This is a genomic window from Capnocytophaga sp. oral taxon 878 (genome assembly GCF_002999135.1).
Taxonomy (GTDB): domain Bacteria; phylum Bacteroidota; class Bacteroidia; order Flavobacteriales; family Flavobacteriaceae; genus Capnocytophaga.
In genome coordinates this window covers 1,375,344-1,490,686 of sequence record NZ_CP027229.1, presented here as the reverse complement: position 1 = coordinate 1,490,686, position 115,343 = coordinate 1,375,344, and the positions used below count along the sequence as shown (strand labels likewise).

General features: G+C 37.9%; 65 protein-coding genes and 3 pseudogenes (2 of these 68 cut by a window edge). 28 read left to right on the top strand and 40 right to left on the bottom strand.

The window, feature by feature from the left end; all coding sequences use genetic code 11:
• The 5 genes from C4H12_RS06765 to C4H12_RS06745 all read right to left on the bottom strand — a co-directional run.
• Positions 1 to 1,070, bottom strand: partial view of a thiamine pyrophosphate-dependent enzyme gene (locus C4H12_RS06765; protein WP_106098239.1) — the 5' portion only. 676 nt of this gene lie to the left of the window's left edge; only the first 1,070 of its 1,746 coding nucleotides appear in the window; it begins with the start codon at positions 1,068 to 1,070; its stop codon lies beyond the left edge, outside the window.
• A 185-nt stretch (positions 1,071 to 1,255) separates the two neighbouring features.
• Positions 1,256 to 3,523 (bottom strand): aconitate hydratase, encoded by a 2,268-nt coding sequence (locus C4H12_RS06760; RefSeq protein ID WP_106098238.1) that lies wholly within the window; start codon positions 3,521 to 3,523, stop codon positions 1,256 to 1,258.
• A 14-nt stretch (positions 3,524 to 3,537) separates the two neighbouring features.
• Positions 3,538 to 5,748 carry an NADP-dependent isocitrate dehydrogenase gene (locus C4H12_RS06755; protein WP_106098237.1) on the bottom strand — a complete coding sequence of 737 codons (2,211 nt, stop codon included), beginning with the start codon at positions 5,746 to 5,748 and terminating at the stop codon, positions 3,538 to 3,540.
• Between the two features lie 2 nt (positions 5,749 to 5,750).
• The gene (locus C4H12_RS06750; protein WP_106098236.1) at positions 5,751 to 7,034 is read right to left on the bottom strand and encodes a citrate synthase; all 1,284 of its coding nucleotides are present in this window, start codon (positions 7,032 to 7,034) and stop codon (positions 5,751 to 5,753) included.
• A gap of 501 nt (positions 7,035 to 7,535) precedes the next feature.
• Positions 7,536 to 8,159, bottom strand: a complete 624-nt coding sequence (locus tag C4H12_RS06745) for a rhodanese-like domain-containing protein (protein WP_106098235.1) — start codon at positions 8,157 to 8,159, stop codon at positions 7,536 to 7,538.
• Positions 8,160 to 8,612: 453 nt separating this feature from the next.
• Here C4H12_RS06745 and C4H12_RS06740 point away from each other — a divergent pair, with 453 nt between their 5' ends.
• The 6 genes from C4H12_RS06740 (at position 8,613) to C4H12_RS06715 (ending at position 27,001) form a co-directional block, all read left to right on the top strand.
• The gene (locus C4H12_RS06740) at positions 8,613 to 9,047 is read left to right on the top strand and encodes a DUF6452 family protein (RefSeq protein WP_106099445.1); all 435 of its coding nucleotides are present in this window, start codon (positions 8,613 to 8,615) and stop codon (positions 9,045 to 9,047) included.
• Positions 9,013 to 9,795, top strand: coding sequence for a DUF6048 family protein (locus tag C4H12_RS06735; RefSeq protein ID WP_106098234.1), 783 nt, complete (start codon positions 9,013 to 9,015; stop codon positions 9,793 to 9,795). The genes C4H12_RS06740 and C4H12_RS06735 overlap by 35 nt, the downstream gene beginning before the upstream one ends.
• Complete coding sequence (locus C4H12_RS06730; protein WP_106098233.1) at positions 9,788 to 10,405, top strand: hypothetical protein; 618 nt, start codon at positions 9,788 to 9,790, stop codon at positions 10,403 to 10,405. Before C4H12_RS06735 ends, C4H12_RS06730 begins: the two co-directional genes overlap by 8 nt.
• A gap of 79 nt (positions 10,406 to 10,484) precedes the next feature.
• Positions 10,485 to 11,366: a GTPase Era gene (gene era / locus C4H12_RS06725; protein ID WP_106098232.1), complete on the top strand. Its 882-nt coding sequence runs from the start codon at positions 10,485 to 10,487 to the stop codon at positions 11,364 to 11,366.
• A gap of 3 nt (positions 11,367 to 11,369) precedes the next feature.
• The gene (locus tag C4H12_RS06720) at positions 11,370 to 12,080 is read left to right on the top strand and encodes a cell division protein FtsQ/DivIB (protein WP_106098231.1); all 711 of its coding nucleotides are present in this window, start codon (positions 11,370 to 11,372) and stop codon (positions 12,078 to 12,080) included.
• 128 nt (positions 12,081 to 12,208) lie between these two features.
• The gene (locus C4H12_RS06715) at positions 12,209 to 27,001 is read left to right on the top strand and encodes a gliding motility-associated C-terminal domain-containing protein (protein ID WP_106098230.1); all 14,793 of its coding nucleotides are present in this window, start codon (positions 12,209 to 12,211) and stop codon (positions 26,999 to 27,001) included.
• A 97-nt stretch (positions 27,002 to 27,098) separates the two neighbouring features.
• On the opposite strand, the gene rfbB is transcribed toward C4H12_RS06715, so the two are convergent.
• The 4 genes and pseudogenes from rfbB to C4H12_RS06695 all read right to left on the bottom strand — a co-directional run bounded on the left by rfbB (position 27,099) and on the right by C4H12_RS06695 (position 32,087).
• On the bottom strand, positions 27,099 to 28,091 hold the full coding sequence (gene rfbB / locus C4H12_RS06710) for a dTDP-glucose 4,6-dehydratase (protein WP_106098229.1): 993 nt from the start codon (positions 28,089 to 28,091) through the stop codon (positions 27,099 to 27,101).
• An 8-nt stretch (positions 28,092 to 28,099) separates the two neighbouring features.
• Positions 28,100 to 30,364, bottom strand: a complete 2,265-nt coding sequence (locus C4H12_RS06705; RefSeq protein ID WP_106098228.1) for a GH92 family glycosyl hydrolase — start codon at positions 30,362 to 30,364, stop codon at positions 28,100 to 28,102.
• A 434-nt stretch (positions 30,365 to 30,798) separates the two neighbouring features.
• Positions 30,799 to 31,037 (bottom strand): annotated as a pseudogene (locus tag C4H12_RS13975) (carbohydrate kinase); the annotation flags it as partial.
• 249 nt (positions 31,038 to 31,286) lie between these two features.
• Positions 31,287 to 32,087 (bottom strand): hypothetical protein, encoded by an 801-nt coding sequence (locus tag C4H12_RS06695; RefSeq protein ID WP_254424840.1) that lies wholly within the window; start codon positions 32,085 to 32,087, stop codon positions 31,287 to 31,289.
• A 555-nt stretch (positions 32,088 to 32,642) separates the two neighbouring features.
• On the opposite strand from C4H12_RS06695, the gene C4H12_RS06690 reads away from it, so the two are divergent.
• The 3 genes from C4H12_RS06690 (at position 32,643) to C4H12_RS06680 (ending at position 35,151) form a co-directional block, all read left to right on the top strand.
• Complete coding sequence (locus tag C4H12_RS06690; protein ID WP_106098226.1) at positions 32,643 to 33,563, top strand: tyrosine-type recombinase/integrase; 921 nt, start codon at positions 32,643 to 32,645, stop codon at positions 33,561 to 33,563.
• Positions 33,564 to 33,592: 29 nt separating this feature from the next.
• Positions 33,593 to 33,883 carry a ribosome hibernation-promoting factor, HPF/YfiA family gene (gene hpf, locus C4H12_RS06685; protein WP_106098225.1) on the top strand — a complete coding sequence of 97 codons (291 nt, stop codon included), beginning with the start codon at positions 33,593 to 33,595 and terminating at the stop codon, positions 33,881 to 33,883.
• 80 nt (positions 33,884 to 33,963) lie between these two features.
• A complete protein-coding gene (locus C4H12_RS06680; RefSeq protein WP_106098224.1) occupies positions 33,964 to 35,151 on the top strand; it encodes an OmpA family protein in 1,188 nt (395 codons plus the stop codon).
• Between the two features lie 264 nt (positions 35,152 to 35,415).
• Here C4H12_RS06680 and metG read toward each other — a convergent pair whose 3' ends face one another.
• The 13 genes from metG to lepA all read right to left on the bottom strand — a co-directional run bounded on the left by metG (position 35,416) and on the right by lepA (position 51,389).
• Positions 35,416 to 37,482 carry a methionine--tRNA ligase gene (gene metG / locus C4H12_RS06675; RefSeq protein WP_106098223.1) on the bottom strand — a complete coding sequence of 689 codons (2,067 nt, stop codon included), beginning with the start codon at positions 37,480 to 37,482 and terminating at the stop codon, positions 35,416 to 35,418.
• Between the two features lie 61 nt (positions 37,483 to 37,543).
• Entirely contained in the window at positions 37,544 to 40,270 is a 2,727-nt protein-coding gene (locus tag C4H12_RS06670) for a PD-(D/E)XK nuclease family protein (protein ID WP_106098222.1), read from the bottom strand.
• Between the two features lie 259 nt (positions 40,271 to 40,529).
• Entirely contained in the window at positions 40,530 to 41,294 is a 765-nt protein-coding gene (locus C4H12_RS06665; RefSeq protein ID WP_106098221.1) for a hypothetical protein, read from the bottom strand.
• 44 nt (positions 41,295 to 41,338) lie between these two features.
• Entirely contained in the window at positions 41,339 to 42,379 is a 1,041-nt protein-coding gene (locus C4H12_RS06660; protein ID WP_106097921.1) for an IS630 family transposase, read from the bottom strand.
• A 241-nt stretch (positions 42,380 to 42,620) separates the two neighbouring features.
• Positions 42,621 to 43,247, bottom strand: a complete 627-nt coding sequence (locus tag C4H12_RS06655) for a rhomboid family intramembrane serine protease (protein ID WP_106098220.1) — start codon at positions 43,245 to 43,247, stop codon at positions 42,621 to 42,623.
• A gap of 10 nt (positions 43,248 to 43,257) precedes the next feature.
• The gene (locus tag C4H12_RS06650; protein ID WP_106098219.1) at positions 43,258 to 44,736 is read right to left on the bottom strand and encodes a YfcC family protein; all 1,479 of its coding nucleotides are present in this window, start codon (positions 44,734 to 44,736) and stop codon (positions 43,258 to 43,260) included.
• The gene (locus C4H12_RS06645) at positions 44,733 to 45,851 is read right to left on the bottom strand and encodes a hypothetical protein (protein ID WP_106098218.1); all 1,119 of its coding nucleotides are present in this window, start codon (positions 45,849 to 45,851) and stop codon (positions 44,733 to 44,735) included. Before C4H12_RS06645 ends, C4H12_RS06650 begins: the two co-directional genes overlap by 4 nt.
• A 5-nt stretch (positions 45,852 to 45,856) precedes the next feature.
• A complete protein-coding gene (locus C4H12_RS06640; protein WP_106098217.1) occupies positions 45,857 to 46,381 on the bottom strand; it encodes a hypothetical protein in 525 nt (174 codons plus the stop codon).
• A complete protein-coding gene (locus tag C4H12_RS06635; RefSeq protein ID WP_106098216.1) occupies positions 46,378 to 46,770 on the bottom strand; it encodes a hypothetical protein in 393 nt (130 codons plus the stop codon). The genes C4H12_RS06640 and C4H12_RS06635 overlap by 4 nt, the downstream gene beginning before the upstream one ends.
• 5 nt (positions 46,771 to 46,775) lie before the next feature.
• On the bottom strand, positions 46,776 to 47,435 hold the full coding sequence (locus C4H12_RS06630) for a porin family protein (RefSeq protein WP_106098215.1): 660 nt from the start codon (positions 47,433 to 47,435) through the stop codon (positions 46,776 to 46,778).
• Positions 47,436 to 47,487: 52 nt separating this feature from the next.
• On the bottom strand, positions 47,488 to 48,096 hold the full coding sequence (locus C4H12_RS06625; protein WP_106098214.1) for a hypothetical protein: 609 nt from the start codon (positions 48,094 to 48,096) through the stop codon (positions 47,488 to 47,490).
• Between the two features lie 193 nt (positions 48,097 to 48,289).
• Positions 48,290 to 49,513 (bottom strand): FRG domain-containing protein, encoded by a 1,224-nt coding sequence (locus C4H12_RS06620; protein ID WP_106098213.1) that lies wholly within the window; start codon positions 49,511 to 49,513, stop codon positions 48,290 to 48,292.
• Positions 49,514 to 49,592: 79 nt separating this feature from the next.
• Entirely contained in the window at positions 49,593 to 51,389 is a 1,797-nt protein-coding gene (gene lepA, locus C4H12_RS06615) for a translation elongation factor 4 (protein ID WP_106098212.1), read from the bottom strand.
• A 346-nt stretch (positions 51,390 to 51,735) separates the two neighbouring features.
• On the opposite strand from lepA, the gene C4H12_RS06610 reads away from it, so the two are divergent.
• The 4 genes from C4H12_RS06610 to C4H12_RS06595 all read left to right on the top strand — a co-directional run bounded on the left by C4H12_RS06610 (position 51,736) and on the right by C4H12_RS06595 (position 56,641).
• Positions 51,736 to 52,683: an aminodeoxychorismate synthase component I gene (locus C4H12_RS06610; protein WP_106098211.1), complete on the top strand. Its 948-nt coding sequence runs from the start codon at positions 51,736 to 51,738 to the stop codon at positions 52,681 to 52,683.
• Positions 52,683 to 53,297 (top strand): aminotransferase class IV, encoded by a 615-nt coding sequence (locus C4H12_RS06605; protein WP_106098210.1) that lies wholly within the window; start codon positions 52,683 to 52,685, stop codon positions 53,295 to 53,297. Before C4H12_RS06610 ends, C4H12_RS06605 begins: the two co-directional genes overlap by 1 nt.
• 113 nt (positions 53,298 to 53,410) lie before the next feature.
• Positions 53,411 to 55,705, top strand: a complete 2,295-nt coding sequence (locus C4H12_RS06600; RefSeq protein ID WP_106098209.1) for a reprolysin-like metallopeptidase — start codon at positions 53,411 to 53,413, stop codon at positions 55,703 to 55,705.
• A 27-nt stretch (positions 55,706 to 55,732) separates the two neighbouring features.
• On the top strand, positions 55,733 to 56,641 hold the full coding sequence (locus C4H12_RS06595) for a PorP/SprF family type IX secretion system membrane protein (protein ID WP_106098208.1): 909 nt from the start codon (positions 55,733 to 55,735) through the stop codon (positions 56,639 to 56,641).
• A 70-nt stretch (positions 56,642 to 56,711) separates the two neighbouring features.
• On the opposite strand, the gene C4H12_RS06590 is transcribed toward C4H12_RS06595, so the two are convergent.
• The 11 genes from C4H12_RS06590 to C4H12_RS06540 form a co-directional block, all read right to left on the bottom strand.
• Positions 56,712 to 57,545 carry a hypothetical protein gene (locus C4H12_RS06590; protein ID WP_254424839.1) on the bottom strand — a complete coding sequence of 278 codons (834 nt, stop codon included), beginning with the start codon at positions 57,543 to 57,545 and terminating at the stop codon, positions 56,712 to 56,714.
• Positions 57,546 to 57,596: 51 nt separating this feature from the next.
• Positions 57,597 to 59,963, bottom strand: a complete 2,367-nt coding sequence (locus tag C4H12_RS06585) for a TonB-dependent receptor (protein WP_106098207.1) — start codon at positions 59,961 to 59,963, stop codon at positions 57,597 to 57,599.
• Between the two features lie 20 nt (positions 59,964 to 59,983).
• Complete coding sequence (locus C4H12_RS06580) at positions 59,984 to 60,775, bottom strand: HAD family hydrolase (RefSeq protein ID WP_106098206.1); 792 nt, start codon at positions 60,773 to 60,775, stop codon at positions 59,984 to 59,986.
• Positions 60,776 to 60,810: 35 nt separating this feature from the next.
• A complete protein-coding gene (locus C4H12_RS06575) occupies positions 60,811 to 62,640 on the bottom strand; it encodes a VWA domain-containing protein (protein WP_106098205.1) in 1,830 nt (609 codons plus the stop codon).
• A 79-nt stretch (positions 62,641 to 62,719) separates the two neighbouring features.
• Positions 62,720 to 64,108 carry a phosphoglucosamine mutase gene (gene glmM / locus C4H12_RS06570; protein ID WP_106098204.1) on the bottom strand — a complete coding sequence of 463 codons (1,389 nt, stop codon included), beginning with the start codon at positions 64,106 to 64,108 and terminating at the stop codon, positions 62,720 to 62,722.
• 160 nt (positions 64,109 to 64,268) lie between these two features.
• Positions 64,269 to 65,141 carry an OmpA family protein gene (locus C4H12_RS06565; protein WP_106098203.1) on the bottom strand — a complete coding sequence of 291 codons (873 nt, stop codon included), beginning with the start codon at positions 65,139 to 65,141 and terminating at the stop codon, positions 64,269 to 64,271.
• 77 nt (positions 65,142 to 65,218) lie between these two features.
• Complete coding sequence (locus tag C4H12_RS06560) at positions 65,219 to 66,895, bottom strand: OstA-like protein (protein ID WP_106098202.1); 1,677 nt, start codon at positions 66,893 to 66,895, stop codon at positions 65,219 to 65,221.
• A gap of 114 nt (positions 66,896 to 67,009) precedes the next feature.
• Positions 67,010 to 68,473, bottom strand: coding sequence for a beta-N-acetylhexosaminidase (locus C4H12_RS06555; protein WP_106098201.1), 1,464 nt, complete (start codon positions 68,471 to 68,473; stop codon positions 67,010 to 67,012).
• 85 nt (positions 68,474 to 68,558) lie between these two features.
• Positions 68,559 to 70,241, bottom strand: a complete 1,683-nt coding sequence (locus tag C4H12_RS06550; protein ID WP_371514496.1) for an alpha-1,3-galactosidase B — start codon at positions 70,239 to 70,241, stop codon at positions 68,559 to 68,561.
• Positions 70,242 to 70,430: 189 nt separating this feature from the next.
• A complete protein-coding gene (locus tag C4H12_RS06545) occupies positions 70,431 to 71,966 on the bottom strand; it encodes a RagB/SusD family nutrient uptake outer membrane protein (RefSeq protein WP_106098199.1) in 1,536 nt (511 codons plus the stop codon).
• Between the two features lie 12 nt (positions 71,967 to 71,978).
• Entirely contained in the window at positions 71,979 to 75,035 is a 3,057-nt protein-coding gene (locus C4H12_RS06540) for a TonB-dependent receptor (protein WP_106098198.1), read from the bottom strand.
• 470 nt (positions 75,036 to 75,505) lie between these two features.
• On the opposite strand from C4H12_RS06540, the gene C4H12_RS06535 reads away from it, so the two are divergent.
• Both C4H12_RS06535 and C4H12_RS06530 read left to right on the top strand, forming a co-directional pair.
• Positions 75,506 to 75,817 carry a DUF4834 family protein gene (locus C4H12_RS06535; protein WP_106098197.1) on the top strand — a complete coding sequence of 104 codons (312 nt, stop codon included), beginning with the start codon at positions 75,506 to 75,508 and terminating at the stop codon, positions 75,815 to 75,817.
• Complete coding sequence (locus C4H12_RS06530) at positions 75,804 to 78,233, top strand: YfhO family protein (protein WP_106098196.1); 2,430 nt, start codon at positions 75,804 to 75,806, stop codon at positions 78,231 to 78,233. The genes C4H12_RS06535 and C4H12_RS06530 overlap by 14 nt, the downstream gene beginning before the upstream one ends.
• A 16-nt stretch (positions 78,234 to 78,249) precedes the next feature.
• Here the strand turns inward: C4H12_RS06530 and C4H12_RS06525 are convergent, their stop codons facing one another.
• Positions 78,250 to 79,044 carry a DUF481 domain-containing protein gene (locus tag C4H12_RS06525; protein ID WP_106098195.1) on the bottom strand — a complete coding sequence of 265 codons (795 nt, stop codon included), beginning with the start codon at positions 79,042 to 79,044 and terminating at the stop codon, positions 78,250 to 78,252.
• Positions 79,031 to 79,945 (bottom strand): restriction endonuclease, encoded by a 915-nt coding sequence (locus tag C4H12_RS06520; RefSeq protein WP_106098194.1) that lies wholly within the window; start codon positions 79,943 to 79,945, stop codon positions 79,031 to 79,033. The genes C4H12_RS06525 and C4H12_RS06520 overlap by 14 nt, the downstream gene beginning before the upstream one ends.
• Positions 79,946 to 80,623: 678 nt before the next feature.
• On the opposite strand from C4H12_RS06520, the gene C4H12_RS06515 reads away from it, so the two are divergent.
• The 9 genes from C4H12_RS06515 (at position 80,624) to C4H12_RS06475 (ending at position 103,752) form a co-directional block, all read left to right on the top strand.
• Positions 80,624 to 81,841 (top strand): 6-bladed beta-propeller, encoded by a 1,218-nt coding sequence (locus C4H12_RS06515; RefSeq protein WP_106098193.1) that lies wholly within the window; start codon positions 80,624 to 80,626, stop codon positions 81,839 to 81,841.
• A 16-nt stretch (positions 81,842 to 81,857) separates the two neighbouring features.
• Positions 81,858 to 82,976 (top strand): 6-bladed beta-propeller, encoded by a 1,119-nt coding sequence (locus C4H12_RS06510; RefSeq protein ID WP_106098192.1) that lies wholly within the window; start codon positions 81,858 to 81,860, stop codon positions 82,974 to 82,976.
• A 1-nt stretch (position 82,977) separates the two neighbouring features.
• On the top strand, positions 82,978 to 83,700 hold the full coding sequence (locus tag C4H12_RS06505) for an SUMF1/EgtB/PvdO family nonheme iron enzyme (protein WP_106098191.1): 723 nt from the start codon (positions 82,978 to 82,980) through the stop codon (positions 83,698 to 83,700).
• A 318-nt stretch (positions 83,701 to 84,018) separates the two neighbouring features.
• Positions 84,019 to 85,557: a sulfatase gene (locus C4H12_RS06500; RefSeq protein WP_106098190.1), complete on the top strand. Its 1,539-nt coding sequence runs from the start codon at positions 84,019 to 84,021 to the stop codon at positions 85,555 to 85,557.
• 100 nt (positions 85,558 to 85,657) lie between these two features.
• Positions 85,658 to 88,765 carry a glycoside hydrolase family 2 TIM barrel-domain containing protein gene (locus C4H12_RS06495; protein ID WP_106098189.1) on the top strand — a complete coding sequence of 1,036 codons (3,108 nt, stop codon included), beginning with the start codon at positions 85,658 to 85,660 and terminating at the stop codon, positions 88,763 to 88,765.
• Positions 88,766 to 89,388: 623 nt separating this feature from the next.
• Positions 89,389 to 90,303 carry a type IX secretion system membrane protein PorP/SprF gene (locus C4H12_RS06490; protein WP_106098188.1) on the top strand — a complete coding sequence of 305 codons (915 nt, stop codon included), beginning with the start codon at positions 89,389 to 89,391 and terminating at the stop codon, positions 90,301 to 90,303.
• 79 nt (positions 90,304 to 90,382) lie between these two features.
• Positions 90,383 to 92,335, top strand: coding sequence for an OmpA family protein (locus C4H12_RS06485; protein WP_106098187.1), 1,953 nt, complete (start codon positions 90,383 to 90,385; stop codon positions 92,333 to 92,335).
• An 82-nt stretch (positions 92,336 to 92,417) separates the two neighbouring features.
• Complete coding sequence (locus tag C4H12_RS06480) at positions 92,418 to 94,391, top strand: OmpA family protein (RefSeq protein WP_106098186.1); 1,974 nt, start codon at positions 92,418 to 92,420, stop codon at positions 94,389 to 94,391.
• A 472-nt stretch (positions 94,392 to 94,863) separates the two neighbouring features.
• Positions 94,864 to 103,752 (top strand): gliding motility-associated C-terminal domain-containing protein, encoded by an 8,889-nt coding sequence (locus tag C4H12_RS06475; RefSeq protein WP_106098185.1) that lies wholly within the window; start codon positions 94,864 to 94,866, stop codon positions 103,750 to 103,752.
• Between the two features lie 588 nt (positions 103,753 to 104,340).
• On the opposite strand, the gene C4H12_RS06470 is transcribed toward C4H12_RS06475, so the two are convergent.
• The gene (locus C4H12_RS06470) at positions 104,341 to 105,144 is read right to left on the bottom strand and encodes a tyrosine-type recombinase/integrase (RefSeq protein WP_106098184.1); all 804 of its coding nucleotides are present in this window, start codon (positions 105,142 to 105,144) and stop codon (positions 104,341 to 104,343) included.
• An 85-nt stretch (positions 105,145 to 105,229) separates the two neighbouring features.
• On the opposite strand from C4H12_RS06470, the gene C4H12_RS06465 reads away from it, so the two are divergent.
• Complete coding sequence (locus tag C4H12_RS06465) at positions 105,230 to 106,147, top strand: Eco57I restriction-modification methylase domain-containing protein (protein WP_106098183.1); 918 nt, start codon at positions 105,230 to 105,232, stop codon at positions 106,145 to 106,147.
• A gap of 42 nt (positions 106,148 to 106,189) precedes the next feature.
• Here the strand turns inward: C4H12_RS06465 and C4H12_RS06460 are convergent, their stop codons facing one another.
• Positions 106,190 to 107,230, bottom strand: a complete 1,041-nt coding sequence (locus C4H12_RS06460) for a YhcG family protein (protein ID WP_106098182.1) — start codon at positions 107,228 to 107,230, stop codon at positions 106,190 to 106,192.
• A 98-nt stretch (positions 107,231 to 107,328) separates the two neighbouring features.
• Positions 107,329 to 111,249, bottom strand: coding sequence for an Eco57I restriction-modification methylase domain-containing protein (locus tag C4H12_RS06455; RefSeq protein ID WP_106098181.1), 3,921 nt, complete (start codon positions 111,247 to 111,249; stop codon positions 107,329 to 107,331).
• Between the two features lie 32 nt (positions 111,250 to 111,281).
• Here C4H12_RS06455 and C4H12_RS06450 point away from each other — a divergent pair, with 32 nt between their 5' ends.
• Complete coding sequence (locus tag C4H12_RS06450) at positions 111,282 to 112,277, top strand: restriction endonuclease subunit M (RefSeq protein ID WP_106098180.1); 996 nt, start codon at positions 111,282 to 111,284, stop codon at positions 112,275 to 112,277.
• Positions 112,278 to 112,531: 254 nt separating this feature from the next.
• On the opposite strand, the pseudogene C4H12_RS06445 reads toward C4H12_RS06450, so the two are convergent.
• Positions 112,532 to 113,353, bottom strand: a pseudogene (locus tag C4H12_RS06445) (IS1595 family transposase).
• Positions 113,354 to 114,297: 944 nt separating this feature from the next.
• Between C4H12_RS06445 and C4H12_RS13875 the strand changes: the two are divergent.
• Both C4H12_RS13875 and C4H12_RS13870 read left to right on the top strand, forming a co-directional pair.
• On the top strand, positions 114,298 to 114,537 hold the full coding sequence (locus C4H12_RS13875; protein WP_254424838.1) for a hypothetical protein: 240 nt from the start codon (positions 114,298 to 114,300) through the stop codon (positions 114,535 to 114,537).
• Positions 114,538 to 114,575: 38 nt separating this feature from the next.
• The gene (locus C4H12_RS13870; RefSeq protein ID WP_254424837.1) at positions 114,576 to 114,968 is read left to right on the top strand and encodes a transposase; all 393 of its coding nucleotides are present in this window, start codon (positions 114,576 to 114,578) and stop codon (positions 114,966 to 114,968) included.
• Positions 114,969 to 114,982: 14 nt separating this feature from the next.
• Here the strand turns inward: C4H12_RS13870 and C4H12_RS06430 are convergent.
• Positions 114,983 to 115,343 (bottom strand): annotated as a pseudogene (locus C4H12_RS06430) (IS1595 family transposase); its annotated part runs 17 nt beyond the window's last position; the annotation flags it as partial.

Below are 115,343 nucleotides of genomic sequence, written 5' to 3'. Positions count from 1 at the left end.
TCAGTTTTCTTTTTGGTGTAATCATCTAATGATTTTTCGAGTTCCAAATACTCTTTGTGAATCTCTTTGAGGAAACTATCATCGGTGCGAGGGGTGAGTTTAGGCAATAAGGCGGTAATGGTATCTTTCACATCGCCTGCAAAGCCGTAATCTACTTTGGCACGACGACCGATAATCTCGGGGCGTTCATCTATTTGGATAATAGTGCTTTTCTTAGGTAAGAACTCCGCATAAGGGAAGTCGGTGCCGAGCATTACAAGCACATCGGCTTTGGCGCAAGCATCATAACCTGAACGGTGTCCGAGCAAGCCATTCATTCCCGCTATATAAGGGCTATCGGTGCGATCGAAGAATATTTTGCCACGGAAAGAAGCCACGATAGGTGCTTTAAGGGTTTCGGCAAGCTGTTCTACTTCTTTCACCGCATACTGACAGCCGTGACCGCAGTAGAGGGCTATTTTCTTGTTTTTGTTGTCGTTGAGTACTGCTGCCAATTTGTCAAGCTCACTATCAGAAGGACGCACTACGGGTTTTGCTAAGAAGGTTTGTGTAGCAGTAGGTACCTCTTCAAGGTCGGCGCCTGCCACATCACCAGGGAGTCCTAATACAGCCACACCTTTCTCGTTGATAGCCGTTTGTATGGCGCGTTGCATCATTGTGGTAAATTGCTTGGCGGTATTGGCTACATACACATATTTACTGCAATCTTGAAACAGCAAGAAGGGGTTGGTTTCTTGGAACCAATCGGTACCAAATTTATGGGTAGCGCAGGTGCTGGCAATGGCAATTACGGGGTTCCCTGAGCGGTTAGCATCGTAGAGTCCGTTGATAAGATGCACGTGTCCAGGTCCTGAACTTCCCATACAACAGCCTATGCCGTTTAGTTCGGCGTCCATAGAGGCAGCATAAGCCGCTGATTCCTCGTGGCGGACGTGTATCCACTCAAGGCGACCATCGCGACGGATAGCGTCGTTCACAGGGTTGAGGCTATCACCGGTAATGGCATAGACTCTTTTTACGCCTGCTTGTACTAACATTTCGACCAATTGGTCGGATACATTTTTGCTCATATATGTTTTTTTATTAATGACGGGTTTTGATATGCAAAAATAATACCAATGTATCGTTTTTGAACAGAAATTAGGGGGTTAGGATTGTGATGCAAGCAATCGCTGTACCGAACTGTTGTTCTTCTTCCTGTCGTCATATCTTTTCCTGTTTTTTAGTGTAAACCTATTTCAGGATATGACACTCTTCACTTTTCACTTTTATCTTTTAACTGATTTAGCGCGCTTCCTGCCTTAAACCAACCTATTTGCTGAGCATTGTAGGTATGATTGCAGGTAATCACATCTTTGCTACCGTCTTTATGTACAAATTCCAAATGTAAAGGAGTGCCAGGCGCAAAGGCGGTGAGATCGAGGAAGTTGATTACGTCGTCTTCTTGAATTTTGTCGTAATCGGCTTCGTGGGCAAAGGTGAGGGCGAGCATTCCTTGTTTTTTAAGGTTGGTTTCGTGAATGCGCGCAAACGATTTCACCAATACCGCACGCACGCCCAAATGACGGGGTTCCATAGCAGCGTGCTCACGTGAAGAGCCCTCGCCATAGTTGTGGTCGCCTACTACAATAGAAGGGATACCCGTAGCTTTATAAGCGCGTTGTACTTTAGGCACCTCGTCGTATTCGCCGGTAAGTTGGTTTTTCACGGAGTTAGTTTTACCGTTGAAAGCATTTACCGCCCCTATGAGCATATTGTTGGAAATATTGTCCAAATGTCCGCGGAAGCGCAACCAAGCCCCTGCCATCGAAATATGGTCGGTGGTGCATTTGCCTTGCGCTTTGATGAGGAGTTTAGCCCCAGTGATATTCTCGCCGTCCCAAGGAGCGAAAGGCGTGAGCAGTTGGAGGCGGTTGGAGGTAGGCGATACCACCACCTCGATGTTGCTACCATCTTCGGCGGGAGCCTGATAGCCAGGATCATCAACGGCAAAACCTTTAGAAGGCAACTCTTCGCCATAAGGAGGAGTGAGTTTTACCGCTTCACCTTGGTCGTTAAGCAAGGTATCGGTGATAGGGTTGAAGTCTAACCTACCAGCAATCGCCAAAGCCGCTACCATTTCGGGGGAAGTTACAAAGGCGTGGGTATTAGGGTTACCGTCAGCGCGTTTGGAGAAGTTACGGTTGAAGGAATGTACAATCGTATTTTTCTCTTGCTTTTCGGCGCCTTCTCTGTCCCACTGACCAATGCAGGGACCACAAGCGTTGGTGAATACACGAGTACCCAACTGCTCGAAGATGTCTATAATGCCGTCGCGCTCGGTAGTATAGTGTATTTGTTCAGACCCTGGGTTGATACCAAAGGAAGCTTTAGGGGTAATTCTCTTTTCTAAGGCTTGTTTTACCACCGAAACTGCGCGGGTGAGATCTTCGTAGGAGGAGTTAGTACACGAACCGATGAGCCCCCATTGCACCTCTAATGGCCAATCGTTGGCACGGGCTACCTCCTTCATTTTGGATACAGGAGTACCCCTATCGGGGGTAAAGGGACCGTTGATATAAGGCTCTAAAGTAGAAAGGTCTATTTCTATAAGTTGGTCGAAATATTTTTCGGGGTCGGCATAGACTTCAGGGTCGGCGGTGAGGTAAGGCGCGATAGCATCGGCAGCAAGGGCAACTTCTTCACGCCCTGTAGCAATGAGGTATCGGCGCATAGAATCGTCATAACCAAAGGTAGAGGTAGTAGCCCCTATTTCCGCACCCATATTGCAAATAGTCCCTTTACCAGTACACGATAGTGATTTAGCTCCTTCACCAAAGTATTCCACAATAGCCCCTGTACCTCCTTTTACGGTAAGAATATCGGCAACTTTTAAAATTACATCTTTAGGAGCAGTCCAGCCGTTTAGCTTTCCTGTGAGTTTAACCCCTATCAGCTTAGGGAATTTCAGTTCCCACGGCATACCCGCCATTACATCAACCGCATCGGCACCACCTACCCCTATGGCAAGCATACCCAAACCTCCAGCGTTTACCGTATGTGAGTCGGTACCAATCATCATACCCCCAGGGAAAGCGTAATTTTCTAAAACTATCTGGTGTATGATACCTGCACCAGGTTTCCAAAAACCTATGCCGTATTTGTTAGATACTGATGAAAGAAAGTCAAAAACTTCTTTTGATTGTTCGTTAGCCACTTTTAGGTCGGTAGCAGCACCTACTTTGGCTTGGATAAGGTGGTCACAGTGTACGGTAGTAGGTACAGCCACTTTGCTTTTGCCTGCTTGCATAAACTGCAATAGTGCCATTTGGGCAGTAGCGTCTTGGCAAGCAATGCGGTCAGGAGCAAAATCAACATAATCTTCACCGCGTACAAAAGCACGTGCGGGGAGTCTGTCCCAAAGGTGTGTGTAAAGTATCTTTTCGGCAAGCGTAAGAGGTCTTTGTACCAATTGTCTTGCCTGCTCTACGCGTTCGGGAATACGAGCGTAGAGGCTTTTTATCATTTCAATATCAAAAATCATAATTTAATTAATAATTAGTAATTAAAACAGCTATGTAGCGTTGGGCTTCCTTGCATTACTTCGGTTACTTTAGTGGTATTAGGGTGGTAATACCCTCCTAAATCAACAGGCTTACCTTGTATTTGGGTAAGTTCGCTAATGATAGTAGCCTCATTGTCCTTTAACTTTTGGGCAAGAGGGGCAAACTCTTCCGCAAGGGCAAGGTCTTGGGTCTGTTGGGCTAAGGCTTCTGCCCAGTAAAGTGCTAAGTAAAAGTGACTCCCACGATTGTCGAGGGTACCCACTTCAGCTTGTGGCGACTTATCGTTGTTCAGCAGCTTACTTGTAGCCTCGTCCAAAGTTTCAGCTAATACTAAGGCTTTTGGGTTGTGGTGTTTTTGCCCCAAATGTTCTAACGAAGCTCCCAAAGCCAAGAACTCACCCAAAGAATCCCAACGCAAGTGGTTTTCGGCAAAAAGCTGTTCAGCCAACTTAGGTGCCGACCCCCCAGCGCCGGTCTCGAACAAGCCTCCGCCATTCATCAGCGGTACTATTGAGAGTACTTTGGCACTGGTACCCAATTCCAAGATAGGGAACAAGTCGGTAAGGTAGTCGCGCAGCACGTTACCTGTTACCGAAATGGTGTCTTTGCCTTTGTGCAAACGCTCCAAAGTGAACTGCATAGCCGCTTCGGGTGAGAAAATCCGAATATCTAACCCCTTAATATCCTGCTGGCTTAAGTAGTGTTTTACTTTTTTGATGAGCTGACCGTCGTGGGCGCGGTGTTCGTCCAACCAAAATACAGCAGGAGTATTGCTTAGGCGTGCGCGTTCTACTGCCAACTTTACCCAGTCTCGCACAGGGGCGTCTTTGGCAGTACACATACGCCAAATATCACCTTTTTCCACCTTGTGTGATAGGTATATTTTACCTTCGGCGCCTATTACCTGAACACGCCCACTATGAGGTATTTCAAAGGTCTTGTCGTGCGAACCGTATTCTTCAGCTTTCTGAGCCATTAAGCCTACATTGGCTACTGTACCCATAGTGGCGGGGTTAAAAGCACCGTGCTTTTTGCAAAAGTCGATAACTACCTGATAAATACGCGCATAACTGCTGTCGGGCAGTACTGCCAAAGTGTCTTGGGCAGAGCCTTGTGCATTCCACATCTTGCCCCCATTGCGTATCATTGCAGGCATTGATGCATCTACAATCACATCGTTAGGGAAATGGAAGTTCGTTATCCCCTTGTCCGAATTTACCATAGCCAAAGAAGCCGCTTGTGCCAGCGCCCCTTCTATATCGTGCAGCAAAGGCTCTTGTGCTTCAGGGGCTAAGGTAGCTATTTTTAATAGTATGTCGGCTAACCCATTACGTGGGTTTACCTTTAATGACTTCAGCTCTTGTGAGTATTTTTGGAATAAAGGAGCAAAATAAGTTTCCAAAGCATAGCCAAAGAGAATAGGATCCGAAACCTTCATCATTGTAGCTTTCAGGTGTAACGAAAGTAATAAATTTTTCTCTTTAGCCTTAGCAAACTGCTCTTTGTAGAACTTACAGAGGGCTTCCTTACTCATAACAGTAGCGTCTATAACCTCGCCTTCTTGCAAAGTAATAGCCTCTTTTAGCACCTGTACATCGTGCTTGTGTACCAGCTCAATACGTACCATATCGGCTTTTGTAAGCGTAGTCGATTGTTCGTTGTGGAAAAAGTCGCCGGCTGTCATTGTAGCTACTTCGGTTGGGCTATCACTACGCCATGCTCCCATTGAATGGGGGTGTGCTTGGGCGTACTGTTTTACCGATTTAGGAGCGCGGCGGTCGGAATTACCCTCGCGTAACACAGGGTTCACAGCGCTGCCTTTCACCTTGTCATACCGCTGTTGGATAGCCTTTTCAGCTTCTGTAGTAGGGTTGTCTGGATAGGCAGGTAAGGCATATCCTTGTGATTGTAGTTCGGCAATAGCTGCTTTTAGCTGTGGTACCGAAGCACTGATGTTAGGTAATTTGATGATATTAGCTTCCGGACGAGTAGCCAATATTCCTAATTCACTAAGAGCATCGGGTACGCGTTGTTCTGCTGTGAGAAAATCGGGGAAAGAAGCTAAGATACGCCCTGCCAATGAGATGTCTTTGGCTTCAAAGTTGATTCCTGAAGAAGCGCAAAAGCGTTTGATGATAGGCAATAGCGAATGGGTAGCCAAATAGGGCGACTCATCGGTAATGGTATAGATAATATTTTTCATTCTTATCGTTTATTCAATTCAACAAAAGCTCGTTCGGTAGCTCCTACGTATATTTGTCGTGGGCGACCGATAGGCTCACCGCCTTGGCGCATTTCCTTCCATTGTGCAATCCAACCAGGGAGGCGACCAATAGCAAAGAGTACCGTGAACATCTCTAAGTGCATACCCAAGGCTTTGTAGATAATGCCCGAATAGAAATCTACATTAGGGTAGAGATTGCGCGATTTGAAGTAGTCGTCTTCCAAAGCTACTTTTTCAAGATGTTTGGCGATGCTGAAAATTGGATCTTCTATGCCCAAAGCATTGAGCACATCATCGGCAGCAGCTTTAATGATTTTAGCCCTTGGATCGAAGTTCTTATACACGCGGTGACCAAAGCCCATTAGGCGGAAAGGATCGTCTTTGTCTTTAGCTTTGTTGATGAACTTATCTACCCCACCCCCATCGGCGTGAATTTCTTCAAGCATCTCAATCACCGCTTGGTTTGCCCCGCCGTGAAGGCGACCCCAAAGGGCAGAAACCCCAGAGGAAATACTGGCAAACAGACCCGCCTCTGAAGAACCCACCAAACGGACTGTAGAAGTGGAACAGTTCTGTTCGTGGTCGCCGTGGAGGATGAGCAATTTGTTGAGGGCACTCACAATGGTAGGGTTGATTTTGTATTCCTCGGTAGGAATTTCAAAGAAGAGGCGCAAAATATTCTCGATATAACCTTTCTTATTGTCGTAGTAATTCAGTGGTAAGCCCTCGCGTTTGCGGTATACCCAAGAAGCGATAATCGTTACTTTGGCAATGGCTTTGCAGACCGCTTGATAGACGTGTTTGGGGCAATGTACATTCACTGGTACAGGGTTAAAAGCTGTGAGCGCACTAGTAGCTGATGCCAATACCCCCATAGGGTGAGCCGAGCGAGGAAAACCGTCCATAATATGACGCATATCTTCGTGTACAAGGGTGTACTTGTGGATAGTTTTCTTAAAATCATCATACTCTTTGGCAGTGGGGAGTTCGCCAAAGATAAGAAGGTAGGCTACTTCAAGGAATTCGGCTTTGGCAGCCAATTCTTCGATATTATAGCCACGATAACGCAAGATACCTTTTTCACCGTCGAGAAAGGTAATAGCACTCTTGCAAGCGCCAGTATTCTTGTAACCAGAATCTAAGGTTACCAATCCAGTTAAGGCACGCAATTTTTCGATGTTAATCGCTTTCTCGTTTTCGGTACCTACAACAATAGGAAACTCATACTCTTTCCCTTCAAAAATTAATTTTGCAATGTTTTCCATAAAGCAATCTTTTTAGTGTTTTTAAATTTATCAGTTGTTTGAAAAGTGATACATCTGAGTGATTGTTTTTGGTTGTGATTTATCACTTTTTGTGTCGTAAAGGTACAAAAAACAACTGAAAGTAAGCAAGGAAAACTAATGTTTTAACAAAACTTTAACCAATATAAGCTGGTTATCAGTGTTTTGCAATAATAGAGGATTGAAACAATCTTTAAAATGTTAAAAGATTGAGGATATAACAAAAAAAGAAGTGTTAAATTATTAATTTTTCAAGTTATGGGCGTGAACATTGAAGATTTAGCAAAAAAGGTAGGGTCGCTTTCACAAAGTTTTAGTAGTTTTTAGGAAGAGTATAAGGTTTTGTTTTATAAAAAAGAGGCTGTCTAAAAAATCATCAAAAGTATGATGCATCACGGCGTTCGCTTTATGATTATCTAATGAAATGTAGGGGCGAATGGCAATTCGCCCTTACAAAACAAAACTTTTTAGACAGCCTCTTTATTATTTCCCTTTGGTAACAATAAATATGTTTTCTATCCCTACTCCTATTACTTCGTGAGGGATATCGACAGGTATTTGGTAAGTATCTAATTCTTTTAGTATTATTTCTTCTTCTTCAATTAAGAAGCGGACTTCGCCTTTGGTTACAATAAGGGTAGCGGGTACATCGGTAGTGTGTTTTTTAAGTACAGCACCTTCGCCTAAAGCGATGGCTATTTGGCGTACATCTTGACCATCTTTTACGAAGTAGGTAGAAGGTTTTTCGGTAGAGAAGGTGAGCTTACTTAGCAGGTTGGTTTTCTGTAAATGTTGCACGTGCTGTACGGTGAGTCCGTTCACAGCGTTGATATTGTGGGCTTCGAGTATAGCCTTGGCTTTTTCGGCACGTGCCCCACGCCTGCAGAAGAGTACTATATTTTCTTTCCCTTTTAGTTGTGTCCATTGAGTGTCCATTACCTGAAGAGGGATGTTAATAGCCCCTTGAGCGGTACCTTCGGCGTATTCGTCGGGGGTACGGACATCGACAAGGGTTACGTTATTGGCGTTGATACGCTCGGCTAAAGTTTGTGCTTTAGTGGTAACTACGCACAGTATGAGTGCGCTCATAGTAATTGAATGTTTCATATAGAAATAGATGATTAGCAAGGAGGCATATTGGCCTGTTTTGCTGTTATAGGTGCAAAAGTACAAACTTTTTATTAATTAGCAATTTTTTTTCGTAGTTAAGAGGAGAAAGGGAGGTAAGAGGTAAGAGGGGGAGGGCTTGAAGACTATCCTTCGTTTATAGTTCGTTTATCCTTCGTTATTCGTTCGTTCGGGCTATAAGCTGTTTTGGGCAATCTTGGGAGTGAGGTGAGGGATGCTTTTTAGGTGTGAGGATGTAGGGGGGGAGACGGAGAGAGGCTATAGAAAAGGTGTGGGGTAGTAGGGGAGGGGGAGGATAGGAGGGATGGCAAAAGAGAGGGGAGGGATGAGTGATGAGTATTGCGAATTGATAATTAATTTGTATCTTTGCCCCGAAATTAATTTCATAAGATAATGAAAAAAACTTTATGCCTGTTAATCACTGTATTGGTGATGTTAACGGCTTGCGAATCGGATGAGTTGTGTGATCATAAGGTGAATACACCGCGCTTGGTGGTGCGTTTTTATGACCCTAATAATTTGCGGACGCCTTTTAGTGTGGCGAATCTTACTGTGTATGGGCAGGGGAATACGACTCCTTTGGTAAGTGAGGTTTCGGTTGATTCGCTGGCATTGCCTTTGCGATTGGAGAATCCTACGGTTTATATACTTGAGAAAAAGGTAGGTACTACTACCAGTACGGCTACACTTACCCTTACTTATACGCCTGAAGAGAGTTTTGTGAGTAAGGCTTGTGGTATAAAAGTGATCTATAATACCCTATCGGCAACTATTGAGGATGCTAATACTTCGTGGTTAAAAGGGGTAAATATTAAGAATACAACTGTTGATAATGAAAAAAGAGCTCATATTCACTTATATCATTAGTATTGGCTGGCTGCTGGTGGCTGTAGGACAAACGCGCACAGCTACAACGGTTGCGGGTACGAGTACGCGAACTACGGCTATTGCTTTGCCGCAAAAAGAAGAAGCGCCTGTATATAAGCAACGATACGGGCTTCGGGTAGGGGCAGACCTGAGTAGGCTAATGCATTCGTTTTTTGATAAGAATTATTACGGATTGGAATTGGTAGGGGACTACCGCTTGAGTTATAGCTATTATGCTGCTGCTGAGATAGGTATGGAACGGAAAAGCACCAGTCAGGATTTTTTTAATTTCAGTACCCAAGGTCAGTTTCTTAGAGCTGGTTTTGACTACAATACCTATGGTAACTGGTATGGTATGGAGAATATGATATATGTGGGTGCACGTTATGGTTTTTCATTATTTTCGCAGGAGATGAACAGCTATAAACTACATAAAGATAACCAGTATTGGAATGAGAATACGGCTGGTAGTAACCCTGAATGGTTGCGCAAATACGATGGACGTACTGCCCATTGGTTGGAATTGGTGATAGGTATTAAGGCGGAACTGCTACACAACCTATATGCAGGAGCAAGTGCCAGAGTAGGATTGTTACTACTGCAAACGGATAAGCAAGGATTTCCAAATTACTACATTCCTGCATTTGGCAAAGTGAATGAGCTGAGTAGTTTTGGGATGAGCTTTAACTATACACTTACATATTTGATTCCGTTGTACAAAAAGGCTGAAAAGAAAAAGAATGAATAAAATAATAACCCTTTGCTTTATATGGCTGAGTACCATAGGCTGGGCGCAAGGAGCTGATGAGCTTAGTGCGAAAGTGCAGCAATTAGATAAAAGCTATACTGTAGGCGCTTTGAAGCCTTTGGTACCGGAGTTTGAAAGGCTGTGGAACCATACACCTAATAACTGGTTACTACCCTATTACGCTGCTTATGTGAATGTGCGTATTGCAGACCTTTTGGAAGGTTCGGCTATTGATACTTATTGCGACCAAGCAGAAAAGTACTTAAAAGCTACAGAAAAGCTACAAGATGCGGACAAATCGGAAATATATGCTTTATACGCATATTTGTACAGTGCTAAAGTAAAGGTGAGCCCTATGTTTAGGGGTAGTAAATACGGTAAAATAGGTAGAGAATACATTGAAAAAGCGATTGGTGCGAACCCCAGTAACCCACGTGCTTATGTGATACGAGCTATAGGGACTTACTTTAAACCAAAGATGTTTGGCGGGGGGAAGGATAAAGCACAACCTATTATAGATAAAGCATTAGAGAAGTTTGAACAATTTGTTCCTAAGAGTGCTAATCACCCACACTGGGGAAAGGGAATGCTTTCAAGTATTAATCATTAGATATTCATCATTAAACAAAAGGGCAAGGTAGGAATTAGAATATAAAAACCCCAAACCTAAGACCTTAAACTAAAAATAAATGCACAAAGCAGGATTTGTAAATATTATAGGGAACCCTAATGTAGGGAAATCGACATTGATGAATGCTTTTGTAGGTGAGAAACTCTCAATAATCACCTCTAAAGCACAAACTACTCGGCACCGTATTTTTGGTATTGTGAGTGGAGACGACTTTCAGGTGGTATTTTCGGATACTCCTGGAATTATTAAGCCTTCTTATGCCTTGCAGAGCTCAATGATGGACTTTGTGAAAAGCGCCTTTGAAGATGCTGACATATTACTGTATATGGTAGAAATAGGTGAAAAAGAGCTGAAAGATGAGGTGTTTTTTAAACGTATTAATCAGCTAGAAGTACCTGTGCTGTTGCTTATTAACAAAGTAGATACTACAGAACAGAGCGTACTAGAGGAGCAGGTAGCTTACTGGAAAGCAAAAGTGCCTAGGGCTGAGATATACCTTATTTCGGCATTGAGACATTTTCAAACAGAAGAGGTTTTTAACCGGATATTGGAATTATTACCTGAATCGGAAGCGTTTTTTCCGAAAGACCAGCTTACCGATAAGCCAGAGCGTTTTTTTGTGAATGAAATTATTCGTGAAAAGATATTACTGAACTATAAGAAAGAAATACCCTACTCGGTAGAAGTAGAAACAGAGAGCTTTGCTGATAGTGAGCAAATACTGCATATAAGAGCAGTGATAATGGTGGAGCGCGATAGCCAAAAAGGTATTATCATAGGACATAAAGGAGAGGCCCTAAAGCGAGTAGGTATGGCAGCTCGTACTGATTTGGAGAAGTTTTTCGGTAAACAAGTGCATATTGAACTTTTTGTAAAAGTAAATAAAGACTGGCGCAGCAATGCACGGCAATTGCGACGCTTTGGTTATGACCTTAATTAATTTATGGCTAAAAAGATATTAAAAATACTTGTTATTATTTTCTTGCCTTTTTGCTTGCAACTTTTTGCTATGAGCAAAAATAAGATGCGTAGCGTAAAAGAAATAGTTATAGATTATGAGGATGAGGATATGTACGTTACAGATGAGAGTGTAAGACGTACTATATTTAAAGACCCTCAGGCACAGCACCCTTTAGGATTACTGAAGCTGGATGAGATAGAACAGCTATTGGACAACAATGATATGATAGAAAAATCGGAAGTGTATTTTACTATTGATGGGGTGCTGAATGCTAAAATTAAGCAACGAGAGCCTATAGCGCGGGTGTTTGAAGGGAATAATGTGTGTTATATGGATACACAAGGAAAAAAAATGCCGTTATCAAAATCATTTTCGGCACGAGTACCCTTACTAAGGGGTGAAAGTAATAAATACTGGCAACCAACCCACCAATTGATGCTTTTCATACAGAACGACCCTTGGCTAAAGGAAAATATTACTGAAGTAGTAGTGAAACCAAATGGAGAGTATGAGTTTTTGATGCGTGTGGCAAGGTTTAAGGTATTATTTGGAAAGTTTGAAGATGAGAAGATAAAAAATGCGAACCTTAAAGCTTTTTACAAGCAATTAGAAGAGACGAAAAAATTGAATGAATACAATAGTATAAGCCTGAAATATATGAATCAGGTGATATGCAAAAGAGAGTTAGAATAAGAATATAGCCAATATGTTAATCTACATATTGGCTATTTTTTTTAATAATTAATTGTGAAATTTCATTGCTGATTAGTGAATTATTTGTACTTTTGCCGCCCGGAATAAACGCTAACAAAAACAATTAAATGCACAAATTATTAAAACACTTATCATTATTTTTTTTACTGTTTTCATTTGTAAAAGGACAAGCACAAACGTGTGATGAAAACGTGCTAAAAGCTCTTGAACAAACGCGAGCTACCACTTTTGAAAATGTGAATGTAGGAGGTGAGGGATATTTTTATATTCGTTATCCTTTTCCAGGTACTACTTACACTTTTACAGATGATAAAGGAGGATCCTATTCCTTGCGTTACATAGTGCCTAAAGGAGGTACAGAGCAAGTTTTTTTAACCATTCCGGTAGGGAAAGTGCATCAAAAGCGTACTTTTTCTTTGAAGGCAACCAATGAAGGTTGTACCTATCAATCTGGGTATATCTATAATATAACACCTCAAATAACCCCTACCTTATCATTGAGAATAGAACCAGAATGGTGTAATGATTCAGGTGCTATTTACTATCAATTGATAGGAAAAGATGTCAATCCATCAGATTATAAGGTATATTACAAAAAGAGTTCTGAAACTGCTTATAGTTTTAACGCTGATAGATTGGTAGATGCTTCTTTGGGAGTTCGTACCCTTTCCAGAGGGAATTATGACCTTATCGCTAAGCACAATAGCGATGCTTCTAAAAATATAGAACAAAAGAATATTACAGTTGTTAATAATCTTGAAACGATAAACTTTACACCAGAATTTGTTCCTACACCTTGCGAGGGGAATGGGGATATCAGGGTAAGGGTAACTTCAGGAAAATATCCACTTTACTTCACTTTGTATGACAATACACGCCAGCATATAGTGCGTGCTAAACAAACATCTAATGTTTTTAAAAATGTACCCAAAGGCAGCTATGAGGTACTTGTAGAAAACTTCTGTGCGATAGGTGGAGGTACTCAAAGTTTTAGATCGGTAGTAGTTGATGACTTCAAATTCCAGATCACATCACTTCAAAATAGATTTACCCTGCAAGATCACACTTGCGATAAGTTGGAGTTTTCGGCAGTGAGAATGGATAGCCAAAATGTTAGTAAAATTTGGAATGCCAATACGGTGCCTTATCCGTTTACAATAGAACTGACACTTACTTCTCCTACGGGAAGAACTTATCCTTTTAGCTATACTATAAATGATAAAGATGAGTTCACTAAGTTTTTTGAAGTAAATAGCTCTTATATTCAACTGCGTGAAATATACCAAAATATCCCTATAGAATACGGTACTTGGACGCTTGGAGGTCGTGCTATCATTTGTGGCAAAGCAACTTCTTTTATTCCGGTTACTAAAGAACTTCTAAAAAGTATAGAGTATTATGGTGCTGGTTTATCGTATTACGGTAATACTTGTACAGGGTTACAGATAAGTACATCTCATAGTAATTCTTTGGAAGCAAATTGGAACAAAATGGTGTATTATGTGCTTGAGGCTTACCCTGCACATTTCAACCCTAATACTGAGGGCTTCTATAAAATCAATAGCACTCACCCGTCATTGGCAGGAAAATATGTGAAGAGATTTACAGGTATCAGCAGTTCTCAAACACTTATTGGAGGTGACCAATTGCGAATAGGCGATGTGTTCCGTTTTAAAGTGGTTTCAGAAGATTGCAATAAAGAGGTAGAACTCGCGCCTATAGAAGTAAAAAATTCTTCAAGAAGAGGAACGCTCAACAATAGTACTATGGGAAGCTGTAAAGCCGATAAAAACGGTAGTAACTTTGCCTCTTGGTTTATGTCTACAGGAGGTTTGGATATAGCCGAAATCAAAATTGTAAATTTTGATGGAGATGCCACTCAACTCCCCACAGGTTTTTCTTTACCTTATGTAGTAAATGATAAAGATAGAATATCCTCAAGTGGGCAAAACTGGATTTTGAGAGATTTGCCCATAGGAAAATATACCTATGTATATACAGATGTATGTGGCAATGTACAAACCTCTACGTATCAAATAAAAGAAGAGACTTATTCAGTAACCTTTGAAGATGGTTGTATCCCTAAAGTAAAAGGGATAAGTACTGGTTATGCAAGAGGATGGACTTCTTTCCAGCTACAGCGTTTTGATGAGACTATAGGTCAGTGGAAAGCGGCTCAATATACAGGTAGTTTGCTCAATAATGTTGGTACTACTTATGCTACGGTTACTGGAGAAAAACAAGGGAAATTCCGTGTGGTGCGTATGCTCTATACGCGTCCGGAACTTGGTAGTAGTGCTTTTGATTGTGCTATAGTGGTTGCCGAAAAAGAGTTTAGAGGCTCGTTAAGAAAACCCAAAGCCATAGGCTTTGGTTGTAGTGGCAATAAATATCACGTAGCAATTATCCCTCAAGGAGGAACCGCCCCTTTTACCTATACTTTGGTATCTAAAAAAGTACCAGGGCAGGCTGAGGTAAGACTCAATCAGCACAGCGACAACGAAAACTTCTTCCTCAATGTAGATGCTACCGACTTGAATACTTACTATGTATTTAAGGTAACCGATGCTTGTGGACAAGGCGATACGGTGGATGGGGTGATTTCTAACTTCAAAGCTCCTGAAATCACAGCCGATAAAACCGCTTATTGCAATGGGCAACCCGCTGTACTCTCATTGCCTGATATGGGAAGCAAGATTAAAATACAGTGGTATAAAAATAATGATACAACCACTCCTGTAGGAGAAGGAACTACTTTGGCAATACCTTCAGTTAGCAATGGTGATCAATACAGTGTGAAATTGGTAACAAGCTATGAGAGTGCTATCAATTCTTGTCTGTCGTTAGCCATTCAGCCTTATACATTTAGCAGTACAGGCGCGAGTCCGGCAGTAACTTCAGTACAAGGGCACAATAAACAGTTGTGTGTGAATGCCTATACTACTTTTGATCTTAACAGTTTGTTTACTGATAACAATCCAGCACATACACAAATCACCAAACGTATTGTAGATAAAAATGGCGTGATAACTGTACCAGAAGATGGCAGTGTGAATGTGTTTACCTCTGATTTCCTCAGAAAGAACACCTTTGTCTACCGTTTAGAAAATGCTTGTGGCGAGGTGCTCACTCAAACAGAAGCAACTTTGGAGGTAAGCAAGATTTTTGATTTCGACAAGTATGTACATACCGATGTAACTATTTGTAGTGCTTCAACCTATAACGATATCAAGCAACTTATTTTACAGAAAAGTAAATCAGAACTCAGAGCTAATGCTCCTGAATTTGTGTGGTATAACTCTTTAGAAGATGCTCAAAACGAAATTAACCCTATTATAGGAACAACTTCTATAGGTACATTACCAGCCGATAGCCAAAAGCAACTCTATTTGCGACTTGCAAAAGCTTATTACTGCAATAGTGGTGTGGTAACTATAACAGTACATCAGCTCAATACCAATGCCCCTGCTACTAAAACCTTTACTGCGGCTTGCGCTCTAAATGTAGAAGAACTTAAAAAACTGATAGATCCTACAAACTTTAATAATATCAATATTTATCAAGGAGGCTTCGCCCTCAACAACAACTTTGAGTTTACTACCTATACGGGCATTACCTATACCCAAAAAATAGGGGTATGTGAGTCGCAACCTGCCACTATAAACCTTGGAGTGCGCTCAATAACTCAGGCGTCGGCACAAACTTTAGCAATATGTACTTCTTATGGCAATAGTTATAGAGCTCCAGTGGTAACTATTGATGAGATAAAAGCAGCCCTTAGAGAGCTTTACCCCAATGCTATCGCCAATGGTATCAAAGTTTATAACTATCAGAATAGAGAGTATGACAGAGGAGCTGATGAAATATTGTTAAACAACTCATATACTACCTTCTCAATAGAAGAAGCGGGTAAATGTCCTTCGGCACACTACTCGGTGCTCTTTACAGAAAAAGAAAAGACCGCCGCTCAAACTTTGAATGTGAGTTTGTGTGAGAACGCTACCATAGCCGACCTTAAAGCACTGATTAGCGGTAGCCAAGTGAAAATATACGCAGCAGGAGTGTTGCAAACTGATAATGCCCCTATAGATTGGTCAATAGCTGCTGCATACTACTATTATACCACACAAGAAACAGGTAAATGCCCCAGCTATAGAACAATGGTAGTTATCAATAAAGCTACTGATAATGTAACCCCTATTGCCGAGAGAGGAATCGACTTGTGTGGCACTACCCGACCTACAGTAGGTCAGGTGAAAGCTTTGTTAGGCAATAATGCGCGTATATATAACAAGAATGGTAATAGATATTACGAACGTGTGAGTGATAATGAGCCTATCAGTACCAGTTGGCTTTGTTACTACACTCTTCAGGAGGCAGGGAAATGTATGAGTGAAAAAGCACCGCTTCAAGTACATTTTACTCCACAAAAACCTGATGTAAAAGAATTGCAAGTATTCTGTGGGAACAATAGTCTTACCGTTGCCAATTTAGAAACCAAAGGAGGAGATATCCGCTGGTATAGAGAAGCTACAGAAGGGATCGCGCTTTCACCCAATGAGCCTCTTGTAGAAGGAGATTATTATGCAGCACAAGTAGATGGTACTTGTGAGAGTGAACGCAAGAAAGTGACTGTATATCCTTCACTGATACTAAAAAGCCTAACCACATACCCTGCTGTTATAGAGAAGGGTAGAAATAATTCGGTTACCTATACGGTCGTTTCTGTTCCCAGAGCTATTATAAGCTATCGCATTAATGGAGGAGCAATAGAGAGAAAAACGATCAATCCCGATGGGAGATTAGCTTTCTCACATACTGTTACCGATACTACAACTATAGAAATTACAGAGCTGAGCTATGGTTCTTGCTCTGTAACCCTTCACACTACTGCCACTATACCAGCAGTGGGTGAGTGTGGGGTACCACCAGCACCTCAGTTTGCTGTTACCGACAATGCCGAGACAACCCTCAATGGGGTAGGGGTGAAGCGTAGTTTTACAGGGAATGCTCTTTTCAGTCCTGCTTATGGAGCTCACTGTCAATCATCGTATGTGGCTAATTATGCTTGGTTAAAGTCAGGAGATAATACCAAACTTACCTATACTTTTGCTAAGCCTGTGAAGAGTGCTACTGTATGGCTACTCTTAATGGGAAATACCCCCAATGGAATAGACAAAGCTAAGATAAGCCTCAATTGTGGCAATGCAATACTAAGTAAAGCGTATGACTGCAAAAGGAACGCTTACTTTAACGGATCAGTGATTACTTCAGCGAATGGCGTTGTAAACGATGTAGCTGTAAAAGTAACCGCTCCTAATAATGGTGCCTTTACTGAATTGGTAGTAGAAGACCTTGCAGGCTCTAATGGCTATGGTTTCTTTGTGGAAATCTGTCCAACTTCAGTGTTGGAAGATACTATTTTGAATATAGAGCAAGCCCCTCAACCGCAACAAGCTTGTGAGGGCGGAGAAGCTACTTTTACTTCTAAAGCAGCACTCAAATCTCCTTATGCAGGAGATATTACATATCAGTGGCAGTCATCTACTGATAACGGAGCTACTTTTGCTGATATAGCAGGAGCTAAAGATACTACTTCTCAAGGAGTGGCTACCCTTACCCTCAGTGCTTTAACCGATGCACAACACAACAATCTTTACAGAGTGGTATATACTTATACTAATACCGCTATGTTGTGCAATATTGCTATTACTAAAACCTCTACCACAGCAACCCTTACACTCAACAATTCTATTCATATCACAGGGCAACCTGCAAGTGCGACCTATTGTAAGGAAGCAGTCGCAAGTCCGCTTAAGGTAGTTACTATGGGAACTAACCTCAGATACCAATGGTATCAAAATACAACGAATAGTATCGTTGGAGCACGTCTTTTGGCAGGAGAAACGGGGGATACCTATACGCCGTCTACCGCCAAAAGCGGGGAAGAATACTATTTTGTGAGAATATTCAACAACGGTTGTACAACCGATAGTGCTTTAGCTAAAGTAACTGTACAGAGTGCTACTGTTATAGTGAACTCACCAGTAGGAGCGACCTATTGCCAAAATGCAACGGCTACCCCGTTGAGTGTAACAGCTACAGGAGTAGGTACTTTGCATTATCAATGGTATCAACAGCAACACAATAGCAACGAAGGAGGTATTTTGCTCTCAGGAGCTACTCAAGCTACTTATACGCCACTTATCTCAGTGGTTACTACTACTTATTATTATGCAGTGGTGAGCAGTGATTGCGGAATAGCAACCTCTACAGCTGCTAAAATAGAAGTACAAACGCCTACTGCTATTGTTACCCAACCTGCCAATCTAAAACTTTGCCACTTAGAGCCTACTGCCAATGCGATGCGTGTGGTAGCTACAGGTGATAATTTGCGTTATCAGTGGTACGACAATGGTACTAACAATAGCAATGTGGGAGGTACAGCTATTGCAGGTGAAGTGTACGATGCTTTTGTCCCTCCTATACACACCATTGGGGTGAGATATTATTACGCTACAGTACAAGGGGCTTGTGGGACTGTATATACCACCACTGCTGCACGTGCTGAGGTACAGACCCCTACTGTTATTACATTGCAACCAGTGTCTACAATCTATTGTCCAGGTACTTCTGTCACTCTAAAAGTAGAGGCTATAGGTATAGGAACAATAAAATATCAGTGGTACTATATATCAAATAATACTCCTAAAATCCTTTCAGGAAAAACTAGTAACACGCTTGTATTATCGGGTTGGCAATCAACAAATTCTTATTTAGTAGTCGTAACCAGTGATTGTGGGGTAGCTACTTCTACAATAGCAAGAGTAGAAGTAAAATCGCAACCAACGATTTATCAATATTCTCGACGAGCTACTTATTGTAAAGGAGCACAAGCAACTCCTCTTACAGTACAAGCGTCTGGCTCTGAACCTTTTGCTTATCAGTGGTATACAAATACAACAAATAATCAGGCAGGAGCTACTGCTATAGCGGGGGCTACTGGTAATACTTATACCCCTTCTACTGCTGATGCAGGCACTCGTTATTACTTTGTAGAGGTTAAGAACGATTGTAAAACGGTAAATAGCCCTATAGTAGATGTAAAAGTTCAGGAAATAGCTCCTCCTACCGTAACCCAAACCACCCACACTTTATGTTCAGGCACAAACCAAACCATAGCCTCTTTGCAACCGCAAGGCGCTAACATCGTATGGTATGCTACAGCTACTGATGTAACACCTTTGGTAAAAACAACACCTTTGGTAGCGGGTACCACTTATTATGTAGCGCAGAAAAATGGAACTTGTGAGAGCGATAGAGTAGCCGTGGCAGTAACACAAGGCACTTCAGGGAATGAAACGCTTGTTTTCTCTACACCTTTCTCTAAAACACTCAAATGTGTACCTTCAGGTCAGTTGCGATTTCAAGTGCAAAATGCTGTTGCTGGACAAAGTTATGTGGTAGAACTTACAGAGGTGCCTGCGGGCTATACAGGATCGCGCACCTTTACTATTACCAAAGACAACAAGGAAGGCAATGTTCCTTTTGTATGGCTTACCCAAAATAATATCCCTAAGGGAACGTATAAAGCAAGACTCGTAAAATGTGGAGTTTCACAAGAGATAGGACAAACAATTACCGAATTAACAAGTAATTTCCCTATACGCGATAACTTCGATGCAGGACCTTATGTTGATATCAATGATTGTAATTATGCCAATTTGAGAAACTCTCAGGCTCGTGCAGGAGGTATCGACATCAATGCGTATTTCCAAAATGAAGCGATTGCTAAACAGTTCTTTGAATATACAGCCGTATCTCAACAAGATATGACCGACAAAGGCTGGACTAACGCATCTCAAATTCCTGATAGCTATTGGCGTGAAGTGTATTCATTGCCAGCGGGTATCACCAGCAGTCAGCCTAAAGTGATTTATTACGATTTGGCTGCCTTTGGTAGAAACTATGCCGATTTGGCTATTGCTAATAAAAAACCTAAGTTCTACTTCCGCATCAAAGGACAACCTTCTTGTGGGGTATCAGCGCCTATTGAATTTGGCGATACGCGTATGCTTACAATGAAGATGGCTTACGGCGGTAGTTGTACTGCGCCTACGATTAAGATTTCGTTAGATAGAACCGTGATAGTTTGTAAACCTATTACTTACGAGGTGAAAAATGAGGCAGGACAAGTGGTAGCTTCAGGTAGTACCAATGTTGCAAATGCTATTATTGATATCACAAACCTCAATGGTAATCCTATCAACCCTAATGAGAAATACAGCGTAACGGTGAAAGCGGCAGCCCCCGATACACAATCGGTAACCACAATAGCGCGCAGTTTCAATCAGGCGAAAGCTGCCTATAGACCCGATGGGCAATATGCAGAGATAAAGAGATGTTTCGGTCACCCCGAAAGAACAGAGATGTATATACAAGGCTTCTTGCGTGATGAAAATGGAGTGTTGTTGTCGCTCAAAGGCTATAAAGTAACCTTGGAGAGTGCTCCAGCAGGCTATGCCAATGAGCCTAACAAACTGAAAGTGGGCGAAAGCTATACCATCACAAGAGATGCAAGCTCCTACAATCTGCTTTCTACTCTTAATGTACAAAATGCTGCGGGCTTCTCGTCTCTCCCTGAGGGTGATTACAAAATCAAGATCGAAGACCCTTGCGGACAAACATACTATGTAGAAAATGGCAGACGAAAAAAAGCAAATTTACTAACAATCGAACACCCTCAGTACAGCGAAAAACCACTTACTCCTGAAAAAGAAGTTGCTTGTACGGGAGTAAAGGTATATCCTTTCAAAGGGAATACAGCACAAGATTGGTTGAAGAAAAACAACCAAAATCAGAACTTGTATGTATGGTTAGTGAAAATACCTGCGGGTGTAAATGCCGCCGATATTTCTACTACCCCTCAACAGCCAGCTACTTATGCAGGTAATACCTACCAAAGAGTTATCTATAGCAGGGATAACGCCGCTACTTTGGACACTTATTTCACTTTGCCTCGCAATGAGAATTCTACAGGGTTGTATACCTTTGCTTACGCCGAAGATGAAAGAGAAATCTATAACTATATAGCTAACTCACCTACGGCTTGTGTACGCACCTTTACGATTAGTGTAGATGATGTATTACTGAATATAGACCGTTCTACTTATGTAGGCTACAAATGTGAAGGAGGCACTGGCAAAATAGTAGTGAAAGCAGTGAATGGTATCAACGATGCAAATAACTATACTTATGAGCTTTATGCTACCAAAACAGGTACAGTTATCGAGACTAAAACCGCTACTAAAGGAACTACTGTAACCTTTACCAACTTAGGGACTTTCTCAACCGGACAAAATACACGTTGGTTAAAACTCACTGACGCTTCTTGTCCTACTCAATCGATGTGGCGCGAATTGCTAATTGATATTTTAGAAAAACCTGCTAACGGAAAAACCTATACTTTCTGTGCTGCTGCTACAGTAGCCGAATTGAAAGCCAAAGTAGCAACTGATACCGCTACCGTAAGAGTTTATAAAAACGGCACTTTGGTAACCAATAACAATGAAGCGCTTACCACTACTGATGCTTATACCGTAAGTCGTTTCAATGCTACTTGCGAAACAGATAAAGTAGCCGTGGCAGTTACCATTAGCAATACGGTAAGTTTAACAGTGCCAGCAACTTTAACGGTAACTTGTACAGCTGCTAATATTGATGCGACAGTAAACAACTGGCTTGGTCAGGCTACAGTTACCGATACTTGTGGTACAGCAACGCTTACTCATGATTTTGCAGCTGTAAAACCAACGAACTGGTGCAACACATCAGTAGTAACAGTAACCTTTGTAGGAAAAGACCCTCAAGGAAATACAGTAACTAAAACAAGTGTCATCAAAGTAAATAGTACGCCAATAGTTGCTAAAGCTGATACTTACACTGTAACCAATGGTACTAGCACCACAACGACTACCGGTACGATATTAGACAACGATAAATTAGGCACTAAAACGCCAACAACTACTGATGTGATCCTTACGGTAGTAACTACTACCACTGATGTAGTAGGAGCGACTAAAACGCCTACATTAAACAACAATGGTACTGTAACAGTGCCTTCAGGTACTAAATCGGGGACTTATGAGATAGTGTATAGCATCTGTGAGCGTTTGAACCCTGATAACTGCACAACAGCTACCGCCACTGTAAAAGTAGGCAGTACGCCAATTGTTGCCAAAGCTGATACCTATACAATAACCAATGGTACTAGCACCACAACGACTACTGGCACTGTATTAGACAACGATAAATTAGGCACTAAAACGGCAACAACTACTGATGCGATCCTTACGGTAGTAACTACTACCACTGATGTAGTAGGAGCGACTAAAACGCCTACATTAAACAACAATGGTACTGTAACAGTGCCTTCAGGTACTAAATCGGGGACTTATGAGATAGTGTATAGCATCTGTGAGCGTTTGAACCCTGATAACTGCACAACAGCTACCGCCACTGTAAAAGTAGGCAGTACGCCAATTGTTGCTAAAGCTGATACTTACACTGTAACCAATGGTACTAGCACGACAACTACCACTGGAACGGTATTAGACAACGACAAACTCGGCACTAAAACGCCAACCACTACCGATGTAATCCTTATGGTAGTAACCACCACCACTGATGTAGTAGGCGCTACTAAAACACCTACTTTAAACAACGATGGTACTATTACTGTTCCTTCGGGTACTAAATCAGGTACTTACGAGATAGTATACAGCATCTGCGAGCGTTTGAACCCTGATAACTGTGCAACCGCTACCGCCACTGTAAAAGTAGGTAGTATGCCAATTGTTGCCAAAGCGGATACTTACACTGTAACCAATGGCACTAGCACCACTACTACCACTGGAACGGTATTAGACAACGATAAATTAGGTACTAAAACGCCAACCACTACTGATGTAATCCTTACGGTAGTAACCACTACCACCGATGTAGTAGGCGCTACTAAAACACCTACACTCAACAACGATGGTACTGTTACTGTACCTTCGGGCACTAAATCAGGTACTTATGAGATAGTGTATAGCATCTGTGAGCGTTTGAACCCTGATAACTGTGCAACCGCCACAGCCACTGTAAAAGTAGGCAGTACGCCAATTGTTGCCAAAGCTGATACCTATACAATAACCAATGGTACTAGCACCACAACGACTACTGGCACTGTATTAGACAACGATAAATTAGGCACTAAAACGGCAACAACTACTGATGCGATCCTTACGGTAGTAACCACCACCACTGATGTAGTAGGAGCGACTAAAACGCCTACTTTAAACAACGATGGTACTGTTACTGTACCTTCGGGCACTAAATCGGGTACTTACGAGATAGTATATAGCATCTGCGAGCGTTTGAATCCTGACAACTGTGCTACAACCACAGCGACTGTAAAAGTAGGCAGTACACCAATTGTTGCTAAACCAGATACTTACACTGTAACCAATGGTACTAGCACCACAACGACTACCGGTACGATATTAGACAACGATAAATTAGGCACTAAAACGCCAACAACTACTGATGTGATCCTTACGGTAGTAACTACTACCACTGATGTAGTAGGAGCGACTAAAACGCCTACATTAAACAACAATGGTACTGTAACAGTGCCTTCAGGTACTAAATCGGGGACTTATGAGATAGTGTATAGCATCTGTGAGCGTTTGAACCCTGATAACTGCACAACAGCTACCGCCACTGTAAAAGTAGGCAGTACGCCAATTGTTGCCAAAGCTGATACCTATACAATAACCAATGGTACTAGCACCACAACGACTACTGGCACTGTATTAGACAACGATAAATTAGGCACTAAAACGGCAACAACTACTGATGCGATCCTTACGGTAGTAACTACTACCACTGATGTAGTAGGAGCGACTAAAACGCCTACATTAAACAACAATGGTACTGTAACAGTGCCTTCAGGTACTAAATCGGGGACTTATGAGATAGTGTATAGCATCTGTGAGCGTTTGAACCCTGATAACTGCACAACAGCTACCGCCACTGTAAAAGTAGGCAGTACGCCAATTGTTGCTAAAGCTGATACTTACACTGTAACCAATGGTACTAGCACGACAACTACCACTGGAACGGTATTAGACAACGACAAACTCGGCACTAAAACGCCAACCACTACCGATGTAATCCTTATGGTAGTAACCACCACCACTGATGTAGTAGGAGCGACTAAAACGCCAAGCATCGACTTGACCAATGGTAAAGTAACAGTTCCTTCGGGAACTAAATCGGGTACTTATGAGATAGTATATAGCATCTGTGAGCGTTTGAACCCTAATAATTGTGCAACCGCCACAGCCATCGTAAAAGTGTTTGTTCCTACTGTGGCAACACCAACAACTATCGAAGCAGTGAACGATGGTGTAACCACTATCACTAGTACCACAGGAGGCACTACGCCAAGTGTATTGACTAACGATAAACTCAATGGCGTACCGAACCCAAGTATCAGTTCAGTAACACTCACTTGGAATACAGCAACTCCTACAGGCTTCACTTTGAACCCTAACGGAACGATTACGGTAGCGCCAAATACCCCTGCGGGTACACATACGATAAGCTACACGATATGTGCAGTAGCAAGTCCTACGGTATGTAGCACAGCGAGCATCGTAGTAACGGTAAGTGGTACGACTACAAGCACCACTACACCAACAACTATCGAAGCGGTGAACGATGGTGTAACCACTATCACTAGTACCACAGGAGGCACTACGCCAAGTGTATTGACTAATGATAAACTCAATGGAGTTCCGAACCCAAGTATCAGCTCTGTAACACTTACTTGGAATACCGCAACTCCTACAGGCTTCACCTTGAACCCTAACGGAACGATTACGGTAGCGCCAAATACCCCTGCGGGTACACATACGATAAGCTACACGATATGCGCAGTAGCAAGTCCTACGGTATGTAGCACAGCGAGCATCGTAGTAACGGTAAGTGGTACGACTACAAGCACCACTACACCAACAACTATCGAAGCAGTAAATGATGGTGTAACCACTATCACCAGCACAACGGGTGGTACTACGCCAAGTGTATTGACTAACGATAAACTCAATGGCGTACCAAACCCAAGTATTAGCTCTATAACACTTACTTGGAATACAGCAACTCCTACAGGCTTCACTTTGAATCCTAATGGAACAATTGATGTAGCACCAAATACCCCTGCGGGTACGCATACGATAAGCTACACGATATGCGCGGTAGCAAGTCCTACGGTATGTAGCACAGCGAGCATCGTAGTAACGGTAAGTGGCACGACTACAAGCACTACTACACCAACAACTATCGAAGCTGTAAACGATGGTGTAACCACTATCACTAGTACTACAGGAGGCACTACGCCAAGTGTTCTTACCAACGATAAACTCAATGGTGTACCAAACCCAAGTATCAGTTCAGTAACACTCACTTGGAGTACAGCAACTCCTACAGGCTTCACTTTGAATCCTAATGGAACAATTGATGTAGCACCCAACACCCCTGCGGGTATTCATACGATAAGCTACACGATTTGTGCAGTAGCAAGTCCTACAGTATGTAGTACTGCAAGTATTGTAGTAGTGGTAAGTGCCACAACTACAAGCACCACTACACCAACAACTATCGAAGCAGTAAATGATGGTGTAACCACTATCACCAGTACAACGGGTGGTACTACGCCGAGTGTATTGACTAATGATAAATTGAACGGTGTGCCAAATCCAAGTATCAGTTCTGTAACCCTTACTTGGAATACAGCAACTCCAACGGGCTTCACTTTGAACCCTAACGGAACTATCAGTGTAGCACCAAATACCCCTGCGGGCACACATACAATAAGCTATACAATATGTGCAGTAGCAAGTCCTACAGTATGTAGTACTGCAAGTATTGTAGTAGTGGTAAGTGCGACAACTACAAGCACCACTACACCAACAACTATCGAAGCAGTGAATGATGGTGTAACCACTATCATCAGCACAACGGGTGGCACTACGCCAAGTGTATTGACTAACGATAAACTTAATGGGGTACCAAATCCAAGTATCAGTTCTGTAACCCTTACTTGGAATACAACAACTCCTACCGGCTTCACTTTGAACCCTAACGGAACAATTGATGTAGCGCCAAATACCCCTGCGGGTATACATACGATAAGCTATACAATATGTGCGGTAGCAAGTCCAACGGTATGTAGCACTGCAAGTGTTGTAGTAGTGGTAAGTAGTATAGCTACAAGTACTACCCCAGTATTGCCAATAGCGGTAGATGATCGTTCAACAACTTCAATGAATACCCCAGTAGTGGTGAATGTACTTGGCAACGATACCCCTAACGGAGCAACCACTCCTAATGTGGTAACAAACCCTGCCAACGGTACAGTAGTTGTGAATGTAGACGGCTCTATTGAATATCGTCCGAATACTAATTTTGAGGGCACTGATACCTTTGTGTATGAGCTTTGCAACATGGATGGTTGTGCTTCAGCAACGGTTACTATCGATGTGTTGAACAGTATAGTGCCTTACAATGGTATGTCGGTAGATGGTGATGGCAAAAATGATCATTTCCATATTGGAGGAATTGAGCGTTATCCTAATAATGTGGTTCGTATCTACAACCGTTGGGGTGTGAAAGTCTTTGAAGTTGAAGGTTATGACAATGTTACTAAGGTGTTTAGAGGCATCTCTAATGGACGTGTAACCATCGAACAGCCTGAGAAACTGCCTCAAGGTACTTACTATTATGTTATAGAGTATGCAGACCAACAACAGCAAAAACAAACTAAAGTAGGTTGGTTATATCTTAAAAGATAAAATTTTCTAAAACACTAAAAACAGTTGAGGCTATCCCTAAGGATAGCCTCAACTGTTTTTTTTATTCTATAAATAGTTACTTACTTACTTTTACTTTTTATCTGTTCTCAAGGTACCATTTTACTGTTTTTTGTATACCTTCTTCAAATTGCAATGATGGTTCCCAACCAAGTTCATTTTTCAGTTTACTAGCATCAATAGCATAACGAAGGTCATGTCCAGCACGATCAGTTACGAAAGTAATAAGCTTTTCCGAAGTACCTTCAGGTCTTCCTAATTGCTTATCTACTTCTTTGATAATTACTTTTACCAAATCAATATTACGCCATTCATTAAAACCACCTATATTGTAAGTATCTCCATCTTTTCCTTGGTGAAAGATTGTGTCAATAGCACGTGCGTGGTCTTCTACAAATAGCCAATCACGTATGTTTTCACCCTTACCATAAATAGGGAGAGGCTTATTATCCACAATATTATAGATGCATACAGGAATAAGCTTCTCAGGATATTGATGTGAACCATAATTATTAGAACAGTTAGAAATTACTATTGGTAGTTTATAGGTATTATGATAAGCACGCACAAAATGGTCTGATGAAGCTTTAGAAGCTGAATAAGGTGATTGAGGGTCATAAGGAGTCTGCTCAGTAAAAAGTGTATGATCCATTTCTAAAGCTCCATATACCTCGTCAGTTGATACATGATAGAAACGTTTCCCCTGCATATTATCTTTCCATGCTTCACGAGCAGCTTGCAATAAGCTCAGAGTACCCATTACATTAGTTTTAGCAAAGATGAAAGGATCTTCAATACTTCTATCTACGTGACTTTCGGCAGCAAGGTGTATCACCCCATCAATATGATACTTTACAAAAAGTTCTTTCATAGCCTCATAATCACAAATATCAGCTTGTATAAAAGTGTAGTTAGCAGCATTAGCTACATCAGCAACATTTTCTAGGTTACCAGCGTAAGTAAGTTTGTCTAAATTAAAAATATGATAATTCGGATATTTATTTACAAATAGCCTCACCACATGTGAGCCTATAAATCCAGCTCCACCTGTAATTAATATGTTTCTTTTCATTTATTTATTTATTTATTTGTCATTTCAAAAACTAATTCACCACCATTTAAAAGCTCTTGGTGCGAAATATGCCACTGGTTATAAACCTTACCATTAAGCGTAATTGATTGGATATATTTATTATCTTTAGATACATTCTTAGCCACTATCGTAAAGGTTTTACCATTAGGCAAGAGCATTGTTACTTTATCAAATAAAGGGCGACCAAACTGATACTCACTAGAAGCCGGATTCATAGGGTATAATCCCATTGCACTCCAGATGTACCAAGCCGACATCTGTCCGCAGTCCTCATTACCGCTAAGCCCGTTAGGGGTAGTATTGTACTGAGTCTGCAAGATGCGGTCTACCCAATACTGTGTTTTCTTAGGTTGCCCTGCCTCATTGAACATATAAGCTATATGATGGCTCGGTTCATTACCATGTGCGTATTGCCCTATGAGTCCTGAAATATCAGGAGAGGTATTATCACCCGTAATTTCTGAACTTTCAGTAAAAAGCTTCTCTAAGTGCGTTACAAAAGCCTCATTACCTCCAAATAGGCTGATAAGTCCTTGTACATTATGAGGCACAAACCAACTGTGTTGCCAAGCATTACCTTCGGTATAGTCTGTGTTTTCACGGTGGTCAGAGCGTTTAGGGTCAAAAGGAGTACGCCATTTGCCTTCTGTACTTTTACCACGCATAAAGCCTGTTTCTTTATCGAATAGGTGTATATAAGCTTTCGAGCGTTTTAAGAAGAAATCTGCATCCTCAGTCTTACCCAAAGCCTTCGCCATTTCTGCTACACACCAATCGTCATAAGCGTACTCAAGAGTAATAGTAACCGATTCGTCCACCCCTGCGTTATAAGGTATATAACCATATTTTTTATAAGCTTTTAACCCTCGATCGTCTTGCATCATAGTATTTTTCATTGCATTATAAGCCTTTTCAGCATCAAAACCACGTATACCTTTTAGGTAGGCTTCAGCTATCACTGCTACCGAATGATAACCAGTCATAGTATTGGTTTCATTACCATAAAGTGTCCAAACAGGCAATACTTTGTGTACCTCATAGTAAGCCAACATTGAGTTGATAATATCAGCAGTTACTTTAGGTTGCAAAAGTGTAAGTAATGGATGTTCAGCGCGGAATGTATCCCAAAGTGATAAGGTAGAATAAGCAGTGCCCTCTGTACGGACTGTCTCATCGTTTTGTAGTCTAAACCATCCATCTTTATCAGAGAAAGTTACAGGGGCTACTTGTGCGTGATAGAGGGCAGTATAGAAAATGGTTTTGAGAGAATCAACAGGAGTTTCTACTACTATACTGCTGAGAGTCTTCTCCCATTGTTGTTGCGCTAATGATTTGGTTTTATCAAAATTAGGGGCGTTGTATAACTCCAAGTTATCTAAAGCATTTTGTTCATTTACTGACGAAACGGCTACTTTTACCTCTAACTTCTCATCAGTATTATCAAAGAAGATTTGCCCTGAAGTAACATCCTCTTTGTGTTTTTGATAGGTAATATTTTTTATAGGTTTAGAGAACTGAATAGCAAAGAACACTTTTTGGTTTTCAGCCCATCCTGTGCTATAACGATACCCTGTGATAATATTGCCGTTGTTATTAGCGTCTAACTTCTTATTTGATTTACTAAATGAGGTTTTAGTAGGGCTATCCCAGTTAATAGCGTAGCCTAAATTAAGTATTACCGATTGTTCGGCACCCTTCTCAAAAGTATATCTATGTACACCATAGCGTTGTGCAGCAGTAAGTTCTACATTCACTTTAGGGTCTTCCAAATACACTTGGTAATAACCAGGTTCTGCCTTTTCGTTCTTATGGCTGTACTTTGATTTATAAGGAATCATATCCCGAAACTCTTGCGCATTTACAGGATATTGCTCTTTACGTCCATATTTTAGTTCATTAAGATCATATTTTTTAACAGTAGGCATTAGCAAAATATCATTTAAGTCGCCTATCCCTGTCCCACTAAGTGTCAAATGTCCAAAGCCTACCATAGTACTGTCCGAATAGTGGTATCCCGAACACCAATCCCAGTTACTAAGTCCATTCACAGGGCTTACTTGTATCATACCAAAAGGTGTAGTTGCTCCAGGATAAGTATGTCCATGACCTCCCGTCCCTATAAAAGGGTCTACATAGCCAATCATTGGCTTCTCAGGCACTATAGTTTCTTCTTGAATATTCGTTTTAGGCTCATTACAAGCCACTAAGACCAAAGTAATAGCAGCTAAAAAGCTTATATTTCTTAACTTCATAGTATTAAATTAATTAATTGCTGCAAAGGTACAAATAATTGCTAAATAAACAAAAAAAACAGCCCAAACTTTAATCCATATCTCGCCTTCATACCGCCTCCTACTTATAATCCATTACCTTTGCTTAAAATTCATATAATTCTCATTTTTATTGCGAATTATTCAAAAATCAACAAGCTCCATTATGCCTTTTTCTTTAAAATATAACCTATTAATAATCAAACCATTAAGTTGCTTCTCTTCTCCAAAGAAGCTTAGAGAAACCTTATAAGATGAACGAAGGATAAACGAACTATAAACGAACTATAAACGAAGTATAAGCCTTGATTGCTGAAAATCAACCACTTCTCTACCAAATCTTCTCTTTGCAAAATTCGCAATAAAATCCTCCAAAAGCTATATTTTCCTCATCCTTCGTTTATCTCTTCTTTACTTACCTTTACAGTACCCGTCGGGAAGTCCGTTTCCTCAATAATGTAGTTAAGCTCTTTTTCTTCCAAGTTCTTTAATATTTTCTTGCAAGTAAGTCAGCACCTATGGCACTCACAGCATAACCATTGAAGCCAAATTGCGATACATGCTAAGCAAAATTAGCGCGCGCACCGCCCAATACTTTTCTTTCAAGGAATACATCCCAAAGGATTTCTCCCAATCCTACTACTGTATTTTTCATTGTATAGTATCTTATGTTATTCCTTTATAAATTCGTAATGTTTCATTATCATATAATCTTCCTTGTTTTCTGGTCTGCTCGTCCATTTATCTTTTTCTTAAAAAATAACCTATCCAACTAGGGTGAGAGGCTAAAGCTTTTCCATTTCTTTTGTAAAAAAAAGTCCTTGTACATCCTTTTCCTATAATAATCGTATCTTTTTGTGAATATACAACACGAAAAGTAAAATACATATTACAATAAAATATATCATTCCCATTCTTCTTCTAAAATTATATAAATACGTTTTTTACTAAGTATGTTGTATTTTCCGTTTTTATAAAGCTGATATACGATCTCAAAAAGTGATCCGTCAACTACATTATAATAGAAAAGGTTGGTTACAAAATAATCTTTCTCTTCTTTTATAATAGTAGGTGTCATAGTATCTGTATATATTTTATAAATTCCTTTTTTTTCACATAATTCATTAAAATTATCATCAGGAAATACTTGTTCCATTAAAAACAAAAAATACAAAGCCTCTTCCTTTGTTTCAATAGGAGTTAATCCCTTTACAGCAGCTTTTTTATCCCATAGTTTAAACTTGTTTTTGTGCTGCTCTACAATACCCATTGCTGTAAAAGCATTTGCGAATCCATATCTATGCACTGATAACCAGTAAGGTATTTCTCTTTTGTGTTTTTTTAAATAATCATTATTATAACCTACCCAAATGCGACTTTCAGCTTCATATAAAGGATTTCCTTTTTTACTTTTTCTATATGCATATCTATCCACTCTTAATAAATTGTTTTTTTCAATTATAGGCATTATTTTTGCCTCAAAGGACATAGGTATAGAATCTACTTTGTTTTTATAGAAATCAAAAAGTGTAAACCTTTCATTTATAGCAACAAATGAAACGTTTTCTAACTTAACTTCTTTTTCTTCTGAAGGAAGTATTGTAAGTTTATAACCGAAGTGCTTAGGAAAAAACTCTTGTGCAGGCACAAAAGAAAAGACACTTAAAAGAATATAAAAAAGCAAACATTTTTTCATTAAAAGCATTTTTGTTACCGAAGAATATTTTCAAGGAGATTAGTATATTTTATTCAGTTTTCTATACCTTTAGGCTTAAAAGTATAACCATTAACTTCTCTATACGCCGTTAGAATATCATCTAAATCTGCAAACTGATAAATTCACATATTTATCAATTTTACTAAAACTCCCGACAAATGTAGTATTTTTTTTTAATCAGACAATTTTTACACATTAGTTTTCAGTACTTAAAGACTAAAACAAACAAAAAATGTAAGCCTAAAAAATAGCTTTTCTAAGCAAATCAACATATTTTTCTCCTCTGTAAGAAGCATCAAAATAGAGGTTTTAGGCAGAAATAAAAGAGTAAAAGTTAAATTTCAAAGCTTTTCTTCAAAAAAGTACCTATATGTAACTCATTGATTATCTATGATTAAGAATGTATTTTAACACAGTTCGTAAAAATTTAACTTTTATTTAACAGGTAGTTTAAAATAAAATTACTTACTTTGCTATTGGAAAAAGCGAGCTTCTGAGCCCACTATAAGCCTTTTATTTTAATCAACTAATGTAGTTTTAACTATGTCAATCAATGCCTTTATCATTTACTTGTCGGTAGAAATGAAATATTCTATCCACACGGTTGAGGCTTACAAGCACGACCTTAGGGCTTTTGAACGTTATGTTAAGAGCGAATATGAGAAGAAGGAGGAAGATTGTCCTTTGGAGCGAGCAGACCAAGAAGACATTAAGAAATGGATTATTAGTTTGTCGAACCAATCAATATCTTTTAGAAGCATCAACCGCAAACTGTCCGCTTTAAAATCGTACTATACTTTCTTGAAAAAAACAAAACAAATAGAAGTAAGTCCGTTTGAAAGAGGAATCTTTATGCTAAAAACCGAGAAAAAACAAAAATTGCCATTCTCGGAAGCCGAAATAGAGAAAGTACTGTCATACTTTTCAAGTAAAGGTTCTTTTGATGAGGTGCGAGATCGCGCCGTTATCGAAACCCTCTACGCAACAGGCATACGCCGCTCCGAATTAGCTAGCCTAAAACTAGCCGATGTCGATATGTCCCAACATTTATTAAAAGTTCAGGGTAAAGGAGATAAAGAACGCTATGTTCCCATCATCCCCGAGTTAGAAAAAACTCTTACCGAATACTTAGCAATAAGAGCCGAGATAGCCAATGAAAAAAGTAATGACTTCTTGTTTTTAGTCAAAAATGGTAAAAAAATTTACCCTACCCTAGTCTATAAAATAATACACTCCTATTTCAGTGCCGTTACAACAAAGAAAAATGTCAGCCCACACGTGCTAAGACACTCGTTCGCAAGCCATTTATTGGATAATGGGGCCGACTTGAATACCGTCAAAGAACTCTTAGGCCACTCCAGCCTGTCATCAACACAAGTTTATACTAATACAAGCTTGGTAGAATTAAAGAAACAGTACAAGAAGGCTCATCCACGCGGAAATGCCGATCTTGATGATAAATAAATTGTTTAACCTTAAAAATTAAAAACATTATGAAAGTACACGTACACCCTGTTGATTTTACAGTCGACCAAAAATTGGTTGATTTTATCCAAAAAAAATTGGATAAATTAGATAACTTCTATGATCGCATCATCGAAGCCGATGTGCATCTAAAGTTAGATAACACTACCTCAAAGGAAAATAAAATTGTCGAAGTAAAGGTACACATCCCAGGCGAAAGCCTCGTAGTAAAAAAACAATTCAAAACCTTTGAAGAAGGGATAGATAGCTCAATAAATCCGTTGGAAAGAATGCTTTTAAAGCATAAAGATAAACGTTAAATTTTTGTTAAAATTCTTTGGGTTTAATTTTTTTACCGTATCTTTGCAGCGTTTTATTGTACAATTAATTTAATTAAAGGATGAAAAAAAGCATTTTAGTTTTAGCTTCATTGTTTATCACTGGAGCTTATGCACAAGACTATAATAAATGGTCTATTGACGTAAATGGAGGAGTGAATAAACCTATTACTCCACTATCAGCTGGTTATTCTACAAGTACTCCTAACTTATGGGGTGCAAATGTAGGGGTTCGTTATATGTTGAACAACAAATTTGGTATTCGCTTGGGTGGTGGATATGATTCTTTCAAAGAAAAGAAAGATACCAACAAATTTGATTCACGTTACTGGAACGTAAACCTACAAGGATATGCCAACTTAGGTCGTGTTCTTAGCTTTGAAGATTGGACAAGTGATATTACCCTATTAGTACACGCCGGTGGTGGTTACGCTCAGTTAAGAAGCGACTACCTAGGAAGTAATGCTGACCAAATGCTTTTCGCTACAGCAGGTGTTACCCCAGAGATACGTCTTTCTAACCGTATTTCTTTGTTGTTAGATGCTTCGTTGTATGTAAATGCACGTCAGAATCGTACTTATGATACTTATGGAGTTGCTACCCGTCGTGGTTTCCAAGGAGCTCACTTTACCACTACTATTGGTTTGAACATCGCTCTTGGCAAACAATCACAACACGCTGATTGGGCTGTTACCTCATCTAAGAAAGATGATGAAGAAGTTGCTAAACGTGTTGCGGCTCTTGAAAACAATGTTGCTGACTTGAAAGACAAAGTAGGTAACAAACAAGATAAGATGAACGACGCTAATGGTAATGGTATTCCTGATGAAATCGAAAACTACTTGAACAACAACTACCAAGCTAAAAACGGTAGCACTGCTAACAATGGTGGTGATAGTGGTGTAATTGCTGATCTTATTAAGAAAGGTTACGTAAGCACTTACTTTGATTTCAACTCTTCTAAACCACAAACAGCTTCTACTTGGGCTATCGATATCATTGTTAAATATATGAAAGAAAACAGTGGTTCTCAAGTTACTATTTCTGGTTATGCTGATGAGTTAGGTGGTACTAACTACAACACTACTTTATCTCAAAAACGTGCTAACGCTGTTAAAGATATCTTAGTAAAAGCTGGTATCGATGCTTCACGTATCTCAGTTGAAGGTAAAGGTGAGGATACATCAGTTGATAAAAACTCTGCTGGTGCTCGTCAAATCGCACGTCGCGCTACTTTCAACTTGAAATAATCCAAGCTGATATAAATTTTTAAAAATAACGAACTAAAAATAAAAGAGGCTAGTCATTATGACTAGCCTCTTTTGTTTGTTCTAATAATTACCCTTTTCTATTAGGTCCATCAGTGTTTTACTCTAAGATAATCATTCTTCTACATTAAAAAACTCAGAATATTGCTAACTGTTTAAGTTTATTATCAGTAGAGCAATAAAAAAGAGGTATCCATATTTATGAACACCTCTTCCACTTTATAATTTTATAAGAGCTATAATATATTATTTAACTTCAGTACCATTAGTTATATTACTAGCATCAGGATTAATAAAGGTATATTTACCTTCAGAGTTTTCTACCATTAGTATCATTCCATTGCTCTCAACACCACGTAGTTTACGAGGCGCAAGGTTAGCAAGTACAGTTACTTTTTTGCCAACAATCTCTTCAGGACTAAAACTTTGTGCTATCCCCGAAACAATAGTACGCTCATCAATACCAGTGTCTACCTTTAAGATAAGAAGTTTATCTGCTTTAGGCATTTTCTCAGCAGAAAGAATAGTACCTATCCGAATATCCATCTTAGCAAAATCATCATAACTGATAAGTTCTTTTTGAGGAGCCACTTGAGTTTCAGCATTAGCTTGAGTTTCTTGCTTATTAGCTTGCTTGGTATTCTCTAAACGTTGTAATTGCTTTTCAATAGCTTCATCTTCAATTTTTTCAAAAAGGAGCTCGGCATTACATATTTGCTGTCCTGCTTTTAGGAGTTCAGTAGTAGTTGTTTTAACACTATCCCAAGTCGTATTGTTTAGCTGTAACATAGCTTTCAGCTTTTCAGAGGTGAAAGGTAAGAAAGGCTCACTAGTAATAGCCAAGGCAGCAGCTATTTGTAAGGCTACATACATTATTGTTTTTACGCGCTCAGGATCTGTTTTTATAAGTTTCCAAGGTTCTTCATCAGCTAAGTATTTATTACCTAAACGTGCGATATTCATCAGTTCTTGTTGCGCTTCTCGAAAACGGTAACGCTCTAATGATTGCTCTATTTTTTGAGTGATTTCAGTTATTTGTGCAAGAACTTCTGTATCTATTTCATTAAGGTTAGTTGGCTGTGGTACAATTCCTTCATAGTATTTTTGAGTAAGTACTACGGCCCTATTAATAAAATTACCAAAGATAGCAACTAACTCATTATTATTTCTAGCTTGGAAGTCTTTCCAAGTAAAGTCATTATCTTTAGTTTCAGGAGCGTTAGCAGTAAGCACATAACGAAGCACATCCTGCTGATTAGGAAAATCTTGTAAATACTCGTGTAACCATACAGCCCAGTTTTTAGAGGTTGATAGTTTGTTACCTTCTAAGTTTAAAAACTCATTGGCAGGCACATTAATAGGAAGTATAAAGCTGCCTTCAGCTTTTAGCATAGCAGGGAATATAACGCAATGGAATACTATATTATCTTTTCCAATGAAGTGTACAAGTTGTGTGTCAGGGTCACACCAGTAAGGCTCCCAGTCTTTACCTTCACGGGCAGCCCATTCTTTAGTAGAAGAAATATATCCTATAGGGGCATCAAACCAAACGTAAAGCACTTTACCCTCAGCTCCTTCAACAGGTACAGGGATACCCCAATCAAGGTCACGAGTAACAGCCCGTGGTTTAAGTTCATCATCCAACCAGCTTTTCACCTGTCCATACACATTAGGTTTCCAGTCAGATTTATGACCCTCTAATATCCATTTTTCTAAAAACTCTTGGTAACGATTAAGGGGTAAAAACCAGTGTTTAGTAGCTTTTAAAGTAGGTTTAGTACCAGTAATTGATGATTTAGGATCTATTAGGTCAGTAGCATTTAATGAGTTACCACAACGCTCACATTGGTCACCATAAGCCTCATTGTTACCACATTTAGGGCAAGTTCCAATTACAAAGCGGTCTGCTAAAAATTGGTGAGCCTCTTCATCATAGAGTTGTTCAGAAATTTCTTCAATAAAATCACCTTGTTCATATAGCTTTTTAAAGAAGTCAGAAGCTGTTTGGTGATGGATAGGTAAAGAAGTACGTGAATAATTATCAAATGAGATACCAAAATCTGCAAAAGATTGTTTGATAATAGCATGGTACTTATCTATAATAGCTTGTGGTGTTGTGCCTTCTTTTTTAGCTTTTATAGAAATAGCTACTCCATGCTCATCACTACCACAAATAAAAGCCACATCATTGTTCTTAAGGCGTTGATAACGCGCAAAAATATCGGCAGGCACATACACTCCAGCTAAGTGCCCTATGTGTATAGGACCATTAGTGTAGGGCAGTGCTGCCGTAATAGTATAACGTTTTGACATCTTTTTTGTTTAATTATTAAGTTCTAAACGGCAAAGGTACAAAACAATTATCAATTAACAATTAATTTTCATAAAAAGCTACATTAATATCAAATATTTCTTGTAATAGTTGCTCAGTGTACTGTCTGTATAAAGCAAGAGTTGGGGCAGTAACATCTTCATCTTTCTGCTTATCAATGTAAGTATGAAAAGGCATTAGCCCGTGTTGTAGCCTTTTAAACGAGAAGTTAGCTACACGCATTGTTTCTTTAATTTTAAAGTGTTCAGTAATCATATAGGCATAAGTTAGCAACTGGAAGGCTTTACCATATTTAATGTCAGTAATAAGGTTTTTCCAGTCCTTGATACGTACATCAGTAGGCTCTACAACACCTGTTTTATAGTCAATGATATAAAGCATACCATTACGCCTATCTACACGATCTATTATCCCTTTAAAATAAATAGGGAAAGATAGGTTAGGAGCATCAAAACGAATTCTTATTTTTTCTTCCAAATAAAGAGGTATTATTTCAGTACCTTTTTTTATTTCAGCAAGCTCTATACTTAAGAAACTCCGAATATACTTTTCAATTACATTGAAGATAAGCCAGTTTTTTCCTTTCTTAAAATCATTATTTTTATACTCTTCTTCAAAACGATTTTCTATAGTACTGATTACCAAAGTACCCATTTTCTTAATACTTTCTTCTGTAAGAATTGTATTTAAGTAAGGTTTGTACAAATCTTCAAGAGCTCCGTGCACTATATTACCAAAAGTCCGTGCCTCAATAGTTTCTTCTACTTCCCTTTCTTCATATACGTGTAGTACTTGTTGCTCATAGAAAGTCATTGGGTTCCGTATATAAGTAGTTAGGGCTGAAGGTGAAAGACCTTTTTCAGCAAGTTCTTTCAAAGTATTAATTACAGAAGTTGTTTTTTCAATGTTAAGAGGTAATAAACTCACCGGATACACTTCCGGAGCTTTAATCTGGTGTATTACTTTATGAGTAGATAATTTTTCTGCTAAAAGTTGAAGTATAAACCTACTTTTTTCCTTGCTTTTAAGGCTACTCATTTCAGTATCATAGAATAAGTATACTTGTTTAGCTCGCTGCAAAATACGATAGAAATTATAACTATATACAGCATCACGCTCTTTAAAAGTAGGTAATTCTAACTCATATTTCACATCATAAGGAATCAGAGAATTATCGCTTTTCCCCAAAGGCAATACTCCTTCATTCACTGAGGTTATAATCACACGTTCAAAATCTAAACTACGGCTTTCCAGCACCCCCATCACTTGTAAGCCTTCTAATGGCTCTCCTCTAAAGTTCAGAGAACTTTTTTGCAGTACATCTAAGTAAAAATGGTAGAGCGTTTTTACCGAATCAATATACCCATACTCTTCTTGCAACTGCTTTAGCTGATTAAATAACTGATAAAATCGATAAGCATACTCTTGAATGAGAAGATGGGTATTACTCTCACAGTCAGTCTGCTCTTTTAGTTTATAAATAAGAGTTATAGCATTACTTATAAGGATATTGATAAAAGCCTTACCTTTCCCTTCAGGGAAAAGAAGGGTAAGCAACTCTTGCTCAGTTTCTGCTACCGCTTCAAAGAGTTTTGTACGGGTAATATAAGTAAGGTTATGAGCTTTAATATACTGCGAAATAGTGCGTACTACCTCTTCTTTTAGTAAGGTATGCAGAAATGGCTGAGAAAGCAAATTCAGTACATCTTTATAATAAAAACTTTTAGCAAGATGTAGCTTGAAGTAAGCCATAAAAAGGTCATTCAGTGGTGTCTGCTGCAAAGGGTACCCCATAGTAATATTAACACTCGTTTTAGGCTGCACAGCTTGTAGTACAGGTATTAGCAAATTTTCGTCTGCTATAATAAGAGCTGTATTTTCTAATTCTTTAGCTGGAGTATTTTTAAGTAATTCAGCTACACTATGTGCCTGATTAATACTTTTAGGCACACCTGTAAGGTATATTTCTTTTTCCTTTTCGTAATTATTGTTCAGAAATTTAGGAGTATGAGTGTCGTAATATCGCCAACTATGAAGGTATTTACGCAAAAAGTATCCAGCATCGTGTGCTTCATTATTTACAAAATAAGTATCTCCATCCCAATAAATTTCACCTCCTATATCCATTAATATAGATTGAATAACTTTTTGTTCAGATTTAGATAAAGCATTGAAACCAACAAAAATATGTATTGTTTCCGTGTATGTTTGCAAATATTCAGGAAGTCTTTCTACTGCTTTTTTAGCTATAAACCCTCCATAGCCTTTACCCATCTCTGTAAGTTTAGCATTTAGAGCAAAATAGTAATCACCAAGGGTATTCCAAAAATCCAAGTGCTTTTTTTGCATCTCAGTAAGCTCATCCATCCCCGACCAGTGTTCAGCTTCTTTAAGAGCGTGTATATAAGGAAAAATCTTATCAGGATTTACCAAATATTGGTCTATTTCACCAAAATCTTTTAAGGCTGTTTGTCCCCAGCTCAAAAACTCTTCAAAGTTATCAGGAGTACTTTTACAAGTCTTTATATAACAATCATAAAACTCAAATAACAAAGGCAAATTACCAATAGGCTGCACACCCGATATGCGCGTAAAAAGGTCAGCTATACCAATAAATTCAGGGGCGATAGTAGCCTGCCTTACCTGTTCAGCAAAGTGTTTTTTAAGGAAGAGAGCAGGGCGTTTACCAGTAGTAACAAATACAATGCGTTCTGTCTGTCCTGCATAATTCTCTAACACATCAGTAATAACTTCTTTTAAATAAGTCATATTCAATCAATTTAATAGAATGGGGTATTTTCTCCTATATCAAACACACAAAAAATTCATTTATATCCAAACAGAAAAATTTTCTGTTAAAGCTATCTTAGAGCTACCATGGAGCTACCTTAGAGGATAGATAGAGGATTGACATACTTTTACTGAATCCTCAAAATCTACAAAACAACCTTAAAATAGGAAATTTTTCTATTTTCCTTGATAATTATAGAATTTTAGTTATTCCTGTTTTAACTCTAATTTTTCCTAACTATCTTCTGAATTCTAAGAATCGAGAACGAGAGTGATGGCTCTTTTTGTTCTTATTTTTAGACACTGATTTTATATAGCCTATAAGAACAAACAAAAGGAGCACTCCAAAAAAAATGCAAGCTATTTTAGCAGCCAAAGAAAGGTCTGGCTCCTCATAGGCAGCAAGCAAAAGAAGTGTTGCAAAAATAAGTATTATCATAGGAATAATAATATAAAAAAAAGCAATACTCATCATTCTTTTATAGCCCGACATATCTTTGTTCAATATGTAAAGCACAATTCCCACAAGCAGAAAGTCAAAAAATAAAGCAAAGAAAATCATTACTGATAGCATAGTATAGAAATCCCTACCTATCATAAAAACATTTCCTGTATGCAGGTTGTAATGTACCTTACAATTCATTGTCTTTTCCTTGTATGAATATAAGGTATTGTAATGTGCAGTCTTCTTTGTAATAGTGTCTCCTTGAGCCGTAATAAACTGAACAATAGGTAGTTTTACGGTAATTTCGTAATAGCCTTCATCACTATCATTTTTTCTCGTCTCATAGGCAAAATCTACTATTTTAGCATTGTAGGTTTCACTTTGGTATAGCTCTTTTGCATATTTAAAAACACTTATTGGAAGCAATATTCCTGCTAAAGTAATTATAAATACTGTTGAAAAAACGGTACGGTAAACCAAAATACCTGATTTTGAGCGAAAACGCCTTACAAAATAGTAAGTCAGAACAATTGCTATTGAAATAAAAAAAATATACATAACTTATATTTAATTATTTTCTACGAAATAAAATTCAGTTATAGTCAAAAAGAAATGGTTTGCGAATTTATCAAACGGAAATTGAGAGTTAGAAGTGACTCTAACTCCTTTTTATAAGTATGTATATTATCAAAGAAATTCCTTATAGCATCTCGGAATTCTGTCTTGTTCCGATAGAAACCCGTATTGATTACTTTTTTTCGTAAGAATTTCCACAAGCGCTCTATTAAATTGAGGTTCGGAGAGTATGGAGGCAAGAAAATTTGCTTGATTCTATTATCTTCTACCCAGTTTTGAAGTTCTTTATTGTGATAGTAGCGAGCATTATCGGATATAATATAAATATTTTTAGCGTTTGGATGCTTTTTAAGAGCTAATTCGTAAAGTTCTTTTGTTGATTCTGCATTAACGCATTCACAATCAAGAGCTATTACATCTGTAACATCATAAGCATTAAGTAAACCATTAATATTCACTCTATCACGCCCACTAACTGTTGGTTGTTGAAACTCTTTACCTTTCTCTATCCAAGCATAAGTGGAACGGCTGTTGTGCGTAGGATGAACACCATCGGCAAAATACACCACATCCCCTTCTTCCTTTTCTTGAAGAATTTTAGAGAGTGCTTCAGCAAATAGTTTTTGTTTTAAAGGATCCGCTTCACAAGGCACTTCGGTTGTTTTCTTGTAGGAAAAACCAATTCTGTTAAGTAAATCAGCCATTCCTTGTGGAGTATAGGTAACTTCAAAAGTGTCTTTAACCCATTGAGATACTTGTTTTGCATCTGTATAAAGATGTGTGCGTAACTCTTGTTTTAAGGATTCTATTTGAAAAATATTAAGCAGACCTTGATAACCTCTATAACGATTCTCAAGGAGTTTATCTAGTCCTCCTTCAAGATATAAGGAACGATAACGATAAACAGTAGAAATGTCTATACCCAAGCAATCAGCAACAAAAATAGGAGTATTGCCCATAGAAAGCATCAAAATGCAGGTAACTCGGGCATAATCCGAGCGACCTTGCAAGTTGCGTTGGAGCTTTCTAAGTTCCTCTATTTCTGTTGGTGACACTGTTAGTTCCATAGACAATGCAAAGATAATAAATCTTTTATTTATTCGCAATCTAAATTTGTTTGACTATAAATCCACTTACATCCCTAGCTTCTTCTTTTATAAAAAAGATATACATTACTGAATGAATAAGAAGAAGCCTCCTTCTGCCTATACCATCAAAACTATAATATGTCGTATAGTAGCAATGTTATTTCTACTACAAAAAACAAAGCTATAATTTGTGGTTCTTTTTAAAATAACTTTCATCTCTCTATTTCTTTAATAATCGCACTCCCATATAAACTAAAGGTAATGCCATTACTCCTAAATAGAAAACGTTGTGTATCACTATCTCAGGGGCGTAAACTACCACTATAGCCAATCCAAAAAGAGCTCCACCTAAATGAGCAGCGTGCCCTAAGTTGTCTCCTTGTTGTGGGTTAAACATCATAAAAACAGAATACCCAAAGTATAATGCTCCAAAGAGCCAGCCAGGCAAGAAGTTTATGGTTAATCCAGTAGGATCAAGAGCTATAGCTGCAAAGATAATCCCCGATACAGCTCCCGAAGCTCCTATAGCAGAGTAAAAGGGTTGATATTTGTAAATGCGCAAAGTGAAAATACTCCCCAGTAGCATTGAGCCAAAATAGATAAATAAAAACATTAGGCTACCCATAGAATCAATAATCACACTTTGAAAAAAATAGAGTGAAATCATATTAAAAATAAGGTGTTGCCAATCACCATGAAGAAACCCTGACGATAGCAAACGCACATAATCACCTTTCTGTACCGCTCCTACATTGAATTTGTAGCGATTAAAAAAAGTTGCGTTAGTAAATCCGTAATAACTTATTGCAACTGTAACAATAAGAATAATGATAAAAGTAATATTCATAGTTAAAATTTTAAATCCATAATAAAATAGTAAGTACTACCACAAAGATAACAACTAGTGGCATACAGAATTGTAGCCATTGTTTATAATTAACATTCACCATGGCCAGCGAAGGTAATATAAGTCCTGTAGGAGTAATAAGCGACATAATACCCATACCAAATAGGTAAGCACTCACAACACTATGTCCTTCTACCCCTACTACCGATGCCAAAGAGCCTATAATAGGCATTGTAAGGACTGCCATCCCTGATGAAGAAGCTATAAAAAGACTTAATACACCAAATACTAACATCAGCATTGGCAAAAATAGCATAGGCGACATACCTTGTACAAGGTCAGTAGCATAGTGTAAAATAGTACCCGATATTTGTCCATCATTCAATATGAATGATACCCCCCTAGCTATACCTATAATGAAAGCTACACTTAATAGTTCACTAGCTCCAGTCATAAACCTATTGATAAATTGTTGCTCACCACTACGTTGTAAGAAAGCTATAACAATGGCAGCTACAAGAAATAAAACTGTCATTTGCTGAAACCACCATTCCCATTTAGATACACCTATAATCATCACTACAAATGAAAGAGCAAATACTAAAAGCTCTATTTTAGTAGAAAGTTTTAATGAAGTTGTTTTTTCAGGAGCAGATATTGCATATATTTCAGGTAAAGCTACACCATAAACTATTGATTTTTCAGGGTGCTTGCGTACCTTTTCTGCATACCGAATAATGTAGAGAATACTAATAATCACACAAGAAATCAAAGCTATAAACCGTATACTTATTCCCGAAGTCCAATCTACCCCCGCAGCATCAGAGGCTATAATTACAGCAAACGGATTAGTGGTAGATGCCATTGAACCTACATTTGAACCTATATAAATCACCGCCAAGGGGACTATCAAGTCATACCCTGCTGCTAAAAAAATAGGCACTAACATAGGGTAGAAAGCAAAGGTTTCTTCAGCCAGCCCAAAAGAGGTGCCTCCCAAAGATAAAAGAGTAGTGAGTAAAATGATTAAGATACCTTCACGTCCTTTCAGTTTATGAGCCAAATAACCTACACCCATATTCAATGCTCCTGAACTATTGAACACTCCTATAAAGCCACCTAATACCAATACAAACAGAATTACTTCTATACTATCATAAATCCCTTTAATAGGAGCATAAAGCACTGCCTCAGCTCCCTGAGGGCGAGGTTTACTCTGCACGTATGTATGAGGGATAGAAACGGGTTTCTTAATTTTTTCTTCTTTAAATTTACTTAGTTGTATCTGGATACCTAGTTCATTTAGTTGCTGTTGTGTAGCAGGTAAGGTATAAACACTGTCTGCTGTACGTATTACAAAGCTATCTTGTGCCTTGTTATATTCCAAGCTGCTATATGAGCCCGAAGGTAGTAAGAATGTAAGGCTCGCTGCTAATATTATTACCAGCATTAAAACTGTATAAGGTGTTGGAAATTTAAGTTTTTTCATTGTTCTTTTAAATTGTTTATCACTTCTTGTATAAAATTCAATACAAAATCACTGTTTTTCAGTTCATAACTGAGACTTATAGAGGCTATAGTCCCTGTTATTAGTTGCCAATTTTCGTCACGTGTTCTAACTACATCCGTAGAAGTAATGGTTACTACTCCTTTTTGTATAGCAATATGTTGTAGTTCATAGAGTCGCCATTCTTCTTCGCGAGCATCTCTAAAGAATGTCTTTTCAAACAAAATCTTTGTATCGGCAATTTCATTACGACTTTGTAGTTTATTCTCTTCATTGATTCCCATAGTAAAAACACTAAAGCCACCACCATCTTCAGCAGAGGGAATTATATCTCCTTCATTGTCATATTGAGTAGTTCTTAGTTCAATGATTTTGCCTTTTTCTGTTCCCAATGTAATCGTACTCCAGTGCTTTTCTCGCCTATTTAAGACGATTTTTTGGGTATGCAAATCGTAAATAGCTTTAATCCACACCTTATCCGATGGGTATTGCGCCAAGAAGCAGAAGTGTTGAAGTTTATCCCTTGAAAGCACTTCAAAAGATAATTCACTATAGTCAGGCTTTACTTGTACATTGTAAAGAGGTAGAGGAAAAGGGTCTCCATAAGGATTTTCATCATAATAGAATTGATGTGTATTAGGATCGTATTCCAAACTCACAAAATTTTCCTCTTCTATACCTCCTAATACTACTGAAAAACAATCAAAACCACCTATTTCCACTCTGCAATAGTACAAGTCTATTACTGTAGGAATAGGCTTAAACCCATACACCAAAGCTGCTTCACGAATAAAATCAGTAAGCTCTTTGGTATAGCCAAGATACAAAAATCCCCAAAGATACTCACGCATTTCTTCCTCTTCAGGGTTATTAAAGGTAGAGAGTTGCTCACAGAGGGTCTGTATAGCTTCTGCGAGGTAAGTCTGTTTATCAGTAGCTTGGTCAGCTTTTTCTAATTTAGCAAGGAATGCCTCCAAATGAGCTTTACAGTCAGTTATATTTTCTTCTGTATAGTAGCGGTCTTCTGTTGCGGTAGCCAATAGTTCTGCACGCATTTGCGCAATGATTTGGTCTTTTTGAGTAATGAATTGCGTCATTTCTTTTATTTTACGATGGTTTGAAATAATTGGTAGCCTACATATTTTTTTAAATCAGGATAAGTATTTTGATAGAAAAGATCCCAATAACTAGCGATACGGCTCTCTATACGCCTTTTGTACAGAGGATTTGCTTGAAAAAAGTCCCTTAATTTATCACGAGTATCATTAGGAAGTTCGCGTTGAAGCACTTCTAATATTTCTATGACATAATCCCCAAAGAGTTTAGCTATAAAAGGCAAAGCAAAATCCTCTTTTACTGCTAATAATTCTCTTAGATAATACTCTCTTAAATGACCGTTGCAATGACACAAATACAAGCAATTAAGCATTTGCTCTTGTACTAAAGTCAGACTTTGGGTGTTGAATTCTCCAAAATAGACTCTTTGAGGTAACTCCAAAAATTCTCCATTGAGGCAAACAGTTTCCGCTCCTATAGTTTTGAAGTCCTTAGGGTCATTTTGCTGTAGAAAATCTATAATTTTAGTAGTATCTTTCTGTAGGTAAGAGGGAAAGGCTCTTTGTATCATTTTTCTTTTATTTGTAAAGGAGTAGTATCATAACCCAATAACTGCAAAAAGAGTAACCCATTGAGGGGAGCTATTTTATTACTGCCATTCCACCCTTGTGCTGTACCCCAGTCAATAAGTTTGGGTATATATTTAGGCTCATTTAGATTTATATTTTCTTCATATTGTGTAGTTTTATTAAGCAATTTGATATTCCCATTGAGGGGTTGCCCCATAAACTCATCTTCAATCGTAATAAAATCAATGCACAAAGGTGTATTTTTCTCCCCATTTAGGAAAATACGCACCGAAAGTAGTGAAGTATTATCTCCCTTAGTATTATAAATCGTATTTACCCGATACAAATATTCTTTATTGTTATGAACTAACTTCCGAAGTTTTTGTTTCATATCTTTCACTTTTTAGTCAGTTTGTAGCCTACTGAAACTGAAACAAGAGTTATAGAGGTACTTCTAGCGGTACTAAAATCAACATCCCGTACTTTGCCCGCAATAGCAGTCAGATTAGGCGAAATCCGCATATCTACCATTAGCATCACTCGCTTAATATCCCATAGTACCCCACCACCTATATGGGCTGCAAATACTACTTTATTAAAACTATTGTATACATTAATAGCCTCAAAATCTTCCCGATTAAATGAGGCCGAAAGCAGAAATTTGGGAGAAAGTCCTAATTGTAAGAAGCCTCTAAACATACGTTTGCCTTCAAACTGAAGTAATACAGGCATATCAATATAGTCATAAGCAAAATAAGAAGCCTCTCCTTGTGATTGTGTTGCTGTGTAGTAATAATGAGCACTTTCATTCTTGTAAAGTAATTCACTGTGTAATGCCCAATGCTTTTTTATAGGTAGATGTACAAAAGCCCCTGCATTTAGGATTCCCCAGTTACCCCAGTGTGTTAATTCCTTACCGTTGAGTGCTTTAAACTTACCAGCATTACTGCCGTAAAACAAAGGGTTGTTTATTTTTACCCCTACAGTTACTTGTGCAAAGCTAGAGCCAACAAGGAAAAAGAGAAGAAAGGTGATATATGTTTTCTGTGTTTTCATAGGGCAAAGGTAGGTTATTTTTCCTAATTAGGCAAACAAAAAAACACTACCTCTAAATTTCAGATATTAATGAAGAATATCTCACAGCTTCAATACTTCTATTAGCTATTACATCATCCAATAAATTTAGATGTACGGCAGAACCTGTATATGTCTTACTAAGTCCTAAAAGTTTCTTGCTGTAGAGGGGGCGCTTTGCAAAAACAGTATAACCACTATCAATTACACTCATTACAGTATTTTTAGATGTTTCATAAAAGTTGTTTTTGCCCATAATATTAAAACTTTTCTCCGCAAAAACACCAAAATCAATACTATTTATTAAGGGGTAGCTAAGCAAACTCATCGAAGTTGTAACCAATTGTCGCTCATTGGCGTAATACTTGGTATTAAGCTGAGGAATATAAACCAAAGTAAGGTTGGGAAAATTCAAAAAATACTCCAGCCCACTGCCTCTAAAGCCAAAAGTATTATCATCTTTATACTTATCAAAAGCTATAATAATATGCAGTTTAGGGTTGTTTAAATGCTGTTTAAACACATTTTCTCTCAAATAACCACTTATCTGAATATAAGGCGATATAATAATAAGCTCCTTTTCAGCCTTAAAAAGGGTGTCATAAATAGTATCTGATAAAGGCTTTGCAGTTAAAAAATCCATAGGTATATTGTTGTTTTTTGTGCAAATTTGTAATTACTCTCCTAAAAATATAATGTTTTTCTCTATATTTCTATCTTCAAGCTATCAAAAAAGCATTTAGCGGTGTGTAATATAAGGATCGAGATCCAATAGCTTTCCACTGTAATCTACTGAGAGTTTTTTTATAAATAGTTTATTGTCATAACAAAGGACATTAATTTTCAGTAGTATATTTTTCTTTGATATAGTCAGCAACTTTATCTATTTCAGGGAATAAAGTGCTTTTGTTTATTCCTAACTTATCTAGTTCTTTTAAAATTGATTCTTTTTTTGAGCTTTTTATTATTATTTTATTGTTATTATTTCCTTTAATAATCCATTCCCTTTTTATTTCAGGCATTGGCTTAGTAGTATTATGATCAAAAGAAGGCTCTACTCCAAAAATTAAAAATGCACCTTGTTGCCTCACAATACGTGGATTATCTAATTTTGGCTTCACAGCAAGAATTTTAGCTATATCATTAGGGTTTATAATTGGTTTAAAATAGGATTTATCTTCTCTAATATAATGTAATAATTTTTTTAAATAATTTATATTTAAAAATTTAATAACTTCTTGCTGTTCTTCTTTTATATTTTCCTGAAATATATAAAGCAATTGAGATTTTAAAAGTTTTTTTATCTCATCATCTATATTTACTTTATATTCTGATGTTATTTCTTGAATTATTTCTTGAATTATTTTTTCAATTTTTTGATCTATATTTTTTATATAAATATATTTTTTTAGTTTTTCTCTTCGAGGAAGAGTATAATTAAATAAATTATCTGATTTTTTTTTATCTAACTCTTTTAATTTTATCTGAATTCGTTTATTGTATATTTCTTTTATTTTACTTTCATAAAAATCATCCTTTTTATAGGAAAAATTTCTATCATATTTTGATAGATTAGCTAAGATAGTAACTTTATCACTATCAGAATAACAAACACTTTCGTTAGGAATATTAAAAACTATAACTTCTCCATCCATATCCTTTTTTTTATAGCTAGTCTCTCCCTTTTCATTTATAACTTTTTCAATTTCCTCAACTTCTTTACATGCAAAATATAAAGCTACTAAAGCATTTGTTGTTAAGTCTAATATTCGTGTAGGTACTCCATAATGTTGCATTAATGCTAATGACTCTATAGTGCTTTTTCCATTAAACTCATAAGGTACTTTAGCAATTGTTTCTCTATAGATTTTATCTTCATTCTTTATAAATCTTTTATCTCTATAAATAGAGGGTTTTAACTCATAATTTTTGTCAGAATGTCCTCTATAGAATAAAGTATATCCGGATTTATTCTTTATGCCCTTTATCTCGTTTAAAAAATCACTTACACTTTCTATGTATATTATATTCTCTTCGTCTTTTATATTTTGTGTGTCCATATTTTATGTATTAAAGAAAATCTACAAAATTTCTAAGATATCTAATGACCAAAATAACTGTTCGCCCATGCGGCTCGCACTAATCATTCAGCTTCAACACTGCCATAAAGGCGCTTTGTGGGATTTCGACATTCCCTACTTGGCGCATACGTTTCTTACCAGCTTTCTGTTTCTCCAAGAGCTTACGCTTACGCGAGATATCCCCTCCATAACACTTGGCGGTAACGTCTTTGCGAAGGGCTTTAATAGTCTCGCGCGAGATGATTTTAGCCCCAATAGCCGCCTGTATAGGTATGTCAAACTGCTGACGCGGTATGAGCTCGCGGAGCTTCTCGCACATCTTCTTACCTATGTTATAAGCATTATCAGCGTGGATAAGAGCCGAAAGGGCATCTACCGACTGCGAGTTGATAAGAATATCCACCTTCACAAGGTTAGAAGCGCGCATCCCGATAGGGGAGTAGTCGAATGAAGCGTACCCCTTGCTCACCGTTTTGAGGCGGTCGTAGAAGTCAAACACTATCTCGGCCAAAGGCATATCAAAGTTCAACTCTACGCGCTCAGGGGTGAGGTAGTGCTGATTGGTTATCTGTCCGCGTTTTTCTATACAGAGCGACATTACTTGCCCTACAAAGTCCGATTTGGTAATGATACTCGCCTTGATGTAAGGCTCTTCTACGCGGTCTAATTTTGAAGGGTCTGGCAAGTCTGATGGGTTGTTTACAATAATCTCCTTTTCAGGTTCTTTCTTTGTGTATGCATGATAACTTACGTTAGGTACGGTAGTAATTACAGTCATACCGAACTCGCGTTCCAAGCGCTCTTGTATAATCTCTAAGTGTAGCATCCCCAAGAAACCGCAACGGAACCCAAAGCCCAAAGCTGCCGAACTCTCTGGGGTAAACACCAATGAAGCATCATTTAGCTGTAGTTTTTCCATCGAGGCTCTTAGCTCTTCATAATCTTCTGTATCTACCGGATAGATACCCGCAAATACCATCGGTTTTACGTTCTCAAAACCGTCAATAGCTTCTGTGCAGCCGTCTACTGCCGAGGTAATTGTATCGCCCACTTTCACCTCGCGCGCATCTTTAATACCGGTGATAAGGTATCCCACATCACCGGTGCCTATCACTTGTTTAGGCACTTGGTTCAGTTTAAGGGTACCCACCTCATCGGCATCGTAAGTCTTGCCGTTGGACATAAACTTGATTTTCTGCCCCTTGCGTATCTCTCCATTCATCACACGGAAGTAAGTCTCTACACCGCGGAATGAGTTATATACCGAGTCAAATATCAGTGCTTGCAAAGGTGCTTTAGGGTCGCCCTTAGGTGCCGGAATACGTTCTATAATCGCCTCCAAAATCGCCTCCACTCCCAAGCCTGTCTTGCCGCTGGCAGGGATAATATCATCGGGCGAGCAGCCTAGTAGGTCTACTATATCGTCTTTCACCTCCTCAGGGTTAGCGCTGGGCAGGTCTATTTTGTTAAGTACAGGTATAATTTCAAGGTCATTCTCCAATGCCAAATACAGGTTAGAAATCGTCTGTGCCTGAATGCTTTGTGCTGCGTCCACTATCAGTAGCGCCCCCTCACAAGCAGCTATCGAGCGTGATACCTCGTATGAGAAATCCACGTGGCCAGGAGTATCTATAAGGTTAAGTATATAAGTTTCGCCCTTGTACACATATTCCATCTGTATGGCGTGGCTTTTAATCGTGATACCGCGCTCGCGCTCCAAGTCCATATTGTCCAGCAATTGGTCTTGTTTTTCGCGTTCGGTTACTGTCTGGGTAAAGTCAAGTAGGCGGTCAGCAAGGGTACTCTTGCCATGGTCAATATGTGCAATAATGCAGAAATTACGAATGTTTTTCATCGGGTGTTTTACGTTTAATGTTAGGTGTTAGAGTAGTTTAAGGGCGCAAAAGTAATAAATAATTAGCAAATTAGCAAACTTTAATCATTACACCTCAGCCCCCAATCCTACCAGCCTTTCTCTGCCTTCCATATACTCTATCCCAAGGAGGTCTTTAACCCGAGCCTATGATGAACGAACGAATAACGAAGGATAAACGAACTATAAACGAAGGATACTTGCCCAACTGCCACACCCCTCTCAATTTTTACTAAACACCTTCCCAACCTCAAAAAATTAATTTTTTTTACTACTTTTGCCCCCTGAAAATTTTAACCCTTTATTTCACCTAAAAACAAAAATAGTAATGAACACTACTCATTGGAAAAATATCTTAAATAATTTCGGACAACAACGCACTCCTTGCCTATTTATTATCGATTATAAAGGAGAAAAAGGAAGCGTTTTCCCTCTTTCTCAGCTCCCCGACGATATAAAATTCTCCTTTTCGTCCGAAAAAAATCCAAAAGCAACACCCATCCCTATCCAAAAGTACCCCATTCCTTATCCCGAGTTTGAAAAACCTTTCAATTCTGTCCTCTCTCACCTAAAAAATGGCGATACCGAGCTGGTAAACCTTACTTTAGCTACCCCAATATCTGCCGTTTCTTTGCCCGAAGTCTATCAAAATGCTTCTGCCAAATACAAAATCTTATATAAAAATGATTGGGTGTGCTTCTCCCCCGAAATATTTGTCAAAATAGAAGATAACCTAATCAAAACCTACCCTATGAAGGGTACTATCAGCGCCGCTATCCCCAATGCCGAGGCTACTTTATTGAATAACGAAAAAGAAATCGATGAGCATCACAAGGTCGTAAATCTTCTCTCTACCGATTTGCAAAAAGTAGCTACCAACGTCCATACTTCTCGCTTCAGATACGTCGATGTCATCAAAAAATCCTCTGGTGATCTCCTCCAAACTAGCTCCGAAATTGTAGGTAATCTCCCCGCCAATTGGCAAGAACAATTAGGCGATTTGTTGGCAGCGCTCCTACCTGCGGGCTCTATATCGGGCGCTCCTAAAGAAAAATCGTTAGAAGTAATTGCCGAAGCCGAAAATTATCAGCGCAATTTCTACACCGGCATCGCAGGTGTTTTTGATGGCGCTACAGTCGATAGCTGCGTGCTTATCCGCTTTATCGAGCGTATTGGCGATAAGTTTTTCTACAAAAGTGGAGCAGGCATTACGGCTCAAAGCCAACCGCTTAATGAATATAATGAAATTATTGAGAAAATATACATCCCTATTTAATGAAACACGAGTTTATCGAAACAATAAAGCTCCTTGAGGGCAATATTTTCCATTTACAATACCATCAAGAGCGCGTTTGCACTACTTTTGCTCACTTTTTTCCTGATAAAAAGGCTCTTTCTCTGTCCGAAATTATCCCAAAGGATTCTTTGCCTCCACAAGGGAAGCACAAAATCCGCATCGTATATAGTAATGATAGCCACACCATCGAGGTGCTTCCCTATCAGCTAAAGCCTATCCACTCTCTTAAGTGCGTAGATGCCGAAGATTTTGATTATAAGTACAAATTCTCCGAGCGTGGTTTTCTCAACGCTTTAAAAGAAGCATCTGCTACCGATGAGGTCATTTTTATCAAAAACGGCAAAGTAACCGATAGCAGCTATGCCAACATTATTTTTTACGACGGACACCAATGGGTCACGCCTTCTACCTTCCTCCTTAATGGCACTTGCCGCCAACGATTGCTCAATGAGGGTAAGATAAAGGAGGCTCCCATATCATATCGTGATATCCCTTCTTTTCAGCAAATAGGCTTCATCAACGCTATGCTTGATATAGGCGAACTTACCGTAAGTACAGCCGCTGTCCTTAGCTCTCCACACTTTTCTTTTTAGTCTGCTTAGTGCCTCAGGCAGTTAAATAAGGAGGGGGGATGGCTTTCAACCAAAAATATTTAGTATTTTTACCCCTGAATTTAATACTCTATTAGTTTAAAAAAGGCTTAAATATGAAATATAACTTTTTCGTTGTATTGTTATGGTGCCTTATTACCAGTAGCATTTCAGCACAATCATACTGGAAAAAAAGCACCAACAGTGTACGCAGGGCTGCTGCCATAACCCATAGCAAAAAGCCTTCTCATCTCTATTTTAGGTTAGATAAGCAGGCTTTTGATAAGGCTGTCAGCAGTTCCATTGTCCAAATCCCCGATGCCGAAGGTGTTTTGGTAAGTTATCACCTTACGCCTACCCAGATATTATCTGCCAATATAGCACACCAAAACCCTACCATACAAACCTTTGTTGGGCAGGCTCTTGATAATCCTCACAAGCATATCAGCCTTGTATGGACTCCCTTCGGTCTAAGTGGTACAATCACTCAAGGGGGTACCTATGCCTTCATCGATGCCGAAGACCAAAACGGCGAGTTCTATAAAGTCTATTACCGCCAAGATAGTCAAGGCTCTATAACTCCTTGTAACACACCTTGGTGTACTCCTGTTTTAGCCGAAAGTCATACTACCAATGGGGTGGCTCACCACAGCCTTCACGCACGCGCTACCTACCAAACCGAAAATAAGATGTATACCATACGCCTTGCCATAGCTTGTACAGCTGCCTTTACCAAGGCTGCCGGCGGTACCAAAAGCCAAGCCTATGCCGAAGTAGTAAAAACCGTGAGCCGTATCAATACTGTCTATGGCACTCAGATGTCTGTAAAACTGCAATTAGTAACCAGTACCGAAATGATTTATGATAACCTCTCTACCGATCCTACTAAGGATTTTAAGTTTGGCTCAGCGTGGGATACACCTGCCAACTCCCAAAAACTACAAGACCTCTTCGATAGTTCCATAAGCACTGCCAATTATGATATAGGACACCTATTCCACAAAGGCGATAACAATGGGAATGCAGCTGCTGTAAAAGCCATTTTAATGACCGATTGGAAGGCTCGTGCCTATTCTATGTATGCATTCTCAGGCGATAGAGATATTTTTGATATAGATATTGTAGCTCACGAAATAGGACACCAATTAGGGGCTACACACACATTCTCTTACCTCTCCGAAAAAGATAGTAATAACCACTCTCAAGTCGAGCCTGGTAGCGCTTCTACCATTATGGGCTATGCAGGTATTGCAGGTACTAATAATGTCCAATTAAGGTCTGATCCTTATTTTCATCACTGTTCTGTTTACCAAATTACCAATGTATTAAGCTCTCTCACCTCTGGGGTAATTGTTACTACTCACACCAATGCAGCCCCTACTTTTAATGAGGCTCATTTTAATGATTATACCATTCCCCAAGGCACTGCTTTTGTGTTGTCAGGCTCAGCTACCGATACTACCGATAACCTCCTCTACACTTGGGAGCAAGCCGATGATTATAGTACTGCTTATAGTTCTTACACCTCTGCTTGGATTCCTGCCTATCGCTTTTCAGGTGCCAATACTACAGGGGCTATAGCTCGCTCTCTTCCTCCTTCCGATAGTCCAGTAAGGTACATACCTCAGCTTTCGCGTATTGTATCTGGTAACCTTACCGATACTACCAACTGGGAAACGGTGCCTACTGTGGGGCGCACTATGCACTGGAGTCTTGTCGTAACCGATAGGGCTTTTCTTGCCAACCAAACAGGTAATACAGCCTACAAAACTATCACCGTAACAGTCGATAGTAATGCAGGGCCTTTTGTGGTTACTTCTCACGCTCATATATCCAACTGGGTTGTAGGCAATACAGTTACCCTCACTTGGGAAGTAGCCAATACCAATCTCGCTCCTATAAGTGCCGAAAAAGTAGATATTCTCTTCTCTACCAATGGCGGACAAACTTTCTCCCATACCCTTGCCGAAGGAGTGCCCAATAGTGGTATTGCTACCCTCACAGTTCCCTCTCACCTCATTACCAAGCAAGGCAGGTATATGATAAAGGCAAGCGGCAATATCTTTCTGGCTGTAAATGCAGCTAATATTGTAGTAAGTCAGCGAAGTGAGGGTTTCCTTCCTCACACTCTCCCCGATGGACCTATTTTAATGTCCAATGCCTTTACCCCTAATAATGATGGCATTAATGATACTTATGTAATTGCTCGTTCCGAAGATTTTCCTAACAATACCCTACAAGTGTATAACTCTTTAGGGCAATTAGTGTATGAAGCCGAAGGCTATAAAAACCAATGGGATGGCACTATGAGTAATGGCAAACGCGTAGCACGAGGTTCTTATATGGCTATTTTTAGCAAAGATGGCTCCGAAGCCAATAAGCAGCGCTCTTGGGTGTATATTAATTATTAGCAGCAACCTTTTTAATTCTCTGAAGAAATGGAAAAATTACTTATAGGTATTTTGCTCTTAAGTACAGCAGCATTACAATCTCAAACCATCCAGCCTACTTACATTTTCTATAACCAGCATCTCAATTTAGTGAATCCAGCTACGGTAGGTAATGAAAAATCTCATACCATTTCAGCCAATATACGTAGTCAGTGGAGTGGTACCGATGCTCCTGTTACCCAATCTTTCTTCACTACACATCGTATTAATAATAGTGTTGGGGTGGGGCTTTCAGTAGTTGCCGATAGGGTGTTTGTTCAACGCCAAACGGCCATTTTTGCCGATTTTGCATATCGCATACCCATAACCGAAACTTCAAATATTGTAGGTGGTATTAAGTTTGGCGGCGATTTCTTTAATGTAGATATCGATAAAATAGTTACTTATAATCACTTGTACAATATGGGGCACAGCAATGTCCAGTTTGATCCCTATTTACAGCATATAAGCGGCAAATTTCAGTTTAATTTTGGTGCAGGGGTATTCTATAACCATCCTCATTTTTATGTAGGATTTTCAGTGCCTAATATGTTAGCTTCTAGCAAAACTCAAGTAAATAACGAACTAGTAACTTCAGTTTCCAATCGCATACTTTTATACACCGATGCGGGCTATTATTGGTATCTTAATCCTTATATAACCATAATGCCTCATATCCAAGTCCGAGTAGCTCAAGCCGAAAAACCTACAGCTCGCATTTCACTTTCCACTATTTATTTAACTCACACTCAGTTAGGAGTTACTTATAGTACTGCCAAAGCGTTCAGTGGGTACCTATTGTTTAATATTTATAAGTATTACCTTTCCGTAGGCTATGGGTATGAAACTTATTTCGCCCGAAGTTTATATTTGCCTAGCAAAAGTTCACGTGAGTTTTTAATAAGAGTAAAATGGTAAAAGCTGTCAATAAAAAAGAGCGAGGCTCATTTATGAGCCTCGCTCTTTTTTATGGATTATTTGCCGTTAATTATTTAACTGTATATTCATTAGTCGAGTATTGAGATACTCTAAAACCTCCTAAGGGGTTACGTTTTGGGTTTTGTTTATTTACAATATTACCTACAGGCTGGGTAGGTATAACATAAGGCCCTTGCCCTCTTGAAATTTGCAATAGCATTTGCACAAACTCTTTGTATTGTGGCGAAATACGATAGAGGGTACTTTTAATCACATTACCCGTTTTAAGAGGTTCAGATAAGTTAGATACTATATAGAAGAATTTATGGTTAGCTATATAGTTATCATCTAGGGTAAAGTAGATAGGCTTTTTTTGGTCAGTAATATCCAACCTCCCCAAAAAAGCATTAGCAGTACCATCCTCAATGCCATCAAAATAAAACCTTACTTCTTTTTGATTACCAAAAATACCACCTTTTTCATTTTGCATAATACTTCGTGGCTGTATCACAGGGGCTTCAAGCATTTTAGTTTCTGAGGTATAGGTCTCACCATTTAGCTTTACTTCCAACCGATAGATTTTACCTAGCTCAGGGGTTATTCCAGCGGTATATACATAGCGGCTACCACCATTAAGGGTTGTTAGGTGTTCTGCAGTAAGGGTAGTAGTACCATCCCAAAGGGTTAGTGTGTAAGTTTCAGAAGTAGTTTTTAGCATTACCACAGCATCAGTAATAGCAGCCGAAGGGGTATTGCCAAAGTAAGGTTTGGTATAGCTAATATCCACTATAGGGAAAGCTTTTGTAGTACCCTTTTTCCAGTCTAGTGAGGCTTCAATTACTAACTGCTGGGGGCAGTGTCTAATTTTAGGTCTATAACCTCTTGGCATGAGGTAAGTAAGCATAGGCTAAGGAGGATATAAAAATATTTCATCTTAATTATCTTTTTTAAGGAGTTAGAATTTGAAATTGTATGTTACACTGGGTATAAAACCAAAAACAGAGAATTTTATAGCTTCATTTTGGTGAGTATCTTCATTCTCTTGGAAAGAGATGCTCACAGCATTCTTGCGGTTATACACGTTGTATATGCCAAATACCCATTCACTTTTCCAGCCCTTATTATCAGGTTTAGGAGTATAAGTAGCCGATAGGTCTAAGCGGTGATAAGTAGGTAATCGGTATTCATTGCGTTTGCTGTAATTAGGGATCGAAAGTCCTAAATAGTTATAGTTACCTATAGGGTAATTTGTTGGTAATCCCGATTGCAAATTGAATATAGCCCCAAATGTCCATTTAGGCGAAAGTTCATAAGTAGCAGTAATCGATAGGTCGTGAGGTTTATCATAAGAAGCGTTATACCAATCGCCGTAGTTAATACCTTTCTCTTCAGCAGTACGTCCTTTGGTTTGCATTTCCGATTTAGAAAGGGTATAGGCAATCCATCCCGTTAGCTTACCTGTATTTTTGCGTAATAAAATTTCTAAGCCATAAGCCCTATTCTCTCCCGATAATAGTACCTGTTCTATAGCTTCATTAGCAATAAGGTTTGCTCCATCAATGTAATCTAAGCGGTTTCTTACTTTTTTGTAATAGGACTCTATCTCAATAGTATATTTATCATTGCTAAAATTTGAAGCATAGCCTACAGCCACTTGGTCTGCTAATTGTGGTTTAATAAACTCATCAGTAGGAGCCCATACATTCAGGGGTGTTGGTGATGAAGTGTTAGATATAAGGTGTACATATTGGGCAGTACGGGCATAACTTGCCTTTACCGACTGATGGTCATTAAAGGCGTAGCTCATTGTAAAACGAGGTTCAAAGTTAGAGTATAAATCAATAATTTTACCACTATCATAGTACTTAGTTCCTATAGGCGTGCCTTTATAATATATCTGTCTATTCACATTGAACTCTATAGGACTATTATTTCTATACACATTTACTTTGCGCTTTCCTAAGTGGTAAAAAGAGCTAAGTCTAAGGCCGTATGAAAGTGTAAGGGCATCAGTAAGTTTGTGTTCTGCATCTGCATAGAAAGCAGTTTCAGCAGCATATTTGTTATCAAGAATTTTCTCTTTAATAGTAGAAGTAGAGGAGGTTGGCACAATCTTACCAGGTTTAAATACATAATATAAGCCCTGTAATCCATAAGATAGTTTAAAACGCTCAGAAAGGTAGTTCTTAAAATCGTATTTCAGGTTAAAGTTCTCAATTCCCGAAGTCCATTCCATATCAAGAAGATTAAAGTCAAAACGATAATCGTAATTACTATATATAGCAGAAAGGTTAGAGAAGAGTTTATCATTAAAAAGGTGATTCCAACGCAGGTTCAGAAGTGCATTACCATAAGCGTTCAGGAGGTTATTACTTAATTTAAAGAAGTCACGCCCAAAATATCCTGATAGGTAGAGAGCATTATTTTGGTTCAACTGATATGATAGTTTAGTATTAAGGTCGTAAAAATAAGCACTATTCTGGTTATTGGTAAGTTTCAAAAAAAGGTGTGCGTACGAGGCACGCCCACCTACCAAAAAAGAAGCCTTATCTTTAATTATAGGCCCCTCAGCAAGTAATCTAGAAGAAAGAACTCCTATCCCCCCAGTAGCAGCAAAACTGTTCTTATTCCCTTCTTTTTGGTATATATCTAATACAGAGGCTATCCGTCCACCATAACGTGCAGGTATACCTCCTTTGTAAAGTTTCATATCGCGTACTGCATCAGCATTAAATACACTAAGAAAACCAAAAAGATGTGAAGCATTGAAGATAGTCGCTTCATCAAGAAGGACTAAGTTTTGGTCGGCAGCACCCCCACGCACATTAAATCCAGATGAAGCTTCTCCTGCATTGCTTACCCCTGGCATTTGCATTAAAGTTTTTATAATATCTACCTCACCTACCAGCACTGGTAATTTCTTTACTGTAGTAATAGGTACAGAAGCTACACTCATTTCAGGCTTACGTACGGCTGCTTTAGGAACAGCATTTGCTGTAAGTTCTATGCCCGAAAGCTCAATAGTTTCAGGTTTTAACTTGTAATCTTTACGGATATTTTTATTAAGTACTACAGTTTCTTCACGTGTACCATAACCTATGTACTCTATAGATAGGGTATATTTACCTTCGGGAAGTGTAATGGAATAGAAACCATACTCATTAGTAGAAGTACCTGTATGAAGCTCTTTTATAACAAAGTTTACCCCTAATAGTTTTTCACCATTTGAAGCATCAGAAATAGAGCCACTAAGAGTATATTTATGTTGAGCAGACACAAAAATAGTGCTCACTAAGAAAATCAATAACAATAAATTTCTCATTCTTGATTCTATATAAAAAATTATAAGTTTTGAAGTATTTTTTCTATTTCACGTACTACACCTGCATTATTGTTATCGTATTCAGTTATGTTATTAGCAAGTTTTTTAAGCTCTTCTTGAGCGTTTTTCATTGCATAACTATGGGTAGCGCATTGTATAAGTTCAACATCATTTAAATGATCACCAAATACTACTGTTTCATCAGGAGTTATACTCAATTGTTTTTGGAGGTGGTTAATAGCATTACCTTTATTTACATCTTTACGAGTTATATCTAGCCATATTTCTCCCGAAACTACTACATTAAACTCTCTGTTGTACTGTTGTAAATATTTATAAGAGTTTAACCGAGAAATACCTTTATCACATATTGTAATCTTAAAAATATCATCATCTATAGCTGAAAAGTTCTCTACTTTTGTATGAGCAGGGTAATGGCGTGCTATTTCTTCAAAAATCCAATTGTTATCAGTTTTTATATAGGCGCTATTTTTACCGCAAAGGGCAACACCTATATGTTCTATCTGTTCACAAGTGCGTAATATAGGCAAGAAAGAGGCAAAAGAAATTGGGCACTCAAAAAGTGTTTTACCTTCATAAATAAGTGATGCTCCATTGTCAGGAGCATAAGCAATCAAGTCTTTGATAGGAGCAAAAAGCTGTTGTAAGCTCTGTACTTGTCGCCCACTAGCAGCACAAAAAAGAATGCTTTTGGAATGCATCATTTCAAAAACATTCCAAAAGCTATTAGGTACCTCTTTTTGGTTATTTACCATAGTACCATCAATATCTGATACAATTAGTTTAATCATATTTTTCTATTACAAGTTTCTATAAAAGTGTTATTTTAATTATCATTCATTACATCTTCTGCTTCTTCTACTAATTCTACAAATTCTTTGCGATAACCGTTTTCATCTTTACCCAAAGCTGTATTGGCAAGTTCTATTACTTTTCCATAAGTAGCTGTTCCTTTGTGTTTTGAATTACGTAATAGCATTCCAAACTGAGCTACTGCTGCTGCAAAGCGGTAATCATTATCTGTTTTATTTAGCTCAGTAAGGATAAAAGGAATAGGCTCTGTTAGTTCTATACTCTTAGCACGTTTTACAAAAGGCGATTTATAGCGTATTTTAAGAAATCCTAATTCACCATTATGGCTTTGAGTGTCTTGTTTTTGGTAGCGTAATTCATTTGTTTTATTTCCTTGTGCAGGGACTAGTTCATACAGTACAGTTACTGTATGTCCTGCTCCTATTTCTCCTGCATCTTTTCCATCATCTTTAAAATCTTCATTCTCTAAAGCACGATTTTCATAACCTATTTGTCGGTATTCTTTTACATACTGAGGATTAAACTCTAATTGTAATTTAACATCTTTAGCTACAGTATAAAGGGTGCCACCAAATTCTTTTACTAATACTTTTTTAGCTTCTTTTAGGTTGTCAATATAAGCATAGTTACCATTACCTTTATTGGCGATAGTTTCAAGCATATCATCACGGTAATTACCCATTCCAAAACCTAGAACAGAAATGTATACACCACTTTTTCGTTCTTTAGTAACAAGGCGTTCCAATTCGCCTTCAGAGCGTACTCCTACATTGAAATCACCATCAGTAGCTAAAATGATACGGTTATTACCATTAGGGATGTAGTTTTCACGAGCTATACGATAAGCTTCTTGAATACCTTCACCACCAGCAGTTGAACCTTGAGCTTCCAAACTATTAATTACTTTAAGTATTTTTTCTTTTTCTTTTGCCGAAGTAGAAGGTAAAACTATCCCCGTTTCACTAGCATATACTACTATAGCTACTTTATCTTCAGGGCGTAAACTCTCTAACAATAATTTGAAAGATTCTTTTAACAAAGGCATCTTGTCTGGTTCATCCATTGAGCCTGATGTATCAATAAGGAAAACAATATTAGAAGCAGGTGCTTTTCTCAAATCAATAGTTTTGGCCTGTAAACCTATGCGTAATAGGTAATTTTGGTTATTCCACGGACAAGTACTTAAGGTAGTAGTAGCTTTAAGGGGATTTGTACTATCTTTAGCAGGCGGATTATAGCTATAGTCAAAATAGTTGATAAGTTCTTCAATACGTACAGCATCTTTTTCCGGTTTATCACCATCTTCAATCATACGGCGTACATTGCTATACGAAGCATTGTCTACATCCGCAGCAAAGGTAGTTACAGGGTCGGTAGTAGTACTTTTAAAGTTATTCTCATCAATAGCCTTATAAGTTTCAGTAAGTATTTTTTTGCTTTTTCTTAACTTAGAAGCTCCTCTTTTATGTCTGCCTAAACCTACTACTGGTATAGATGCTGTGTATGCTTCTTTTCTTTGAATATTATAACCTGTTACTACTACTTCATCTAGAGATCTATCATCTTCATCTAAAGCAATATCAATCACTTTCTGGCTTGTGATCTTTACTTCTTTTGTTTTAAAACCTATAAAAGAGAACTGCAAAATATCACCTTTTTTTACTTTAATAGTGTACTTACCCTCCATATCGGTTACTACTCCTTCAATAGTACCTTTAATTACTACTGAAGCATATAATAAAGGGGTCTTATCAGAAGCTTGAGTTACGATGCCTGTTACTTCAAATTCTTGTGCCCAAAGGTTCCCTATTGCAAGGAACAATAGTATTAGAAATTGTTTCATTGTAATATTATGTATTTATTAGTTATAAAAAGAACTTTGCCAAAGTATTTTAACCTTGACAAAGTTCAATGAATATTAGCTAATTTGCTAATTGCTTTATTTCTTCTAAAAACTTTTCTGCTAATTCATCAGCAGCAACTTGGCTTTTAGCTTCAGTATAGATCCGGATAATAGGCTCAGTATTAGATTTACGTAAGTGTACCCAGCTTTGTGGGAAGTCAATTTTTAACCCATCAATAGTACTTATTTGTTCATTAGTATATTTTTCTTTCATTGCAGCAAGCACTTTGTCAGGGTTGAGACCACTACTTAGCAGTATTTTGTTTTTACTCATAAAGTAAGCAGGGTAACTTTTACGTAAAGCGCTTACTGCAATTCCTTTTTCTACCAATAATGAAAGGAAAAGAGCTACCCCTACAAGGGCATCACGGCCATAGTGCAGTTCTGGGAATATTACCCCTCCATTTCCTTCACCTCCTATTACCGCATTTACCTCTTTCATTTTAGTAACTACATTCACTTCACCTACAGCAGCTGCACTATACTGTACTCCATGTTTTTCAGCTATATCACGTAAAGCACGTGAAGAGGATAAGTTGGATACTACATTACCTTTCTGCTTGCTAAGTATATAGTCGGCACAAGCTACTAAGGTATACTCTTCTCCAAACATTTCACCTTTTTCAGTTATTAGGGCTAGACGGTCTACATCAGGGTCTACCACTATACCCAAGTCAGCTTGGGTTTCTACTACTTTAGCACAGATGTCAGCTAAGTGTTCTTTTAGTGGTTCGGGGTTATGAGGAAAATGGCCATTAGGTTCACAGTAAAGAGTTACTATATCAGCCCCTAAACGTTCTAATAAAAGAGGAATAGCAATTCCTCCAGTAGAGTTTACAGCATCAACAGCAACTTTGAACTTCCGTTTGCGTATAGCTTCAATAGTTGCTAAGGGCAATAGAGATAGAACAGCATCAATATGGCGTTGTATGTAAATATTGTTATGAGTAATATCCCCTAATTTATCTACTTCAGCAAAAGTAACCTCATTGCTAGCAGCCAACCGCAGCACTTCCTCTCCATCTTGGGCATTAAGAAACTCACCCTTGTTATTAAGTAATTTTAAAGCATTCCACTGTTTGGGGTTATGGCTGGCAGTAAGGATAATTCCTCCATCGGCTTGTTCCATAGTTACAGCTACCTCTACTGTAGGGGTAGTACTAAGCCCTAAATCAACTACATCAATACCTAAACCTACAAGGGTGTATTGTACAAGGTTTTGCACCATTTCGCCTGAAATACGTGCATCGCGCCCTACTACTACTTTAATACGATCTTTATGTACATTGGTTTTGAGCCAAGTACCATAAGCAGCTGCAAATTTTACGGTGTCAATAGGGGTTAAATTATCTTCAGGTACCCCCCCAATAGTACCTCTAAATCCTGAAATAGATTTTATAAGTGCCATATTTTATCAGCAATTAATAGTTTAACAATTTTGATTTGATGAGGCAAAGGTACAAAACTTTTCTCAATGAACAATGAATGATGAGCATTTTTAAGAAAAAAGAAACTGTTTTGAAATTATTTCAAAACAGTTTCTTTTTTCTTAATCTGTTATGTTTAGTTTACTTACCTTTACCACCAATAGCGGGATCTTTCATACCTTCTTCAATCATAGTATAAAACTGATCAAGTTTAGGTAGAACTACAATACGAGTACGACGGTTTTGAGCGCGACCAGTAGCATCACCATTACTTGCCAAAGGCACATAATAACTACGACCAGCAGCAGTCATACGTTCAGGAGATATACCAAAATCATTTTGTAATACACGTACAATTTCGGTAGCACGCATTACACTCAAATCCCAGTTATCACGAATACAAGCTGTTTTGATATTTACATTGTCGGTATGTCCTTCTACCATAAACTCAAAATCAGGTTTGTTTTTTACTACTTTAGCTACTTTTTCAAGCACACTTTTAGCGTTTTTAGAGATGGTATAGCTGCCACTACTGAAGAGCATTTTATCAGAAATATTGATAAATACAACTCCTTTTTCTACCTTGATGTCTACATCTTGGTCATCTAGATTACCCAAAACTCCTTTTAGGCTTTGTACTAAAGCAAGGTTCACTGAGTCACGACGGGTAACAGCATCACGTAAGTTTTTAATAGTAAGATCTTTCTCACGCAAACTTTCTAATGATTTTTCAAGATTTTCAGCTCCTTTTTGGGTAAGGGTAGTAAGATTTCCCATATTTTGGATGAGCTGTTGGTTGTTTTGTTGTAACAAATCATTTTGATTTTTTAAACTCTCTGCTTTGTAAGAAAGTTTTTGTTTTTCATCCAAACACATATTTAATTTTACAGTAGCACTATTCAATAAGTCCTCTGTTTGTTTGTTTCGTGCTTCCAATTCAGCATACTTCTTTTTCGATACGCACGATGTAGTAAGCAATCCTAATACTGAGATTGCAATGATAATTTTCTTCATATCGTTTAAATATTTATAATTAATGAGATTGCAAAAGTAATTCTTTCTGTAATATTGTGCAATAAAAATGCCAATTTTTATTTTCTTTTGTTTTTTGTTGGTTCAATAAGAGGCATTTGGGTAGTATTTTCAGTAGGATGAGCTAAAACATGTTCATCAGCATCAATCTCTTCTGGACTTTTCATTCCTTTGATTTCCTTGGGTTTAAGTTCTTTTTCCTCTTTACTAAAAATAGCATCTTTGTTAGGGATGCGTTCATCTCCTCGCCAAACAAATTCACGGAACTTACGATCAGAAGCAGGGAGCTTGTCGTCCGGATACAAATTGCCCGAAGGTTGTGTAATGAATACCGTTTGTTGTATTTGTTGGTTCTTATCTAAGTAAATCTTAATTCGGCTACAAGTAAGTTTGTTAATACCTATTAACTCTTTAGTATCATTATAAACATAATATATAGATTCGGTATTCTGCATAAAGTCAATTTGCCGCAAATTATTATCTTTGAACTTGCCATAAAGGTACTTTCCTTTTACTTGGTTGTAGCCATCGCTAAGGGTGTCTTTTTCTACTACTAAGGCATTTAGAAAAACTTTTAATGAGTCCAACTGCTCAGTTTTTACATTTGCTATTAGATGTATATTGTCGCCAGTCATTTGGCTATTACCCGTCCATGCTACTGGTTTACCTACTAATTGAGTAAGTCCTATTTCTTCACTGGAGTGAATAGAGTCACACTTAGCTTGCATATCACTTTTATATATACGTGCATCCGGGTAGGCACGGATAATACGATGACTAGGTTTACCGGTTACTAGTATGCGCTTACCATGCATATAAATAGAATCTTTTTCAACTAAACTAATAATAAGAGCTTTTTTGGTAATAAACATTGAGTCTTTTGTCTTGTGAATCTCACCATAATGCCCTTTTACAAAAGTTTTATTTATAGTATCGGCAATAAAAATATTGTTAGAACCAGAAGCAAATTGTCTTCCTCTATCAAAATATAAGCTATCTCCTGTAAGAGTTTTTAGGTCATATTCTATTTTTGCCTCTTTCATAAAATAGCCTTGTTGATGCCTTGTATCATAATAACCGCGCTCACAATAGAGCTTATAATCAGCTCCTACAATAGTGGTTTTACCATAAAAATAGGCATTACCCGATGTGTGATAATAATCCAAAACCTGTGAATGTACAGTAAATTCTTTATTTACAATCTTTACTGAATTCGTAAACTGGTTTTTCTTTAGGGTCGCATAATATCTGCCTGTTTTGCTTGTAAGTTCATTATCAGGGTCAGTGATTTTTCCAAAATTGTTGTAATAAGCCTCTTGAGTATTGCGGTCAAAAAAGAGTTCTTGAGTTTCAAGTGTCATATTACCATTGCGCAGCATTACATCTTGACGAGCTACAGCCATTTTAGTATCACCTTTGTACGATACATATTGGCTATTCATCTGGAGAGTATCCCCTTGTTGTAACACAACATTGCCGCGGGCTATAACCTCATTACGTTCTTCGTAAAGGACAGCTAAATCACACCACACATCAAGCCCTTGATGACGGAACTGAACCCTTTGTCCGTCCGACTTAAAAATAGTAGCTCCTGGATACTTGACATTATCAATGGTAAACTCACCTCCATATACGATCTCGATACGGCGGGTTTTGGTATTGTCATTTTGTGCTACTGTAATGTCACAAAAGCTTAGCAAACAAGCTGTTATTATGTAAATATAGAGGTTTTTCATTCAGCTATTTTTCATTCTAGAGCGCAAAAGTACAAATAATTTGCCAAATTGCTATTAAAAACAAGATAAAAAAACACTGATAACATTTTGTTATGCAGTGTTTTTTATTACAATTTATTGCTTACTATTTGTTAACTGAGATAACTCAACAGGAGGACGGTAATTTACTCCTTGCTTAAGCAGATATTGCAAATGAAAGTCTAACTTTTCAATAAATGCTTGCCAATTGCGCTGAGGCATCTGTGTCCATCCAGCTTCGGAAAGAGCTAAGGCACGAGGATACGTCATATAAAAAGCTCTGAAAAGATCTTTAACACTTTCACCCCATAAAGTAGCTTCTACTCCAAAAATATATTCCTTTTCTTCTTCGGTAGTGAGGTTAAAAGCAGGATTAAACTCATATACCCGTTGTAAGGTTAGGGTAGGCATCCAGCCTACATTAGGCAGGTCATCTTTGGCTTGAGGGTAATCAAAATAGGCATATTCACCAGGAGAAGTTATCACCTTAAAGCCATCTTTCTTAGCTCTTTCTAAAACTTGAGGGGTAGTGCGATAACGCCAAAGGTACATTATACTGCCTTGTGGATAGTTAGGGATATCCAACTCCATCCAAATAAGAGGTTGCTTTCCGTTCTTAATTAAAGAAGAATTTACTTTATGAAAAAACTCACTCATTAAGTCTTGAGCCTTTAAGCTGGGGTTAGCTTGTAATAAGCGTTTAGCTTCGGGGTGTTCCATCCACTTATCTGTAGGGGCCTCATCACCCCCTATATGGAAATATTTACAAGGGAAAACTTCCGAAAGCTCAGTAATCACATCATCCATAAAGGTATATACTTCGGGCTTAGCAAAGCAAAGTAAATTTTTAGAAACCCCTGCTGTAGTCCGTACCCCTATAATAGTATCATTACAGCTAAGGAAAGGATAAGCAGCTACTGCGGCATCACTATGACCAGGTACATCAAACTCTGGTACTAACTGGACATTGCGCTCTAGGGCATATTGTACAAGCTCTTTCATTTCTGCTTGGGTATAAAAACCATCGTTATTGCGTTTAGAACCTTCAAAATCGGTACGTTTAGACCCTATTTCGGTTAGTTTGGGATATTTTTTTATCTCTATACGCCATCCTTGGTCATCAGTGAGGTGTAAATGTAAGTAGTTGAACTTATATTGTGCCATTACATCAATATATTGCTTCATTTCCGAAATTTTCCAATAATGACGAGCTGGGTCAATCATTAAGGCACGGTAAGCAAAGCGAGGTGCATCGGTAATAGTAAGACAAGGGAAGGCGTTTTTGCCTTCCAATTTTACTTGAGCTTTTAGCTGTTTTAAGCTTTGTTCAGCATAGAACTTACCTGCATCAGTAGCATATTTTATTGTTATGTTTTTAGGTTTTATCACTAACTGATAGCCCTCTGGGTTTGTGATAAGATTATCCTGTTTATAAGTAATTTGGGTGCTGAGCTGGCAGCTACCTTTGTGATAAGTTACTTCATTTGGTTGCGGAATAATTTTAATTTGCGCTGAAAGAGGCAAGGTTATAAATAATAAAATGTAATACAGTTTTTTCATTATAAAAATAATATTAAAAGGTAATGTTAAAAATAGTAAGTAGAACCTTTTAATTACACAGAAAAGGTTCATTTTTCTTGATTAATTATTCACTAATCTTTACGTTTTTGGTACGTTCTAATTTAAAACGTTCTTTGTTCCAGTGAAAAGGTTTGAATTCCTTATTTTTAATAATCTTATTATTGCGATAAATAAGATTATCTACTGATTTGGCGTATAAAATAGGTTCGTCAAAGGTTTCAAATACGTTATTCTCTATAAGAATGTTAGAGTGAAAGTATTTTTGTTGTTCTTCCAAGTTTGGAATTTCAGGGTAAATAGAGATAATAGCATTTGTAAACTGATAGTTGGCAGTAAGAGCATTGATAAAACGGTTATTTTTAATTACTACATTATGGCAAGCTCCTGTTTCATACCAACCGTTACAATCGCCACAAAGCAAGATAGCAGTGCCGTGAGTATGATCGAATACATTATGGCTACAAATAACTTTCTTAGGAGTGCTGAATAGAGCACCACGAGCACGGTTATTACGTACTATATTATTTTTGAAAATTACCTCAGGTGTCCAAGTAAGATTTTCAACTCCACAAGGGGTATCAGGATTTACCTCAGCAGGTAGAGGCTCGTTAAAGGTAATTTCAAAAATTTTAGCACCTACCTCAGTAGGTTTATCTACAGCCTTAATAGTTTGTATGCGGTAAGTTTTATTGCCTATTACATCCATTGTTTTAGAGGCAATAAATTGTACCTCATCACCTACATTACCCCAAAGGAATCCCCACGATTGGTGGTGCATATACTGCCCTCTTATAGTGCGATCGCCTTGGCGAGCTATTATTTTTAGGTAAGTGCCATGTACATTTATGGCATCATCAGCCATACCTTCATACAAACCATTTTCGGAACGAATTAAACCTTTACAGCCTGAAAAGTGGGTAGCATCGGCTTGAGTTGTATAATAGCGTTCAGACCCTTCCTTTAGGGCTACTTTAAAGTGGTTTAAGCTAATATTTTCCGTAAGTTGAGCTAAAAGCCCCATTCCGTGAGCATTATGTACAGTGATATTCTCTAACTTCACGTTCTTGCTTTTGGTTACAAAAATAGCAGGAGTAGGACGTGTATATGTACGCAATATAAAACGCTCATTTTTTTGTAGGTAAGGATTTTTTGCTCCCATTCCCTCTATCAGGAACTCATTAGGCGCTGTTTCGGTAATGTTAGTAGGATTAAATCTGAGGTCAGCACGGTTATAAGCCAAACGTTTGTTAGGACTGAAAATCATACCTCCAAAAGGAGTTTCTTCATAATCTTCACCTGTGAAGATAAGTTTATTGTCTTTAATTTTGTAATTACCTTCGGGGTAAATACGTGCCTTAACCTTATTATTGATACTATCTACCTCGGTAATGTGCAACTGCCTAAGATGAGGTATGGCAAAGTCTATTGAAAAGTTTTTAAGAGTGATATTAGTGCAGTTTTTCACTACAATTGGTAGTATAGTACCGTGAAAGAGGAGTTCACTTCCATTACCATCGATAACTACATCATGTAGATTTTCAAGGTAGAAGGCTACTTTTTTAGGGTTAGTTTGGTCATGGTTAGAGATGTAGAGTTCTTTTTCGGTAGTTTGGTTTAGGTGAAAATGATAAGTATCTTTTTTTAAAGTGAATTGCTTATTACTGGCAATTTCCATTTCGGCAGGTGTAGTTACCGTAGTACGACAGGCAGCAAGAAGCAGTCCGAATACTAAAAGGGCAGATTTCATTTTTTTCATAGTTTTATATGGTTTATTTGTTTATTGTCTCATATCGTTTTTAAGTTTAGCGCTGCAAAATTAGTATATTAAAAATATAAAACAAATATTACTGCTACTTTTTTAGAGAATGTTTTATAAAAAAATAGGTGCCAAACTTGTATGCTTACCATACTTGTCTGGCACCTAAAACTTTTAACTCTAATAATTAGGATTTTGTACTAAAGTGCCCTTGTTTTTATCTATTTCAGATTGAGGTAGGGGCCATAGATAGTGTTTAGCTTCAAACTTGCGTCTTACTATTCCATCAGTTACAGCATTAATTACTTGTTCTGCTATTTTCCAACGTTTAAGGTCAAAGTAGCGTTCTCCTTCAAAAGCGAGTTCTACACGACGTTCGTGGCGGATGCGAGTTCTCATTTCATCTTTTGTAAGACCCGTAGGTAAAGCAGGCATTCCAGCTCTTGCTCGTACTTGGTTTACATAACCATATACCGCTATAGTAGCTCCTGAAATTTCATTTTCGGCTTCTGCTAGCATAAGTAATACATCAGCGTAACGCATTATTACCCAATCTTGCTGGCTTTGAGTTGCATACTCATAAGGAGCTTCTAAGTTAGGCGATAAGAATTTGGCTAAACCTATACCGGTAGGGCGTGCGTTATTAGGAGTGATGTAAGTACCACGATGAGGGTATTTATCTACGAAGATAGTTTTAGCCATACGTGGGTCACGCGTTGCTAAAGAGGCATTCGTAAAAGCTTCAATATCTACCTTACCATTAGTTTGAGTAACAGCTGCAGCTGTAGTACCATCAGCATTTTCAAACTCATTTACAAAGTTAGCTAAAGGAGATACTACTAACCAGCCTCCGTACCACAAATCAGCATAGGTATAGTTATTAGGAGCAAGGTATTTAACAGACATCATTATCTCAGGACAAGTTTCTTGTTTTAAATCAAAGAAATTATCAGAGAAATCAGTAGCTAATGAATAGCCTGAGATGGAAGCTAACACTGTTTTTGCTTCTTGCATTTTAGAAGCAATAGCATTACCACTTTCATCATAAGCAGTGTACAATATTAAGCGGGCTTTGAAGGCTTTAGCAGCATTACTTGTCCAACGTCCTTTTTCAACAGAGTAAGACTGAGAAGGTAAGTTGGCAATAGCAAAGTCTAAGTCTTCCATTATAAAATTATAAACATCAGCAGCAGGGCTTTTGGCTTTGTATTGAGAGTCTAAATCTAAGACTTCTTTTATGATAGGCACATCACCATAACAACGATAAAGGTATGTGTAAAAGAAGGCACGTATCATACGGGCTTCAGCTTGATTTACTTTTTTAGTAGCAGCATCAATGCCCGAAAAGCTTTCTAAATTTTTCAAGAAAATATTAGCACGTACAACAGCTTTGAGTCCGTCTAAATATACATTGCTTATAAAACCTCCAGAGCTAGCATCAATATTACCTTGAGAGAGGCCAATGGTTAAACCATATTGCCCTTCATTATGTTGTCCGTAAGAGTTATCGGTAAGGTTATCCCAAGTAGGTAATCCTTGTGCGAAGTGAGGGTGCTGCATTGTACCATAGCAGGCAGTAAGAGCCATTTTGTAATCACTTTCTGTTTTCCAAAATGTACCAGATGAGGGGCGGTCATTAGGATTAAGATCCAAAAAATCTTTATTGCACGCCGTAAGCAATGATAATGCGGCTGCATATATAAATATCTTTTTCATTTGTTATCAAGTTTAAAATTCAACATTTAGACCCATAGAAACAATTTTGTTTTGTGGGTATTGTACGAAAAGACCATCGCCAGCGCGTTCGGGGTCTAGCCCTTTGTAGTTAGTAATTGTCCAAAGGTTATCGCCAGAGAAGTAAACACGCAATTTGGTAAGTCCAATTTTTGAAATTACATCATCAGAGAAAGAGTATCCTAATGTAATGTTTTTAAGGCGTAAATATGAAGCATCTTGTAAGTACCAAGTGTTATTACGGCGGTTATGACTATCGCCTACTTGGTTAAAGTACATACGAGGGTAGCTATTGGTAGAACCTTCTCCTGTCCAGCGGTTATTTACAAAATCACGAGTAGGAGCAGTACCTTGGCGGAAAGGATCTAATCCCCAACCAGTAGTATAAATTTTACGACCTTCTACCCCTTGGAATAGTACTGAAAAGTCAATGCCTTTGTATTCTAAATGAGCATTAAATGAATAGTCATATTTAGGGAATCTTCCATCTACCACTGTACGGTCATTATTATCGATTTTACCATCGTGATTTATGTCTTCATACTTAAAGTCACCAGGGCGTACGGGGTCATTAAACTGTTTAGGAGAGTTATCAATTTCAGTTTGGTTTTGGAATACTCCTATCATTTTAAGCATATAGAAAGAGTTGTAGGGCAATCCGTTTTCGCGTACATTAAATCCATCAATTTCGCGAGCTCCAAAATTCACAAGTTTGTTACGTGATATATCGATAAAGAAACCTGCACCATAACTTAAACCTTCTAGCTTACCGCTAGTGAGAGTATGGTTGTATTGTACTGATAGTTCATGCCCATAGTTTTCCATTTCGCCACTATTCACAGTAGGAGCACTTAAGCCCAAAGCACCTGTTACTTGAGAGTTTCGCAAGATATCAAAGGTGTGTTTTTTGTACCAGTCATACACTATGGTAATGCGGTTAAATAGGTTGATATCAACCCCTATATCGGCTACAGAAGTTGATTCCCACTTAATATCAGCATTAGCATACTCTGTTTGGGCAGCTCCAGGGAAAAGGGTGATGTTATCAAACGGATAAGCACCAGTATAGCTTAACAATGATTGGTAAGGATAGTTACCAATATTTTGGTTACCTAACAACCCATAAGAACCACGTAATTTAAAGTTATTAAGCCAATTCATAGATTCGGCATCTTTAATAAAACTTTCCTCACTCACACGCCAACCTGCCGAGAAAGAAGGGAACCAACCCCAACGATTATCTTTGGATATGCGTGAAGTACCATCATAACGAACATTGGCTTCAAGCAAATAACGTTCTTTATAATTGTAATTGAACCTACCGAAGAAAGATTGTAAAGCCCACTCAACTGTGTTACCTGAGTTGGTTTGGTCAGAAGCAGTACCAGCATTTAGTTCATGGAGGTTGTTGGCATTGTAGTTACGACGATAACCTTGTAGGGTTTGGTAGTTGTTATACTCTTGGCTGTACCCAGCTTGTAGACCTATGGTGTGCTGACCAAAAGTTTTTTCATATTTTAAATAACTGAAGAAGTTAGTATAGAAGTTTTTAGCATTGTTAGATACTAAGCCTCGCCCTCCTACATCAAGGTCACCTGTTCTTAGACCTGTATGATAGTTATATACCGGAGCTACAGGTCGCCAATCTTTATAAGAACTATCAGAATAGGTAACGGCTAATTTTGAATACCAATTTAAGCCTTTTAGAAGAGTAATATCGTCCCATAATTGTCCTGATAGGTTATATTCTGTTATTTTGCGAAGAGCACCACTATCAATAATAGCAGGCATATTTTTATTAGCTTCCTCAAAATCATAGGCTTTAGATACATATTTGCCATCAGCAGTAAAAGGCCTATAGGTAGGTGCTTGTGCTATGGTGGATAAGAAGGTATCTACGTGTCCTTGTCGGGGTTGTTCTGTTTTACCTCTATCAAGAGCCACGTTAACCCCAACGGTAGCCCAAGGTTTGATTTCCGATTTTACATTACTGCGGAAATTGAGGCGGTCGTACTTAAATCCACGCAATACCCCAGGCTGATCTACATATCCTAAAGCAATGTTATAGTTAGTGCCTTTAGCTCCTCCACTAAGGGTAAGATTATGATTTTGTACAAAGGCAGGATTGAACATATAATCAACCCAGTCAAAATTAGGATATTGAGTGCGGTCAGTGGCATTTTCATACGCATTAATCATTTGTTGAGTATAAAGCCCTGTAGTAATACCAGAATTAGCTTTAGCTTCATTAAAGAGGCGCATATACTCGGCTGAATTGGTTACCAAATCAAGCATACGGGTAGGGGTATGCATACCGAAGTTATTTTGATAAGCTATTTTGAAGTGACCATCACTACCAAGTTTGGTAGTTACAAGGATAACACCATTGGCAGCGCGAGCTCCGTAAATAGATGCAGAGGCAGCGTCCTTAAGTACCGAAACATTTTCAATATCATTAGGGTTGATATTATTAATAGACCCAGGAACCCCATCAATAAGTACTAACGGGTCAGAACCTGCCGAGCTGTAAGTACCTTGTCCACGCACCCTCATAGAAGCCGATTCAGCTCCAGGCTGCCCCGTACCTTGCACGATACGCAAGCCAGGTACTTGCCCTTGTAGCATAGTGGTTGTGTTGGCTACAGGGCGCTTAGTAAGCATTTCCGAAGTCACAGCAGCTACAGCACCTGTAAGGTTTTCTTTTTTCTGTACACCGTAGCCCACTACTACCACCTCACTAAGTTGCTGAGTATCTTCTTTTAGTAATACATTGATAATCAGGGATTTACCCCCCCCATTTACGTTTTTCTCTTGAGTAATGTAACCTACAGAGCTGAAAATTAAGGTGTTGTTCTGTTCAGCATCAATGGTGTATTTCCCATCAAGATCGGTAGCTACCCCACGGGTAGTACCTTTAACTTGTACGCTTACACTCGCGATAGGAGTGCCGCTTTCATCGGTAACGGTACCGCTGATTTGTTTGTTCTGCGCCCATAGCAAGGGGAGGCATCCCCATAAAGCCATAAGCAAGGTCAAGACTTTTCTTTTCATACTTAAAACTTTTTATTGTTTAGTTTATCGCCGCAAATTTATATATAAAAAAAACAACAACCAAACATTTTTGCCTTTTTTTTAAGGTTTGTTGTGTTAAAATTTTTATAACCCTTATTTTGTAAGGAATTTTAAAGATTTTTGTATCCAAAAAGCTGACCGATAAGAAATAAAAACAAAAAAATAATGAAAAAAGTTCATTCCAATTTCGCCAAAAAGAGCTTAGAGCGTGAACGAACGAATAACGAAGGATAAACGAACTATAAACGAAGGATAGTCCCTCCCTATCTCAATCCAGTAGCAGTCCATCTCTTGCTTCACCTACTCTCACTCATTTCACGCTCAAAATCTTCTTTTTATAAAGCCCCCCCCTCAGCCACACATTTTCCTCATCACTTCTTATCTCTTACCTACCCCAAATCTTGTAGATTGCAAATTATTTCGTATCTTTGCCAAAAATAATTATATATATGTTAGCAGAAGCATCATTCTCAGGGTTTGTTAAAACCTTATTAATCATACTATTAATAATATGGGGCTTGCGAATTTTACTTCGCTGGGCAGCCCCTTATATGTTGCGTTTCTTCCTCAAAAGGGTAGGGCAGAAGATGCAAAATCAATTCCAACAAACTCAAGAACAGTACTCCCAAAACCCTTATGGGCAGAATACTTACGGCCAACAAAACAACAGCCAATCACACAAAAATACCAATAATACTACCCCTAAAAACCCTAAAACTACCAAGCAGGTAGGTGAATATATTGATTATGAAGAAATTTAATACCCTACTCCCCCATATTGTAATAATAGGACTCTTCGCCCTTATAGCAGTAGCCTTTTTTTATCCCGTATTGCAAGGCAAAGGCATCTTCCAAAGTGATATAGCCCAGTACACCGGTATGGCTAAAGAACGTAATGACTATAGGGCTGCCGGCACCGAAAGTTATTGGACTAACAGTGCCTTTGGCGGTATGCCCACCTATCAGCTCGGGGCTCAATATCCCAATGATTTTGTAAAACAACTCGACAGAACGTTACGCTTCTTACCACGCCCAGCCGATTATCTCTTTCTTTACTTTATAGGCTTTTACATCCTCCTATTAGTGCTGAAAGTGAACTACCGCAATGCCTTACTTGGCGCTATTGCCTTTGGGCTCTCTACCTACCTCATTATTATTTTAGGCGCAGGGCATAACGCCAAAGCCCACGCCATAGCCTACTTCGCACCAGTGCTGGCAGGCATACTACTCGTATTCCAACGCAAATACCTCTGGGGAGGGCTCCTCACAGCAGTCGCCTTAGCATTGGAACTCTGTGCCAACCACTTCCAAATGACCTACTACCTCCTGCTACTCATCTTGCCATTAGGTATAGGATTTCTATACTTCATTATCAAAGAAAAACAATGGATACATTTGGGCAAAACAGCAGCTGCCTTAGTAGTAGCCCTGCTGGTAAGTGTCCTTTGCAACGCCTCGCTGCTGCTATCTACCAATGAATATGCCCAGTGGAGTACCCGCGGCAAATCAACACTTACAATAGCTCCCGATGGCACAGCAAAACCTCATATTAATGGACTTAGCAAAGACTATATTACCGAATACAGTTATGGCAAAGCCGAATCACTAAACCTCATAGTACCACGCCTTTACGGAGGCTCTAACCACGAGGCTCTTGGCAGAGATAGCCAAACTTACCAATATGCGATGCAAACCCTCGTACCGCAAGGCATCTCCCCCGATCGTATTGATGCCGTATTTAAAGACCTACCCACTTACTGGGGCGATCAGCCTATAGTAGCTGCCCCTGCCTACATAGGCGCCGTAGTGTTCTTCTTGTTTGTATTGGCTATTTTTGTAATAAAAGGCCGACTCAAATGGTGGCTGATAGGGGGCTCGGTAATGGCATTACTCCTTTCTTGGGGGAAGAACTTCGGCTTCCTTACCGATTTTATGATTGATTACTTCCCCTTGTACAACAAGTTCCGCGCAGTATCCTCTGTACAAGTGCTGTTGGAGCTTTGTGTACCAGTATTGGCAATTATAGGCTTACATCAGTTTATAAATACACCTGAGCAGGAACGCAAAAAGCCCTTGCTGTACAGTATATACATTAGCTTAGGCTTAATGGCTTTCTTACTTCTTATCAAGAACTTCTTCAGTTTTACAGGAGCAAGTGATGCTGCTTATGCGCAGTATTTTGATGCCGATATTATGCAAAAGATAATAGATGACCGCCGCAGTCTCTACACCTCCGATGTGTTGCGTTCGGCAGTATTTATATTGCTTACAGCGGTAGCTTTAGGCTTGTATCAGTACAAAAAAATCCCTCAATGGGGATTACAATTAGGGGTATTAGTACTTCTTTTTATTGATTTGGGAGGTGTAGCCAAACGATATGTAAACAAAGATAGTTTTGTAGATAAATATCAGCTTAACAATCCTTTTGAGGCCACTCCTGCCGATGCACAAATACTACAAGATAAAGGTTACTACCGTGTGTATGAACCCGAAGTAGGAGTAAATGGTGCACGTACCTCATATTTTCACCACTCTATAGGTGGGTATCATGCCGCTAAACCTTTGCGCTTGCAAGAGCTGTATGATTACCAAATAGCGCAGGGCAATCGTGAGGTGCTTAATATGCTGAACGTAAAATATATACTAATGCGTAACCAGCAGAGGCAGGTACAGCCTATGCTAAATGATGAGGTACTGGGCAATGCGTGGTTTGTACAAAAACTTACTTTGAAGAATACAGATGATGAAGTGATGCAAGCCCTTACAAGCTTTAAACCAGCTACCGAAGCGCTTGCTACTAATGCAGACCTAAAGGCGACTATTCCTACGCAATACACTGTGGATAGTACGGCTACCATTAAGCTAAAAAGCTATGCACCTAATGTGTTAGTATACGAAAGTAATAATCCTAATGAAGGCTTGGCAGTCTTTTCTGAAATGTATTACCCTTATGGCTGGAAAGCTACTATTGATGGTAAAGAAGCTCCTATTTACCGTGTGAATTACACACTTAGGGCAATGGTAGTGCCTGCGGGGCAACACCAAATACGCTTTGCTTTTGAACCCGAAGTAGTACAAAAGGGTAGTTATCTTACCCTTGCTGGGGGTATCTTGTTACTGCTATGGGCTATAGGAGATGCTGTTATAGCGGTACAAAGTAAGAAGAAAGAAAAATGATTAAAAAGAGCTGGAATTACCACGATAAGAACACGCCTCCAGTAAATACTACATATAGCTTTTTGATGGGAAATACAGGTAGTGTGTGTTGTATAGCTTGATAGGAAATCCATATTCCAAAGTGCTCGGTGAAATGGTGTTTTAGCTCAATGTCATAAGCAAAACGAGGGTTGGCTATATTGCTGTCCCAGCGAGAATGTATATAACCGCTAGTAGTGAAATTCCACTTTTCGGTAAGAGGGATTTTTAGTCCTAAAGCTAAACGAGCTTTGATAGTGCGTTGGTGCTTAGTGTCATAAGGATAGGCTATTTCATCGGGGACGCCATCAGTATTCCAATGTTCATACTCGAAGAAGGTACCAAAGCCACTAGTAAGTATAAAATGTTCAGACTGAATAAGGCGGTAGCGGGCTTGAAGTCCGGTGGCAATGCGCAGTTGCAAGCCACGACTGGGTACCCAAACAGCTTCGGCAAAGGGATATACTTCCCAACGAGGCTTGACTAAGTAACGATATTCTAAATGGAAAAAGCCATTACTCACATTAATAGTGTTACCTACAGAGGTAATTTCTAACTGGTTAATGAGGGTAATGGCTTTCTTTTTTTGTAATAATATATTGATATTGGCGTTGTTTTTTACTTGAAAGAAGTTTTGTTTTTCGGTTTTAAAGTTCAGTTCGGGGGCGATGCTTCCTTGCCATGTACGATTTGTGTCAATAACAGGGGCTAAACTTTCAGTAAAGATAATTTGAGCTGTAAGGGGGGCTGTACATAGTAATAACCATACCCTTAATAGATTAGAAATTTTCATCAATACTTTTAATTTCGATAGTGCGTTTGGTTTGGATAGCTACGTTATGGCTGATGGCTAACTGCATTAGACTGTCGGAGTCAACTAATATGATTTTGTGGGTGGGGTTAAGAGAGGCTTCGGCTTTGGCTTCGTCGGAAAAAGAGGAGGTGGTTATAAACACACCTTTTTTTGTGCCTTTTAGGCTGAGCGCTCCGATGAAATTACGTATGTCCTTGGAGGTTACTTGTATATCCCATTTTTTGGCCTGCATATATATTTTATCAATCTGTAATTCATCTTGATACATAATTCCTTCAATTCCTTGTTTTTCTTGCTGCCCTATTACTTCAAAATTGGCAGAATCAATCCCTTTATAGCCTATCTTCTTGAGTAGTTCGACAATAAAATACTCGAAAAAGGAGATGGGCTTACTTTTTATTAGTTGTAATAGTTCAAATTTTAGTGATTGGTGTAGTATTACGCTTGCCTTACCGATGATGACTTCGGGGGTTTCGTTTTGTATTTCTACTTCGATATTTTGGTTTTCGGGGAGGGTTTTGATGTCGTCATTGAATATTGTTTCCCAAGCGTGGAACTGATCGATGCGGCGTAGGTATGCCATATCCATTGTTTTGGATCGTTCTTGAGAGAGGACTTGTAGGCCGGCTTCGGTAATTTGGTAGTATCCTTTTTGGAAGCTGGCTATTAATCCGGCTTGGTATAGGTGGTTGGCAGCCCAATCGATACGGTTGCGGAAGAGGGACTGTGTGCCATTGGGGATTCTAACTTTCATATCGTCCATCGTGAGGCGGAAGTGAACACGTAGTATTTCGACTATTTGTTCAGTAGAGTAGACGCATCCGTCGTGAATGGCCTCGAGGAAGGGGTGCATTAGTTTTTGGAAGTCGGGTATGTTCATTTTTAGCTGTTAGTGGGTTATAGTTTCTGGGTACAAATGTAAGAAATTATTTTGAATTGGGCATAAAAAAGGAGAAAAAAATAAGGGTGAGGTGTGGGGAAAAGATATGAGAGGTTGGGAGAGTAGTTGATTATTAGCGATTAACAAGAATGAAGTGAAAGCTGTGAAGTGATGAGAAAAATGTGGTTTTTGGGGATTTTTGTTGCGAATTTTGCAAAAGAAAGGGCGGGGATGAAAGGGCTGATAGTCAGTATAATAATGCTTATACTTCGTTTATAGTTCGTTTATCCTTCGTTATTGGTTCGTTTATTCTAAGGGATAGCTGTATGGTGCTTGGGGGTGTCTTACTAATAGAATGGTTTGATTATCAGGGGATATGGGTTGAAGGGTAGGGGATAGAGAGGGTGGGGGTGATTTTTGAGGAATTCGCAATTAGGGAGGAGGTGAGAAATAGGAGGCGAGGAGGGGAGGGGTAGTGGAGAGATAGGAAAGGGGAAAGGTATCTTTTACTTGTTGTTTGATTACTATTTTATTGCTGTTTGGGATAAGTATGGAAGAGAAGAGAAAGGCTTGGGTAGGAGGGAGGTTTTAGTATGTTTGACGTAGAAAAATGTTAAAATATTTTGTTATTATTTTTCGATTTCGTAACTTTGCGATGATTTTTAAGACTAAAAAGAAATGAGAACAAGTGTTTTATTTTTGGTAATGGGCTTTATTTTGGGAGCTTGTAATTTGAAAAAAGAAGAAGGTGTGCGGATTGTGAAAGTATATGAAGAGTCGCCTACTGAAAAGATTGATGATTTTATAGCATCGGTAGAAGTTGTTCCGTTGCAAACTACTGATAGTTGTCTTATTAGTCAGGTTTTTAATCTTCATAAAGGAGTTGATGGTAGTTGGTATATTCTTGCTGCTGGAGGGACTACTATTAAGCATTTTGGGAGTGATGGGAGGTATTTGAATAGTATGGGAAAGCAAGGGCAGGGGCCAGGTGAGTACAGAGAACTTAGTAAGTTTATGATAAGTGGTGATACTATTCACTTTTTTGATTGGAATGCTAGAAAATGGATAGAAAGGCTTAAAGATAATACTTTTGTGGGTGAAAAAAGGCTGCCTATATCGTTGGAAGCTATCTGCAGGGTGAAAGATAAATATTTTGTGTATTCGGAAATGGGGGCAAATGAAACGGAAAAGGAAGTAGGTGAGGATGAGGAACAAGAGAAACTTGGAGAGAAAAAGAACGAAAAGGATGAGAGTTTGAAACATTATTTGTGCTTGGTAGATAAGGATTTTAAAGTGCTAAAAATGTTTGACCCTAAAGACCCTAAACGCAAGGCTAAGATACTTTTTGGGCGTGATAACTTTTATGCCATTGAAGGAGGTAACTACTTGTACCAAAGAGATTATAATGATACTATTTACGAGATTGATGCATCGGCATTAGAGGCAAGGGCTAAATATGTGCCTGATTATGGGGCTATAACTCCGCCAGAGAGTTATCTTGCTAAGATTTTTAGTGAGAATATGATAGCAGCATACCAAGTGCTGATGACAAGTGTGAAGTACCCTAGAGATATTAAGATGGCAGCAAGCCCTGAGTATTTGCTGTATGGGTATTATAGTGGGGGAGAGGTAAATGCAAATTACCTGACAATTTATGATAGGAAGAAAGAGGCTTCGCATATTTTTAGTTCGGGAAAAACGCGTTATCTAAATCTATTTACAAATGTATTTGGGTATGATGGTAGTAGTTTTTACGGTTTTGTATCGGCACAGGAATATTTGGCAGTAGTAGCTGAATTACCAGATACGCCTTTGTATAAAGGGCTTAAAGAGAAGGCTAAAACACTAAAAGAAGATGATAACCCTGTGCTGGTACTGTTTAAGCTGAAAGGGTAAGATTATTGAAAGGATTATGAATTATAAATTATTACTTGCAGTTTTGTGTTTGTGTTTTGGTTGTACGCATAAAGTATCTGAAACTGATGGAAGCATACGAGTGAAGCTTTTGCCTACGCAAATAGAAAATACAGCGCCTATGAGTGAGGTGCTTAGTATGAAGAAAAAAGTGCTATTAGAAACAGATGAAGAGAACCTTATAGGTGAAATAAGCAAACTTATTACAACGCCTGATAAATATATTATTTGGGATAGTGAACAGATGATAGTATTTGTTTTTGACCGTAATACAGGTAAAAAGATAGGGCTTATTGATGCAATGGGACAAGGACCACAAGAGTATGTTACTATTTTGGATATTACTTATAACAAAACGAGTGATGAGATACTTATTCTATCGCCCAAAAAGCTGCTGGTATATACCCCAAAAGGAGAATTCAAGAGGGGAGAAAGTACAGAACTTTTTGGTGTGCATATAGCCTTAACCCCTATGGGTAAAGCAGCGGTATATGCGGATTACAGCGAGAATGAAACAGTTGATAAGAAAATAAAGGATAACTTATTAGTGCTAAATGCTGATTTTAAAGTAGAGAAGAGCTATATGCCTTTTAAGACTATGGTAAATAGTTTTGTAAGAATCAATCCTATGATAGGTAATGGAGATAGCTTTTTGTACTATGATAAGTGTACTGATAAGCTATATGGCTTTGCCCCAGATAATAGCTTGGAAGCCCTCTATACTCTTGATTACGGGAATGATAATGCGGAGATAGCAACTAAAGTACTATCGGACTTAGAAAGTGATAAAGGAATGCAGCCTTATAAAGGGGTTTCATTGGAAAAACAATATCAATATTGCGGTTTGAATAATGTGTTGAATACCCCATCATATCTCTTTTTGATATATAGCCAAAATGATTATTACCACTATGTTTTCTATCATAAAGTAGATGGTAAAATAAGACAATTTTCGAAAAAGCAAATGGGTATAGCGCCGCCGATTCCGCTTATAAATGATTTTGATGAGGTACAGTACTACCCTTTGTTATCTAATGAGGGGGATACACTAATAAGTTATGCTTTTTTGCAAGAAAAAGATACTTTTGTAATGATAGAATTTGAAATAAAAGACTGATATGAAAAACCTTGTAACCTTTATTTTGCTAATGATAGCTCCAGCTATGTTGGCACAAAAGATGATTTTAGTAAAAGGAGGAGATTATGTTACTAGTACAAACCAAAAGGTAAAGTTAGCCGATTTTTACATTGATCAAAATGAAGTCACTATTGGTCAGTTTGCTGAATTTGTAAAGCAAACAGGTTATAAAACCCTTGCAGAAGAACAAGGCTATGCTTTTATTACAGGAGGGCAGAAAACGTCCAAAGTATGTTGGCAGTATGATATTAATGGAAAACTAATACCTGAAAAGGAATGGTATTTGTACCCAGTGGTATATCTTACTGTTGATGATATGCAGGCTTATTGTAAGTGGAGCGGCAAAAGATTACCTACAGAAGCAGAATGGGAATATGCTTTTCGGGAAGGAACTAATGCTACTTATAAATATGCAGGTAGTAATTCAGTAAAGAAAGTAGCGTGGAGTGATGAAAAAGACCCTATATCAAGATTGCAGCCTGTCCGATCTAAAAAACCTAATGCTTTGGGTATTTATGATATGAGTGGTAATACTTGTGAAGTATGTGTAAGTGTAAAAGGAGATTCGATTGTTTGGAAAGGAGGTGGTATAGTTGATGATTTGTCGCGTTTTACTTATAAATCACGTCATGTATTTAAACGTAGTAAAGAAGGAAGAGCCTCTTGGTATGTCGGGTTCAGAACAGTAAAGAACGTAAAATAGCAAAGAAGTAGAATTAATAAATACTGGTTTATTTTTGTGACTTAGATAAAATGAAAATTAAGAACTTAATTTTATTATCATTATAAGTACTGAGAGGAAGTAAAACAAAGAACGTTAGTTAGAATGAAGAGAAGGTGAGGGTATTGAGCAAGCTGGAGAAGGAGATTGTTGTATATAAATACAATTTGAAAAGCAGGGGTGTATTATAAAGGAGATTAAGAAGTGAGTTTGTTAAATATAAAAAATTTTTAAGAAAAAATTATGATAATTGAAAAAGTTGTCGTACCTTTGCGCAGTTTTTTTAACGTCCATAGCTTTATGAAAAAAGTATTACTTTTATGTGGTTTGGTTTGTGCCACAATGGGTTGTGCTCAACGAAACAGACCTAATATTGTTCTTATTGTATCGGACGACCATTCGTATCAAACTATTGGTGCTTATAATAATGGAGCTACCGATGCAACACCGGCTATAGATAGGCTGGCTAAAGAAGGGGTACGTTTTAATCGTGCTTTTGTAACTAACTCTATTTGCGGGCCAAGTAGGGCTTGTATTCTCACTGGTAAATACAGCCATAAAAATGGTTTTATGGACAATGAGACTTCTCACTACAACTCATCGCAACAACAGTTTGTGAATCTTTTGCAACAAGGAGGTTACCAAACGGCTTGGGTAGGTAAATATCACTTGGGAGATGATCCTAAGGGGTTTGATTTCTTTAAAATCTTAGTAGATCAAGGAAGATACTTTAACCCTGATTTTATTATCGAGGGTAAAAAATATGTGCGTGAGCAAGGTTATGTAAGTAACATTATTGAAGATGAGGCTGAGAAGTGGTTGGACCGTCGTGATCCTAATAAACCTTTCTGCCTTGTAGTAGGGCATAAAGCAGTACACCGTACTTGGATGCCTGATTTACCTGAATTAGGAGCTTACGAACACGTTAATTTCCCGCTACCTGATACTTTCTTTGATGATTATGCTACTCGTAAGCCTGCTGCTTTGCAAGAGATGGCTATAGGTAAGGATATGGTAATGGGTTATGATCTTAAAATGTTCAAGAGCGAGAAAGATGAGATAAGAGATGCTAACTTTACCCATATGACGGCTACTCAATTGGCACATTATAATGATTTCTATAATCCTATCCGTCAGGAGTATTATAATGCTAATCTTACAGGAGCTGAGTTGGCAAAATGGAAGTTTCAACGTTATATGCGCGATTACTTATCAACTGTAAAATCAATGGATAAGAATATAGGGCGTATGCTTGATTACTTAGAAAAGCACAATTTGAAAGATAATACTATAATAATCTATATGTCGGATCAAGGTTTCTATATGGGAGAACACGGCTGGTTTGATAAGCGTTGGATGTATGAAGAGTCGTTCCGTACGCCAATGATAGTGTCATATCCTAAGATGTTTCCTAAAGGGACTACTAATGATGGATTTGTGCTTAATATAGATTTGGCTCCTACTTTCTTAGAATTGGCTGGCTTACCAGTGCCTGCTGATATACAAGGGAAATCATTCTTACCACTTTTTGCTAAAAAAGCAAAAGCTATTCGCAATCAGCTTTTTTATCACTATTATGAAAATGGTGAGCACGCGGTATCACCACACTTTGGAGTACGTACAGACCGTTACAAGTTGATACGTTACTACAAACGAGTGAATACTTGGGAGCTTTTTGACTTAGAAAAAGACCCTAAAGAGCTTAATAATGTGTATGGTAAAAAAGAATACCAAAAGATTACCAAACAGTTGGAAGCTTTGCTTTTAAAAGAAATACGAGAAAAAGAGGATACATTGGCTGAAAAAGTATTTTTTAACCAAGAGTATTCTGTTAAATAGTTTAATTACACATAATCACGGGTTACACTGATTTGATACTGACAAATTTGTGTAATCCGTGAATGTGTATAAAAAGTGTTAATTGTCAATTATTTATCTTATGAAGAAATACTTTTTAATTATTACATCACTTTTGGCGGGCTCGGTACTGAAAGCCCAGCAGTTGGATAGTATTTTTGAGAATCCGGCACTGCAAGAGATTAACCGACTGCCAATGCGTGCATCATACTTTCCTTATGAAAGTGTACAGAAGGCACAAGAGGCAAATGCTGATAAATCGGCACGTTTTGTGAGCCTTAATGGGTTGTGGTCTTTTTTGTGGAAGGAAGACTATCGTGAACTTCCTACTGATTTTTACAAAACAGATTTCAAAGAAGACCAGTGGAAGAAAATACCTGTGCCAGCTAACTGGGAGGTTGAAGGTTATGGTGTTCCTATTTATGTGAACGCTTCATACGAGTTCAACCAAAAGAACCCTACACCACCTGATATTCCTGATGATATGAAACAGAATGGAGGGTTGTATCGCAAAACGTTTACTTTGCCAGCTACATGGCAAGACGAAAAAGTGTTTTTGCACTTAGGAGCGGTGAAATCGGCTTTTAAGCTGTATGTAAACGGTAAGTTTGTAGGGGTAGGAAAGGATAGCAAATTGGCATCGGAATTTGATATTACTCCTTATGTAGTAGCGGGTAAAAACCTAATAGCTATGGAAGTACGCCGTTGGACGGATGCTAGTTATTTGGAGTGCCAAGATATGTGGCGATTTTCGGGTATTTCGCGTGATTGCTACTTATATATGCGTCCTAAAATTCATTTTTATGACTTAAGTATACAATCGGGTTTGGATAAGAGTTATAGCAATGGAAAGCTGTCCGTTCAGGCAGAAGTGTGGAATAGCAGTATTATAGATGCTTCTAAATATAAGGTAGAGCTTAGCTTGTATGATAATACTGAGTTGATTTATCAGCAGAAAAAAGAAACAGCAGGGCTTAAGAAGGCTTTTGGAAAGACCGAATTACAGTTTGTTGCTGAATTGCCACAAATAAAACAGTGGAGTGCTGAAACTCCTTACTTATATCGCTTACAGATGGTGCTATACGATGCTAAAGGCGAGGTAAAAGAAGTAGTAAACAGACAAGTAGGCTTTAGAAGTATAGAGATAGATGGGGCTAATATATTGGTAAACGGCAAGAGAGTACTTTTTAAGGGAGTAAACCGTCATGAAACAGACCCTTATACAGGACAAGTAGTGAGCCGAGAAACTATGGAGGATGATGTGAAGCAATTAAAGGCTTTGAACTTTAATGCCGTGCGTACTTCACATTACCCTAATGACCCTTATTTTTATGATCTTTGTGATAAATATGGTGTGTATGTAATGGATGAGGCTAATGTGGAGAGCCATGGCATGCATTATGAACTTGAAAGAACACTTGGTAATGACCCTGTATGGGAATACGCTCACCTAATACGTATGGAACGAATGGTGAAACGGGATAAGAACCACCCTTCGATACTTTTTTGGAGTTTAGGTAATGAGTCGGGGAATGGATGGAACTTTTATAAAGGTTATCAGCATGTGAAAGGTTTAGACCCTTCACGTCCTATTCATTATGAGTTGGCTCATTACGATTGGAATACGGATATAGAATCACGTATGTACAGGCATATTCCTTTTCTTACAGAGTATGCCCTTAGCAAACATACTAAGCCTTTCTTACAATGTGAGTATGCACACGCTATGGGTAATAGTGTAGGAAACTTTCAAGAATATTGGGATGTGTATGAAACTTATCCTAAACTACAAGGTGGTTTTATTTGGGATTTTATAGATCAGGGTATTTATAAAACTCTTCCTAATGGCAAGAAAATATTGACTTATGGTGGTGATTATGGCGATAAAGATACTCCTAGTGATAATAACTTCCTAATCAATGGGGTAATAGCGAGTGACCGCACTTGGCATCCTCATGCTTATGAGGTGCGCAAGGTGCAGCAAGAAATAGCTTTTCAGTATGTTAATAACCAATTGAAATTACGCAATAAGCACTTTTTTAAAGATCTTTCAAACTATGAAGTGAGCTGGAAGTTGCTTAAGGAAGGTGTAGCTGTGCAAACGGGTAATATTGCTAACTTGGTAGTGTTGCCACAAGCAGAAGCTACTTTTGCATTGCCTGCTCTTAAAACAGATGATAAGGCTGAATATGTGTTACAATGTACAGCAAGCTTAAAACAAGATGAGGGATTGCTTAAGAAAGGTACACAGCTGGCTTTTGCTGAGTTCTTGCTAACGGCGTATCAGGCTCCAAAAACTACTGCTGATGCAACAGTTATAGAAGTAGAAGATACTGATGATTATGTGTTATTACGTAATAAGAACTATACCGCTAAAATTGATAAACAAACAGGTAAATGGGTGTCGTTCAATGTGAAAAAAGAAGAACTTTTCGCCCCAGAAGGTTTAGAAGTAAACTTATGGAGACCTGGTACTGATAATGATTTTGGCGCGGGATTACCTAAAAGACTAGAGAACTTGCAGAATGCTGATAGCCAAGCAACAAGAGTGCGTGTAGAAGTAGAGAAACTTATTACAGGTGAGGTGAAAGTAAGTTTGCATAAACAGCTTGTAGATGGTACTATTGATTATACTCAAGAATTGGTATTTGAGGGTAAACCAGTAGTAACCGTAACTAATAAGTTCACCCCATTGAAAGAGGGTAATAATCTTACTTTTAAAATAGGTAATCACCTTACTCTTAAATCTTTTGACCGCATACAGTGGTATGGTAGAGGTCCGTGGGAAAGTTATTGGGACAGGAAGACTTCATCACTTGTAGGTTTGTATGAGGGTAGCATTCAGCAGCAGTTTTATCCTTATGTACGTCCGCAGGAAACGGGTAATAAAGCGGATGTGCGTTGGGCAAAACTAAGCAAGAAAAGAGGTGTATCACTTACTGTACAAAGTACAGGTACGCTACTGAATGTGAATGCTTTACCTTATAGTCCTGCACAGTTGTACCCTGGTGTGAAAAAGGGACAAACTCACGCGGGAGAGCTTACAGCGGATAAATATACCCATTTAGATATTGACTTACAACAATTAGGATTGGGGGGTGATAATAGCTGGGGTAGCTTACCAATGCCGCAGTACTTATTGTATTTGTATAAGCCTTATAGCTATAGCTATAGACTAGAAGCTAATTAGGTTGTTTTAGATTTTTCGATTTTAGAGATTGGGTCTTGGGTTTTAGAAATTGCTGTCTAAAACCTAAGACCCAATCTTTATTTTTTTTGGGAAATATTTTGACATAAAATAGTGAATGCTTGGAGTGTTGTGTAAAGAGGAGCTGAAAAAATGATGGCTTCTGTTTAGGGGGCTCTTTTGCATTTGAGAGGGTTGGAAATTAGTGAGATAATGCTTTTTCTTTGTGTAGTGCTGAGCTGTGTGGAATTACTAACTATCCTTCGTTTATAGTTCGTTTATCCTTCGTTATTCGTTCGTTCAACCTATAAGATGGTTTTAGGATAGTTGTAATGGAGAGGGAAGGTTTTCAGTAGAGAAGTAAAAATAAGGGGTAAGAAAGGATTAGGTTTTTGTTTTCAGAAGGAAGAGTTTAAGGTAGTGAAGCAGGCTGGAAATATCGGTTCTTTTTTAAGAGTTTTGGGCTGTTTTTACAACTTAAAGGCGACTTCTCACAACTGTAAAAAAAATACCTTTAATATTGGTTATTCAAAAAAAAGTTGTACTTTTGCCCCCGATTTATTGCTTGTAAAATAAGCTTATATAACTAAAAATCAATCGCTAATATAATAAAAATACATTCTGTTATGATTAAAAGAGCATTATTATCAATTATTACTACTCTGTTTTGTACAGTGTTATTTGCGCAACAAGAGTCGCAATATACACAATATATGTACAATACAATGTTGTTTAACCCAGCTTATACGGGCTCACGTGAGGTAGGTAGCCTTTTTGGTACTTTCCGTACTCAGTGGGTGGGTATAAAGGGAGCGCCTACTAATGGTAGTGTGAGTTACCACCAGCCTATGCAATCGTTGCGTAATGTAGGTTTAGGGGGGTCTATTTTTCGTGAAAGTATAGGTCCACAATCACAAACTGAATTAGCTGTGGATGTATCGTACACTATCAATTTTGAAAACTCTAAATTGGCTTTTGGATTGCAAGGATCTGGTAGTATATTCCAAATAGATTATGATGAACTACGCAAGCAGGATGCTACTGATGTGAGTTTGATAGGTAAAGAAAGTGTATTCTCTCCTAACTTAGGTGCAGGGGTTTACTGGTACACCAATAAATATTACTTAGGTTTTTCGGTGCCTAACATGTTGGAGACAAGTCATTATAAAAACAATTCGGTATCAGTGCTTAAAAATAGTCAGCACTTGTATTTAATAGGAGGTTATGTTTTTGACTTGAATGATAATGTGAAGTTTAAGCCAGCGGTGTTATCAAAAGTAGCATTTGGAGCTCCTTTGCAAGTAGATGCTTCTTTGAACTTTATGTTCAATGAGAAGTTTGTGTTGGGAGCGGCTTATCGCTGGTCGGCAGCGGTGAGTGTAATGGCAGGCTTTCAGATAAACGATCGTTGGTTTGCTGGTTATGGTTATGACTATGAAACCACTGAGTTATCAAAATACAACTCGGGTTCGCACGAGATATTCTTGCGTTATGAATTGGTGAAGACTTACAAGAAGATTGTTTCACCACGTTTCTTTTAATGTATCAATTTGTTAATAAAAGAATCTCTTTTTAAAATAGGAGAGGGGAAACTGAATAGAATTAAGGAAAAAGAAAACAATGAAAATATTAACTTTAAGTGTAGCTTTGTTAATGGGAACCTCATTTCTTTCGGCTCAGAATGAGCGTGAGCTAGAAAAGGCAAATGAGATGTACAAAAACTTTGCTTACATTGACGCTATTAAGATTTATGAGCGTATTGCCCAGAAAGGGTATGTAAACCAAGAGATGCTGGAGAGCTTGGGGAATGCTTATTATTATAATGCAGAATATAAAAAAGCACAGCCTTGGTATGAAAAGCTTTTTGAGGAAGGAAAGTACAATATAAAGCCTGAGTACTACTATCGCTACTCACAAGTGCTGAAATCGGTAGGAGATTACACACAAGCTGATAAGATGATGGCTAAGTTTGTAGAGCTTACCAATGCAAAGGATACCCGTGCGGCTTTGTATGAAGAGAATAAGGATTATCAGGAGGTTATAAAGAACAACTCGGGACGTTTTGAGCTTAATAACGCTTCGATAAATACTGAAAATTCGGAATATGGGACGGCTTTTTATGGTGATAAAAAAATAGTTTTTGCTGCTGCTACGAATGCTAAGAAAGCGCGTCGTGGAGTTTCGCAATGGACTGGAGAGAGTTTTTATGATCTTTATGAAGCTGAGCACAATCAGCAGAAATTGACTAATCGTAAGCCATTTTCTTCAACTATTAACACTCAGTTTAATGAATCAACGCCTGTATTCACTAAGGATGGTAATACAATGTACTTCACGCGTAATAATTATGTGAATAGGAGGTTGGGTACTGATGTTGAGAATACTATTTTGCTGAAGATACTTTGTGCAACCAAAGATAAAAATGGTAATTGGGGCAATGTAGTGGAAGTACCTTTTAATAGTGACCAATACAATGTGGCACACCCTGCATTGAGCCCAGATGAAAAGTATTTATATTTTGCATCGGATATGCCAGGAACTTTTGGTAATTCGGATATTTTTCGTGTAGAGATATTGGGGAATAACCAATATGGTACTCCTGAAAATTTGGGTAATGTTATTAATACAGCAGGGCGCGAGTCATTCCCATTCTTTTCAAAAGAAAATGTTTTGTATTACTCATCAGACGGGATACCAGGTTTGGGAGGTTTGGATATTTTTGCTGTAAAATTTAGTACTGATGGTACAGCTTCTAAACCTATAAATATAGGCATGCCTGGTAATAGTGCTGATGATGACTTCTGTTTTGTGTTTGATAGTGATAGTAAAATAGGTTTTCTTAGCTCTAACCGCGCAGGTGGTAAAGGTAAAGATGATATTTATAGCTTTCACGAAGATAAACCCTTATACTTTTCTTGTGAGAAAAATCTTAAAGGAGTAGTGAAAGATGCTAAAACAAAACAGATTATTACTGATGCTAAGGTAGTACTTTCAAATAAAATAATGAAGGAAGTAGGTAACCAAAAGAGTAAAGCTGATGGTACTTTTGCTTTTGAGAAAGTGAATTGTAATGATGCTTATTACTATTTACGAGGTGAAAAACAGAGGTATGAAACTGCTGAAGTGAATGTATCGGTAGAGAAGGATGGCGATGTGTACTATGAACTATTGCTGAACCCACGACAAGTGGCTATTCAAAAAGGGGTAGACCTAGCTAAAGTATTTGAAATAAAAGAAATTAAGTTTGATTACGACAAAGCTAATATACGCCCTGATGCAGCTGTAGAACTTACTAAGATTGTAGAAGTAATGCGTGAATATCCTAAGATGAAGATTGATATTCGCTCACATACTGATAGTCGTGGAGCTGATGCTTATAACCTTAAACTATCTGACCGCAGGGCAAAATCGACTTTAGAATGGATAGTAAAACAGGGTATCAGCCGTAGTAGATTAAAAGCTAAAGGTTATGGTGAGAAGCAACTAGTTAATAGATGTTCTAATGGAGTACCTTGTACAGAAGAAGAGCATCAAGCTAACCGCCGTAGTGAGTTTATTGTAATCTCAATGTAAAAAATATTTGTTCCCCCTTTCCAAAAGAGAGGGGACAATCTGTAAATAGAATTTCTATTTCCTAATTTCTAAGTAAAGCACAATGAAAAAACTTTTTTTAGCAATTTTTATCTTATTATTGCAAGTTACTTTTGCACAGAATGAAAAAGAAGCCTTGCAGAAAGCAGCTAGCTACTACAAAAACTTGAATTATGTAGAAGCTATAAATGCATACGAAAGCATAGCCCGTAAAGGTGTAGAACCACAAGAACTTTTAGAAAACTTGGGGAATGCTTATTACTATAATGCTGATTATACTTTGGCTAATAAGTGGTATGCTAAACTTTTTAATGGTAAAGATGCTAAAGGTAAGCCTTTCAATATAAAACCTGAGTATTATTATCGATATGCACAAACCCTAAAGACAACAGGGGATTATGATACTTCGGATAAAATAATGAATCAGTTTGTGACACTTGCTGATAAGAATGATGTACGTGCACAATTATTTCTTAAGAACCGTGATTATCAGGCCGAAATTAAACGCAATTCGGGTAGGATGGAGTTGACTCTGTTAAAGATTAACACACGAAAATCGGAATATGGCACAGCTTTTTATGGTGATAATATAGTGTATGCTACTACAAAAAGTGGTTTTTTGAAACGTCGTTCGGAATGGACAGGAGATAACTTCTATACTCTTTATGAGGCTAATACTGATAGTTTGCAAGCTTCGCGAAAGGCTAAGCTAAATGGGATTAACACTAAATTTAATGAATCGACAGCAGCTTTTACCAAGGATGGGAATACAATGTATTTCACCCGTAATAACTTCATTAATAATGAAGTGAAGACCAATGGTGACCATACAGTATTGCTTAAAATTTTTAAAGCTACTAAAGATAAGCACGGTAAATGGGGTGACGTACAAGAAATGCCTTTCAATAGCAATATTCATAGTGTGGCTCACCCTGCACTGAGTCCTGATGGGAAATATATTTATTTTACATCAGATATGAAGGGTACTTTTGGGGCTTCGGATATTTACCGAGCACCTATCTTAAAAAGTGGAGGCTATGGTAAACCTGAAAACTTAGGAGATAAGATAAACACTCCTGGACGAGAGTCTTTCCCTTTTATTTCAGATGATAATATATTATATTACTCTTCTGACGGTTTTCCTGGTTTGGGAGGCTTGGATATATTTGCTGTTAAACTGAATGAAAAGGGAGATCCTATTACCAAACCTATTAATATAGGAAGACCTGCAAATAGTGCTGAAGATGATTTTTGTTATGTGATTAATAGTCAGACCCGTATAGGTTATCTTACATCTAATAGACCTGAAGGACGTGGTAGTGATGATATTTATAGTTTTTATGAACATACGCCTTTGCGCTTTACCTGTAGTTATAAACTTAGTGGAGTAGTACGTGATGCGACTACCAATGAATTATTACCGCAAGCTAAAGTTACTCTTTTTACACATAATAATACTCTTATAGAAGAGACTACGGCTGACATTAATGGTAATTTTACTTTTAATTACACTGCAGATTGTGGTGATTTGCAACTACTTTTAAAGGCTGAAAAAGATAATTATAGTGCTAACCAACAATCTTTAGCCTTAAATAGCAGTAAGGATACTAATGCTGAGATAAAGCTAAGCCCTATTCCTATGAATAAGAAGGTAGAGGTTGTTATAGGGAACGATCTGTCTAAGGTGTTACAGATAGATAATATTTATTTTGATTACGATAAAGCTAATATCAGGAAAGATGCTGCTGAACAGCTAGCAAAGATAGTAGCTATAATGAAAGAACACCCTACAATGAAAGTAGATGTACGATTGCATACAGATAGTAGAGGATCGGATAAGTATAATTTAGCTCTTTCACAAAGGCGAGCCAAATCGACAGTGAAATGGATAATTTCGCATGGTATTAAGAAAAACCGTATCACAGGTAAAGGATATGGAGAGACTCAGCTGGTGAATGATTGTGGTAACGATGTGCCTTGTACAGAGGAACAACACCAAGCAAACCGTAGGAGTGAGTTTATTATCATATCGATGTAAGAGTTTTGTATATTTTGTGCTCTTAATAAAGAGCTAGTTAGGAATAAAGATAACAAAGACTTTGCTAAAGTTTTAGGACTTTAGTAGAGTCTTTTTTTATTAGTTTCAGGTGGAGGATAGAAGAGTTATAGAATCTTTAGCAGGAAAAGTGTTTTTTTGTTTTTTAGATGTTGTAGACTTATTGTAACTTTAGTTAAGTTTTTTATCACATTATGTATTTTTATACTTGTAGAAGTGTAAGGGTTAATTGTGTTACTTGGTTACACTTGGAAGGTTGCGTTGTGTAATGTAATCGAGTGTGTTGATTATCAGCGGTATGTATGGTTAAACGGCGTTAATTTTCTGTTAATCTTTTACACTGTTTTTGGTGGATAAATAAAAAGTTACTACTTTTGTACCCTAAAATAATAGAGTGTGGAGTATGCCACGGATTATTAAAAATAGATTGATGATAAGAAAATTAAGAACAAAAATGAAAAAAATAGCTGTTATTAACTTAATGATTGTACTTTTTTTGCTCTCATTTGGGTATGTAGAAGCTCAAACCTGTGCTACAATGCCTGAACCTGTGATCTATACAAGGATTAGTGGAGATAATAATAGGGTAGAGGAGTATGCTGACGTTAGAGGCGTTAGGGTAACTCGTATATTAGAAGTACGAGGGCATCATGGAGATAAGATTATGTATTCTGATGAGGATTCGACTCCAATGGAGACCTATTGTGGTAAAAATCGTAAAACAACTTTTGGAGGTAAGAAATATCCTTTTATGGATTCTAACAAGGTAAATAAGATTACCTATAAGTTTAGTAAGCCAGTTAATGATGTAGAGATTTTCTTTGCTGCTTTTGGGTTCAATGGTACACGAGAAACTTGGAAGCAACATACACCTCATAAAGATGTTGTAAAGATTACTGTAAATAATGGAGATATAAACTTAGCTTTACGTTCTACTTGTGAAACAGGAGCAGTTACGATTTCTGGTAATGAAGTGTCATCTGAGAATGAAAAAACTACAGATGCTAAAGTAGGGATTTCTTCTTCATCTCCTTTTACAGAGCTTACTTTAGAGTTTTTGGAGCCTTCTGGACAAACAGGAGGATATGGTTTTTTTGTGGAAATTTGTTTGGCTTCTATTGCTACACCTATTGCTGGTAGCACTTGTTCTCCGCCCTCTATAGGAGATCCATTTAGTAGCTTTCCTACTCAAACAGTTTCTTTAGCAGGAATGACTATTACTCGAAGAGCAGATATAGGTATTAATAAAACAACTTCTTTTTCTGGGGCTCATTGTGGATCAAATATTACTTATCCAAGTAAAGATCCTTTGCTAAAAGATAGTAAGAAAATAGTTTATGAGTTTAGCACTCCTATTAAAAGTGCTGAGATTTTCTTACTTGCTTTTGGTGATAATATGCAGATAAATACTTTTGATAAAGCTAAATTTGAGGTAAATGGGGGAGGTAATATAACTCTTACTAAAAGTTATGACTGTAATCCTATAGCGTCTACTATTAATGGTAATATAGTAGGGAGTATCAATAATAGAAAACTTACTACTGATGTAGGAATAAAAGTGACTTCTACTAAACCTTTTAGTAAAATTACACTTACTGATATGGGGAGTACAGGCAACGGATACTTAGTAGCTCTTTGTCCTACTTCTGTTACTAAAGCTGCTGAAAATGATGTTTTTACAATAGATATGCAACCTGCAGCTAATAATGTATGTGCAGGTACAACTCCCTCTTATACAGCTAAAGCTACTGCAAATTTTAGTGGAGGTACTTTTAAATATGAATTGCAAGCTAAGAAAACTGGAGGTACTTGGCAGACTATTGCAATAGAAGATAATAAAATTAGTGGGAGTACAGTTTCTTTTAATGAGGCAGAATTAGCAAATCTAGCTTATAATCAAGCTAATATACGAATTAAATATATATATAAGAATTTAACTGAGTTTTCTTCAGAAATTGTACGCTATTCTAATGAAGCTACTCTAACTATAAATGATGTTGAAGTTACTCAAGTAACAGCTACTCCTTTGGTGTTTAAGCAAGGAGATAATACAGCTGTAAGTTTTGTGATAGAAGGAACACCAGGTGCACAAGTAACTTTTAAGGTTGGGAATGAAGCAGAGCAAACCCAAACGCTTGATGTTGCAGGCAAATATAATGTACCATCTAGAACTGTAAACCAAACTTTAGAACTCTCTGTAAGTAAAGTCAAAAAAGGTACTTGTCAAAAAACTTATACTGATAAAAAAGGAAGAGCAGAAGCTACTACAGCAGCTTGTGTTGCTAAGCCTGCTCCCCAGTTTTCTACAGCTTCTCCCAATGGAGCAACAGCGGTAATGGGTAATGTTGTAGTAACTCGTACTTATTCAGAGCCTTCAAAATCTAATTTGGTATATGGAAATACAGACCCATTAACTTATTGTAGTGGTTCTACTTATCATAATTATACTATTATACATTCTACTAACGTAACCTTTAGTAAAGAGGTAATATATACTTTTAGTAAGCCTGTTAATAGTGCAGAAGTGTGGTTAATGGTGATGGGTAGCCCTGCAGGTCAATATGATGAAGTAAGTATTACTACTAATAATGGAACGCCTACTTTTACTAAAGTATATGATTGTATACAAAGTAAAGGAGGAATGCCTGCTTCTTTGACAGGAAATATAGTAAAATCTAATCCTAGGATTGGTTCTGCTGATAATATTAATGACGTAGCAATAAGGGTGACTTCTGCTACTCCTTTTACTGAGTTGAGAGTAAAAGATATAGGTACAGTTTCTTCAGGAGTATTAGTAGAACTTTGTCCTAGTTCTATTAATCCTGCTGAGACTATTAGCATTACAACACAACCACAAAACCAAACTATTTGTGATAATGCAACTGCTATTTTTACTTCTAAAGCTCAATTAAAAGATGCTACAGGTAATATTAATTATAAATGGCAACAAAGTAGCAATGGAACAACTTGGACGGATATACCTTCTTTTGCAGGGACTATTCCAAGTGGAGGAACAACAACTTTAACAATTGCTGGAACAACTAACTATAAATACAGAGTAGAGTATAGTTATCAGTTTGCAGCAGGTATCGTTGTAACTGCTACTTCACAAGAAGCGACACTTACTAAATTGCCTTCTGTGGCTTTACCTACTCTTACAGGCAATCGAACTCTTTGTCCAACAGCAACTAACAATAATGTGTTGTTTGCTGACTATGTAACTGCACCTACTGGTACTACCTTGCTTTGGTATGCTACCTCTACTGCTACTGTTTCAAGTACTACAGCACCTAGTATTAATACTAATGTAGCTACTCGTACTACTAAAACAGCTTATGTACGAGCTCTTAGCTCTACAGGTTGTACTAGTGGACTTGTAACAGTAACCTTAACAGTAAATGACACTACAGTTCCTACTTTCAATGCTCCAGCTGCTCTGAATATAGTATGCAACTCGGCTACTGCTACTACAGCTATCAATAACTGGCTTAATACAGCTACTGCTACCGATGCTTGTGGAGCAATAGCAACTATAACAAATGATTATATAGTACCTGCTAATCTTTGCAATGTATCTGGTGGAGTTATTACCGTTACCTTCGTAGCAAAAGATACCTTTGGCAATGTACTTACTAAAACATCAACTATTAAGTTAGGTGTTACTTCTCTTACTGTAGTAAGTGATACATTCACAGTAGGTAATGGACTTACGGCAACTACCACAGGAAGTGTGTTGAATAATGACCGTTTGAACGGTAATGTACCAACCGCAGGACCTAGTGGAACTGTGAGTATTACCAATATTACACCAGCTACTCCAGTAAGGACAGGAGCAAAAGTACCAGAATTGAATCCTAACGATGGTAAGGTAACCATTCCAGCAGGTACCCCAGCAGGTACTTATACGATTACTTATAAAGAGTGTGAGTCACTTAATCCAAGTAGTAACTGTAGAACAGCTACCGCAGTGATTAAGGTAGGAGTACCAACGATTACGGTAACACCAGACCCAATTACAGCCGCTCCAAGTACATCAACTCAAACCACGCCGAGTATCTTAAATAATGATAAGATAGGCAGCACGGTAACCCCAACGGTAGGAGTAGGCGGAAATGTAACATTGACAGTTACTAACCCAAGTGGACCAGGTAATAAACCGACCCTTGCTCCTAATACAGGAAAAGTAACTATTCCAGCGAATACCCCAGCAGGCAGTTATACTATTACTTACAGTTACTGTGAAGTATTGAACCCAACCAACTGTACAGGAACTCAAACGTTGGTAGTAACAGTAGGAGCAGTAACTCTTACAGTAGATAATGATATCTTTAATATACCAGATGGTTTGACAACACAAACTACAACTAGTGTATTGACTAATGACCGTTTGAATGGTAATGTACCGACAGCAGGAGTAGGAGGCACAGTAACTATTACCAATGTAGTACCAGCTACTCCAGTAAGGACAGGAGCAAAAGTACCAGAATTGAATCCTAACGATGGTAAGGTAACCATTCCAGCAGGTACCCCAGCAGGTACTTATACTATCACTTATAAAGAGTGTGAGTCACTTAATCCAAGTAGTAATTGTAGAACAGCTACTGCAGTGATTAAGGTAGGAGTACCAACGATTACGGTAACACCAGACCCAATTACAGCCGCTCCAAGTACATCAACTCAAACCACGCCGAGTATCTTAAATAATGATAAGATAGGCAGCACTGTAACCCCAACGGTAGGAGTAGGCGGAAATGTAACATTGACAGTTACTAACCCAAGTGGACCAGGTAATAAACCGACCCTTGATCCAAATACAGGAAAAGTAACTATTCCAGCTAATACCCCAGCAGGAAGCTATACTATTACTTACAGTTACTGTGAAGTATTGAACCCAACTAACTGTACAGGAACTCAAACGTTGGTAGTAACAGTAGGAGCAGTAACTCTTACAGTAGATAATGATATCTTTAATATACCAGATGGATTGACAACACAAACCACAACTAGTGTATTGGCTAATGATCGTTTGAATGGTAATGTACCGACAGCAGGAGTAGGAGGCACAGTAACTATTACCAATGTAGTACCAGCTACTCCAGTAAGGACAGGAGCAAAAGTACCAGAATTGAATCCTAACGATGGTAAGGTAACCATTCCAGCAGGTACCCCAGCAGGTACTTATACTATCACTTATAAAGAGTGTGAGTCACTTAATCCAAGTAGTAATTGTAGAACAGCTACTGCAGTGATTAAGGTAGGAGTACCAACGATTACGGTAACACCAGACCCAATTACAGCCGCTCCAAGTACATCAACTCAAACCACGCCAAGTATCTTAAATAATGATAAGATAGGCAGCACGGTAACCCCAACGGTAGGAGTAGGCGGAAATGTAACATTGACAGTTACTAACCCAACAGGAACAACAGTACCTACGTTAGATAAGGATACAGGTAAGGTAACAATTCCAGCTAATACCCCAGCAGGCAGTTATACTATTACTTACAGTTACTGTGAGGTATTGAATCCAACTAATTGTACAGGAACTCAAACCTTGGTAGTAACAGTAGGAGCAGTAACTCTTACAGTAGATAATGATACCTTCAATATACCAGATGGATTGACAACACAAACCACAACTAGTGTATTGACTAATGATCGTTTGAATGGTAATGTACCGACAGCGGGAGTAGGAGGCACAGTAACCATTACCAATGTAGTACCAGCTACTCCAGTAAGGACAGGAGCAAAAGTACCAGAATTGAATCCTAACGATGGTAAGGTAACTATCCCAGCTAATACTCCAGCAGGTACTTATACTATCACTTATAAAGAGTGTGAGTCACTTAATCCAAGTAGTAACTGTAGAACAGCTACCGCAGTGATTAAGGTAGGAGTACCAACGATTACGGTAACACCAGACCCAATTACAGCCGCTCCAAGTACATCAACTCAAACCACGCCAAGTATCTTAAATAATGATAAGATAGGCAGTACGGTAACCCCAACGGTAGGAGTAGGAGGTAATGTAACATTGACAGTTACTAACCCAAGTGGACCAGGTAATAAACCGACCCTTGCTCCTAATACAGGAAAAGTAACTATTCCAGCTAATACCCCAGCAGGAAGCTATACTATTACTTACAGTTACTGTGAGGTATTGAACCCAACTAACTGTACAGGAACTCAAACGTTGGTAGTAACAGTAGGAGCAGTAACTCTTACAGTAGATAATGATACCTTCAATATACCAGATGGATTGACAACACAAACTACAACTAGTGTATTGACTAATGATCGTTTGAATGGTAATGTACCGACAGCGGGAGTAGGAGGCACAGTAACTATTACCAATGTAGTACCAGCTACTCCAGTAAGGACAGGAGCAAAAGTGCCAGAATTGAATCCTAACGATGGTAAGGTAACCATTCCAGCAGGTACCCCAGCAGGTACTTATAGTATCACTTATAAAGAGTGTGAGTCACTTAATCCAAGTAGTAACTGTAGAACAGCTACCGCAGTGATTAAGGTAGGAATACCAACGATTACGGTAACGCCAGACCCAATTACAGCCGCTCCAAGTACATCAACTCAAACCACGCCGAGTATCTTAAATAATGATAAGATAGGCAGCACTGTAACCCCAACGGTAGGAGTAGGCGGAAATGTAACATTGACAGTTACTAACCCAAGTGGACCAGGTAATAAACCGACCCTTGATCCAAATACAGGAAAAGTAACTATTCCAGCTAATACCCCAGCAGGCAGTTATACTATTACTTACAGTTACTGTGAAGTATTGAACCCAACCAACTGTACAGGAACTCAAACGTTGGTAGTAACAGTAGGAGCAGTAACTCTTACAGTAGATAATGATATCTTTAATATACCAGATGGTTTGACAACACAAACTACAACTAGTGTATTGACTAATGACCGTTTGAATGGTAATGTACCGACAGCAGGAGTAGGAGGCACAGTAACTATTACCAATGTAGTACCAGCTACTCCAGTAAGGACAGGAGCAAAAGTACCAGAATTGAATCCTAACGATGGTAAGGTAACCATTCCAGCAGGTACCCCAGCAGGTACTTATACGATTACTTATAAAGAGTGTGAGTCACTTAATCCAAGTAGTAACTGTAGAACAGCTACCGCAGTGATTAAGGTAGGAGTACCAACGATTACGGTAACACCAGACCCAATTACAGCCGCTCCAAGTACATCAACTCAAACCACGCCAAGTATCTTAAATAATGATAAGATAGGCAGCACGGTAACCCCAACGGTAGGAGTAGGCGGAAATGTAACATTGACAGTTACTAACCCAACAGGAACAACAGTACCTACGTTAGATAAGGATACAGGTAAGGTAACAATTCCAGCTAATACCCCAGCAGGCAGTTATACTATTACTTACAGTTACTGTGAGGTATTGAATCCAACTAATTGTACAGGAACTCAAACCTTGGTAGTAACAGTAGGAGCAGTAACTCTTACAGTAGATAATGATACCTTCAATATACCAGATGGATTGACAACACAAACCACAACTAGTGTATTGACTAATGATCGTTTGAATGGTAATGTACCGACAGCGGGAGTAGGAGGCACAGTAACCATTACCAATGTAGTACCAGCTACTCCAGTAAGGACAGGAGCAAAAGTACCAGAATTGAATCCTAACGATGGTAAGGTAACTATCCCAGCTAATACTCCAGCAGGTACTTATACTATCACTTATAAAGAGTGTGAGTCACTTAATCCAAGTAGTAACTGTAGAACAGCTACCGCAGTGATTAAGGTAGGAGTACCAACGATTACGGTAACACCAGACCCAATTACAGCCGCTCCAAGTACATCAACTCAAACCACGCCAAGTATCTTAAATAATGATAAGATAGGCAGTACGGTAACCCCAACGGTAGGAGTAGGAGGTAATGTAACATTGACAGTTACTAACCCAAGTGGACCAGGTAATAAACCGACCCTTGCTCCTAATACAGGAAAAGTAACTATTCCAGCTAATACCCCAGCAGGAAGCTATACTATTACTTACAGTTACTGTGAGGTATTGAACCCAACTAACTGTACAGGAACTCAAACGTTGGTAGTAACAGTAGGAGCAGTAACTCTTACAGTAGATAATGATACCTTCAATATACCAGATGGATTGACAACACAAACTACAACTAGTGTATTGACTAATGATCGTTTGAATGGTAATGTACCGACAGCGGGAGTAGGAGGCACAGTAACTATTACCAATGTAGTACCAGCTACTCCAGTAAGGACAGGAGCAAAAGTGCCAGAATTGAATCCTAACGATGGTAAGGTAACCATTCCAGCAGGTACCCCAGCAGGTACTTATAGTATCACTTATAAAGAGTGTGAGTCACTTAATCCAAGTAGTAACTGTAGAACAGCTACCGCAGTGATTAAGGTAGGAATACCAACGATTACGGTAACGCCAGACCCAATTACAGCCGCTCCAAGTACATCAACTCAAACCACGCCGAGTATCTTAAATAATGATAAGATAGGCAGCACTGTAACCCCAACGGTAGGAGTAGGCGGAAATGTAACATTGACAGTTACTAACCCAACAGGAACAACAGTACCTACGTTAGATAAGGATACAGGTAAGATAACAATTCCAGCTAATACCCCAGCAGGGAACTATACTATTACTTATAGTTACTGTGAGATATTGAATCCAACTAATTGTACAGGAACTCAAACCTTGGTAGTAACAGTCTCAGGAACCTTTACTCCAACATTGCCAATAGCAGTAACCGATAGTGCTACAACAGCAATGAATACACCGATAACTATTGTTGTCTTAGCAAATGATACACTTAATGGAGCTACTACTCCTAATGTGGTAACCCCTCCAGCTAATGGTAATGTAGTTGTTAATGCTGATAATACAGTAGAATATCGACCTAATACAGGATTTGTAGGTACAGATACCTTTGAGTATGAAATTTGTAATACTAGCGGTTGTGCAACAACCACTGTAACAGTACAAGTAGTTAAGGAAATGATTATCTACAATGGTATATCGCTTAGTGGAAGTCCAGCTAACAATCATTTCCATATAGCAGGAATTGAAAGCTATCCTAACAATATTGTACGTATTTACAACCGTTGGGGTGTTGAAGTTTTCAAAGTAGAAGGTTATAATAATGTAACCAAAGTGTTTAAAGGTATTTCTGATGGACGTGTTACCATAGAAGCCTCTGATAAACTTCCTCAAGGTACTTATTATTATGTCATTGAATACTATGACGAAACTAATAATAAGCAAACCAAAACAGGTTGGTTATACCTTAAAAAATAGTCTTTCAACTTATTAATAAAGAGGCTACCCAGTTGCAACTGGGTAGCCTCTTTTATTTTTATAACCCTGCCAAAATTTAATTTTTAGCTATACCTATTTTGGTAAATGTGATAAACCTATCACAACTAACTATTTAACAAAGGATAAATAGAATTCTATTATATCTTCATAACAGAAAAAAACTATTGGACATATTTTGCTGCTTAACCAAAGAATAAGTATTAAAACGATGAGAACTTAATATAGTGTCTAGTAAAAATCAAAAAAGCATAAAAAATACTGCTTAATTCCTGAAACTACAAGGATAAGTAGTACTTTTTAATATCTCATCCCCTTACTAAAATAAGAATAACTAATACGAAATAATTTTTGAGCCTATTCTAGTATACATTTTAGGTCTTTTTCAGGTGTCTTAATATTATTAATGTCCGGTAAATTTAAAAAATATACTAAAATAGATTTTCTTCTAATAGAAGAATCTTAATAATATATCTTTCTTCCTACAATTTTAGACTTTTACTCTTAGAGTAAAAACTTAGTTAACATAATGACTGTTAATATGTAAAAAGATAGGAAGTACAAAAAATATTACCAAGTGATAATCCTATCTACAATAGCTTGCTGTTCTGAAGCTGTTCGCCTTAGATAAATACGGGTAGTCTCAATACTTTCGTGCCCCATAAGGTCGGCAAGGAGAGAGATGTCGTTAAAAGCTTCCAAGAAGTTTTTAGCATATCTATGTCTGAATGAATGTGGGTAGACGACTTTAGGATTGAGACCATATCTTTCAGCAAAAAGTTTGAGTTTTTGTGCAATGCCACGTGTAGTGATACGTTCTCCTAATCGATTGACAAAAAGATAGCCTGAAGTTTTTTGCTTTTTTGTAAGCCATTTTATAGTCTCCTCACGTAACTGTAGCGGGATGAATAGGCGGCGCACTTTGCCTCCTTTAGTGTATAGATCGAAATAGCCAACTTTTACGTGTTCTACTTTTATTTGGATAAGCTCGCTTACCCTTGCTCCTGTAGCTGCCAAAAAGCGCACTACAAAATACCACATTGGGTTTTCTTCTTTTCGGAGTTGTTCTTTTAAAAAGAGGTAATCTGCCTGACTGATCACATTTTCTAAATAGGTGCGTTGCTGCACCTTTACTGATTTAAGTCGAAGTTTAGGCTTACCGATATGTTCCAAAAACTTATTCAGTGCTTGAATGCGCAAGTTCACCGTTTTAGGTTTAAAATGCTCGATAAGGTATGTTTTGTAGAGCAAAAGGTTTTTCTTGCTGAGGGATTTGTACTTACCGTAGAAATCGTTTACAGCATATAGATAGGCAGTGATGGTATTTTCTGCCATTTGGCTCTCTTTGAGAGCAGTTTCAAAGGTTGTAACCATATTGTTTGAATTTTATATTATAGTGGTTACAATATAAGAAAAACTTGTTATAGACGCTATTATAGGAAATCCACCCTATCAGGTAATGGACGGAGGGGCACAAGCTAGTGCAAAGCCTATTTATCAGTTGTTTATTCAACAAGCTATGAAACTCAATCCTAAATACATTAGTATGATTACCCCTAGTAGGTGGTTCGCTGGTGGCAAAGGGTTAGATGATTTTCGCAAAGCAATGCTTAAAGATAAACGAATAAAAGTAATACACGATTATCCGAATGCTTCAGAGGTATTTCCTTCAATAGAAATCAAAGGAGGTGTTAATTATTTTCTTTGGGATAAGGAATATAAAGGAGATTGTCTTATTCGTACTTATGAAAATGGAATCTGTGTGTCAGCCTTGAAGCGTCCTCTTAAAGAAAATAATGCAGATGTTTTTATCAGATATAATGAAGCTATTCCTATTCTGAGAAAAATACAATCTTTTAATGAAAAAAGTTTTAGTGAATTGATGAGTTCAGCAAAACCTTTTGGATTAAGAACCTATTTTAAAGGAGAAAGTGAACCGTTTGAAGGAGCTATTAAAATCTATGTGAATGGAGGAGTTGGATATATTAAGAAAGAAGGAGTTTTAAAAAATCAACATTGGATAAAAGAGCATAAAGTAATTGTTCCTTATGCTGTAGGAAGTGGCGACAGCAAGACTGATAAAGTTAATCCTATTTATGCTGAGCCTAATTCTTGCTGTACAGAAACCTACTTAGTAATAGGTCCTTTTGCTACTAAAAAACAGTGTGAGAATGTAATGCAATATATAGGGACTAAATTTCTACATTTCTGCTTAACTTTAAAGAAAAATACCCAACACTCAACCAAAGAGTTTTATCAATTTGTACCTCAACAAAACTTTGATGAGGAGTGGACAGATGAAAAACTATATAAAAAATATGGGCTTACCCCTGAAGAAATAGCCTATATTGAGAAAATGATAAGACCTATGGAATAGTAAAAAATAGCGTACAGCAAGGAGAGCTGTACGCTATTTATTCTAATCTAACAATCGTTTTTCAATTTCTTCAATACTAGGTAAAGATGATTGATAATCTTTTGAAAGTTCATCAAATAATTTATATGACGAAACTCCTATGGGGTTGTGTATATCTTCTAAAGTATATTCAGCTATTACATTATTTTTGTCTTTGCAGATTAACAGCCCAATAGTGGGGGCATCACCTTCGGTACGCAATTGTTTATTCACTGCTGTAACGTAAAATTTCAGTTGTCCTATATGTTCGGGCTTAAATTTTGTAGTTTTAAGTTCTACGACTACATAACAATGTAAATGAGCATTATAGAAAAGTAAATCAATATAAAAATCATCTCCACCTACGTTTATATGCACTTGTTTTCCATAGAAACAGAATCCTTTACCCAACTCTAACAGAAACTTTGTCATATTATCCTCTAAATACTGTTGGAGCTCTTTCTCGGTGTAATTTTCTGTTATCGACAGAAAATCAAAAATATAAGGGTCTTTTGTAAGTTCTTGAGCTAAATCAGACATAGCAGGAGGTAATTGATGTTGAAAGTTCGTAATTGCTTTACCTTGCCGAACATATAAGTTTAGTGCTATTTGATGCTCTAATACTGAACGACTCCAATGATTTTCTATCGTTTTATGTACATAGAAAAGAGCTTCCTGAGTATTCTTACAACGTTGCATAATCATTATATGATGCCCCCAAGGAATGCTGAATAAAGAAACTTCTAATTGGGAAACAACTTGTTTCCCAATTATATCTAACTGATTATAAAACAAATACCATTGTCGTATTGATTTTAAGTTTCTGTATGAAAAACCTTTTATTGTAGGAAATTCTTTACATAAATCAGCACTAAGAGTTTGCAAGAATCCATCTCCCCATTTAGCTTGTGCTTGTTTTTCTACAATATCTTTCCCTATTTGCCAATAAAGGCGTAACAACTCACTATTTACTTGAATAGCAGCTTTTATTTGGCTTTGTTGTATTTTCCCTTTCAGATCTTGTAACCAATCTTTGTAGTCGGTGATATTTATAATATCTTTCATAATATTTTCAGATACTGATATTTAGGTACAAAAATAGCAATAATTGATGAATTACCAAAAATAACGTACAGTTTCCCTCTCTATACTATTTTTAGTTTTTAAGCCATTGGCTTTATCATTCGTTCAATAAAAGCGATTTCATCTTCTGAAAGGTGATATTTAGTATAAAGTTGCTTATCAATTTCTTCAATGGTTTGCGACCAATTAATATCGCTTGAAGAAGTAAAATTTTGCAAAGGGATAGCTGAAAAGTTACTTCTTGAAAGCTGTTGGGTAGGCGTGAGCATAGCAATTAGACTGCGGACAAATTTAGTTTTAATGTAAGTAGTGAATTTAACAGCTTCTTGTTCTGTATCAAACACTTTTAATAACAAATAGGTTTCGGAACATACCACTTCGGGTGCTATTATTTCCAAAGTAGATATGATTTTCTTCTGTCCGTTTTTATCTGTTTCACCTGCGTGTTCTGCAGTAAGTCTTGAAATTATTACTTTCCATTTATCTATTAATTCTCGGTTAGTTGTTACTTTAGCTCTTTCAAAAAAAGCTATGCCGCCATTGTATCTTATCTTGATATCTCCTTTTTCCATACCTTTTTCAGTTGTAGGTAATCCAAAAGGCTTACGAGAATAGATGTTTAAAAACATTTTTGAAGTACTTTTCACTTTGTTAAGTATTGTCAGTTCTTCTATATGTCTTATAAAAACTCCTCCTGAATTAAGTTCTCGTTCACTTTTTACAGCAATGCCTTGATAGTGTGTGGTGATTGTACTAGTTCCTTTAAATAATTTATTCCAAAGAAAATAGCAAATTCCTCCGGCAATATCTACTGTAGGGAAGCAATCGTGTCCATCAATAAAATCGTGTAATGTTACTATTCTTTTATCAGTAATCATTGATTTGCGGAAGTCATTAAGTCCTTTTCCTCCGCTGTACCATTTAGCAGGCATAATCATTGAAATATATTCTGGTTTCAATGCCTTTGCTAATTCTACAAACTTGTTATATACAGGAACAGCACTTGCTCCAGCTCCTCCATCCATTACCTGATACGGTGGATTTCCTATAATAGCGTCTATCTTCATATATTCTTTATCGTTAAAATGCCAAAAGCGTTTGCCATCGTGTAGCATATTTACTACGCTTTCGGGCTGTTTACTAATGTTTTCTATAAGTTCAGGATAGTATTCTGCACGTACGGTAGTCTCTCTAAGGCCTGCCAATGTACGTTTAGTTATACTGCGTGCCATTGGGGTTTTGCACACTACTAATATATTCTCTTCAAGGGTTGCATCCCATAATTGCAAGGCTAATTGCCTACCTACTTCCTCTCTGTACTTTTTCTTAGCTTCTTCTATACGAGAGCGATAGATGTTATAAGCAGCATACAAAGGGTATAATCCACTCTTCGAGTTGATTTCCAAAATCACACTCTTAGGGGTAAATACCTCCTCTGTTACCCCTTGTTTGGTTACATAGCGCGGCACATCTAAGGGCTGCTCAAAATCCTCATCCATAAAACAATAGCCTCCTAAGCAATCCGACAGATGCCTATTCACTACCCGCCAAGGAGTAAGTACTGTTTCTTTATCAGGGTTGCGAAAAGTAGCAAAGATAGCCGCTATCCTACTAATGCGCTCCTCTATGGTAAACTTGTCAGCCATACGTGCCATTTCGCGTATACGCTTGCCTGCCTCACGAAAAATATCAGAGTCGTAATAACGCTTAAAACGCCTAAAAACTTCTTTGCTTACTCCACGTGGCATAAACTCCTCCCACGAGGTATCGTCTACAAGATGCTCAAAATTGTCAAGCGCAAGCTCTTTGTCCTCATCTTCTTTTATCTCAGCTCCATAAAGCAACAAAGGCATACGAATAGAAATACCCCGTAGAATAGCTATCGCTTCCCGCCGCTGACTGCCAAGGGCTTTAAGTTCTTCTAAGCGCGTTTGCTCTTCAGGGCTGAGGTCTTTTTTCTTCTTTTTCTCAAGCCGTTCTTTCTCAGCATATTGTTCGTTAGTAAGCCCCTGTTTATTGATGTCAATATCACCCGATTGTGGCATCGCTTTAGTCTTCCCTATAGCAGCCTTCAAGTCGCTAAAATCTTTGAGTTCTACTTCGGTAAGTTTAAGCAGTTCGTCATTGTAGAGAGCTCCATCTTCAAAACCACATTGCACTACTTTTTCTATTTGCGCTCTTTTCAGTTGCCCCAGCATTGTTTTTACATCATAAGGCTTCATTTGGCTACCTTCAATAGCTATTATAGGACAGAAGTTCAAAAAATCGCCTAATATTTTACGGTCTTCTTCAGTTTGTTTACCTGCTTTAGCCGATACTTTAGCACTTTCGGCAAGTACGCGCAAGGTGCGGTCAGGAGCAAAATCAAAAGCATAACAATCGGTTTTCATACGCCCGTTATGGGTGTAAGGTGTTTGCACGCGGAAGATTGTTTGCATATAACTCGCAGCTGAGGTACTATAAGCCCCTGCCATCATAAATACCCCTGTCCAAGGCTTGATACTCACCCCTGTGGTGAGGCGCCCACACGAAAGAGTAATAGTATAGCTTTGGTCAGAATCTTTGCCTATAGCTTTATTTACCAATTCCAAAGCATCTCTACTTTCTTCTTCTTCATCGCCATCGCCCGCTACATTAACTACTTTGAAAGTCCCAAATATAGGGTGATGCTGCAACTTAGTACTGAGGGCTTTAGCGGCTTTTACCCCTGGTAGTATCCAGAGCGTATGACGGAAAATCTTGCGAAAAGTATCATTAGCATAAGGGTAAAAACTCTCACTGTCGTCACAAAGTAAAGTTAAAAAGCGGTCAATATCCTTGTCGTGTACAAAAGTACCATCTTCTCGGGTACGGAAGAACTCATGGAAGTTAAACGCTTTTTCATCATCGCTATAGTCACTCATCAGCCTACCCAAATCGTAGGTGTAAATATGAATAGCAGGTAGTGCAGCATAAGGATTAGCATCTCCCAAGTGCGTAATTTCCCAATCTATCTTAGCTTTTTGCTCCATCACATAATCCCAAGTGAAGATTTCCTCTTCCTTGTGGTCATCAAGCAGATTAAAAGGAGTACCCGAAAGGCGCAATACTTTAGTGTCTGTACCTTTTAAGTGCGCGATTACGGATTGTCCTAATTCAGTTTGAGTGCCTTCGTGAGCCTCATCTACTATCAAAAAGTCCCAAGTAGTAGAGAACAGTTCGTTATTTTTATCAAATTTACCCCCTACTTCTTTAGAGCCCCGCATATCTTGCATAGAAGCAAAATACACATAATGGGTGCCTTTGTGAGTGAGTTTTTCTAATGAGGCAAATGTTTCTCCTTTGTCTTTAGAGCCATATTGATAATGAGGGCAATCATAGAAGATTTTTCCAAAATCCTCATACCAACCCGCATCTACTATTGGTCGGTGGGTTACGATAAGGGTGCGCTTCATTTGTAAGTCTTTAGCTACTTGCAGCGCACAGAGTGTTTTCCCAAAACGCATCTTAGCATTCCATAGCATCTGCGACCCTTTTTTAAACTGCTTTTCAGTACGTTCTATAGCTTCAGATTGTTCAGGGCGAAAAATAATAGGGTATTCAGTAGTACTAATATCCTCCGTTTTCAGACTTTTTCTACCTTGTTTTACGGCAGCAATAGCTTTTATAGCCGTAGCAAGGTCGCAACAGTACCATTCAGTAGCCCCTTTGAAAGCTTTTTTCTTTACTCCAGAGCGTTCTAATACAGAGTGAACCTCCTTATCATTAAAGAGACCTATCTTTCCCTCACGAGAAAATAGAGTGAGTTCAGTGTGTAACAATTGGTAACTAATACCAGCGGTCTGGGTATATTGCTTAATGCGGTTATGAGCGGCATTGTTTAGTTCTTTGCTATTAGCCTCGGGCAACCCATCACCGTTAAAAGTAGTTTCACCTATTTTTACGCAGTCGCTATGAGCTTCATCGGCAATGGTAAAGATATAAATCAAGCGAGGTTTTAGAGAAAGTTCAAATGTAGCCATATTAGGTATAATTTTTATTATAGGAACTACTAATGGCAAATAAAATTGATATAAGTGAAAATGAACTTTTTAAACAGTCTGAAGATGTTTTTGCGCTTTTACTAAAAGATCATACTACCCAAAAGAATATATTTTGGGCTACAGATAGTTATGCAACTAAAGGAGAAGGATATACTTATTTTGATGCCATTACTGTAGATCATATTACGGGAGAAAATGGCAATGTGATACGTCCCAGAGTTATCAAATCAAAAGGAGAACAAACAGAACGCACCAAAGGAATGGCAGAAGTGTTTACTCCCTCGTGGGTGTGCAATGCTCAAAATAATTTAGTAGACGAAGCGTGGTTTGGGCGTAAAAATGTTTTTAACGCTGAAGATACCGATAAACATACTTGGAAATCAGTAACAACTCCTATCAATTTTCCTGAAGGAAAAACGTGGAAAGATTACGTACGCGCTACCCGAATAGAGTTAAGTTGCGGAGAGGCACCATATTTGGCAAGTCGTTACGACACCACTACGGGAGTATTTATTCCTCTTGAACAACGCATTGGAATGTTAGACCGAAAGCTAAGGGTAATATCTGAAAATACTACCTCCTCAGGTGAATGGCTTGAAATGGCTCAAGAGGCTTATAAAAATATTTACGGATTTGAATGGCAAGGTGATAACCTTTTATTAGCTCGGGAAGCACTATTAGTTTCATTCATAGAGTATTACGAAGCTAAATTTGGTAAGCGCCCTTTAGAAAAATCTATTAAATACATTGCCTACATTATCTCTTGGAATTTATGGCAAATGGACGGACTCAAAGGGGTTGTACCTTGCAGCTGCCAACACAATGTAAAAGTAATAAAAGCTGATTTATTTGGAGAGAAAGAAGAAATTGCTGTTTGTTCGGGCTGCCAAAAGGAAATATTCAAAGAACACAATGGTATTTATTGCCTCATAAAAGATTGGGGCAATAAAGACCCTAAAACAGGTGAAAACAACCGAAAAATAAAATTTATTGATTTGATTAAATAATAAAAATTATAGGTGCAAAAGTAAGAATTAAATAATAGATAACCAAATTTAGCTAAATTCAATATTGAACTTTCACTTAACATACTCAGCTAAATATGTAGTAAAAGATAAACAAAATTCTATTATATCCCAAGTAGAAAAAAATCTATTAGAGGTATCTTGGGGCTTAACCGAAGGATTAATATTCTTTTAGAAAACTTATAACATCTGAAAAATGACAAAAAAAACAGAAAAAAATCTATTGAGGTGTCTATTTAGCTACATACTAATTGACTTTGGGAAACGGGAGAACGCTCTACAATTCTTTTCATTAATTTGTTAAAGATAGTCTCTTTGCTTTGTGAGCGATTGATTCTAAAACTGTATTCAGCTAAATATCGGTCTATATTAAACTCTGAAACCCAAGAATATATACCTCTTATCTAAGATTTTACTTGATGTATTACCTTATGTAATGTAGGAAAATTCTTTCCGTCATTACTCGGTTTTTGAGTTATATCAAAGTCTTTTATAGGTTTATATCCTTTCCACTGGTCAGTAGTAACTTGTGCTGTTTTACTAATATGTTTGTCAAATATTGTTCGTAATGATTTTGAGGAAAAATCAGGTATTTTTAGTGCGTAAAAGCGCTTTACTTTGCCTTGGGTCAGTAAGTTCCATTGCTCAAAGAACTTTCTTTTTCTTTGTGTCATAGCTTCTACTTTGTTTTCCTTCCTCTTTTCCTCCTATGGTAAATTCATCTAATGTGCAGTCTGACGACTAATATCATAACGGCGAGCAACTTGTGATGTTGATAGACTTTTTGTAGTTGTTGACATCTCAAAACATATATAAAATGCTTTGAGAAGTCCAAATTTTAGCTTGTGAAACAAAGTTCCAGCTGTAGGACTTTCTGTATCTGAACAGATATTGCAAGTACGTGAAAAATCTTTGCGAACTTGGTATTTTGTATGTCAACATTTGCGACAGCAATACCCTTTTTTCCATTTTATGGAAGCTAAGTATTCTTCGCAATCTAAGTCAGTTTTAAAGCGTTCAGTAAACTCTAAGAGGCTTTGTCCCTTAAATAATTCCATAATACATTAATTTTCAGAGTGCAAATATATGAAATTATTTTGATACCTCAAAATATTTTTTTTCAAATATTTGTGAATAATTATAAATTATTAACATCCTATAACTACCCTATATACGAAAATTATGTATATAGGGTGTATATAGGAGTTATATAGAGTGTAATTAACAAAATAGCATGAAAATGGGGGTTGAGAATTGTTTATATTTTTTATATTTAATTATTTTTTTATAAAACATCGTGTTGTATTTACAATAATGGTCAGAATAAATGATAATGTATATACAGTAGTTAAAAAATTCAATAATGATGCCAATATGATTAAAAAAAACAATAAAATGGGAGGTATATCTTTTAAATATTCGAGGGGGGAATGCCAAAAGTTAGATGAAAAATATAGATTATCTACTACACTATTTATAAGATATGCTTTTTGGGAGTAATTTGTAATCTCTTCATATTCTGCAATATAAGGTAAAGTATATATGTAGAATAAGAATAGCATAATAATGATTATTAATGTATAAAAATTAAAATCCCGTAGAATGATACATCCTAATTTGTTCTTCAATTTCATTTTCACTATAATAAATAAATGAATAAATACCTTTTAAAGCATAAATAATTACTTGAGCACAATAGAATAGTGTATATTCATCTATAGTTGCATGAAAAATTAGATTGCCTTTAGAGTCTCTATTGAAAGTTATCCCAACATTTTTTACATTGAAGCTGTTTAAACTTTTTCCTATAATAAAATAAAAGTTCCTGAAAATTAGTAATTTTGTGTTTGAGAAAAAAAGAACACCAAAATTCAGGAACTTTGGGCAAAGATACAATAAATAATTGGATTATTCCCTTTTTAAGTGTAGGAAAAAGAGGATTTAAAAGTAATTTTGATTTAGCTTCAATATTTTATTGATTCTCAAGAGATTAAAAACAGGAGTGCAATGGAGAGAACTTCCAATTGAGAGCTATTTTGAAAAAGGAGAAATCTCTTGGCAAAATGTCTATTACTACTTCAGTAAATGGAGTAAAGATGGTAGCTTTCAGCGAGTATGGTTGAATCTTTTAAGCAAGAAGAAAAGAAAGTTAGATATGTCTTGTCTTCAATTGGATGGTAGTCATATACGTTGTCGGCAAAAAGAAGAATCTACAGGCTATCAAGCAAGAAAAAAGCCGTAACTACAAATAGCATTTTTTTGTGTGATAATAAAGGGCAAATGATAGCAATGGGGAGTCCTAAAGCTGGAAATCACAATGACTTATATGAAATAGAAGAAGTACTAAAAGAAATCTTAGCTTTATTAGAAGAAGCAGGAATAGAACACAAAGGTCTATTTCTCAATGCTGATGCAGGATTTGATAGCAAATCTCTTAGAGAGTTTTTAGAAAGCAAAGGAATTATAGCAAATATTAAACCTAATCCCCGAAATGGAGAGCAACCAGATGTTTATTTTGATGAAGAATTGTACAAAAATAGGTTTAAAATTGAACAAGTAAATGGTTGGCTTGACGGATATAAAGGTTTGATAATGAGATATGAGTATCTTGATGTAACTTGGATTGGAATGCTCTTATTAGGGTTTATATCCAAGTTCCTCAAAAAAGTTTAAACACGTTTTTTGTGCGATTCACTGGATTTCATAGCTTCACGGACTTTTTGCATAAAATAATGTACAGTCTGACGACTAATTTCATAACGACGAGCAACTTGTAAGGCTTATAACCCTTTAGTTGTAGTTGTCATTTCAAAACATATAAAAAATGCTTTACGTAACCCAAATTTTAGTCTATGGAATAGTGTTCCAGCAGTAGGACTTTCTGTATCTCCACAGATATTACAGGTACGTGAAAAATCTTTGCGAACTTGGTATTTTTTATGACCACATTTGCGACAGCAATATCCATCTTCCCACTTTAAAGAAGCTAGATATTCTTCGCAATCTAAGTCTGTTTTAAAGCGTTCAGTAAACTCTAAGAGGCTTTGT

Coding starts and splice junctions, on each gene's coding strand:
- C4H12_RS06655 (WP_106098220.1), bottom strand. CDS start 43,247: ATGAATATTACTTTTATCATTATTCTTATTGTTACAGTTGCAATAAGT.
- C4H12_RS13870 (WP_254424837.1), top strand. CDS start 114,576: ATGATAGCAATGGGGAGTCCTAAAGCTGGAAATCACAATGACTTATAT.
- C4H12_RS06745 (WP_106098235.1), bottom strand. CDS start 8,159: ATGAAACATTCAATTACTATGAGCGCACTCATACTGTGCGTAGTTACC.
- C4H12_RS06670 (WP_106098222.1), bottom strand. CDS start 40,270: ATGACTTATTTAAAAGAAGTTATTACTGATGTGTTAGAGAATTATGCA.
- C4H12_RS06705 (WP_106098228.1), bottom strand. CDS start 30,364: ATGAAGTTAAGAAATATAAGCTTTTTAGCTGCTATTACTTTGGTCTTA.
- C4H12_RS06515 (WP_106098193.1), top strand. CDS start 80,624: ATGAGAACAAGTGTTTTATTTTTGGTAATGGGCTTTATTTTGGGAGCT.
- C4H12_RS06460 (WP_106098182.1), bottom strand. CDS start 107,230: ATGAAAGATATTATAAATATCACCGACTACAAAGATTGGTTACAAGAT.
- C4H12_RS06565 (WP_106098203.1), bottom strand. CDS start 65,141: ATGAAGAAAATTATCATTGCAATCTCAGTATTAGGATTGCTTACTACA.
- C4H12_RS06595 (WP_106098208.1), top strand. CDS start 55,733: ATGGAAAAATTACTTATAGGTATTTTGCTCTTAAGTACAGCAGCATTA.
- C4H12_RS06735 (WP_106098234.1), top strand. CDS start 9,013: ATGAAAAAAGAGCTCATATTCACTTATATCATTAGTATTGGCTGGCTG.
- C4H12_RS06760 (WP_106098238.1), bottom strand. CDS start 3,523: ATGATTTTTGATATTGAAATGATAAAAAGCCTCTACGCTCGTATTCCC.
- glmM (WP_106098204.1), bottom strand. CDS start 64,108: ATGGCACTTATAAAATCTATTTCAGGATTTAGAGGTACTATTGGGGGG.
- hpf (WP_106098225.1), top strand. CDS start 33,593: ATGAAAGTACACGTACACCCTGTTGATTTTACAGTCGACCAAAAATTG.
- C4H12_RS06625 (WP_106098214.1), bottom strand. CDS start 48,096: ATGGATTTTTTAACTGCAAAGCCTTTATCAGATACTATTTATGACACC.
- C4H12_RS06650 (WP_106098219.1), bottom strand. CDS start 44,736: ATGAAAAAACTTAAATTTCCAACACCTTATACAGTTTTAATGCTGGTA.
- C4H12_RS06465 (WP_106098183.1), top strand. CDS start 105,230: ATGGACGGAGGGGCACAAGCTAGTGCAAAGCCTATTTATCAGTTGTTT.
- C4H12_RS06640 (WP_106098217.1), bottom strand. CDS start 46,381: ATGATACAAAGAGCCTTTCCCTCTTACCTACAGAAAGATACTACTAAA.
- C4H12_RS06605 (WP_106098210.1), top strand. CDS start 52,683: ATGAAACACGAGTTTATCGAAACAATAAAGCTCCTTGAGGGCAATATT.
- C4H12_RS06695 (WP_254424840.1), bottom strand. CDS start 32,087: ATGCTTTTAATGAAAAAATGTTTGCTTTTTTATATTCTTTTAAGTGTC.
- C4H12_RS06755 (WP_106098237.1), bottom strand. CDS start 5,748: ATGAAAAATATTATCTATACCATTACCGATGAGTCGCCCTATTTGGCT.
- era (WP_106098232.1), top strand. CDS start 10,485: ATGCACAAAGCAGGATTTGTAAATATTATAGGGAACCCTAATGTAGGG.
- C4H12_RS06450 (WP_106098180.1), top strand. CDS start 111,282: ATGGCAAATAAAATTGATATAAGTGAAAATGAACTTTTTAAACAGTCT.
- C4H12_RS06490 (WP_106098188.1), top strand. CDS start 89,389: ATGATTAAAAGAGCATTATTATCAATTATTACTACTCTGTTTTGTACA.
- lepA (WP_106098212.1), bottom strand. CDS start 51,389: ATGAAAAACATTCGTAATTTCTGCATTATTGCACATATTGACCATGGC.
- C4H12_RS06750 (WP_106098236.1), bottom strand. CDS start 7,034: ATGGAAAACATTGCAAAATTAATTTTTGAAGGGAAAGAGTATGAGTTT.
- C4H12_RS06555 (WP_106098201.1), bottom strand. CDS start 68,473: ATGAAAAAACTGTATTACATTTTATTATTTATAACCTTGCCTCTTTCA.
- C4H12_RS06470 (WP_106098184.1), bottom strand. CDS start 105,144: ATGGTTACAACCTTTGAAACTGCTCTCAAAGAGAGCCAAATGGCAGAA.
- C4H12_RS06475 (WP_106098185.1), top strand. CDS start 94,864: ATGAAAAAAATAGCTGTTATTAACTTAATGATTGTACTTTTTTTGCTC.
- C4H12_RS06645 (WP_106098218.1), bottom strand. CDS start 45,851: ATGACGCAATTCATTACTCAAAAAGACCAAATCATTGCGCAAATGCGT.
- C4H12_RS06635 (WP_106098216.1), bottom strand. CDS start 46,770: ATGAAACAAAAACTTCGGAAGTTAGTTCATAACAATAAAGAATATTTG.
- C4H12_RS06505 (WP_106098191.1), top strand. CDS start 82,978: ATGAAAAACCTTGTAACCTTTATTTTGCTAATGATAGCTCCAGCTATG.
- C4H12_RS06630 (WP_106098215.1), bottom strand. CDS start 47,435: ATGAAAACACAGAAAACATATATCACCTTTCTTCTCTTTTTCCTTGTT.
- C4H12_RS06620 (WP_106098213.1), bottom strand. CDS start 49,513: ATGGACACACAAAATATAAAAGACGAAGAGAATATAATATACATAGAA.
- metG (WP_106098223.1), bottom strand. CDS start 37,482: ATGTCAAAACGTTATACTATTACGGCAGCACTGCCCTACACTAATGGT.
- C4H12_RS06585 (WP_106098207.1), bottom strand. CDS start 59,963: ATGAGAAATTTATTGTTATTGATTTTCTTAGTGAGCACTATTTTTGTG.
- C4H12_RS06680 (WP_106098224.1), top strand. CDS start 33,964: ATGAAAAAAAGCATTTTAGTTTTAGCTTCATTGTTTATCACTGGAGCT.
- C4H12_RS06495 (WP_106098189.1), top strand. CDS start 85,658: ATGAAGAAATACTTTTTAATTATTACATCACTTTTGGCGGGCTCGGTA.
- C4H12_RS06535 (WP_106098197.1), top strand. CDS start 75,506: ATGTTAGCAGAAGCATCATTCTCAGGGTTTGTTAAAACCTTATTAATC.
- rfbB (WP_106098229.1), bottom strand. CDS start 28,091: ATGAAAAGAAACATATTAATTACAGGTGGAGCTGGATTTATAGGCTCA.
- C4H12_RS06560 (WP_106098202.1), bottom strand. CDS start 66,895: ATGAAAAACCTCTATATTTACATAATAACAGCTTGTTTGCTAAGCTTT.
- C4H12_RS06580 (WP_106098206.1), bottom strand. CDS start 60,775: ATGATTAAACTAATTGTATCAGATATTGATGGTACTATGGTAAATAAC.
- C4H12_RS06480 (WP_106098186.1), top strand. CDS start 92,418: ATGAAAAAACTTTTTTTAGCAATTTTTATCTTATTATTGCAAGTTACT.
- C4H12_RS06530 (WP_106098196.1), top strand. CDS start 75,804: ATGAAGAAATTTAATACCCTACTCCCCCATATTGTAATAATAGGACTC.
- C4H12_RS06510 (WP_106098192.1), top strand. CDS start 81,858: ATGAATTATAAATTATTACTTGCAGTTTTGTGTTTGTGTTTTGGTTGT.
- C4H12_RS06455 (WP_106098181.1), bottom strand. CDS start 111,249: ATGGCTACATTTGAACTTTCTCTAAAACCTCGCTTGATTTATATCTTT.
- C4H12_RS06660 (WP_106097921.1), bottom strand. CDS start 42,379: ATGGAACTAACAGTGTCACCAACAGAAATAGAGGAACTTAGAAAGCTC.
- C4H12_RS06740 (WP_106099445.1), top strand. CDS start 8,613: ATGTTAACGGCTTGCGAATCGGATGAGTTGTGTGATCATAAGGTGAAT.
- C4H12_RS06715 (WP_106098230.1), top strand. CDS start 12,209: ATGCACAAATTATTAAAACACTTATCATTATTTTTTTTACTGTTTTCA.
- C4H12_RS06545 (WP_106098199.1), bottom strand. CDS start 71,966: ATGAAAAAGATATTTATATATGCAGCCGCATTATCATTGCTTACGGCG.
- C4H12_RS06690 (WP_106098226.1), top strand. CDS start 32,643: ATGTCAATCAATGCCTTTATCATTTACTTGTCGGTAGAAATGAAATAT.
- C4H12_RS06600 (WP_106098209.1), top strand. CDS start 53,411: ATGAAATATAACTTTTTCGTTGTATTGTTATGGTGCCTTATTACCAGT.
- C4H12_RS06520 (WP_106098194.1), bottom strand. CDS start 79,945: ATGAACATACCCGACTTCCAAAAACTAATGCACCCCTTCCTCGAGGCC.
- C4H12_RS06550 (WP_371514496.1), bottom strand. CDS start 70,241: ATGAAATCTGCCCTTTTAGTATTCGGACTGCTTCTTGCTGCCTGTCGT.
- C4H12_RS06590 (WP_254424839.1), bottom strand. CDS start 57,545: ATGCTTACTTACCTCATGCCAAGAGGTTATAGACCTAAAATTAGACAC.
- C4H12_RS06610 (WP_106098211.1), top strand. CDS start 51,736: ATGAACACTACTCATTGGAAAAATATCTTAAATAATTTCGGACAACAA.
- C4H12_RS06730 (WP_106098233.1), top strand. CDS start 9,788: ATGAATAAAATAATAACCCTTTGCTTTATATGGCTGAGTACCATAGGC.
- C4H12_RS06720 (WP_106098231.1), top strand. CDS start 11,370: ATGGCTAAAAAGATATTAAAAATACTTGTTATTATTTTCTTGCCTTTT.
- C4H12_RS06525 (WP_106098195.1), bottom strand. CDS start 79,044: ATGAAAATTTCTAATCTATTAAGGGTATGGTTATTACTATGTACAGCC.
- C4H12_RS06540 (WP_106098198.1), bottom strand. CDS start 75,035: ATGAAAAGAAAAGTCTTGACCTTGCTTATGGCTTTATGGGGATGCCTC.
- C4H12_RS06575 (WP_106098205.1), bottom strand. CDS start 62,640: ATGAAACAATTTCTAATACTATTGTTCCTTGCAATAGGGAACCTTTGG.
- C4H12_RS06665 (WP_106098221.1), bottom strand. CDS start 41,294: ATGTATATTTTTTTTATTTCAATAGCAATTGTTCTGACTTACTATTTT.
- C4H12_RS06500 (WP_106098190.1), top strand. CDS start 84,019: ATGAAAAAAGTATTACTTTTATGTGGTTTGGTTTGTGCCACAATGGGT.
- C4H12_RS06485 (WP_106098187.1), top strand. CDS start 90,383: ATGAAAATATTAACTTTAAGTGTAGCTTTGTTAATGGGAACCTCATTT.